108 protein-coding genes, 2 pseudogenes and 1 riboswitch (2 of these 111 only partly in view) are annotated in these 113,962 nt (G+C 72.0%); of the genes and pseudogenes, 52 read left to right on the top strand and 58 right to left on the bottom strand.

Going from position 1 to position 113,962, the window contains the following annotated elements:
• A protein-coding gene (gene rnhB, locus OSB71_RS11670; RefSeq protein WP_265947251.1) for a ribonuclease HII crosses the window boundary here: on the top strand, positions 1–488 show its 3' portion. It extends 220 nt beyond the left edge of the window; only the last 488 of its 708 coding nucleotides appear in the window; its start codon lies beyond the left edge, outside the window; its stop codon occupies positions 486–488.
• A 287-nt stretch (positions 489–775) separates the two neighbouring features.
• A complete protein-coding gene (locus tag OSB71_RS24500) occupies positions 776–1,168 on the top strand; it encodes a hypothetical protein (RefSeq protein ID WP_323055276.1) in 393 nt (130 codons plus the stop codon).
• A gap of 12 nt (positions 1,169–1,180) precedes the next feature.
• On the opposite strand, the gene OSB71_RS11660 is transcribed toward OSB71_RS24500, so the two are convergent.
• Together OSB71_RS11660 and OSB71_RS11655 are read right to left on the bottom strand one after the other, a co-directional pair.
• On the bottom strand, positions 1,181–1,720 hold the full coding sequence (locus OSB71_RS11660) for a hypothetical protein (RefSeq protein WP_265947247.1): 540 nt from the start codon (positions 1,718–1,720) through the stop codon (positions 1,181–1,183).
• Positions 1,721–1,945: 225 nt separating this feature from the next.
• Positions 1,946–4,117, bottom strand: coding sequence for a RecQ family ATP-dependent DNA helicase (locus tag OSB71_RS11655; RefSeq protein WP_265947245.1), 2,172 nt, complete (start codon positions 4,115–4,117; stop codon positions 1,946–1,948).
• A 134-nt stretch (positions 4,118–4,251) separates the two neighbouring features.
• Between OSB71_RS11655 and OSB71_RS11650 the strand changes: the two genes are divergently transcribed.
• The 6 genes from OSB71_RS11650 (at position 4,252) to OSB71_RS11625 (ending at position 12,463) form a co-directional block, all read left to right on the top strand.
• Positions 4,252–5,430 (top strand): DUF4192 domain-containing protein, encoded by a 1,179-nt coding sequence (locus tag OSB71_RS11650; RefSeq protein ID WP_323055275.1) that lies wholly within the window; start codon positions 4,252–4,254, stop codon positions 5,428–5,430.
• A 123-nt stretch (positions 5,431–5,553) separates the two neighbouring features.
• On the top strand, positions 5,554–6,300 hold the full coding sequence (locus OSB71_RS11645) for an NUDIX hydrolase (RefSeq protein ID WP_265947243.1): 747 nt from the start codon (positions 5,554–5,556) through the stop codon (positions 6,298–6,300).
• Between the two features lie 125 nt (positions 6,301–6,425).
• Entirely contained in the window at positions 6,426–8,330 is a 1,905-nt protein-coding gene (locus OSB71_RS11640; protein ID WP_265947241.1) for an ATP-binding cassette domain-containing protein, read from the top strand.
• A 64-nt stretch (positions 8,331–8,394) separates the two neighbouring features.
• Positions 8,395–9,360, top strand: a complete 966-nt coding sequence (locus OSB71_RS11635; protein ID WP_323055274.1) for a FadR/GntR family transcriptional regulator — start codon at positions 8,395–8,397, stop codon at positions 9,358–9,360.
• Between the two features lie 462 nt (positions 9,361–9,822).
• Positions 9,823–11,412, top strand: a complete 1,590-nt coding sequence (locus OSB71_RS11630; protein ID WP_265947237.1) for an RNA polymerase sigma factor — start codon at positions 9,823–9,825, stop codon at positions 11,410–11,412.
• A gap of 196 nt (positions 11,413–11,608) precedes the next feature.
• Positions 11,609–12,463 (top strand): S1 family peptidase, encoded by an 855-nt coding sequence (locus tag OSB71_RS11625; RefSeq protein ID WP_265947235.1) that lies wholly within the window; start codon positions 11,609–11,611, stop codon positions 12,461–12,463.
• Between the two features lie 133 nt (positions 12,464–12,596).
• Here the strand turns inward: OSB71_RS11625 and OSB71_RS11620 are convergent, their stop codons facing one another.
• A complete protein-coding gene (locus OSB71_RS11620; protein ID WP_265947233.1) occupies positions 12,597–12,818 on the bottom strand; it encodes a DUF7455 domain-containing protein in 222 nt (73 codons plus the stop codon).
• Between the two features lie 434 nt (positions 12,819–13,252).
• Between OSB71_RS11620 and OSB71_RS11615 the strand changes: the two genes are divergently transcribed.
• The 3 genes from OSB71_RS11615 (at position 13,253) to OSB71_RS11605 (ending at position 17,767) form a co-directional block, all read left to right on the top strand.
• A complete protein-coding gene (locus OSB71_RS11615) occupies positions 13,253–15,376 on the top strand; it encodes a DNA gyrase/topoisomerase IV subunit B (protein WP_265947231.1) in 2,124 nt (707 codons plus the stop codon).
• A gap of 397 nt (positions 15,377–15,773) precedes the next feature.
• A complete protein-coding gene (locus OSB71_RS11610) occupies positions 15,774–16,172 on the top strand; it encodes a DUF485 domain-containing protein (protein ID WP_265947268.1) in 399 nt (132 codons plus the stop codon).
• Positions 16,169–17,767 carry a monocarboxylic acid transporter gene (locus OSB71_RS11605; protein ID WP_265947229.1) on the top strand — a complete coding sequence of 533 codons (1,599 nt, stop codon included), beginning with the start codon at positions 16,169–16,171 and terminating at the stop codon, positions 17,765–17,767. Before OSB71_RS11610 ends, OSB71_RS11605 begins: the two co-directional genes overlap by 4 nt.
• Positions 17,768–17,800: 33 nt before the next feature.
• Here OSB71_RS11605 and OSB71_RS11600 read toward each other — a convergent pair whose 3' ends face one another.
• Positions 17,801–18,793, bottom strand: a complete 993-nt coding sequence (locus tag OSB71_RS11600) for a ferredoxin family protein (RefSeq protein WP_265947227.1) — start codon at positions 18,791–18,793, stop codon at positions 17,801–17,803.
• Between the two features lie 60 nt (positions 18,794–18,853).
• Here OSB71_RS11600 and OSB71_RS11595 point away from each other — a divergent pair, with 60 nt between their 5' ends.
• Complete coding sequence (locus tag OSB71_RS11595) at positions 18,854–20,077, top strand: CobW family GTP-binding protein (protein ID WP_265947226.1); 1,224 nt, start codon at positions 18,854–18,856, stop codon at positions 20,075–20,077.
• A gap of 39 nt (positions 20,078–20,116) precedes the next feature.
• Here OSB71_RS11595 and OSB71_RS11590 read toward each other — a convergent pair whose 3' ends face one another.
• Positions 20,117–22,564, bottom strand: a complete 2,448-nt coding sequence (locus OSB71_RS11590) for a DNA gyrase/topoisomerase IV subunit A (RefSeq protein ID WP_265947225.1) — start codon at positions 22,562–22,564, stop codon at positions 20,117–20,119.
• 361 nt (positions 22,565–22,925) lie between these two features.
• Here OSB71_RS11590 and OSB71_RS11585 point away from each other — a divergent pair, with 361 nt between their 5' ends.
• The 4 genes and pseudogenes from OSB71_RS11585 to OSB71_RS24640 all read left to right on the top strand — a co-directional run.
• On the top strand, positions 22,926–24,272 hold the full coding sequence (locus OSB71_RS11585; protein ID WP_265947223.1) for a M16 family metallopeptidase: 1,347 nt from the start codon (positions 22,926–22,928) through the stop codon (positions 24,270–24,272).
• A gap of 20 nt (positions 24,273–24,292) precedes the next feature.
• Positions 24,293–25,657 carry a M16 family metallopeptidase gene (locus tag OSB71_RS11580; RefSeq protein WP_416237244.1) on the top strand — a complete coding sequence of 455 codons (1,365 nt, stop codon included), beginning with the start codon at positions 24,293–24,295 and terminating at the stop codon, positions 25,655–25,657.
• Positions 25,658–26,256: 599 nt separating this feature from the next.
• Positions 26,257–26,397, top strand: a riboswitch (cyclic di-AMP (ydaO/yuaA leader).
• A gap of 11 nt (positions 26,398–26,408) precedes the next feature.
• The gene (locus OSB71_RS11575) at positions 26,409–27,122 is read left to right on the top strand and encodes a M23 family metallopeptidase (RefSeq protein WP_265947219.1); all 714 of its coding nucleotides are present in this window, start codon (positions 26,409–26,411) and stop codon (positions 27,120–27,122) included.
• A 279-nt stretch (positions 27,123–27,401) separates the two neighbouring features.
• Positions 27,402–27,494 (top strand): annotated as a pseudogene (locus OSB71_RS24640) (GntR family transcriptional regulator); the annotation flags it as partial.
• A gap of 182 nt (positions 27,495–27,676) precedes the next feature.
• On the opposite strand, the gene OSB71_RS11570 reads toward OSB71_RS24640, so the two are convergent.
• Positions 27,677–27,958 (bottom strand): HPr family phosphocarrier protein, encoded by a 282-nt coding sequence (locus OSB71_RS11570; RefSeq protein WP_265947217.1) that lies wholly within the window; start codon positions 27,956–27,958, stop codon positions 27,677–27,679.
• A gap of 185 nt (positions 27,959–28,143) precedes the next feature.
• On the opposite strand from OSB71_RS11570, the gene OSB71_RS11565 reads away from it, so the two are divergent.
• From OSB71_RS11565 to OSB71_RS11550, 4 genes are all read left to right on the top strand, one after another.
• Entirely contained in the window at positions 28,144–30,867 is a 2,724-nt protein-coding gene (locus OSB71_RS11565; RefSeq protein ID WP_265947215.1) for a bifunctional acetate--CoA ligase family protein/GNAT family N-acetyltransferase, read from the top strand.
• Positions 30,868–30,920: 53 nt separating this feature from the next.
• The gene (locus tag OSB71_RS11560; protein WP_265947213.1) at positions 30,921–31,505 is read left to right on the top strand and encodes a DUF5998 family protein; all 585 of its coding nucleotides are present in this window, start codon (positions 30,921–30,923) and stop codon (positions 31,503–31,505) included.
• Positions 31,505–32,713, top strand: a complete 1,209-nt coding sequence (locus OSB71_RS11555; RefSeq protein ID WP_265947211.1) for an alkaline phosphatase family protein — start codon at positions 31,505–31,507, stop codon at positions 32,711–32,713. Before OSB71_RS11560 ends, OSB71_RS11555 begins: the two co-directional genes overlap by 1 nt.
• 206 nt (positions 32,714–32,919) lie before the next feature.
• Positions 32,920–33,636, top strand: a complete 717-nt coding sequence (locus tag OSB71_RS11550) for a thymidine kinase (RefSeq protein WP_265947209.1) — start codon at positions 32,920–32,922, stop codon at positions 33,634–33,636.
• Between the two features lie 88 nt (positions 33,637–33,724).
• Here the strand turns inward: OSB71_RS11550 and OSB71_RS11545 are convergent, their stop codons facing one another.
• Entirely contained in the window at positions 33,725–34,537 is an 813-nt protein-coding gene (locus OSB71_RS11545) for a VOC family protein (RefSeq protein ID WP_265947207.1), read from the bottom strand.
• 238 nt (positions 34,538–34,775) lie between these two features.
• Between OSB71_RS11545 and OSB71_RS11540 the strand changes: the two genes are divergently transcribed.
• Positions 34,776–35,591: a sulfurtransferase gene (locus OSB71_RS11540; protein ID WP_265947205.1), complete on the top strand. Its 816-nt coding sequence runs from the start codon at positions 34,776–34,778 to the stop codon at positions 35,589–35,591.
• Between the two features lie 45 nt (positions 35,592–35,636).
• On the opposite strand, the gene sepH is transcribed toward OSB71_RS11540, so the two are convergent.
• Positions 35,637–36,680 carry a septation protein SepH gene (gene sepH, locus OSB71_RS11535; protein ID WP_265947203.1) on the bottom strand — a complete coding sequence of 348 codons (1,044 nt, stop codon included), beginning with the start codon at positions 36,678–36,680 and terminating at the stop codon, positions 35,637–35,639.
• 389 nt (positions 36,681–37,069) lie between these two features.
• On the opposite strand from sepH, the gene OSB71_RS11530 reads away from it, so the two are divergent.
• Positions 37,070–38,113 carry a hypothetical protein gene (locus tag OSB71_RS11530; RefSeq protein ID WP_265947201.1) on the top strand — a complete coding sequence of 348 codons (1,044 nt, stop codon included), beginning with the start codon at positions 37,070–37,072 and terminating at the stop codon, positions 38,111–38,113.
• 114 nt (positions 38,114–38,227) lie between these two features.
• Here the strand turns inward: OSB71_RS11530 and OSB71_RS11525 are convergent, their stop codons facing one another.
• Positions 38,228–39,568, bottom strand: a complete 1,341-nt coding sequence (locus OSB71_RS11525; RefSeq protein ID WP_265947199.1) for a D-arabinono-1,4-lactone oxidase — start codon at positions 39,566–39,568, stop codon at positions 38,228–38,230.
• Positions 39,569–39,705: 137 nt separating this feature from the next.
• On the opposite strand from OSB71_RS11525, the gene OSB71_RS11520 reads away from it, so the two are divergent.
• Positions 39,706–40,101: a VOC family protein gene (locus OSB71_RS11520; RefSeq protein WP_265947196.1), complete on the top strand. Its 396-nt coding sequence runs from the start codon at positions 39,706–39,708 to the stop codon at positions 40,099–40,101.
• A gap of 126 nt (positions 40,102–40,227) precedes the next feature.
• Here the strand turns inward: OSB71_RS11520 and OSB71_RS11515 are convergent, their stop codons facing one another.
• The gene (locus tag OSB71_RS11515; RefSeq protein ID WP_265947266.1) at positions 40,228–41,559 is read right to left on the bottom strand and encodes an MFS transporter; all 1,332 of its coding nucleotides are present in this window, start codon (positions 41,557–41,559) and stop codon (positions 40,228–40,230) included.
• A 106-nt stretch (positions 41,560–41,665) separates the two neighbouring features.
• On the opposite strand from OSB71_RS11515, the gene OSB71_RS11510 reads away from it, so the two are divergent.
• Complete coding sequence (locus tag OSB71_RS11510; protein WP_265947194.1) at positions 41,666–42,790, top strand: ferrochelatase; 1,125 nt, start codon at positions 41,666–41,668, stop codon at positions 42,788–42,790.
• A 32-nt stretch (positions 42,791–42,822) separates the two neighbouring features.
• Positions 42,823–43,617, top strand: coding sequence for an inositol monophosphatase family protein (locus OSB71_RS11505; protein WP_416237243.1), 795 nt, complete (start codon positions 42,823–42,825; stop codon positions 43,615–43,617).
• Between the two features lie 122 nt (positions 43,618–43,739).
• On the opposite strand, the gene OSB71_RS11500 is transcribed toward OSB71_RS11505, so the two are convergent.
• Positions 43,740–43,970 (bottom strand): hypothetical protein, encoded by a 231-nt coding sequence (locus OSB71_RS11500; RefSeq protein WP_265947272.1) that lies wholly within the window; start codon positions 43,968–43,970, stop codon positions 43,740–43,742.
• A 276-nt stretch (positions 43,971–44,246) separates the two neighbouring features.
• Here OSB71_RS11500 and OSB71_RS11495 point away from each other — a divergent pair, with 276 nt between their 5' ends.
• From OSB71_RS11495 to OSB71_RS11480, 4 genes are all read left to right on the top strand, one after another.
• Positions 44,247–44,900 carry a response regulator transcription factor gene (locus OSB71_RS11495; RefSeq protein ID WP_265947190.1) on the top strand — a complete coding sequence of 218 codons (654 nt, stop codon included), beginning with the start codon at positions 44,247–44,249 and terminating at the stop codon, positions 44,898–44,900.
• A 34-nt stretch (positions 44,901–44,934) separates the two neighbouring features.
• On the top strand, positions 44,935–46,203 hold the full coding sequence (locus OSB71_RS11490) for a sensor histidine kinase (RefSeq protein WP_265947188.1): 1,269 nt from the start codon (positions 44,935–44,937) through the stop codon (positions 46,201–46,203).
• Between the two features lie 406 nt (positions 46,204–46,609).
• The gene (locus OSB71_RS11485; protein WP_219045635.1) at positions 46,610–46,909 is read left to right on the top strand and encodes a DUF4193 domain-containing protein; all 300 of its coding nucleotides are present in this window, start codon (positions 46,610–46,612) and stop codon (positions 46,907–46,909) included.
• Between the two features lie 15 nt (positions 46,910–46,924).
• The gene (locus OSB71_RS11480) at positions 46,925–47,788 is read left to right on the top strand and encodes a hypothetical protein (RefSeq protein WP_265947186.1); all 864 of its coding nucleotides are present in this window, start codon (positions 46,925–46,927) and stop codon (positions 47,786–47,788) included.
• Here the strand turns inward: OSB71_RS11480 and OSB71_RS11475 are convergent.
• A complete protein-coding gene (locus OSB71_RS11475) occupies positions 47,740–48,195 on the bottom strand; it encodes a DUF3093 domain-containing protein (RefSeq protein WP_265947184.1) in 456 nt (151 codons plus the stop codon). The two genes, OSB71_RS11480 and OSB71_RS11475, sit on opposite strands and share 49 nt — an antisense overlap.
• An 82-nt stretch (positions 48,196–48,277) precedes the next feature.
• On the opposite strand from OSB71_RS11475, the gene OSB71_RS11470 reads away from it, so the two are divergent.
• The 7 genes from OSB71_RS11470 (at position 48,278) to OSB71_RS11440 (ending at position 55,338) form a co-directional block, all read left to right on the top strand.
• Complete coding sequence (locus tag OSB71_RS11470) at positions 48,278–48,862, top strand: PaaI family thioesterase (protein ID WP_265947182.1); 585 nt, start codon at positions 48,278–48,280, stop codon at positions 48,860–48,862.
• Positions 48,859–49,365 carry a dUTP diphosphatase gene (gene dut / locus OSB71_RS11465; protein ID WP_265947180.1) on the top strand — a complete coding sequence of 169 codons (507 nt, stop codon included), beginning with the start codon at positions 48,859–48,861 and terminating at the stop codon, positions 49,363–49,365. The genes OSB71_RS11470 and dut overlap by 4 nt, the downstream gene beginning before the upstream one ends.
• A 1-nt stretch (position 49,366) precedes the next feature.
• Entirely contained in the window at positions 49,367–50,197 is an 831-nt protein-coding gene (locus tag OSB71_RS11460) for a DUF3710 domain-containing protein (RefSeq protein ID WP_265947178.1), read from the top strand.
• Positions 50,198–50,658: 461 nt separating this feature from the next.
• Entirely contained in the window at positions 50,659–53,163 is a 2,505-nt protein-coding gene (locus OSB71_RS11455) for an ATP-binding protein (protein WP_265947176.1), read from the top strand.
• A gap of 11 nt (positions 53,164–53,174) precedes the next feature.
• Positions 53,175–53,861 (top strand): response regulator, encoded by a 687-nt coding sequence (locus OSB71_RS11450; RefSeq protein ID WP_265947174.1) that lies wholly within the window; start codon positions 53,175–53,177, stop codon positions 53,859–53,861.
• A 107-nt stretch (positions 53,862–53,968) separates the two neighbouring features.
• Positions 53,969–54,382 carry an OB-fold nucleic acid binding domain-containing protein gene (locus OSB71_RS11445; protein WP_265947172.1) on the top strand — a complete coding sequence of 138 codons (414 nt, stop codon included), beginning with the start codon at positions 53,969–53,971 and terminating at the stop codon, positions 54,380–54,382.
• A 164-nt stretch (positions 54,383–54,546) separates the two neighbouring features.
• Positions 54,547–55,338, top strand: a complete 792-nt coding sequence (locus OSB71_RS11440; protein WP_265947170.1) for a DUF3159 domain-containing protein — start codon at positions 54,547–54,549, stop codon at positions 55,336–55,338.
• A 454-nt stretch (positions 55,339–55,792) separates the two neighbouring features.
• Here the strand turns inward: OSB71_RS11440 and OSB71_RS11435 are convergent, their stop codons facing one another.
• A complete protein-coding gene (locus tag OSB71_RS11435) occupies positions 55,793–56,476 on the bottom strand; it encodes a potassium channel family protein (RefSeq protein WP_265947168.1) in 684 nt (227 codons plus the stop codon).
• The gene (locus OSB71_RS11430) at positions 56,473–57,150 is read right to left on the bottom strand and encodes a potassium channel family protein (protein ID WP_265947166.1); all 678 of its coding nucleotides are present in this window, start codon (positions 57,148–57,150) and stop codon (positions 56,473–56,475) included. Before OSB71_RS11430 ends, OSB71_RS11435 begins: the two co-directional genes overlap by 4 nt.
• A gap of 165 nt (positions 57,151–57,315) precedes the next feature.
• On the opposite strand from OSB71_RS11430, the gene OSB71_RS11425 reads away from it, so the two are divergent.
• The gene (locus OSB71_RS11425) at positions 57,316–58,701 is read left to right on the top strand and encodes a class I SAM-dependent RNA methyltransferase (RefSeq protein WP_265947164.1); all 1,386 of its coding nucleotides are present in this window, start codon (positions 57,316–57,318) and stop codon (positions 58,699–58,701) included.
• Positions 58,702–59,756: 1,055 nt separating this feature from the next.
• On the opposite strand, the gene cas2e is transcribed toward OSB71_RS11425, so the two are convergent.
• The 33 genes and pseudogenes from cas2e to OSB71_RS11255 all read right to left on the bottom strand — a co-directional run bounded on the left by cas2e (position 59,757) and on the right by OSB71_RS11255 (position 95,154).
• A complete protein-coding gene (gene cas2e / locus OSB71_RS11420; protein WP_265947162.1) occupies positions 59,757–60,119 on the bottom strand; it encodes a type I-E CRISPR-associated endoribonuclease Cas2e in 363 nt (120 codons plus the stop codon).
• Entirely contained in the window at positions 60,116–61,063 is a 948-nt protein-coding gene (gene cas1e / locus OSB71_RS11415; protein ID WP_265947159.1) for a type I-E CRISPR-associated endonuclease Cas1e, read from the bottom strand. The genes cas2e and cas1e overlap by 4 nt, the downstream gene beginning before the upstream one ends.
• 3 nt (positions 61,064–61,066) lie before the next feature.
• Entirely contained in the window at positions 61,067–61,783 is a 717-nt protein-coding gene (gene cas6e, locus OSB71_RS11410; protein ID WP_265947157.1) for a type I-E CRISPR-associated protein Cas6/Cse3/CasE, read from the bottom strand.
• Entirely contained in the window at positions 61,783–62,538 is a 756-nt protein-coding gene (cas5e, locus tag OSB71_RS11405; protein WP_265947155.1) for a type I-E CRISPR-associated protein Cas5/CasD, read from the bottom strand. The genes cas6e and cas5e overlap by 1 nt, the downstream gene beginning before the upstream one ends.
• The gene (gene cas7e / locus OSB71_RS11400) at positions 62,535–63,731 is read right to left on the bottom strand and encodes a type I-E CRISPR-associated protein Cas7/Cse4/CasC (RefSeq protein WP_265947153.1); all 1,197 of its coding nucleotides are present in this window, start codon (positions 63,729–63,731) and stop codon (positions 62,535–62,537) included. The genes cas5e and cas7e overlap by 4 nt, the downstream gene beginning before the upstream one ends.
• Before the next feature lie 60 nt (positions 63,732–63,791).
• The gene (gene casB / locus OSB71_RS11395) at positions 63,792–64,670 is read right to left on the bottom strand and encodes a type I-E CRISPR-associated protein Cse2/CasB (RefSeq protein ID WP_265947151.1); all 879 of its coding nucleotides are present in this window, start codon (positions 64,668–64,670) and stop codon (positions 63,792–63,794) included.
• Between the two features lie 43 nt (positions 64,671–64,713).
• A complete protein-coding gene (casA, locus tag OSB71_RS11390) occupies positions 64,714–69,462 on the bottom strand; it encodes a type I-E CRISPR-associated protein Cse1/CasA (protein WP_265947149.1) in 4,749 nt (1,582 codons plus the stop codon).
• Positions 69,463–70,389: 927 nt separating this feature from the next.
• Positions 70,390–71,148, bottom strand: a complete 759-nt coding sequence (locus OSB71_RS11385; protein ID WP_265947147.1) for a M48 family metallopeptidase — start codon at positions 71,146–71,148, stop codon at positions 70,390–70,392.
• Positions 71,145–74,141 (bottom strand): type I restriction endonuclease subunit R, encoded by a 2,997-nt coding sequence (locus tag OSB71_RS11380; protein ID WP_265947146.1) that lies wholly within the window; start codon positions 74,139–74,141, stop codon positions 71,145–71,147. The genes OSB71_RS11385 and OSB71_RS11380 overlap by 4 nt, the downstream gene beginning before the upstream one ends.
• 54 nt (positions 74,142–74,195) lie before the next feature.
• A complete protein-coding gene (locus OSB71_RS11375; protein WP_265947144.1) occupies positions 74,196–75,389 on the bottom strand; it encodes a restriction endonuclease subunit S in 1,194 nt (397 codons plus the stop codon).
• On the bottom strand, positions 75,386–76,966 hold the full coding sequence (locus OSB71_RS11370; protein WP_265947142.1) for a type I restriction-modification system subunit M: 1,581 nt from the start codon (positions 76,964–76,966) through the stop codon (positions 75,386–75,388). Before OSB71_RS11370 ends, OSB71_RS11375 begins: the two co-directional genes overlap by 4 nt.
• A 218-nt stretch (positions 76,967–77,184) precedes the next feature.
• Positions 77,185–77,988, bottom strand: coding sequence for an SPDY domain-containing protein (locus OSB71_RS11365; RefSeq protein WP_265947140.1), 804 nt, complete (start codon positions 77,986–77,988; stop codon positions 77,185–77,187).
• A gap of 138 nt (positions 77,989–78,126) precedes the next feature.
• Positions 78,127–78,558: a hypothetical protein gene (locus tag OSB71_RS11360; RefSeq protein WP_265947138.1), complete on the bottom strand. Its 432-nt coding sequence runs from the start codon at positions 78,556–78,558 to the stop codon at positions 78,127–78,129.
• Positions 78,559–78,621: 63 nt separating this feature from the next.
• Positions 78,622–79,743, bottom strand: a complete 1,122-nt coding sequence (locus tag OSB71_RS11355; protein ID WP_265947136.1) for a DnaB-like helicase N-terminal domain-containing protein — start codon at positions 79,741–79,743, stop codon at positions 78,622–78,624.
• Complete coding sequence (locus OSB71_RS11350) at positions 79,743–81,014, bottom strand: DNA cytosine methyltransferase (RefSeq protein ID WP_265947134.1); 1,272 nt, start codon at positions 81,012–81,014, stop codon at positions 79,743–79,745. The genes OSB71_RS11355 and OSB71_RS11350 overlap by 1 nt, the downstream gene beginning before the upstream one ends.
• Complete coding sequence (locus OSB71_RS11345; protein WP_265947132.1) at positions 81,011–81,871, bottom strand: adenine nucleotide alpha hydrolase family protein; 861 nt, start codon at positions 81,869–81,871, stop codon at positions 81,011–81,013. The genes OSB71_RS11350 and OSB71_RS11345 overlap by 4 nt, the downstream gene beginning before the upstream one ends.
• Positions 81,872–82,226: 355 nt before the next feature.
• Positions 82,227–82,706, bottom strand: coding sequence for a hypothetical protein (locus OSB71_RS11340; RefSeq protein WP_265947130.1), 480 nt, complete (start codon positions 82,704–82,706; stop codon positions 82,227–82,229).
• Between the two features lie 149 nt (positions 82,707–82,855).
• Positions 82,856–83,884 carry a hypothetical protein gene (locus tag OSB71_RS11335; RefSeq protein ID WP_265947128.1) on the bottom strand — a complete coding sequence of 343 codons (1,029 nt, stop codon included), beginning with the start codon at positions 83,882–83,884 and terminating at the stop codon, positions 82,856–82,858.
• A pseudogene (locus tag OSB71_RS11330) lies at positions 83,872–84,567 on the bottom strand (alpha/beta fold hydrolase); the annotation flags it as partial. The pseudogene OSB71_RS11330 and the gene OSB71_RS11335, both read right to left, overlap by 13 nt.
• Before the next feature lie 198 nt (positions 84,568–84,765).
• Complete coding sequence (locus OSB71_RS11325; RefSeq protein ID WP_265947126.1) at positions 84,766–86,556, bottom strand: type IV secretory system conjugative DNA transfer family protein; 1,791 nt, start codon at positions 86,554–86,556, stop codon at positions 84,766–84,768.
• 36 nt (positions 86,557–86,592) lie between these two features.
• The gene (locus tag OSB71_RS24720) at positions 86,593–87,198 is read right to left on the bottom strand and encodes an SPDY domain-containing protein (RefSeq protein ID WP_502362178.1); all 606 of its coding nucleotides are present in this window, start codon (positions 87,196–87,198) and stop codon (positions 86,593–86,595) included.
• 109 nt (positions 87,199–87,307) lie between these two features.
• A complete protein-coding gene (locus tag OSB71_RS11310; RefSeq protein ID WP_265947124.1) occupies positions 87,308–87,598 on the bottom strand; it encodes a hypothetical protein in 291 nt (96 codons plus the stop codon).
• Between the two features lie 302 nt (positions 87,599–87,900).
• Positions 87,901–88,719, bottom strand: a complete 819-nt coding sequence (locus OSB71_RS11305; RefSeq protein WP_416237242.1) for an SPDY domain-containing protein — start codon at positions 88,717–88,719, stop codon at positions 87,901–87,903.
• The gene (locus OSB71_RS11300; RefSeq protein WP_265947122.1) at positions 88,716–89,072 is read right to left on the bottom strand and encodes a hypothetical protein; all 357 of its coding nucleotides are present in this window, start codon (positions 89,070–89,072) and stop codon (positions 88,716–88,718) included. The genes OSB71_RS11305 and OSB71_RS11300 overlap by 4 nt, the downstream gene beginning before the upstream one ends.
• Positions 89,073–89,100: 28 nt before the next feature.
• Positions 89,101–89,904 (bottom strand): SPDY domain-containing protein, encoded by an 804-nt coding sequence (locus tag OSB71_RS11295; RefSeq protein ID WP_265947120.1) that lies wholly within the window; start codon positions 89,902–89,904, stop codon positions 89,101–89,103.
• Positions 89,901–90,284, bottom strand: a complete 384-nt coding sequence (locus tag OSB71_RS11290; protein WP_265947118.1) for a hypothetical protein — start codon at positions 90,282–90,284, stop codon at positions 89,901–89,903. Before OSB71_RS11290 ends, OSB71_RS11295 begins: the two co-directional genes overlap by 4 nt.
• Before the next feature lie 268 nt (positions 90,285–90,552).
• Positions 90,553–90,933 carry a hypothetical protein gene (locus OSB71_RS11285; protein WP_265947116.1) on the bottom strand — a complete coding sequence of 127 codons (381 nt, stop codon included), beginning with the start codon at positions 90,931–90,933 and terminating at the stop codon, positions 90,553–90,555.
• A 15-nt stretch (positions 90,934–90,948) separates the two neighbouring features.
• A complete protein-coding gene (locus OSB71_RS11280; RefSeq protein WP_265947114.1) occupies positions 90,949–91,728 on the bottom strand; it encodes a hypothetical protein in 780 nt (259 codons plus the stop codon).
• Positions 91,729–91,754: 26 nt separating this feature from the next.
• Positions 91,755–92,447, bottom strand: a complete 693-nt coding sequence (locus tag OSB71_RS11275) for a hypothetical protein (RefSeq protein WP_265947112.1) — start codon at positions 92,445–92,447, stop codon at positions 91,755–91,757.
• Between the two features lie 13 nt (positions 92,448–92,460).
• Complete coding sequence (locus OSB71_RS11270) at positions 92,461–93,312, bottom strand: relaxase/mobilization nuclease (protein ID WP_265947110.1); 852 nt, start codon at positions 93,310–93,312, stop codon at positions 92,461–92,463.
• A complete protein-coding gene (locus OSB71_RS11265; RefSeq protein ID WP_265947108.1) occupies positions 93,309–93,734 on the bottom strand; it encodes a hypothetical protein in 426 nt (141 codons plus the stop codon). The genes OSB71_RS11270 and OSB71_RS11265 overlap by 4 nt, the downstream gene beginning before the upstream one ends.
• 100 nt (positions 93,735–93,834) lie before the next feature.
• A complete protein-coding gene (locus OSB71_RS11260) occupies positions 93,835–94,332 on the bottom strand; it encodes a hypothetical protein (RefSeq protein WP_265947106.1) in 498 nt (165 codons plus the stop codon).
• A 54-nt stretch (positions 94,333–94,386) separates the two neighbouring features.
• Positions 94,387–95,154 (bottom strand): MFS transporter, encoded by a 768-nt coding sequence (locus OSB71_RS11255; protein WP_323055277.1) that lies wholly within the window; start codon positions 95,152–95,154, stop codon positions 94,387–94,389.
• 43 nt (positions 95,155–95,197) lie between these two features.
• On the opposite strand from OSB71_RS11255, the gene OSB71_RS11250 reads away from it, so the two are divergent.
• The gene (locus OSB71_RS11250; RefSeq protein ID WP_265947102.1) at positions 95,198–95,605 is read left to right on the top strand and encodes a hypothetical protein; all 408 of its coding nucleotides are present in this window, start codon (positions 95,198–95,200) and stop codon (positions 95,603–95,605) included.
• Positions 95,606–95,733: 128 nt separating this feature from the next.
• Here OSB71_RS11250 and OSB71_RS11245 read toward each other — a convergent pair whose 3' ends face one another.
• The 4 genes from OSB71_RS11245 to OSB71_RS11230 form a co-directional block, all read right to left on the bottom strand.
• Positions 95,734–96,090: a hypothetical protein gene (locus OSB71_RS11245; protein WP_265947100.1), complete on the bottom strand. Its 357-nt coding sequence runs from the start codon at positions 96,088–96,090 to the stop codon at positions 95,734–95,736.
• Positions 96,087–96,449: a hypothetical protein gene (locus OSB71_RS11240; RefSeq protein ID WP_265947098.1), complete on the bottom strand. Its 363-nt coding sequence runs from the start codon at positions 96,447–96,449 to the stop codon at positions 96,087–96,089. The genes OSB71_RS11245 and OSB71_RS11240 overlap by 4 nt, the downstream gene beginning before the upstream one ends.
• A gap of 8 nt (positions 96,450–96,457) precedes the next feature.
• Complete coding sequence (locus tag OSB71_RS11235; protein WP_265947096.1) at positions 96,458–97,477, bottom strand: DUF8094 domain-containing protein; 1,020 nt, start codon at positions 97,475–97,477, stop codon at positions 96,458–96,460.
• Between the two features lie 73 nt (positions 97,478–97,550).
• Positions 97,551–98,330: a hypothetical protein gene (locus tag OSB71_RS11230; protein ID WP_265947094.1), complete on the bottom strand. Its 780-nt coding sequence runs from the start codon at positions 98,328–98,330 to the stop codon at positions 97,551–97,553.
• A 144-nt stretch (positions 98,331–98,474) separates the two neighbouring features.
• Here OSB71_RS11230 and OSB71_RS11225 point away from each other — a divergent pair, with 144 nt between their 5' ends.
• Positions 98,475–98,744 carry a hypothetical protein gene (locus OSB71_RS11225; protein WP_265947092.1) on the top strand — a complete coding sequence of 90 codons (270 nt, stop codon included), beginning with the start codon at positions 98,475–98,477 and terminating at the stop codon, positions 98,742–98,744.
• 87 nt (positions 98,745–98,831) lie between these two features.
• Here the strand turns inward: OSB71_RS11225 and OSB71_RS11220 are convergent, their stop codons facing one another.
• The 7 genes from OSB71_RS11220 to OSB71_RS11190 all read right to left on the bottom strand — a co-directional run bounded on the left by OSB71_RS11220 (position 98,832) and on the right by OSB71_RS11190 (position 106,048).
• A complete protein-coding gene (locus OSB71_RS11220) occupies positions 98,832–100,346 on the bottom strand; it encodes a VirB4 family type IV secretion system protein (RefSeq protein WP_265947090.1) in 1,515 nt (504 codons plus the stop codon).
• Positions 100,347–100,374: 28 nt separating this feature from the next.
• On the bottom strand, positions 100,375–100,821 hold the full coding sequence (locus tag OSB71_RS11215; RefSeq protein ID WP_265947088.1) for a DUF6238 family protein: 447 nt from the start codon (positions 100,819–100,821) through the stop codon (positions 100,375–100,377).
• A gap of 36 nt (positions 100,822–100,857) precedes the next feature.
• Positions 100,858–102,330, bottom strand: a complete 1,473-nt coding sequence (locus OSB71_RS11210) for an SCO6880 family protein (protein WP_265947086.1) — start codon at positions 102,328–102,330, stop codon at positions 100,858–100,860.
• Between the two features lie 78 nt (positions 102,331–102,408).
• Positions 102,409–103,812: an SCO6881 family protein gene (locus OSB71_RS11205; protein WP_265947084.1), complete on the bottom strand. Its 1,404-nt coding sequence runs from the start codon at positions 103,810–103,812 to the stop codon at positions 102,409–102,411.
• 21 nt (positions 103,813–103,833) lie between these two features.
• Positions 103,834–104,520: a hypothetical protein gene (locus OSB71_RS11200; protein WP_265947082.1), complete on the bottom strand. Its 687-nt coding sequence runs from the start codon at positions 104,518–104,520 to the stop codon at positions 103,834–103,836.
• Positions 104,520–104,828 carry a DUF6112 family protein gene (locus OSB71_RS11195; protein WP_265947080.1) on the bottom strand — a complete coding sequence of 103 codons (309 nt, stop codon included), beginning with the start codon at positions 104,826–104,828 and terminating at the stop codon, positions 104,520–104,522. The genes OSB71_RS11200 and OSB71_RS11195 overlap by 1 nt, the downstream gene beginning before the upstream one ends.
• A gap of 101 nt (positions 104,829–104,929) precedes the next feature.
• Complete coding sequence (locus tag OSB71_RS11190) at positions 104,930–106,048, bottom strand: C40 family peptidase (protein WP_265947078.1); 1,119 nt, start codon at positions 106,046–106,048, stop codon at positions 104,930–104,932.
• Between the two features lie 512 nt (positions 106,049–106,560).
• On the opposite strand from OSB71_RS11190, the gene OSB71_RS11185 reads away from it, so the two are divergent.
• From OSB71_RS11185 to OSB71_RS11130, 13 genes are all read left to right on the top strand, one after another.
• A complete protein-coding gene (locus tag OSB71_RS11185) occupies positions 106,561–107,316 on the top strand; it encodes a DNA-methyltransferase (protein WP_265947264.1) in 756 nt (251 codons plus the stop codon).
• Positions 107,317–107,565: 249 nt separating this feature from the next.
• Positions 107,566–108,123: a DUF4913 domain-containing protein gene (locus OSB71_RS11180; protein WP_265947076.1), complete on the top strand. Its 558-nt coding sequence runs from the start codon at positions 107,566–107,568 to the stop codon at positions 108,121–108,123.
• Positions 108,120–108,602: a hypothetical protein gene (locus OSB71_RS11175; RefSeq protein WP_265947074.1), complete on the top strand. Its 483-nt coding sequence runs from the start codon at positions 108,120–108,122 to the stop codon at positions 108,600–108,602. Before OSB71_RS11180 ends, OSB71_RS11175 begins: the two co-directional genes overlap by 4 nt.
• Positions 108,603–108,620: 18 nt before the next feature.
• A complete protein-coding gene (locus OSB71_RS24495; RefSeq protein ID WP_323055272.1) occupies positions 108,621–108,944 on the top strand; it encodes a hypothetical protein in 324 nt (107 codons plus the stop codon).
• Positions 108,917–109,324, top strand: a complete 408-nt coding sequence (locus tag OSB71_RS24490; RefSeq protein WP_323055271.1) for a hypothetical protein — start codon at positions 108,917–108,919, stop codon at positions 109,322–109,324. The genes OSB71_RS24495 and OSB71_RS24490 overlap by 28 nt, the downstream gene beginning before the upstream one ends.
• Before the next feature lie 17 nt (positions 109,325–109,341).
• Entirely contained in the window at positions 109,342–110,091 is a 750-nt protein-coding gene (locus OSB71_RS11165; RefSeq protein ID WP_265947072.1) for a hypothetical protein, read from the top strand.
• 180 nt (positions 110,092–110,271) lie between these two features.
• Positions 110,272–110,586, top strand: coding sequence for an SH3 domain-containing protein (locus OSB71_RS11160; RefSeq protein WP_265947071.1), 315 nt, complete (start codon positions 110,272–110,274; stop codon positions 110,584–110,586).
• Between the two features lie 99 nt (positions 110,587–110,685).
• Positions 110,686–111,168 carry a hypothetical protein gene (locus OSB71_RS11155; RefSeq protein WP_265947069.1) on the top strand — a complete coding sequence of 161 codons (483 nt, stop codon included), beginning with the start codon at positions 110,686–110,688 and terminating at the stop codon, positions 111,166–111,168.
• On the top strand, positions 111,165–111,611 hold the full coding sequence (locus OSB71_RS11150; RefSeq protein WP_265947067.1) for a hypothetical protein: 447 nt from the start codon (positions 111,165–111,167) through the stop codon (positions 111,609–111,611). Before OSB71_RS11155 ends, OSB71_RS11150 begins: the two co-directional genes overlap by 4 nt.
• 10 nt (positions 111,612–111,621) lie before the next feature.
• The gene (locus tag OSB71_RS11145; RefSeq protein ID WP_265947065.1) at positions 111,622–112,029 is read left to right on the top strand and encodes a hypothetical protein; all 408 of its coding nucleotides are present in this window, start codon (positions 111,622–111,624) and stop codon (positions 112,027–112,029) included.
• 46 nt (positions 112,030–112,075) lie between these two features.
• On the top strand, positions 112,076–112,927 hold the full coding sequence (locus tag OSB71_RS11140) for a winged helix-turn-helix transcriptional regulator (RefSeq protein WP_265947064.1): 852 nt from the start codon (positions 112,076–112,078) through the stop codon (positions 112,925–112,927).
• Positions 112,924–113,436, top strand: coding sequence for a hypothetical protein (locus tag OSB71_RS11135; protein WP_265947062.1), 513 nt, complete (start codon positions 112,924–112,926; stop codon positions 113,434–113,436). The genes OSB71_RS11140 and OSB71_RS11135 overlap by 4 nt, the downstream gene beginning before the upstream one ends.
• On the top strand, positions 113,433–113,962 hold the 5' end (the start) of the coding sequence (locus tag OSB71_RS11130; RefSeq protein ID WP_265947060.1) for an MFS transporter. Its footprint extends 700 nt past the window's final position; the window shows 530 of its 1,230 coding nt (coding positions 1–530); its start codon is at positions 113,433–113,435; its stop codon lies off the right edge, out of view. The genes OSB71_RS11135 and OSB71_RS11130 overlap by 4 nt, the downstream gene beginning before the upstream one ends.

Below are 113,962 nucleotides of genomic sequence, written 5' to 3'. Positions count from 1 at the left end.
GCTGGGTCACCGCCCACGGTCTCGGGCACGCCTGGCCGGAGGAGATCGACGCCCTGGGCATGACGGCGGCGCTGCGGCTGGCCGCCGTGCGAGCCTTGCAGGCGCTGCCCGAGCGTCCGGACGCGGTGATCCTGGACGGTGCCCACGACTACCTCGGTCCGCCGTGGCGGGTGCGCACCGTGGTCAAGGGCGACCGGTCCTGCGTCTCGGTCGCCGCGGCTTCGGTCATCGCCAAGGTCCGGCGGGACGGTTTGATGGCCGAACTCGGGGAGGGACACGAGGAGTTCGACTTCGCCGGAAACGCCGGCTACCCGGCGCCCGCGCACCGTGCGGCGCTCCAGGACCTCGGACCCACTCCGCACCACCGACTGACCTGGGCGTACCTGGATGCCCTGCCGCGCTGGCAGCACCTGAAGAAGCCGCACCCGCTCGTCTCCCTCCCCGCGCCCGCCGGGGAAGCCGAGGCGGAGCAGGCCCAACTGTTCTAGTCCGATACCGGCTGCCCGGCGGCGCACCCGCCGCGCCGCCGCCCGACCGCGTTTGATAGACATCACCCATGCCTCACAGCTCCGAGGAGCCTCAGATCCGCCCCAGCGTTCCCGGCCCCCGCGCATCCGCGGGCGCCGCCATCCCTTCCCCGTCACCCCGCCCCGGCGCTCCGGCGCGCCCCGGTCCGCGTCCGGCTCCGCCGCGCAGCGACCGCAGCCGCCCCCGGTCCGGCCGCCCGGCGACCGCACGCTCCGGCGCGCCCGCCGCGGTCGCCGCTCCCGCGCCGGTGGCTCCGGCCAAGGCCGCGGAGATCGAACTCGTGGCGGCCACGCCCGAGACCGCGGTGGAGACCGCCGACGAGACGGTCGACCGCCTGCTGGACGAGGGCCGCTCGCCCGGCGACGTCCTGCTGATCACCACCGGCGAGTCGCACCCGTGGGCGCAGCACGAGCTGTCCTTCGGTGAGGACGCCTACTGGGGCCAGCAGGCCGCGGGGGAGGACGTGTTCTGCGTGGACGCTGCCGCGGCCGCCCGCGTCACCGCCCGCCCTGTCGTGGTGCTCGCCGTCAACGGCGGCAGCGACGCCCGGATCGCCGAGGCCCTGCCCGCGGCCCTGTCCCGAGCCGGCGCCCAACTCATCGTCTGCGGCGACCCGCACCGCCTGCGCGACCTGCTCTGAGCCCGGCCGCGGTCAGGGCTGCGGCGCGGTGGGGTCCGGCGGTGCGCCGACCGCCGGACTCCGCCCCCAGCGTTCCTCACCCGCCACGCGCCAGCCGTGCCGGGTGAGGGTGATGTAGGGCCCGCAGCGCAGCCCGTGCAGGGAGCAGGCGTCCCGCAAGCCCCACATCCAGGCCCCGTCCTCCTCCGTCCAGCGCCCCTCGCCCTCCCGGCAGTACAGCAGCGCCGCGGTGCGTATCGGTCGGCGCAGCCGCAGGTCGTGGGGTATGACGCGGCGCAGCCTGGCGAGCAGCGCGTTGCGGTACTCCCACCCGTCCGGTGGAGCGGGGCCGGGAGTGAACGACGCGCTGGCCACGAGCCGTTCCTCGGGGTCGAGCACCGCGACCACGGCCGTACGCGGCGCCGGGCGGTGACGTGTGTGCAGACCCGACACCACCTCGCGCGGGTTGCGCAGCAGAGGTATCGCGGCGGCGGCCCACTGCGCGGGCTCGACCGTGCGGGCCAGCCGCGCGGCGGTGTCGGTGGTCGGGCCGTGGACGGAGACGACGGTCATGTTCTCCCCTTTCGCTGCCCCAGGGATGCGGTGGCGCGTTGGGCAGGGCGCACGCCACGACAGGCACGGCGGACGGTGCGGTCCGAGGTGGGAGTCGGGCCCATTGTCGCTGGCCGGAACGGAAACCGGCAACGCTCGATTCCGCCACCGCGTCCGGCGCCGCCGACGCGCCCGCCGACCCCTCGCGTCGCGGATGGCGCCGCAGTGGGGCGTTGTGGGTCCAGGTCAGCCTTGGACAGCGAGCACCAGCGGCCTCACCTCCCGCGCACCGGCCTGCAGCAGCAGCCGCGCCGCCACCGCGAGCGTCCAGCCGGTGTCCGTGTAGTCGTCGACCAGGAGCAGCGGGCCCCCAGCGGCGGACACCGCCTCCCGCAGCGCGTCGGGTACCCGCAGCGCGGTGTGGAGGGCCCGCACCCGCCGCGCGCTGTTGGTGTGTTCGGCCGCCAGGTCGACGCCGTCGGCGTCGGCGGTGACCGTGCCGAGCAGCGGTATCCGCCCGATGGCGGCGATGCGCTCGGCCAGGGAGCCCACCAGCACGGGTCGGGAGCGCGAGCCCAGCGCCACCACCGCGGCAGGCCGACGCTGGGCGTCCGCCGCGCCGGAGGCCCAACCGCCCGGGCCCTTGGCCCAGTCGGAGAGGACCTCGACGACGGCCCCCACCACGTCCTCGGGCACCGGCCCGTCCGGAGCCTGGGGGCTGACCAGCGGGCGCAGCCGGTTCCCCCACCCGATGTCCGTGAGGCGACCGACGGCCCGCCCCGGGGCCGCCTGCTGGTCGGCGGGAATCCGGCCCCGCAGGTCCACCCCGATCGCGGGCAGCCCGGTGGGCCACATCTTCCGGGGTTCCACCTCCACACCGGCGCGGCCGAGTTCGCCCCGGGCGGCTTTCACCGCGTCGGCGGGGACCTCGGTGGTCAAGCGCGGCCCGGCGCAGTTGTCACAGCGTCCGCACGGCGCCGCGTCCGGGTCGTCGAGCTGGCGGCGCAGGAACTCCATGCGGCACTGGTCGGTCGTCACGTACTCGCGCATGGCCTGCTGTTCGGCCGCGCGCTGCCGGGCCACCCAGGCGTAGCGTTCGGCGTCGTAGTCCCAGGGCCGTCCGGTGGCCGTCCAGCCGCCCCGGACCCTGCGCACGGCGCCGTCCACGTCGAGCACCTTGAGCATCGTCTCCAACCGTGAGCGGCGCAGCTCGACGCGCGGCTCCAGGGCGGGCACGGAGACCGGCCCGTCGGCGTCCGCCAGCACCTGGAGGGTGCGCCGCACCTGCTCCTCGGGCGGGAAGCCGAGCGAGGCGAAGTAGCGCCAGATGGCCTCGTCCTCGCGGCCGGGCAGCAGGAGCACCTCGGCGTGCTCCACGCCACGCCCCGCCCGGCCGACCTGCTGGTAGTAGGCGATGGGCGAGGACGGCGAACCCAGGTGCACCACGAAGCCGAGGTCGGGCTTGTCGAAGCCCATGCCCAGCGCCGAGGTGGCCACCAACGCCTTGACCCGGTTGGCGAGGAGGGCCTCCTCGGCCGCCGCGCGGTCGGCGTTCTCGGTGCGGCCGGTGTAGGCGGACACCTCGTGGCCGCGCTGCCGGAGGTAGGCCGCCACCTCTTCGGCCGCCGCCACGGTGAGTGTGTAGATGATGCCCGAGCCCGGCAGGCGGGGCAGGTGGGTGTCCAGCCAGGCCAGTCGGTGGGCGGCGTCGGGCAGGTTCAGCGCGGCAAGGCTGAGGGAGGCGCGGTCCAGCGGGCCGCGCAGCACGAGGGCGTCCGTGGCGGAATCGCCCGGCCCGGTGCCGAGTTGGTCGGCGACGTCCGCGGTGACCCGGGCGTTGGCCGTCGCCGTCGTGGCCAGGACGGGAACGCCGGGGCGCAGGGTGGCCAGCATGCTGCGCAATCGGCGGTAGTCGGGCCGGAAGTCGTGCCCATAGTCGGAGATGCAGTGCGCCTCGTCGACGACGAGCAGACCGGTCGACGCCGCGAGGGCGGGCAGCACCTGGTCGCGGAAGTCGGGGTTGTTGAGCCGCTCCGGCGAGACGAGCAGGACGTCCACCGCGCCGTCGGCCACCGAGCGGGCGACGTCCTCCCACTCCTCCACGTTGGCCGAGTTGATGGTGCGGGCCCGAATGCCCGCACGCGAGGCCGCCTCGATCTGGTTGCGCATGAGGGCCAGCAGCGGGGAGACGATGACGGTGGGGCCGCTGCCCCGCGCGCGGAGCAGTGCGGTGGCGACGAAGTACACCGCCGACTTGCCCCAGCCGGTGCGCTGGACGACCAGCACCCGGCGCCCCTCGGCGACGAGCGCCTCGACGGCCCGCCACTGGTCCTCCCGCAGCCGGGCCTCACCGGTGGCGTCCCCGACCAGACGGGCCAGGACGGCGTCGGCGGAGGTGCGCAGCTCGTTCGCAGTCATGGGTCCATGGAACCCGACGGCCCCGACAGCGGGCGAATCGCGGTTGTGGACAAAGTGACCGACCATCCGACCAGTCCTACGATATGTCACGCACTGTGTACGGAGGAAAACGGCACTCCGGCATCGTCGGAGTCATGACGCACAACGACCGGCCGCACGGCCACCAGGCGCCGCTTCAGGCGCTCGCCGAACCGCACGTCACCCTGCGCGGCCCCGGGGAGCTGGCCGACGCCCTTCCGTACCTGCTCGGTTACCACCCCGACGACTCCATCGTGGTCGTCGCCGTCCACGGCGAGGCGGGCCGCTTCGGTGGCCGCATCCGCGTGGGCATCCCGTCCGTCCGCCAGGAGTGGCCCGACACCGCTCGCCAGGTCGCCGAGTGTCTGCGGGCCAACAGCTCCGCCCGCGGGGACGCCCCGGACGGCGCGTTGCTCTACCTCTGCCGCGACCCGGAGGGTCAGGAGGAGCCGCGCGCGGTGATGGAGCGCCTGCGGCCGCTGGCCCAGGAGCTGCGCGAAGCCTGCGGAGCACGGGAGATGCCCGTGTACGAGGCGCTCTGCGTCTCCGGCGGCCGCTACTTCTCCTACTGCTGCGCACAGCCGCACTGCTGCCCGCCCGAGGGGTCCGCCCTCGGGCCGCCGGGGGAGTCGGCCATGGCCGCCGCCGCGGCCTACGCCGGCATCCGGGTACAGGGTTCCCTCAAGGAGCTGACCGCGCGTTTCGCTCCCCTGGGGCCGCCGTCGGCCACGGCCCAGGAGCAGGCGCTGGACGCCGCCAGTGCCGCGCTGCTGCCCCGCATGCTCGGGGAGTACACCCGCGCCGGGGTGCGCGCGGAGGTGCTGGAGGTGACCGAACGGTTGCTGACCCGCTACCGGGCGGGGCGACCGCTGCCGGGGGCACCCGACGCCGATGCCGACGCCGGCGACGACGCCGCCTTGGCGGACGAGGAGGCGGCGACGCTCATCGTCGGCCTCCAGGACCGCGTCACCCGCGACCGCGCCGCTGAATGGATGGAAGGGGATGACGCGGAACCCGCCCTGCGCCTGTGGCGAGCGGTCAGCCGGCGCTGCGTGGGCGCCTACGTCGAGTACGCCGCCGCTCCACTCACCCTGGCCGGATGGGTCGCCTGGTCCAGCGGTGACGACACCGGGGCCCGGGTGGCGCTCGGCCGGGCGCTCGAAGTGGACGCCGGGTGCGTGTTCGCCCGGCTGCTGCACTCGGCGTGCAACAGCGGGCTGGACCCGGAGCCGTTGCGCGCGTGCCTGCGCGGCCAGCGCGCGGCGATTGGGCGCCGCCGACCGGAAGTGGAGTGAGGTCGGCCTCCGCCGCACCCGGACACGCCCGTGCCCCGCACCGGGCCGCGCCCACCGCCCCGCGGGTACGCGGAGCGCGGGTGAGCCCCTGTTTATCGTCAGGGAGACGACTATGATCATGGCATGCCCTACGACCCGTCGGCTTACCCGCCCTTCGCCGTCACCGTCGATCTGGTCGTGCTCACCGTGCGTCGGCACGCGCTGTGCGCCCTGGCCGTGCGCCGCGGTGAGGCACCTTTCCAGGGGCAGTGGGCGCTGCCCGGAGGATTCGTGCGGCCCGAGGAGGACCTCGGCGCGGCGGCGGCGCGCGAGCTGGCCGAGGAGACCGGGTTGCGCGTGCAGGAGCCGGGCGGGCACCGAGCGCACCTGGAGCAGCTCGCCACCTACGGCGATCCGGGACGTGATCCGCGCATGCGGGTGGTCAGCGTGGCTCATCTGGTGCTGGCGCCGGATCTCCCCGCCCCCGTATCCGGCGGCGACGCGAAGACGGCCCGGTGGGCGCCGGTGGACCGGCTGCTGGCCCCCGCGGGGGCGGATCGCGAGGACGGCTCCTCCTCGCCCCTGGCCTTCGACCACGCGCGCATCCTGGGCGACGGCGTGGAGCGGGCGCGTTCGAAGATCGAGTACTCCTCGCTCGCCACCGCCTTCTGCCCCTCGGAGTTCACGGTGGGGGAGTTGCGGCGCGTGTACGAGGCGGTGTGGGGCGTCGCGCTGGACCCGCGCAACTTCCACCGGAAGGTCACCGGCACCCCGGGGTTCCTGGTGCCCACCGGCGGTACCACGACGCGTCAGGGCGGGCGTCCCGCGCAGTTGTTCCGGGCGGGTGGGGCCACGTTGCTCAATCCGCCGATGCTGCGGCCGGAGGTGTGAACCAGCGCGCCGAGGGCCGCACCCGGGTCGCACGACATTCCGGCGAGACACCGGGCTGCCCGTAAAGTCCGACATGTCGCGTTATCGTGCTTGGCGTTCCCTCATTGCGCCCAGCGGGAGAAGCGATGATTCAGGCGATCGGACTCACCAGCGCCCCCCGCCGTGGCCGGCCGCCCGCCGTCGACGACCTCACCTTCGAGGCGCGACCCGGACGCGTCACCGCGTTGCTCGGCCCGGCCGGGGCGGGCAAGAGCACGGCCCTGCGGCTGATGCTCCAGTTGCAGGGCGGGCGGGGGGTGGCCCTATTCCGCGGTCGGCCACTGCACCAGATTCCGCTGCCGACCCGGGAAGTGGGCGTGCTCCTTGGCGACGTGCCCGGCCACCCGGGGCGCACCGCGCGCGGGCACCTGCGGATGCTGGCCGCCGCCGCCGGCGTGCCGGCGTCGCGCGCGGACGAGCTGCTGGAGGTGGTCGGCCTCAGCGGCCTCGCCGAACAGCGGCTGGGTGCCTTCTCGCTCGGCATGGACCGGCGGCTCGGGCTGGCGGCGGCCCTCCTGGGGGACCCGCACACCCTCGTGCTCGACGACCCCGGGCGGGGGCTCACCCCCCGGGAGGCCGCGTGGCTGCGCAACCTGCTGCGCGGATACGCGGAGCAGGGCGGACTCGTCCTCACCACCACGCGGGACCCGAAGGAGGCGGCGGGGCTCGCCGACCGGGTGGTCACGCTCGCGTCCGGGCGTCTGCGCGCGGATCAGGAGGTGGCCGACTTCGCGCGTACCCGGCTGCGTCCGCGCGTGGTCGTGGCCTCGCCGCACGCCCGCAGGCTCGCCACCGTACTCGCGCAGGAGGCGCGCAGCGCGGCCCGCGCGGAGATCTTCGCGGTGGCCCGGAAGACGGCGGCACCCGAGCCCCGGGGACTCGCCGCCGGGGGCGCCTCGCAGGAGGGCCCCGCCGAAACGGGCGGCGCGGTGGAGGTGGTGCAGGAGAGCGGCGGGCGGATCGCCGTCTACAACAGCAGTTGCGCCCTGGTGGGGGAGACGGCCTACCGGCACGGCATCCTCATCCACCGGCTCGCGGATGAGATCGGGGACGCGGGGGGCCCGTCGGCCCAGCCGCTCGACCGCGCCGACGGGCGCACCCCGCCCGCGCCCCGCTCGGCGAGCGAAGCGGGCGACGCCTCCCACGGGAAGCTCGCCGTCGCCGCCACCGCGCCGGCCTCCCGGACGGGGCGCCGCCCCCGGCTGCCCGCACTGCCACCACCCCGCCCCTGCCGCCCGCTGCGCTACGAGTTGCACCGGTTGACCGGGGTGCGCAGCGGTTGGCTCGTCGCGGCCACCGCACTCGTGTGCGCTCTGGCGGGCGCGCTCCTGCTCGGCTACGGTGCCGGCGACGCGGGCGGCCTCCGCGCCCTCACCGGCTGGCCCGCGCCGCTTCCGCTGCCTCCGGTGGCCGTCGCGGCCGGGCTCCTCGGCGCGCTCTCCTTCGGGCAGGAGGTCCGCTACCCCGCGCTGGTCCCGGCCCAGGTGCCGGTGCCGCGGCGCCTCGGCCTGCTGCTGGCCAAGCTCACCGTCACCGGCGTCACCGCGCTGCTGCTGACCGTGTCGACGGTGACGCTGAACGGTGCCGCCCTGACCGCCCTCTACGGTGCCGGCTTCCTCGACCCGCCCGCGCACTGGCCGCTGGGCCTGCTGGCGACGGCCGCGCTGGCGGTGGGCTGCGCCTGGGTCGGCCTGCTGGCAGCCGCCGTGTTCCGCTCCACGGCCATGGGCACGGTGGCCGTCCTGGCCGCACCCCTGGCGCTGGGGCCCGCGGTGCGGGCCCTGCTGACGCGCCCGGGCCAGGACGCGGCGAGTGTCCTCGCGCAGCACCTGGAGCCCTACCTCCGGGTGCGGTGGCCCGCCGGCGCTCCGGAGTGGGCGCCGACCGCCGCCCGGTTGGTCTCGCAGCCGGTCAGCGGCGCCCTGGCCGTCCTGCTGGCCGCGCTGCTGTGCGCCTACGCCGCTACCCGCCTGCGCGGCCGCGCCCGCTGACGCGGGCCTCGGCCACCTCGCTGACCAGCGTCAATCGCACACCGATCGACGATCACCCTTTCGTGTGCTTTTCACCAAAGCCCTCAAGACCGGCCGGGGGGCCGCCGACAAAGGATGCGTGACTACCCTTGCGCACTCCACGATGACCGCCGCCCGCACCGCCGACTCCGGCCACGGTGAGCTGGACCGTTACTCCTACGCGGAGTCCACCGGCGTCCCGCGGGCCACCACCAGCGTCCCGGCCTGGGGAAACGGCGACTCCGACATGGCCCGGGCGGGGCGCCGCGCAGCGGGAAACCGCGGCCGGGGCCTGCACGGCCAGCTCGTCCAGCAGCTCGGCCAGATGATCGTCTCCGGTGACCTGGGAGCGGACCGCCCCCTGGTCCCCGAGGAGATCGGACAGCGGTTCGAGGTGTCCCGCACCGTGGTCCGCGAGTCCCTGCGCGTGCTGGAGGCCAAGGGCCTCGTCAGCGCCCGGCCGAACGTCGGCACCCGCGTGCGGCCCGTGACCGACTGGAACCTGCTCGACCCGGACATCATCGAATGGCGCGCCTTCGGCCCGCAGCGCGACGACCAGCGCCGGGAGCTGCGCGAACTGCGCAGCGCGATCGAGCCGCTGGCCGCGCGCCTGGCCGTCGGCCACGGCCGCGACGAACTCCAGCAGCGCCTGACCGACATGGTCGAGATCATGGGGCGGGCGCTCCCGCAGGGCGACGGCCTCACCTTCTCGCGCGCCGACGCGGAGTTCCACGCCCTGCTGCTGCAGGCCGCGGGCAACCGCATGCTGGAACACCTGTCGGGCATCGTCTGCGCCGCCCTGCACGTCTCGGGCGGACCGGCGACCGGCTGCGAGCGGCCCACCGAGGCCGCCGTCGCGCAGCACCGGCGGATCGTCGACGCGCTGGACGCGGGCGAGCCCGCCGCGGCCGAGACGGCCATGCGCCAACTCCTCACCGTCCACACGGAGCCGCCCGTCGCGGGGCCCCCCGCCGCCGACGGGCATGTGGTGCCCGCCCCGCGCGAGCACTGAGCCCGGCGCGGCTGCCGCGCGGTCGCCGGTCCGGCCCGGCGCTCCCCGTACTCCGGTGGTCGTCGGGCGCCCCGCTTCCCGTGTCCCCCTCGCGTCCCCTCACGTCCCTTCGTGTCCCTCCGCGTCTCCTCGCGCTGTCGCCGGGCCCCGTCCGCTGGGTCCCGGCGACAGCGCGTGGGGCGTCTCTCCACCCTGCCGGGCGCGGGCGGGCGCGGCTTTCGCGCGTGGATCACCCGGTATGTCCTGTGACTCGGGACACGCGGAACCCCCGTAACGCTTTCCCTGTGGAGCGCGATGGTTCAAGAGGTGGCAGCCGCAGAGGGAATACGGCCCCCAGCAACGCCGTTGTATTCCTGCCTGCACCGTTACCCCGGGCAGCCGGTTCAACCCCACCGGTGCTCGTCGGTTCCGCCCGTCCCCGGACGGGGCCGAAGTCGTTTCCATCGTTTCGAGAGGTTGTTCGTGTCGGCCAGCACATCCCGTACGCTCCCTGCGGAGATCGCCGAGTCCGAGTCTGTGATGGCGCTCATCGAGCGGGGAAAGACTGAGGGGCAGATCGCCGGCGACGATGTGCGTCGGGCCTTCGAGGCTGACCAGATTCCGCCGACCCAGTGGAAGAACGTCCTGCGCAGCCTCAACCAGATCCTCGACGAGGAGGGTGTGACGCTGATGGTGAGTGCCGCCGAGGCGCCCAAGCGCACCCGTAAGAGCGTCGCAGCGAAGGCCCCGGCCCGGCGTGCCGCCAAACCGGTCGCGGCCAAGGCCGCCGTCAAGAAGACCGCCCCGGCGCCGGCGGCCGAGGAGTCCGTCACCGAGGTGGCGGCGGCCGAGGAGTCCGCCGTTCCGGGTGAGTCCCAGCCCGCCAAGAAGGCCGCGGCCAAGAAGGCGGTGGCGAAGAAGGCCACCGCGAAGAAGGCCACCGCCAAGAAGACCGCCGCGAAGAAGACGACGGCCAAGAAGTCAGTGGTCGACGAGTTGCTCGAGGGCGATGAGGAGGCCCTGGAGGAGCCCGCCGCCCCGAAGGCCGGCAAGGGCGGCCCGGAGGAGGCCGAGCCGAAGGCCGAGGGGGAGACCGGCGAGGGCTTCGTCCTGTCCGACGACGACGAGGACGACGCGCCCGCCCAGCAGGTGGCCGCGGCCGGTGCCACCGCCGACCCGGTGAAGGACTACCTCAAGCAGATCGGCAAGGTGCCGCTGCTCAACGCCGAGCAGGAGGTGGAACTCGCCAAGCGGATCGAGGCGGGCCTGTTCGCCGAGGACAAGTTGTCGAACTCCGACAAGCTCGCCCCCAAGCTCAAGCGCGAGCTGGAGATCATCGCCGAGGACGGCCGGCGGGCCAAGAACCATCTGCTGGAGGCCAACCTCCGCCTGGTGGTCTCGCTGGCCAAGCGCTACACCGGTCGCGGCATGCTGTTCCTGGACTTGATCCAGGAGGGCAACCTCGGCCTGATCCGTGCGGTGGAGAAGTTCGACTACACCAAGGGCTACAAGTTCTCCACCTACGCCACCTGGTGGATCCGGCAGGCGATCACCCGCGCCATGGCGGACCAGGCGCGCACGATCCGCATCCCGGTGCACATGGTGGAGGTCATCAACAAGCTGGCCCGTGTCCAGCGCCAGATGCTCCAGGACCTGGGCCGCGAGCCCACGCCGGAGGAGCTGGCCAAGGAGCTGGACATGACGCCGGAGAAGGTCGTCGAGGTCCAGAAGTACGGCCGGGAGCCGATCTCCCTGCACACCCCGCTGGGTGAGGACGGCGACAGCGAGTTCGGTGATCTCATCGAGGACTCCGAGGCCGTCGTCCCGGCCGACGCCGTCAGCTTCACCCTGCTGCAGGAGCAGCTCCACTCGGTGCTCGACACGCTGAGCGAGCGGGAGGCGGGCGTCGTCTCCATGCGGTTCGGTCTCACCGACGGGCAGCCGAAGACGCTGGACGAGATCGGCAAGGTCTACGGCGTCACGCGCGAGCGCATCCGGCAGATCGAGTCCAAGACGATGTCCAAGCTCCGCCACCCCTCCCGCAGCCAGGTGCTGCGCGACTACCTGGACTGAGTTCCACACGTGCCGCCCGTGTGGGCCGCGCCCCGACGCCGGGGCGCGGCCCACACGCGTCACCGAAGGGCGAAGCGCGCATCCCTGCGACGCGAGCGCGCGCCGCCGGGGCGCGCACGGCGCCGGATTGAAGATCCGACACTCCGGTGCCGCAAGCACGGGGTGAGCGGTTGAGCGCGTAGAGTCAGGTAGCCCTATGAGAACTCTTACGCGCCTGGTGCTCGGCGCCCTCAGCCTCGCCCTGCCGGCCACCCTCGCCGCCGCCACCGCCCCCCAGGCGACGGCCGGGCCGCCCGTGACGCAGCGGGTGATCGGTGGGGGGCCCGTCAGTACCGACGATCATCCCTGGGTCGTCGCCCTGGCCAGCCGGGAGCTGTTCGGCCCGGCGCGGTCGGGGCAGTTCTGCGGTGGCGTCGTCGTCGCTCCCCGCGCGGTCGTCACCGCGGCGCACTGCCTGGGCGCCGAGGTGCTGGGCGTCGACCATCAGCAGGTCGGCGACCTGCGCGTGCTCAGCGGCCGCAGCGACCTGCGGACGTCCGCGGGCCAGGAGATCGACGTGGCGCGCGTGTGGGTCAACCCGGAGTACGACAGCCGCACGAACTCCGGCGACCTCGCCGTGCTCCGCCTGGCCCGTCCGCTGCCGCGGGAGGCGGCGCTGCCCCTCGCCGCACCGGACGACGCGGCCTACGGCGCCGGGACACCGGCCCGGGTCTACGGCTGGGGCGACACGCGCGGGGACGGCCGCTACGCCACCCGGCTGCGCGCGGCCGCGGTCCGGGTGCTCGACGACCGCCGGTGCGCGACGGCCTACCCGGGGGGTGTGGCCGGCACCTACCAGGCCGGCACGATGATGTGCGCCGGGCTGCCCGAGGGCGGTCAGGACGCCTGCCAGGGTGACAGCGGCGGGCCGCTGGTGGCCGACGGGCGCCTGGTCGGGCTGGTGTCGTGGGGTGTCGGCTGCGGGGAGCGCGGGCTGCCCGGCGTCTACACGCGGGTCGGGGCCCTGCGGCAGTCGATCGAGGACGCCATGGGAGCCCAGCGGGCGGTGTGAGCGGTGTCACGCGCGGGGGCGTGGCGCGACGACGACGGGCGGCCACCCTGGTGGGGTGGCCGCCCGTGGCGTCGGCGTCAGCAGCCGAAACGCGCTCGTCTGTGTCGGTACGCGTGCGTCCGGCGTACGGACGTCAGCGTTCGTCGTTGGCGGGGGTGGCGGTGAGCCGCTCCGTCTCGTCCTGTATCTCGGCGGCGATCTTCTTCAGTTCCGGCTCGAACTTCCGGCCGTGGTGCGCGCAGAACAGCAGCTCGCCACCGCTCTCCAGCACGACGCGCAGGTAGGCCTGGGCGCCGCAGCGGTCACAGCGGTCCGCCGCCGTCAGCGGGCTCGCGGGTGTCAGAACAGTAGTCACGTCGCCTCATCTCTAGCTCGACGAGCTGTCGTACCAGGGTCAACATCCAACCAGCCCGAGATTGTTCCTGCCCGGTGCGTTTTCCCTGAGGTCTTTCCCTCCCCAGGGGACGGATGTTGCCGGTTGGCGGCGAAAGAGCCGTACTTGCAGGTTACTGGTTGCCGGTGCGTTTCATTCGGTTCGTCCGGTGAGTGCCCCCGGTTGGCTGGGCGGTCATCCGGCTCGTATCGGAGGACGTGCCCGGAGCCTAAATGGTTCATGCCTCAAAGGGAACGTGATGTTCACGTCATCCCGAAGCGTTATCGAACGCACATGCGATCCTCCTCTAGCATAGGTTTACCCGTGGGTGGCGGCCCACCTGGGCACCTGTCCCTCGGTACCCTCTGACCGGCAGGCAAGCCACCCCCACCTGGATTCAGCGAGGAGCGAACCGCGTGACCGCCGAAACGTCTGTGCCGTCGTCCACAGCACTGCTGACCGGAGCGGACCGGGACGGTTCCAACTACACCGCGCGGCACCTCCTCGTCCTCGAGGGCCTGGAAGCGGTTCGCAAACGTCCCGGCATGTACATCGGCTCCACCGACAGCCGGGGCCTCATGCACTGCCTGTGGGAGATCATCGACAACTCCGTCGACGAGGCCCTGGGTGGCCACTGCGACCGGATCGACGTCGTGCTGCACGAGGACGGCTCCGTGGAGGTGCGCGACAACGGGCGCGGCATCCCCGTGGACGTCGAGCCCAAGACGGGGCTGTCCGGCGTCGAGGTCGTCATGACCAAGCTCCACGCGGGCGGCAAGTTCGGCGGTGGCTCGTACGCCGCCTCCGGTGGCCTGCACGGCGTCGGCGCCTCGGTGGTGAACGCCCTGTCCGCCCGGCTGGACGTCGAGGTGGACCGCGACGCGCACACCCACGCCGTCAGCTTCCGCCGCGGGGTGCCCGGGATCTTCACCGAGTCCGGCCCCGACGCCCCGTTCGACCCCTCGGCCGGGCTGCTGAAGGGCAGGAAGATCCCCAAGAACCGCACCGGCACCCGGGTGCGGTACTGGGCCGACCGCCAGATCTTCCTCAAGGACGCCCGGCTGTCCCTGGAGACGCTGCACGCCCGCGCCCGGCAGACCGCCTTCCTCGTCCCGGGGCTGACCATCACCGTGCGGGACGAACGCGGCCCGGCGGACGCGGGTCCGACCGAGGAGGTCTTCCGCTACGACGGCGGCATCAGCGAGTTCTGCGAGTACCTGGCGCCGGACCGGGCGCTGAGCGACGTCGTGCGCCTGCGCGGACAGGGCACCTTCAAGGAGACCGTGCCCGTCCTGGACGACCGGGGGCACATGATGCCCCAGGAGGTCACCCGGGAGCTGGGCGTGGACGTGGCGCTGCGCTGGGGCACCGGTTACGACAGCACGGTGCGCTCCTTCGTGAACATCATCGCCACGCCGAAGGGCGGCACGCACGTCGCCGGCTTCGAGCGGGCGGTCACCCGCACCGTCAACGAGGCGCTGCGCGCCAAGAAGCTGCTGCGCGTGGCCGAGGACGACGTGGTCAAGGACGACGCGCTGGAGGGCCTCACCGCCGTCGTCACCGTGCGGTTGGCCGAACCGCAGTTCGAGGGGCAGACCAAGGAGGTGCTCGGCACCTCGGCGGCGTCCCGCATCGTCGGCCAGGTCGTCGCCCGGGAGCTGAAGGAGTTCCTGACCTCCACCAAGCGCGACGCGCGGCAGCAGGCCACCGCCGTGCTGGAGAAGGCGGTCGCCGCCGCCCGCACCCGGATCGCCGCCCGCCAGCACAAGGAGGCGCAGCGGCGCAAGACGGCGCTGGAGTCGTCCGCGCTGCCCGCCAAGCTCGCCGACTGCCGCAGCGACGACGTCGAGCGCAGCGAGCTGTTCATCGTCGAGGGCGACTCGGCCCTGGGCACCGCCAAGCTCGCCCGCAACTCCGAGTTCCAGGCACTGCTGCCGATCCGCGGCAAGATTCTCAACGTCCAGAAGTCCTCCGTGTCGGACATGCTGAAGAACGCCGAGTGCGGGGCCATCATCCAGGTCATAGGAGCCGGGTCGGGGCGGACGTTCGACATCGACCAGGCGCGCTACGGGAAGGTCATCTTCCTCGCGGACGCCGACGTCGACGGCGCGCACATCCGCTGCCTGCTGCTGACCCTCTTCCAGCGCTACATGCGGCCGATGGTCGAGCAGGGCCGGGTCTTCTCGGCGGTGCCGCCGCTGCACCGCATCGAACTGACCCACCCGAAGAAGGGCCAGGAGAAGTACATCTACACGTACTCCGACAACGAACTGCGCCAGACGCTGCTGGAGCTGCAGAGCAGGAACGTCCGGTTCAAGGACGCCATCCAGCGCTACAAGGGTCTGGGCGAGATGGACGCCGACCAGCTCGCCGAGACGACGATGGACCCGCGCAGGCGCACCCTGCGCCGCATCAACATCGGTGACCTGGAGGCCGCCGAGAAGGCGTTCGACCTGCTCATGGGCAACGAGGTCGCGCCGCGCAAGGAGTTCATCACCACCTCGGCCGCCACCTTGGACCGCTCGCGCATCGACGTCTGAGGCCGCCCGGTCGGCGCAGCCCGGACCCGCCGCGGCCCCGGCTGCGCCGACCGGGTGACGGCTTCCCGGCCGCGTCACCTGAAATGGTGAAGGCCGCCCGGATGCGCGTCCCCCGCGGCCCCCGCCTCGCCATGCTGGGGCCCTCCGGCGGAACGAGGAGCGTGCGGTGAGCGAGCAGGACGGGTACGACGGCCGCGGCGGGCCGCGGTGCGAGAACCCCTGGTACGGCGCCGCCGCCTCCGGCGCGGGCGGGGGAGGAGCGGGAGCCGGGTCGGACACGGCCGAGCCGCTGCCCGAGCCCGTGCCCGTCGGCACGGCGTTCGCCGCAGCGTGGCCGGCCTCCGGGGGCACCTCCGCGCAGGGCGCCGTCCCCTGGCACGCGCAGCCGCTCCCGCCGCTGGCGCCCCGGCCCGCCGCCGACGCGCCCGCACCCCGGCGCGGGCCGGCCGTGCCCCTGCCACCGAACGCCCGGGCCGCGGTGTACTTCGCCGTCCACCGCAGCGCGGCGTTCCAGGAGGTGCGCCGACGGCACCGCGGGTTCGTCTTCCCCGTCGCCGCCGCCTTCCTCACCTGGTACCTGGCCTACCTCGGCACCGCGACGCTGCTGCCCGGCCTCATGGCCCGCCCGGTCGGCGGCGGGCCCGTCAACGTCGCCATGCTGGCCGGTCTCGGCCAGTTCCTCACCACCGCGCTGATCACCTGCGCCTACGCCTGGCACGCGCGGCTGCGCCGCGACCGCCTCGCGCTGGAGCTGCGCTGGGAGACGCAGCAGCGCACCCGGGAGGCGCTGCGGTGAGCTGGCACGACGACCGGTTGCCCGCGCTCGTCCTGTTCAGCCTCTTCGTCGCCGTCACCCTGGCCATCACCACCTGGGCGGGGCGGCGCCGGCAGGGGTCCCCGGAGGAGTTCTACGCGGGCGGGCGGCTGTTCTCACCGGTGGAGAACGGACTGGCCCTGTCCGGGGACTACATGTCGGCCGCCTCCTTCCTCGGCATCGCCGGCATGATCGCCCTGTACGGCTACGACGGCATGGTGTACGCCGTCGGCTTCCTGGTCGCCTGGCTGGTCGTGCTGCTGCTCGTCGCCGAGCTGGTGCGCAACTGCGGCCGCTACACGCTCGCCGACGTGCTCGCCTCCCGGCTGCGGGAGCGGCCGGTGCGGGTGGCGTCGGGCACGGCCTCGGTGGTGGTCTCGGTGCTGTACCTGGTCGCGCAGATGGTCGGTGCCGGGACGCTCGTCGCGCTGCTCCTGAGCGGGAGCGGCCCGGCCGTGCGCACCTGGACGGTGGTCGCCGTGGGGGCGCTCATGGTCGTCTACGTCGTCTGCGGGGGCATGCGGGCCACCACCTGGATCCAGATCGTCAAGGCCGTCCTCCTCATGGGCGGAGCGCTCACGCTGGCCGTCCTCGTCCTGCTGCGGTTCGGCGGCGACCCCACCGCCCTCCTGGCCGGGGCCGCCGAACGCAGCGGGCACGGCGACGCCTTCCTCGCCCCCGGCCTGCTGTTCGGGGAGAGCTGGCTCGCGCGGGCCGACTTCTTCAGCCTGGGCCTCGCGCTCGTGCTCGGCACGGCGGGCCTGCCGCACATCCTGGCCCGCTTCTACACCGTGCCCACCGCGCGAGCCGCCCGGCGGTCGGTGATCTGGGCGATCGGGCTCATCGGCAGCTTCTACCTGACGACGATCGTGCTGGGCTTCGGCGCGGCCGCCCTGCTCGGCTCGCCGACGGTGCGGGCCGACAACGCCGCGGGCAACACCGCCGTGCCGCTGCTGGCCCGCCTGCTGGGCGGCGGTCACGGCACGGCGGGCGGCACCGTGCTCTTCGCGGTGGTGGCCGCCGTCGCGTTCGCCACCATCCTCGCCGTGGTCGCGGGCATCACACTGGCCTCGTCCGCCGCCATCGCGCACGACCTGTACGGGTCGCTCCGGCACCGCGCCCGGCGGCGTCCGCGCGGCGAGGTGGCCGTGGCGCGGGCGGCGGCCGTGGGCATCGGCGCGCTGGCCATCGGGCTCGGGCTGCTCGCGCAGAACCTCAACGTCGCCTTCCTGGTCGGCCTCGCCTTCGCCGTCGCCGCGTCGGCCAACCTGCCCGTGCTGCTCTACACGCTGTTCTGGCGCCGGTTCACCACGCGCGGGGCGCTGTGGGCCCTCTACGGCGGCCTGGTACCCGCGCTGGCCCTGGTGGTGCTCTCCCCGGTGGTCTCCGGGAGCCCCGACGCGCTCTTCCCCGGCGCCGACTTCGCGCTCTTCCCGCTCCAGAACCCCGGGATCGTCTCGATCCCGCTGGGCTTCCTCTGCGGCTGGCTCGGCACCCTGACCGACGGCTCCCGCCCCGACCCCTACCAGCAGGCGGAGACCGAGGTCCGCGCGCTCACGGGTGCCGGGGCGGTGTAGCGCTCCGGCAAACCCGTGAGCGCGCGGACCTCGTCAGCCCGCCGGCGGGGCGCCGGCCGGGGAGCCGTCCGCCGCGGCGGCGCTCACCCGCACGGCGTACAGGCGCGGCTGCGGGACGGCTTCGGCGCCGCAGCTCGCGGGAGTGGCCGGCCCCGGAGCGGAGCGGACGGTGACGTGCCAGGCACGGGCGTCGCGGTGAGTGACGGTCACGGTCCAGGCGTCGGTCGCGTCGGTCGCGTCGTCCGCGTTGTCCGGGCCGCCTGCGTCGCCTGCGTCGCCTGCGTCCGCGGTGTGCGTCACCGTGAGCGCGTCGGCGTCCACCTCGCCCGTCGCCGCGCGGACGGCCAGCTCCGCCGCCTGCCCCGGCCGGTCCCAGGCCGAGCGCCCGCGGCAGTGCTCGACGACGACCCGCCCGCGGCGCACCGCCGCCAGCACGCCCTTCACCGTGGGCGCGTCGACCCGCCCGTAGGCGTAGCCGTAGGGCAGCACCAGCAGCGTGGGGGAGAAGCGGTGGCCGCCGATGTGGGTGATCTCCCAGGCGTTCGCCCCACCGGACGCGGCGAGTTCCGCCGCCAGCGGACGGCCGAGCAGCGCACAGCAGCGGTCGCGCCGCCCGTTGGTGCACACCAGCGTGAGCGGGTCGCCGCGGTAGGGCTCCCCGAGTCCGGTGTGGTCCCCGGCGCCCAGCGCGGCGAAGTCCAGCGCGGTGAGGGCGGCCGGGTCGTCGGTGCGCCAGGTGCGCACCCAGGAGCGGCCGGGCAGCGTGTGCGCGAGATAGACCCGGCGGCGTGCGGCGCCCCCGCGGTCCGCGTGCGGCCCCGGGCGGCGGATGAGCGCCACGCGCACCCCGGTGCCCTCGGCGGCCGCCGCCAGGGCGCGGCCGGTCCCGGCGTCGAGGTGGCTCTCGTGCAGCGCCTGCGCGCCCCACGGCCCCGGCTGCTCCAGCAGCAGCCAGGTGCGGGCGGTCGCGGCCGTGGCCGCGAGGGGTTCGGCCCTCTCCAGGGAGGCGATGGCGCACGTCGTCACACAGGTGAGCCTAACCTCCGTTACGATCGACTGCCGTTTTGGCGACAGGGAAGGCACCAGGTGGTCACGCAGCGCATTCCGGTCCTCGTCCTCGCGGGGTTCCTCGGTTCCGGCAAGACGACTCTGCTCAACCACCTCCTGCGCAACCGGCGCGGGGTGCGGATCGGCGCCGTCGTCAACGACTTCGGGTCCATCGAGATCGACGCGATGACGGTGGCCGGCCAGGTCGACTCGATGGTCTCGCTCGGCGACGGCTGCCTGTGCTGCGCGGTGGACACCGAGGACCTGGACGGCGTCCTGGAGAAGCTGGCCCGCCCCTCCCAGGGCATCGACCTGATCGTCATCGAGGCCAGCGGCCTGGCCGAGCCGCAGACGCTCATCCGCATGCTGCTGGCCAGCCGAGACCCCCGGATCACCTACGGCGGGCTGGTGGAGGTCGTGGACGCCGCGGAGTTCGACGCCGTGTGCCGCCGCCACCCGGAGCTGGAGCGGCACGTGCGGGCGGCGGACCTGGTGGTGCTGAACAAGGTGGACCGGGTCACCGACGACGCGCGCGCGGCGCTGCTCGCGCGGCTGACCGGGCTGGCCGGCGGCACCCCCGTGGTGAGCGCCGACCACGGCCGCGTCGACCCCGAGCTGCTGTTCGACCGCGACGCCGCCCGGGAGCGCGAGGAGACCGTGCGCCAGCTCTCCTTCGAGGACCTGTGCGCCGACGGCGACGAGCACGGCCACGACCACCCGCACACCGCCTACGACACGGTGGCCTTCACCGAGGACGCCCCGCTCAGCCCGCGCCGGCTGCTCGCCTTCCTCGACGAGCGCCCGGCCGGGCTGTACCGGCTGAAGGGGCACGTGCGCCTCAGCGGCGACGGCGGCGCGCAGTGCTGGACGGTGCACGCCGTGGGGGGCTTCCTGCGCTTCACGCCCGGTCCGTGGCCGCCGGGGGAGGCGCGGGCGACGCGGCTCGTCCTGATCGGCGCCGGGGTCGACGCCGACGCCCTGCGCGCCGGGCTGGCGGCCTGCGTCTCCGCGGACCCGGAGGCCGAACACCGCGACCCCAGCGGCATGTGGGGCGTCCTGCGCTACGTGGACGGCCCCGGCGCCGAACCCGACGAGCCGGACGAGCCGGACGAGCCGGAGGTGCCCTACGAGCCGGAGGCCGAGCCGAGCGGCCCGGGTGCCCAGCCCGAGCCCGAGCCCGACGAGCCGGGCCCCGCCCCGGAGCCGTACGCCCCCGGCGAGGCGCACGGTGTGCCCCGACACGCGGACGCCGCCCGGGAGTGACCCTGGGAGGCGTCCGCACAGCTCACCGCGGGTCGCCGCTCACAGCGGCCCGCCGACGACGTCCACGGGGCCGGGCAGCGGCACACCGGAGCCGTCCCGGCGCGGGTCCGGCTCCGGCAGCCGCGCCGGTGCGCCGGTGCGCGTGGCGGCGCGGGCGGGCGCGGGGCCGGCCCAGGCCAGGCTCAGGCAGTCCTCGCCCTTGAGGAACCGCTGGCAGCGGACGCCGCCGGTGGCGCGGCCCTTGCGCGGGTACTGGTCGAACGGGGTGAGCTTCGCGGTGCCGAGCGCGTCGGCCAGCGTGCCGCGCGAACCGGCGACGGTGAAGACGACGGCGTCGGCGGCCGGGTCCACCGCGGTGAAGGAGATGACCTTGGCCTCTCCCGCGAGCTTGATCCCCGTCATGCCGCCGGCGGCACGCCCCTGGGGCCGCACCTGGGCCGCCGGGTAGCGCAGGAGCTGGGCCTCGTCGGTGATGAAGACCAGGTCCTCCTCGCCGGTGCGCAGCTCCACGGCGCCCACCACCCGGTCGCCCTCCCTGAGCGTGACGACCTCCAGCTCGTCCTTGTGCGCCGGGTAGTCGGGCACCACCCGCTTGACCACGCCCTGCGCGGTGCCGAGCGCGAGGCCGGGGGAGGACTCGTCCAGGGTGGTCAGACACAGCAGGGACTCGTCGTCGGCCAGGGAGAGGAACTCCGCGACCTTCGCGCCGCCCGCGAGGTTGGGCGACGTGCCGGACTCGGGCAACTGCGGCAGGTCGATGACGGGCAGGCGCAGCAGCCGGCCGGCCGAGGTCACCGCGCCCACCTCGCCGCGGGCCGTCGCGGGGACGGCGGAGACGATCACGTCGTGCTTGACGCGCTTGGCGCGCGCGTCGAACGCGGTGTCCCCGCTCGCCGTGCGGGCCAGCAGGCCGGTGGAGGACAGCAGCACCCGGCACGGGTCGTCGGCGACCTGGAGCGGCACGGCGGTCACCGGGGCGGCCGCCGAGTCCAGCAGCACCGTCCGCCGGGGGGTGGCGAACTTCTTGGCCACCGAGGCCAGTTCGGCGGAGACGAGCTTGCGCAGCTCGGCGTCCGACTCCAGGATGCGGGTGAGCTCCTCGATCTCCTGGCCCAGCCGGTCCCGCTCGCTCTCCAACTCCAGCCGGTCGAACCGGGTGAGGCGGCGGAGCGGGGTGTCCAGGATGTACTGGGTCTGCACGTCCGAGAGACCGAAACGGGCGATCAACCCCTCCTTGGCCTCGGTGGCGTTGTCACTCGACCGGATGATGCTGATGACCTCGTCGATGTCCACCAGGGCCACCAGCAGGCCCTCGACCAAGTGCAGCCGGTCGCTGCGCTTGCGCCGCCGGTAGGCGCTGCGCCGGCGGACCACCTCGAACCGGTGGTCGACGTAGACCTCCAGCAGCTCCTTGAGCCCGAGCGTGAGCGGCTGGCCGTCCACCAGGGCCACGTTGTTGATGCCGAAGGACTCCTCCATCGGCGTCAGCTTGTAGAGCTGTTCCAGTACCGCCTCCGGGTGGAAGCCGTTCTTGATCTCGATGACCAGCCGCAGCCCGTGCTCGCGGTCGGTGAGGTCCTTGACGTCCGCGATGCCCTGCAGCCGCTTGGCGTTGACCAGGTCCTTGATCTTGGAGATCACCTTCTCCGGGCCCACCGTGAAGGGCAGTTCGGTCACCACCAGGCCCTTGCGGCGGGCGGTGACCTGCTCCACCTCCGCCGTCGCGCGGATGCGGAAGGTGCCGCGGCCCTTGGTGTAGGCGTCCTTGACGCCGTCCAGCCCCACGATCCGCCCGCCGGTGGGCAGGTCGGGGCCGGGCACCAGGCGCATCAGCGTCTCCAGGTCGGCGCCCGGGTGCTTGATGAGGTGCCGGGCGGCCGCGATGATCTCGCCCAGGTTGTGCGGGGGCATGTTCGTCGCCATGCCCACCGCGATCCCGGAGGCGCCGTTGACCAGCAGGTTCGGGTAGGCGGACGGGAGCGCCACCGGTTCCTGCTCGCTGCCGTCGTAGTTGGGCGCGAAGTCGACCGTCTCCTCGTCGATCGACTCGACCATGAGTCCGGCCGCCGCCGCGCTGCGGCACTCGGTGTACCGCATGGCCGCCGGCGGGTCGTCGTTGCCCAGCGAGCCGAAGTTGCCGTGCCCGTCCACCAGCGGCAGACGCATCGAGAACGGCTGCGCCATGCGCACCAGGGCGTCGTAGATGGCCGAGTCGCCGTGCGGGTGCAGCTTGCCCATCACCTCGCCCACCACGCGGGCACACTTGACGTAGCTGCGCTCGGGGCGCAGCCCCATCTCGTGCATCTGGTAGAGGATGCGCCGGTGCACCGGCTTCAGCCCGTCCCGCGCGTCGGGCAGGGCGCGCGAGTAGATCACCGAGTACGCGTACTCCAGGAAGGAGCCCTGCATCTCGTCGACGACGTCGATGTCGAGGATGCGCTCCTCGAAACCGTCCGGCGGCGGTGTCTTCGTGCTGCGGCGGGCCATCGCGGCTGCTGCTCCTTCGGTTGCTACGGTCGCGCGGCCGGGCGCCCGGCCGGGTAAACCGGGCGTGCCGAAGCGGACGTGCGGGGTCTGACGCCGACCATTGTGGACCTTGCCGCCGACATCCTCGGCCGCCACCCCGCCCGGGCGGCCGTCGTGGCGCGGCCCGGGCCGGCCGCCGGGCACCGCCGGGCGGCCACGGTGCGAGGACGGGAACCGCCGGGAACTTCGCGAAGGACCCCCGCGCTTGCATAGAGTGACAGGGCCGCACCGCCGGCCCGCCCGGCCCGCACGCGTCCACGGCTCGCGCCACCCCCAGAGCCGCAGCTCACACCCGCACGCCAACGGAAGGGACTTGTCGCCCATGGGCCCCACGGCCACGCCTCCGCCCGACACGGGAGCGCTGACAGCAACCGAACACCGGCTGGCCAACGGCCTGCGTGTCGTGCTCTCCGAAGACCACCTGACCCCCGTCGCCGCCGTCTGCCTGTGGTACGACGTGGGTTCACGCCACGAGGTCAAGGGCCGCACCGGCCTGGCCCACCTCTTCGAGCACCTGATGTTCCAGGGCTCGGCCCAGGTCCCCGGCAACGGCCACTTCGAACTCGTGCAGGCGGTGGGCGGTTCGCTCAACGGCACCACGAGCTTCGAGCGCACCAACTACTACGAGACGATGCCGGCCCACGAGTTGGAACTGGCCCTGTGGCTGGAAGCCGACCGCATGGGCTCGCTGCTGACCGCGCTGGACGAGGAGTCGCTGGAGAACCAGCGCGACGTGGTGAAGAACGAGCGCCGCCAGCGCTACGACAACGTGCCCTACGGGACGGCCTTCGAGCAGCTCTTCGCCATGGCCTACCCCGAGGGGCACCCCTACCACCACACCCCCATCGGCTCCATGGCGGACCTGGACGCGGCCTCGCTGGAGGACGCCCGGGAGTTCTTCCGCACCTACTACGCGCCCAACAACGCGGTGCTCTCCGTCGTCGGCGACATCGACGCGGAGCAGACCCTCGCCTGGGTGGAGAAGTACTTCGGCAGCATTCCGGCGCACGACGGCAAGCAGCCACCGCGGGACGGTTCGCTGCCCGAGGTGATCGGCGAGGAGCTGCGCCGCACGGTCGAGGAGGACGTGCCCTCGCGCGCCGTGATGATGGCCTACCGCCTCCCGCACGACGGCACGCGCGAGGCGGACGCCGCCGACCTGGCCCTCACGGCGCTGGGCGGAGGCGAGTCCTCGCGCCTGTACAACCGCCTCGTCCGCCGCGACCGCGTCGCCGTCACCGCCGGGTTCGGCATGCTGCGGCTGGCGGGGGCGCCGTCGCTGGGCTGGCTGGACGTGAAGGCCTCCGGGGACGCGTCGGTGGAGGCCATCGACAGCGCGCTCGACGACGAGCTGGCCCGGTTCGCGGCCGAGGGGCCCACCCCGGAGGAGATGGAGCGCGCCCAGGCCCAGCTCGAGCGCGAGTGGCTGGACCGGCTGGCGACGGTCGGCGGCCGCGCCGACGAACTGTGCCGGTACGCCGTCCTCTTCGGCGACCCCCAGCTCGCGCTGACCGCCGTCCAGCGGGTGCTGGACATCACACCGCAGGAGGTGCAGGCCGTCGCCGCGGCCCGGCTGCGGCCGGACAACCGCGCCGTCCTCGTCTACGAACCGACGCCGGGCGACCAGACCCCGCACGACGCCACGCCGCAGGAAGGGGCCGCCCAGTGAGCGACGCCACCACCCCCACCATGGAGTTCCACCCGCGCCCGGCGGGCGGGCAGGCCAAGCCGTGGAACTTCCCGGCGCCCGAGCGCGACGCGCTGGGCAACGGGCTGACCGTCCTGCACTGCCACCGCCCCGGCCAGCAGGTCGTGGCCGTCGAGGTGAACCTGCTCGCCCCGCTGGAGGCCGAGCCGGCCGGGCTGGACGGCGTCGCGACGGTCATGGCCCGCGCGCTGAGCGAGGGGACGGACCGGCACACGGCCGAGGAGTTCGCCGCCGAGCTGGAGCGCTGCGGCGCCACACTGGACGCCTTCGCCGACCACCCCGGCATCCGCGTCTCCCTGGAGGTGCCCGTCTCGCGGCTGACCAGCGCGCTCGCGCTGCTGGCCGACGCGCTGCGCGCCCCGGCCTTCCGGGAGGCCGAGGTCGAGCGGCTGGTGGCGAACCGGCTGGACGAGATCCCGCACGAGCTGGCCAACCCCGCCCGGCGCGCCGCCATCGCGCTGTCCGGCGAGCTGTTCCCGGCCTCCTCGCGCATGTCCCGGCCACGGCAGGGCACGCAGGAGACGGTCCGGCGGATCGACGCGGCCGCCGTGCGCGCCTTCTACGAGGCCCACGTGCGTCCGGCCTCGACCACGGCCGTCGTCGTGGGCGACCTCGCCGGCGTCGACCTGCGGGCCGCGCTGGAGGAGACGCTCGGGGCGTGGACGGGCTCGCCCGGCCGGGCGTTCCCGCCGACTCCGGTCACGGCCGACGACACCGGGCGCGTCGTCATCGTCGACCGGCCGGGAGCGGTGCAGACCCAGCTCCTGGTCAGCCGCGCCGGGGCCGACCGGCACGACCCGGTGTGGCCGGCCCAGGTCCTCGGCGTCTACTGCCTGGGCGGCACGCTCACCTCGCGCCTGGACCGCGTGCTGCGCGAGGAGAAGGGCTACACGTACGGCGTCCGCGCCTACGGGCAGGTGCTGCGCTCCACCCCGGAGGGCACCGGCACGTCCATGCTGGGCATCAGCGGCTCGGTGGCCACCGACGTCACCGGGCCCGCGCTGGCCGATCTGTGGCAGGTGCTGCGCACGCTGGCCGCCGAGGGGCTGACCGACGACGAGCGCGACACGGCCGTGCAGAACCTCGTGGGCGTGGCCCCGCTGCGCTACGAGACGGCCGCCGCGGTCGCCTCGACGCTGGCCGACCAGGTCGAGCAGTTCCTGCCGGACGACTACCAGGCCCGGCTCTACCAGCGGCTCGCCCAGACGGGCACGGTGGAGGCCACGGCGGCGGTCGTCAGCGCCTTCCCCGTGGACCGGCTGGTCACGGTCCTCGTCGGCGACGCGGCGCGGATCGAGGAACCGGTGCGGGCCCTGGGCGTCGGCCCGGTGACCGTGCTCCGCTAGCACGCCGCCGGCACCGGCCGTACGGCCCCCGGGTTCGTACGGCCGGTGCCCGTTCGCACACGCTCCGTCGCGGCCCTCCTCCGGCTCCCATGCCGGGGGAGGGCCGCCGTGCGGGATACCGCCGGATTCCGCCCTTCCCGCGCCCCGGGTTGCCGGTCGCCGCTTTCCTTTCCGTGTGACGGCCGCCACCACGCACGGAATTCCCGGTGACCGCCGCCACAGGAAGCCGGGACACGGCGGTGACGGCCGCCACAGAATGCCGGAGCGCGGCGGTGACCGCCGCCACAAAATGCGGGTGCCGACGCCCTTTCGCGGCGGCCGAAAGGCAGTGGCCGCGGTCACATTTCGCGGGTTTCGACGGCCGGTAAAGAGGGTGTCCACACCCCGTCGGGTGGGTGCGCGAAGGCCGCGCCGGCGCCCCCTTGCGCGCTTCTGACCTGCGCGGACGCGGGTCTTTCCAGGTTCGTATTCCCGTTTCCACCCCTCGGCTCCGAGGTGTGGCGTGGCCGACAAAAACCCCGTTTTTCTTGGCTTCGGCGAGATGTCCCGTTTAGCGTCGTTATCGCTGCTCGTCAGAAGTGACCGCACCCGTGGCCGACGTGCAGTAATCGCCGAGTCCCCGCACAGGGGAGCCGGGGACCCACTCAGTCCCTTGGGGTGAATCGGGCCCGTGTGGCCCGTAGGAGACCTTCCTGCTCCGAACCCGTCAGCTAACCCGGTAGGCGAGAAGGAAGGAAAGGAGTACGCCTCCATGGCGCTCAACCGCTTCACCGGCACGACCCGTCCCGCCCGCGCCGCCCGCATGGGCACCGCCGCCGCAGCCGTGGCCGTCGGCCTGGCCGGCACCTTCGCCGCGCCGGCCGCCGCCGCCGAGTTCAAGAACGGCTTCAGCGAGGCCGTCGCGCTCGGTCCCTCCCTCGCCGACCACGTGCGGGCGCAGGCCGAGGCGCAGCACGCCGCCGCGGACGCGCAGGCCGACAAGGCCAAGAAGCAGGCCGAGGAGAAGGCCGAGGCCGAGCGCGGTTCGGACCGCGCCGACCGCTCCGCCGCCCGCGCCGCCTTCGTCGCGCCGGTCAAGGGCGGCGACGTGACCACCCCGTACAAGAGCGGTGGCGCGATGTGGTCCTCCGGCAAGCACAGCGGCATCGACTTCGCCGCGGCCACCGGTACGCCGGTCAACTCCATCGGCGAGGGCACCGTCGTCACCGCCGGCTGGGGCGGCGCCTACGGCAACAACATCGTCGTCGAGCACGAGGACGGCACCTACACCCAGTACGGCCACCTGTCCAAGATCGGCGTCGGCGTCGGTGAGGAGGTCGGCAAGGGCGAGGAGATCGGCAAGGTCGGCTCGACCGGCAACTCCACCGGCCCGCACCTGCACTTCGAGGCGCGCAGCACCGCGGCGTACGGCTCGGACATGGACCCGGTCTCCTACCTGCGCGACAAGGGCGTCCCGCTCTCCTGACCCGGTCCCCGCGCGCCTGACGCGCACCCGCGACGGACCCCCGGCACCCGCCGGGGGTCCGTCGCCGTCTTCCCGCCGCTTTCCCCAGCGGCTGCCGGAACGCGCGCCGCGGTGGAATACACGGTGCGCGGCAGCGGCAGCGGCAGCGGCATCGCGAAGCGTCGGGGACGACGCCGGAGGCCGGGCACGCGCGTTTTGCGCACAGACGGTGTGCACAGGGGTTCGTGACGGCGTCGTCGCCGGAGCCCGCCGCCGGGCGCCCGGTCCACCGGGGACGCCCTGGCGCGGCGCTACGGGCTCTCGCGGGTACCGGTGCGCGAGGCGCTGCGAACCCTGGAGCCGGAGGGGTTCGTCACCACCCGGCGGCACGCCGGGGCCGGCGTCGTCCGGCCCACCGGGCACGAGGCGGCCGACCTGCTGGGCCTCCGGGCGGAACAGGCGAGAAAGTGGCGGGCATCCCCCGTGGATGCCCGCCCCCCCCGCCGCACGGCCGCGGTCCGCGCTCGGCCGGAACGCGGCGGCGCGCCGCCAGCGGCCGAGAGGGCGCCGCGCGCTCAGACCGTCTCGGGCAGCTCGTCCAGGCCCTCGCCGACCAGCTTCGCCAGCCGGTCCAGCGCGGCGTCCGCGCCCTCGGCGTCGGAGGCGAGGACGACCTCGTCGCCGCCCTCGGCGCCCAGGCCCAGCACGGCCAGCATCGAGGCGGCGTTGACCGGCGCGGCCTCGCCCTTCGCGATGGTGACGGGGATGCCCGCGGCGGTCACGGACCGGACGAAGATCGAGGCGGGACGGGCGTGCAGCCCCTCGGCCCAGCCGATGTTGACGCGGCGCTCAGCCATGGTGTTGCCCTTCGGTGGTGAAACCTGTCTAGACCATTTTGACACGCGGGTCCGACGGCACCGGCAGCCCCACCGCCGCACCCGCCCCGGGCGCCGGCGAGCCGGAACGCCGCCGGGCGCGGCGCAGGAACACCGGGTGTCCGCGAGCCGGAACGCCGCCGGGCGCGGCGCCGTACGCTGGGCGTATGCAGACGCCCACCGAGCGCGCCTACCCGACCCACTGGGAAGCCGACGTGGTCCTGCGCGACGGCGGCACGGCCCGCGTCCGGCCGATCACCGCCGAGGACGCGGACCGCCTGGTGAGCTTCTACGAACAGGTCTCCGACGAGTCGAAGTACTACCGCTTCTTCGCGCCCTACCCGCGCCTGTCCGACCGGGACGTGCGGCGCTTCACCCACCACGACTACGTGGACCGCGTCGGGCTGGCCGCCATCGTGGGCGACGAGTTCATCGCCACCGTCCGCTACGACCGCATCGACGAGCTCGGCCGCCCCGCCTCCGCCCCCGCCGACCGGGCCGAGGTGGCCTTCCTCGTCCAGGACGCCCACCAGGGCCGCGGCGTCGCCTCCGCCCTGCTGGAGCACATCGCCGCCTGCGCCCGCGAGCGCGGCGTGCGGCGCTTCACCGCCGAGGTGCTGCCCGCCAACACCAAGATGGCCAAGGTCTTCACCGACGCCGGGTACTCCCAGCGGCGCAGCTTCGAGGACGGCTCCGTCCACCTCACCCTGGACCTGGAGCCCACCGAGCGGTCCCTGGCCGTCATGCGCGGGCGCGAACAGCGTGCGGAGGCCCGCTCGGTGCAGCGGCTGCTCGCCCCCGGCTCGGTCGCCGTCATCGGGGTCAGCCGCGCCCCCGGCGGCGCCGGGCGGGCCGTGCTCGACTCGCTGACCGGCGCCGGCTACACCGGGCGCGTCTACGCCGTCAACCAGCGCGTCCCGGAGGGGACGGACCGGCTGCCGGGCCTGCCCGACGTGCCCGCGCACCGCACGGTGCGGGAGATCCCGGAGCCGGTGGACCTGGCGGTGCTGGCCGTGCCCGCCACCGAGGTGGACGCCGTGGTCGCCGCCTGCGGGGAGCACGGCGTGCAGGGCCTGGTCGTGCTCTCCGCCGACTTCGACCGCGCCGCACAGCGCGCGCTCGTCCGCGCCGCGCGCTCCTACGGCATGCGCATCGTCGGGCCGAACGCGTTCGGCGTCATCAACACCGCCCCCGACGTCCGGCTCAACGCCACCCTGGCCAGCCAGACCCCCGAGCGCGGCCGCGTCGGCCTGTTCACCCAGTCCGGCGCCATCGGCATCGCGCTCCTGGCCGGGCTGCACCGCCGGGGCAGCGGGCTGTCCTCCTTCGTCTCCGCGGGCAACCGCGCCGACGTCTCCGGCAACGACGTCCTGCAGTTCTGGGACGACGACCCCGACACCGACGTCGTCCTCATGTACCTGGAGTCCATCGGCAACCCGCGCAAGTTCACCCGGCTGGTGCGGCGCACGGCGCCGCGCAAGCCGGTCGTCGTGGTGCGCGGCGCGCGGCACAGCGGCGGCGCACCGCCGCCCGGCCACGCCGCGCCCGCGATGCGCGCCTCCGACGCCACCGTCACCGACCTGCTGCGCCAGGCCGGGGTGCTGCTGGTGGACACCTACACCGAGCTCGTCGACACCGGGCTGCAGCTCGCCTTCCAGCCGCTGCCCGCGGGCCCGCGCATCGCCACCCTGGGCAACGCCGAGTCGCTGTGCCTGCTCACCTACGACGCCTGCCTCGCCCAGCGGCTCGCCCCGCGCGACCCGGTCGACCTCACCGCGACCGCCGCGCCGGCCGACTTCCACCGCGCCCTGACGGCCGCGCTCGACGACCCCGCCACGGACGCCGTCGTCGTCACCGCCATCCCGTGGGTCGAGGACCACGGCGCCGCCGAGCTGGCCGACGCGCTGCACCGGGCGTCCGCCGGGTCCGGCAAGCCCGTCGCCGTCGCCCACGCCGCCATCGAGGGGCTGGACGCCGCGCTCAGCGCCCGCCACATCCCCGCCTACCCGGCGCCCGAGCGCGCGGTGCGCGCGCTCGCCCAGGCCGTGCGCTACGCCCAGTGGCGGCGCGAGGCCGCCGAGCCCGGCCGCGTGCCCGAGGACGACGTGGACGAGGCCGGGGCCGCCGCCGCGGTGGCCCGCGCGCTGTACGGCACGGGAGCCCCGCCGCAGCCGGCCGGGGCCACCGTCACCGCCCGTCCGCACAGCCTGGCCCTCACCCCGGCCGACGCCGCGGCCCTGCTCGCCCGCTACGGCATCGAGGTGCTGACCGCGCGCCCCGCCCCCGACCCGGGCACCGCCGTGCGGGCCGCCGCCGAACTGGGCTACCCGGTGGCGCTGAAGACCACCGCGCCACACCTGCGCCACCGCGCCGACCTCGGCGGTGTGCGGCTCGACATCGTCTCCGAGCAGCAACTGCGCCGGGTGTACGCGGAGCTCACCGAGGCCCTCGGCCGCCCCGAGGAGCTGCGGCCCGTGGTGCAGGCCATGGTGCCGCGCGGCGTGGACACCGTCGTGCGAGCCACCGTCGACCCCTCCATCGGCACCGTGCTGGCCTTCGGCCTGGCCGGGCCGCCGTCCGAACTGCTCGGCGACGTCGCCCACCGCCTGGTGCCCGTCACCGACCGCGACGCCGCGCAGCTCGTGCGCGCCATCCGCAGCGCCCCCATGCTCTTCGGCTGGCGCGGCGCGCGGCCGGTGGACACCGCCGCGCTGGAGGAGCTGCTGCTGAAGGTCTCCCGGCTGGTGGACGACCACCCCGAGATCGTCTCCGTCGAGCTGGAGCCGGTGGTCGTCGCGCCGCGCGGACTGGCCGTGCTGAGCGCCGCCGTGCGCCTCGCACCGCCCCCCGCGACCACGGACCTCGGCCCGCGCCGGCTCTCCGCCTGGTGACGCCCCGGCGCAGGCCGCCAAGGCGCCGGCACTCGGGCCTTAGGATGGGCCGCATGGCGAAGACCGGAACGACGACGCAGGGGCTGCGGGCGGCGATCGAACGCAGCGGCTACTACCCCGCACTGGTGGCCGAGGCCGTGGAGGCCGCGGTGGGCGGCGAGCCGGTCGCGTCGTTCCTCGTGCACCAGGAGACGACGTTCGACGCCAACGAGGTGCGGCGCCACGTCACCGTGCTGGTGCTGACCGCGACGCGCTTCATCGTCAGCCACACCGACGAGCAGGCGGCCGACAGCAGCTCCCCGGTGCCCTACGCCACCACCTCCACCGAGTCCGTCCGCCTGGAGCGCATCTCCTCGGTGGTCCTCAGCCGCGTGGTGGCCAACCCCGAGTCCTACAAGCCGGGCACGCTGCCCCGCGAGGTGGTGCTCACCATCGGGTGGGGCGCCGTCAGCCGCATCGACCTCGAACCCGCCGCCTGCGGCGACCCCAACTGCGAGGCCGACCACGGCTACACCGGCTCCACCACCGCCGACGACCTGTCGCTGCGGGTCAGCGAGGCCGGGGACGGGCCCGACACCGTGCGCCAGGCGCTGAAGTTCGCGCAGAGCTTGTCCGAGGCGACGGTGGCCGCCCGCTGATGGTCCAGCCCGCCCCCGCCGACGCCGCCTGGCCCGAACCCGCGCCGCTGGACCCGCGCACCGCGCCCGTCCCCGCCTACGGCACCGCCTCCCTGGCCGACCTGCTGCCCGCCGTGGCCGCCGGGCTCGGGGTGCCGGTCCACGACACCCGCCTGGAGCTCCCCCCGGCCGACCGGGCCTGCGTCTTCCTCGTCGACGGACTCGGCTGGGACGTGCTGCGCGCCCACCCCGAGCACGCGCCCTTCCTCACCTCGCTGCTGCCCGGCTCCGCCGGGGGCAGCGGGCGGCCCCTGACCTCCGGCTTCCCCTCCACCACGGCCACCTCGCTGGCGTCCGTCGGCACCGGCCGCACCCCCGGCGCACACGGGCTGCCCGGGTACGCCGTGCTCGACCCGGACAGCGACGCGCTGATGAACCAGCTCCGCTGGCAGCCCTGGACAAACCCCCACCTCTGGCAGCCGTACCCGACCGTCTTCCAGCTCGCCCACGCGGCCGGGGTGGCGACCAGCCAGGTGTCCGCCCCGCACTTCGCGCACACGCCGCTCACCGAGATCGCGCTGTCCGGCGGCACGTTCCTGGGCCGCCTGTCCGGCGAGGACCGCATGGACCTCGCCGCCGAGCGCCTGGCCGCCGCCGACCGCGCGCTGGTCTACACGTACTACGCGGACCTGGACGGCAACGGCCACCGCTACGGCGTCGACTCCGACGCCTGGCGCTTCCAGCTCGCCCACGTCGACCGGCTCGCGCAGCGGCTCGCCGAGCAGCTCCCGCCGCGCAGCGTGCTCTACGTCACCGCCGACCACGGCATGGTGGACGTGCCGCCGACCCCCGAGGCCCGCTTCGACTTCGACGAGGACTGGGAGCTGGGTGCGGGCGTGCGCCTGCTGGGTGGCGAGGGCCGGGCCCGGCACCTGTACGCCGTCCCCGGGGCCGCCGCCGACGTGCACGCCGTCTGGCGCGAGGTGCTGGCCGACCAGGCGTGGGTGGCCACCCGGGACGAGGCCATCGCGCTGGGCTGGTTCGGCCCGCCCGGCGCGGGCGTGGACGACCGGGTCTACCGGCGCATCGGGGACGTGGTGGTGGCGATGAACGGCACCGCCGCCGTCGTGGCCACCCGCACGGAGCCCAAGGAGTCCGCGCTGGTGGGCATGCACGGCTCCGTCACGGCCGCCGAGCAGCTCGTCCCGCTGCTGGAAGTGCGGAGCTGACGGCCGCCGCGCCCCGCGCGGCCGAGCACCGGCGAGCCGCCACCCCCGCGGCCTGCGCCGACGGGGACGACGCCCGCGGTGGCCGCCCGGCGCCCTTCCGCCCGGCGCCCCCACGTGACGCCTCCGACGCGCCCGACACGTCCGAAGGCTTCGCCGCCTTTGACGCCCCCCGACGCCCCCCGACGACGAAAGGGCAGCCCCGCCCCATGCCTGAACTGGTCTTCTTCAGCGGCACGATGGACTGCGGGAAGTCGACCTTGGCGCTGCAGATCCAGCACAACCGGAGCGCCAGGGGACTGATCGGCATGACCTTCACCCGCGACGACCGGGCGGGCGAGGGCCGCCTGTCCTCCCGCCTCGGCCTGGTGGCCGACGCCGTGGAGGCCGGGGACGGCTTCGACTTCCACGCCCATCTCGTGCGCCACCTGACCGCGGGCGGCCGTGCCGACTACGTCATCGCCGACGAGGCGCAGTTCCTCACCCCCGCCCAGATCGACCAGCTCGCCCGCGTCGTGGACGACCTGGGCATCGACGTCTACGCCTTCGGCATCACGACGGACTTCCGCACCCGCCTGTTCCCGGGGTCGCAGCGCCTCATCGAACTGGCGGACCGGGTGGAGGTGCTCCAGGTCGAGGCGCTGTGCTGGTGCGGCGCCCGCGCCACCCACAACGCCCGCACGGTCGGCGGGCGGATGGTGGTGGAGGGCGCGCAGGTCGTCGTCGGCGACGTCGCCGCGCGGGACGGGGCCGGGACGGACGGCGACACCGGAGCGCCGGGCGGCCCGGCGGGCGATGTCGGCTACGAGGTGCTGTGCCGGCGCCACCACCGGCGCCGGCTGACCGCCGCCGCGGCGCGGGCCGCGGCCCTCTCCCCGGACGTGCTGCCCGTCGCGGCGCCCGCCCTGCCCGCACCGCGCCGGTGAGGCGCGGTGCGGGCAGGGCGGCAGGCGGGCGGCGCGACGGCGCGCGGGCCGCGGGGCTGGGCGCCGGCGGGCTCCGGCCCGCGCGGCCTCAGCGCACGCCCCGGGTGACGGCGTCCTCCGGGTCGCGCAGGGTGATGACGGCGCAGTGGGCGCCCTCCGGGTCGGTGATCTGGGCCAGCCGCCCGTAGGGCGAGTCGAGCGGGCCGCGCACCACGTGGCCGCCCAGCTCCCGCACCGCGTCGGCCGTCGCGTCGGCGTCGGCCACGGCGAAGTACGTCGTCCAGTGCGGGCCCCGGTCGGCGGGCAGCGAGCGGCCCAGCCCCCGGATGCCGCCGATGGCCCGGTCCGCCACGCTGAGCGTCAGGTAGTCCCGGTCGGCCGGGCCCGGCGGGGTGAGCGCCTCCGTCGAGTAGGCGAACACCCGGGAGTAGAAGGCGCTGACCTCCGCGCCCTCGCGGGTGACGAGTTCGTTCCACACCGGGGTGCCCACGCTGCCGTCCGCCGGGGCGCCGGCGTGCTCGCCCGCCTGCCAGATGCCGAACGTGGCGCCGCTGGGGTCCGCGGCGATCGCCATGCGGCCGTCCCGCCCCGAGTCCAGCGGACCGACACCGACGGTGCCGCCGCAGTCGCGCACCAGGGCGCAGGTGGCGTCGGCGTCGTCGGTGGCCAGGTAGGGCAGCCACGTCACCGGCAGCTCGCGGCCCTCGGGCATCTCCCCGAGCCCGGCGACCTGCCGGTCCCCGAAGCGGGCCCACACCGAGGGCCCGTACGTGGCCGGGCCCTCCTCGAACTCCCAGCCGAACAGCTCGCTGTAGAACTTCTCACTGGCGGCCAGGTCGTGCACCATCAGGCTCACCCAGCAGGGCGTGCCCGGGGTGAACCGAGCGGCTCCCTCGGTCATCGGCGTCGTCTCCTTGGACCATCGTCGGGCCGTCGTCGTCGCGGCCGTGCGGGTGCGCGGCGTCCGGGGACGGGCGCCGGGCGCACCTACGGGGGCGGGCCGACAGGCCGCGTTGTGTGTGTACGGACGCGTGCGGTGTGTAGTCATCGTCGCACTCCGCACGGACAACGGGTACCCGGCCCCGGCGGGAAAATCGCGGTGCGGCCCCCATTCTCGCGCGGTGCGCGAGAATGCGCCCATGACACCCCTCATCACCGCGAAGGAACTCGCCGCCGCGCTGACCGACCCGGAACCGCCCGTCCTCCTCGACGTGCGCTACGAGGTGGGCGGCCCGCCCGGTCGTCCCGCCTACGCGGCCGGGCACCTGCCCGGTGCCGTCTACGTCGACCTCGACGCCGAGCTGGCCGGGCCGCCCGGCGCCGGTGGCCGTCATCCGCTGCCCGACCCCGCGCGGTTCGGGGCCGCCATGCGGCGCGCCGGGGTCCGCGCCGACCGCCCGGTCGTCGTCTACGACGGCGGCCAGGGCTGGGCCGCCGCCCGCGCCTGGTGGCTCCTGCGGCACACCGGACACTCCTCGGTGCGCGTGCTGGACGGCGGCCTCGCCGCGTGGGACGGGCCGCTGACGGCGGAGGTACCGGCTCCGGCGCCGGGGGACTTCGTGCCCGAGCCGGGGGCGACGCGCGTGCTCGACGCCGACGGGGCCGCCGCGCTCGCCGGGCGCGGCGTGCTGCTCGACGCGCGGACCGCCGAGCGCTACCGGGGTGAGGTGGAACCGATCGATCCGGTCGCCGGGCACATCCCCGGCGCCGTCAGCGCGCCCACCGGCGAGAACCTCACCGCCGACGGCACCTTCCGCTCCCCGCGCGAACTGGCCGAGCGGTTCGCCGCGCTGGGCGTCGGACCCGGGACGGAGGTGGGCGTCTACTGCGGCTCCGGGGTGTCGGCGGCGCAGCAGGTGCTCGCGCTCGCCCTGGCGGGCGTCGACGCGGCGCTGTACGTCGGCTCCTGGTCGCAGTGGTGCGCCGACCCCTCCCGCCCGGTCGCCACGGGCTGAGGCCGCCCGTTCGCGGGGCCCGGCGCCGGGCCCCGCGCGTGCGGGCTACTCCTTCTTGCGGCGGGTGCCGAAGACGATCTCGTCCCAGCTCGGCACGGCAGCGCGGCGCCCGGGACGCACGCCGTCGGCCTCCGCCTGACGGTCCGTCGTGCCGGTCAGCCGGTCGCGGTGGCCGCCCACCGACCGGGGCATGAGCACGTCCGCGTAGGCCGCTCCGGCGCTCGCCGCGGGGGCGGGCGGCTCCAACGGTTCGCGGGCGTCGGCCGGGTCCGCCTCGTCGGAGGAGACCGGCTCGGCCTCCGGCAGCGCCTGTTCGGGCACGACCATGTCGCCCCGGAAGCTGGGCACGGCTTCCAGCAGGCTGGTCAGCGAGTCCCGTTCCTCCCGCTCGGGCCGCGCCGGGGCGGGGCCCGAGTCGTCCGAGCCGCGCTCGCGCGGCAGCCGGGCGATCCGGGGGATGAAGGGCAGGCTCGGCTCCGGGGTGTCGTCGCTCTCCCCGAGCAGGCTCCGCGCCTCGTCGTCGAGCGCCTGGACCAGCCGCCGCGGCGGGTCGTACGTCCAGCTCGCGGAGTGCAGTTCGCCGGCGACGCGGTAGACGAGCAGCACCTCCCAGGTGCCGTCGTCCCGGCGCCAGGAGTCCCAGCGCACGGTGTCCTTCTCGGCGGAGCGCACGAGCAGCCGCTCGGCCACCGCCTCGCCCAGCGGCGGGCCGGTGTTCTCGCCGGGGCGGCGCACCGGCGTCTTCCTGGCCCGCTCGGCCATGAAGGCGCGCTCGGCGAGGACGGGGCCCTCGAAGCGGCGGACCCGCTCCACCGGGATGCCCGCGAGCTGGGCGACCTCCTCCGCGGTCGCACCGGCTCGTATCCGGGCCTGGATGTCGCGCGGGCGGAGGTGGTTCTCGACCTCGATCTCGATCTGGCCGAGGCGGGCGCGGTCGTTGCGGACGGCGGCGCGCAGCCGCTCGTCGATCGGCAGGGTGTACTCCGTGCTGTCGGCAGCCTTGAGCACCAGCCGTGTGCCGTCGTTGCTGACGGCCACGACACGCAGTTCGGGCATGGGAACCTCCCGGGTGGTGCCTGCCGACGTCACGTGCGTCGCTGCCCCCGCTGGACGAGTGTGGCCCGCCCGGGGTGCAGCCTGCCACAACCTTTGCCGACTTGCCCGGCGTGTCGGGCCCGCCCACCGGTCGGCCGCTGTGGCACGGTGACCGGTTGGCCACCCAGAGTGACAGATCCGTTCACGCTCCGCCACACCGGCCGGGCAGGTCGGGGCCAGGATTCGACACTACTCCATTAGAGCCAAGCGGGGAGGACCGGCGCGCCGCCGACCTTCCGCGGGTGCAAGGGAGTTGACGAAATCCACGGAAAAGTCCGTGATGTTCCCCCGGCGGGCGAGGGTGGCGGTGTTCACAGAAGCCGCGGAAGCGGAACTAACGGCACCGGTCAGGCGGTCCCACCGGTGTGCGCAGTGGAAAAGACGTGCGATCCGTGAAGTCCGCGACGGAGACGCGCCGGACGCCGGACACCGGTCGGCCGGGAGCAGCGGAGGAGCCCGCGGAGCGGGAGCCCGCGCGGGAGCGGGCCATCGACCTGACGGTGCCGCAGGTGGTGAGCAGTGCCCTGGCCGCGGTGATCGCCGCGGTCGTCGCCGGGCGGCTCGGCGTCTACGGCACCTTCGTCGGCGCCGGCGTGGTCAGCCTCGTCGCGACCACCGGTGGGCCGGTGTTCCAGCACCTGTTCCGGCGGACCGGCCAGCAGGTGCGGACGGTGGCCGTGCGGCCGTGGACGGGCGCCGCGCGGCAGCCCGCGCCGCCGGCCGACGACGGCACGCGGCCGCTGCCGCACGGCGGGGAGGCGCCCGCGGCGGAGCCCGGTGGCGGGAGCGACCCCGCGCGGGCGCCGCGGCCCGTGGCTCCCCGCCGGCGGCGGGCCACGCGTCGGGCGCTGCTGCCCGCGGCACTCGTCTTCGCCGTCGCCGTCGGAGGGCTGACGGCGTACGAGCTGGTCACCGGCGGCAGCGTGTCGGAGGGCACGGGCGCGGGCACCTCGGTCGGCCAGGTCTTCGGCTCCGGTGCCCCCGGCGGGACCGGGAGCACCGGGGAGACTGAAGCGCCGGGTGGCCGACCGGACGGGGAACGCGGCGCGGAGCCCGGTGCACGTCCGGACAATCCGCGGGAGTCGCCGGGCGGCGGTGCCGACCCGGAGGCGCCCGGGGCGGAGCCCGGAGCGGACGGCGCCGATTCACCCGAAGCGGGGAACGACGACGGCAGCGGGCAGGACACCCCCGCGGGGGAATCCCCCCACCCCGGCGCGTCCGCCCCCGCGCCCGAGCCCGGCGGCGGCACGGGCCCCGGCGCGGACGGCTCCCCGGGGCCCGACGGGGGCGACGGCGGCGCGGGGACCGGTGGTGACGGTGGCACCGGGCCGCCCGGGGAGGGGGACGGCGCGCCGCCGGAGGGCGGGCCCGTCCCGGGACAACCGGCCGCGCGGGGCGGGGAGCCGGGCGGGGCCGCGCACCCGTAGCCCGCCCGGCGCCGGAACCGCCTGCCCGGCGCGGACCGCGGCCCCGCCCCGGCCGGTGCGGCGCCCGGCCGGCGCGACGCGGGCGCCGGGCCCGGTGCGGCCCGGCCCGGTGCGTCAGGCCCCGAGCACGCGGCGCAGGTAGTCGTTGCCGAACAGCCGGTCGGGGTCCAGCCGGTCCCGCAGCGCGGTGAACTCCGCGAACCGGGGGTAGACGCCCGCCAGGTAGCCCGCGTCGCGGCGGTGCAGCTTGCCCCAGTGCGGCCGCCCGCCGTGCGCGGTCATGATGCGCTCGGCGGCGGCGAAGTAGGCGGCGTGCGGCGTGCCCCGGTAGACGTGCATCGCCAGGTAGGCCGTGTCCCGGCCACAGGCGGTGGAGAGCGGGATGTCGTCGGCGGGCGCGGTGCGCACCTCCACGGGGAAGCCGATGCGCAGCGGCGACCGCTCCACCATCGCCCTCAGCTCCCGCAGGGCCGGCATCGCCGCCTCGACGGGCAGCGCGTACTCCATCTCCACGAACCGCACCCGCCGCGGGCTGGTGAACACCTTGTACGGGATGTCGGTGTAGGAGCGGGCGGACAGCGCCCGGCTCGCGGCCCGCGCGAGGTGCGGGACGGTCGCGGGCACCGCCTTGCCGAGCGAGCAGGCGGCCTGGAAGACGCCGTTGGACAGCAGCTCGTCGTCGACCCAGCCGCGCACCCGGGGCAGCGGCCGCGCCGGGCCCTGGACGCGGTTGTTGCGCTTGGTGTTGCAGTTGCCGGTGTGCGGGAACCAGTAGAACTCGAAGTGCTCGTTCCGGGCGGCCAGCGCGTCGAACTCGGCGACGACGCGGTCGAAGGGCATCGGTTCCTCGCGGGCGTGCAGCAGGAACAGCGGCTCCACCCGGAAGGTCAGCTCGGTGATGACGCCCAGGGCGCCCAGGCCGATCCGGGCGGCGGCGAAGACGTCGGCGTTCTCGGTGGGCGAGCAGCGCAGCACCGTCCCGTCGGCGAGCACCATCTCCAGCCCGGCTATCTCGGCCGCCAGCGACGCGGAGTCCCGGCCGGTGCCGTGCGTTCCGGTGCTGACGGCGCCCGAGACCGTCTGCTCCATGATGTCGCCCATGTTGCTCAGCGACAGGCCCGCTCCGGCCAGCACCTCGTTGAGCTGCCGCAGCCGGGTGCCGGCGGCCACCGTCACCGTCCCGGCCGCGCGGTCGATCGTGCGCACGCCGCTGAGCCGCTCCGGGCGGACCAGCAGGCCGCCGGTGGCCGCGACCGCCGTGAAGGAGTGCCCGGAGCCGACCGCCTTGACCGTGAGGCCGTCCTCCGCGGCGCGCCGCACGTGCGCGGCGAGCGCCTCCGTCGTGGACGGCGTGACGGTGCGCTGGGGGCGGGCGACGGCACAGCCGGCCCAGTTCCGCCAGGTGTCCCGCCGGCCCCGGGACCCGGTGCTGCCGAGCGACGCGCTCACTGTCATCCTCCCTGCCGCGGCGGTGGTGCGGATCATACTCGCGTGCGGCGTGCGGGCGTCCGGCGTGCGAAAGCCTCTCCTGGGTAAAGACGTTGAGAGGCCGCGCGGCCGCCCAGGGCCGTGCGGGGAGAGGGGAAGGGTCGATGGCCGTCGAGAAGACCAGCGTGCTCGTGCTGGACAGCGCGGAACCGGAGGAACTGGCCGAGTTCTACGCCAAGTTGCTCGACGCGGAGGCACGGCTCGGCCGGCATCCCGACTACGTCGAGGTCACCGCGCCCGGGGGAGTGGCGCTGACGATCCGCCGGGACCGCTCCTACGCCCGGCCGAGCTGGCCGCGCCCGGAGAACTCGCAGGAGGCGCACCTGCACCTGCTCGTCGCGCAGCGGGACATGGACGAGGCGGAGCGCGAGGTGGTCAGCCTCGGCGGCCGCCCGCTGGACACCAAGGACAACGGAGGCACCCGCGACGTGCGGCTGTACTCCGACCCGGGCGGGCACCCCTTCGCCCTGGTCTCCCGGGAGAGCGGACTCGCCGCCTGAGAGCCGGCGCGCCGCCCGCGGGCCGCGGCCTCCCGGCCGCCACCGCGGAGCCCGCGCGGCCTGGGGCCGGACGGAGGGCGGCGGAGGGTCGGCGACCCGACGCCGACCCGGTGCGCGCCGGCCGGGTCAGCCCGGCCCGGCACCCCGCCCCGGGGCGTCGGGCAGGGGCCCGGACCCCGGTGCGGAAGCCGTCCCGGGCGCCGGCGGCCCCTGAGCGGCCGCGGCCCGCTCGCCCGGCGCGTCCGCGGCGGGGCCGACCCGGTCCGGCGGCGACACCGGCGGCGGGGCGAGGCGGCGGAAGCTCAGTGCGGCGACGAGCACGGCCCCGGTGCCCGCCACCGCGGGGACGGCGTACGCCTGCTCGGCACCGAGCGCGTCCACCGCCCGCCCGCCGACGGCCGCGCCGAGTGCCATGCCGACCGTCATGCCGGTGCTCGTCCAGGTCATGCCCTCGGTCAGCCGGGAGCTCGGCACCAGCCGCTGCACCAGGGTGACGGTGGTGATCATCGTCGGCGCGATGCTCAGCCCGGCGAGGAAGAGCGCGACCGCCAGGACCGGCAGGCCCGGCGCGAACTGCAGGGGCACCATCCCGGCCGCCACCAGGCACACGCCCAGCAGCCAGCGCCGGTGCACCGCCCCGCCCAGGTGGACCATGCCGAAGACGACGCCCGCCACCCCCGAGCCGAGCGCGTAGCCCGCCAGCAGCAGGCTCGCCGCCGCCTTGCGGCCCTCCTCCTCGGCGAACGCGACCGTCACCACGTCGATCGAACCGAAGATCGCGCCCAGCGCCAGCGCGGTGGTCACCAGCACCTTCATGCCGCGCGCGGCCAGGGCCGTGCCCCCGCGGTGCTGCCCGGCCGGATGCACCGGCGGCTCGGTGGCCCGCTGGGCGGTCAGCCAGAAGACGCCGACGAGCAGGAAGCAGGCGGCGGCCAGCGGGCCGGCCTGCGGGAACCAGGCCGTGGACAGGCCGATCGACAGGACGGGCCCGAGGATGAAGCACACCTCGTCCATGATCGACTCCCACGCGTACGCGGCGTGCAGCTCGCGCGGGCGCTCCCGGTAGAGCGCCACCCACCGCGAGCGGATCATGGCCCCGAGGCTCGGTACGCACCCGGCGCCGGCCGCGCAGGCGAACAGCGTCCACGTCGGCGCGCCCAGGACGGTGCTCGCCGTCACGCCGCCGACCGAGGCGACCGTCACCAGCGCCGCCGGGCGCAGCACCCGCCGCTGCCCGTACCGGTCCACCAGCCGGGAGACCTGCGGGCCCAGGGCGGCGGAGGAGAGCGCGACGGTCGCCGCGAGCGCACCCGCCAGGCCGTAGGCGCCGGTCAGCTCGGAGACCATCGTGACGATGCCGATGGCGAGCATGCCGATCGGCAGGCGGCCGAGCAGGCCGGCGGCGGAGAAGCCGAGGGTTCCGGGCGCGGCGAAGAGGGCGCGGTAGACCTGGGGCACGGGGCGGCTCACCCTGCAGACGGGAGGTAAGGCATCTACGGACGTGCACAGCTTACGGGGCGGGCCGTGGCCCGTCCGCCCCGCCCGGGATGGCAGGATCGGTCCCATGCCTGACGTGCGACCCGATCCCTACGACGCCCTGCTGCTCCTGTCCTTCGGCGGCCCGGAAGGACCCGAGGACGTCGTGCCCTTCCTGGAGAACGTCACCCGGGGGCGCGGCATCCCCCGGGAGCGCCTGGAGGAAGTCGGGCAGCACTACTTCCTCTTCGGCGGCGTCTCCCCGATCAACGCCCAGAACCGCGAGCTGCTGGCCGCGCTGCGCGCGGACTTCGCCGAGCAGGGGGTGGACCTGCCGGTCTACTGGGGCAACCGCAACTGGGCGCCGTACCTGACGGACACGCTGCGCGAGCTGGTCCGCGACGGCCGCCGCCGCGTGCTGGTCCTGGCCACCAGCGCCTACGCCTCCTACTCGGGCTGCCGCCAGTACCGGGAGAACCTGGCCGAGTCGCTGGCCACGCTCGTCGCGGAGGGCCTGGAACCGCCCCGGGTGGACAAGCTGCGGCACTACTTCAACCACCCCGGGTTCCTCACGCCGATGACCGAGGGGGTGCTCGACGCGCTGCACGCGCTGCCCGAGGACGCGCGGGAGACGGCGCACCTGGTCTTCACCACCCACTCCATCCCCACGGCCGCCGCCGACACCTCCGGCCCCACGGCCGCGCACGGGGACGGCGGCGCCTACGTCGCCCAGCACCTGGACGCGGCCCGGGTGATCGCACAGGCGGTGCGGGAGCGCACGGGGGCGGACCGGCCCTGGGAGCTGGTCTACCAGTCGCGCAGCGGTGCCCCGCACATCCCGTGGCTGGAGCCGGACGTCTGCGACCACCTGGAGGCCCTGCACGGCTCCGGAGCCCGCGCGGCCGTGCTGGTGCCGATCGGCTTCGTCTCCGACCACATGGAAGTGCTCTACGACCTGGACACCGAGGCGCTGGCCAAGGCCGCGGAGCTGGGCCTGCCCGTCGTGCGGTCCGCGACCGTGGGCGCCGATCCGCGCTTCGTCGCCGGGTTGCGCGAGCTGGTGCTCGAGCGAGCGGCCACCGAGCGGGGCGCGGAGCCCGAGCGGTGCGCCCTGGGCGCGCTCGGAGCCTCGCACGACGTGTGCCCGGTCGGCTGCTGCCCCGCCCGCGCCCCCCGGCCCGCCGCGGCGGGCGCCGACAGCTCCTACCGCTGAGAGGACCGCCGAGGATGACCGAGCCGCACGGCCTGACCGACGCGCTGCGCGACGAGCTGCTGGACGTGGCGCTGGAGGCGGCCCGCCGCGCCGGCGCCCTGCTGGTCGAGGGCCGCCCCGCCGACCTGGGCGTGGCCGCCACCAAGACCAGCCCCGTCGACGTCGTCACCGAGATGGACGTCGCGGCGGAGACGCTCATCAGCGGCTTCCTGGCCGACCGGCGGCCCGAGGACGGCCTGCTGGGCGAGGAGGGCGGCAGCACGGCGGGCACCAGTGGCGTGCGCTGGGTCGTCGACCCCATCGACGGCACCGTCAACTACCTCTACCAGCGAGCGGACTGGGCCGTCTCGGTCGCCGCCGAGCTGCACGGGGTGGCCGTCGTCGGCGTCGTCGCGGCCCCGGCGCGCGGCGAGGTCCACCACGCGGCGCTCGGCCAGGGGGCCCGGCTGGACGGCCGGCCGGTGCGCTGCCGCCCGAGCCCGCCGCTGGACCAGGCGCTGATCGCCACCGGCTTCAACTACGTGGCGGACGTGCGCGCCGAGCAGGCCGCCCTGGTGCGCGCGCTGCTGCCCCGGGTGCGCGACATCCGGCGCTCCGGCTCCGCCGCGCTCGACCTGTGCGACGTGGCCTGCGGCCGGGCCGACGGCTACTACGAGCGCGGCACCAACCCCTGGGACCGCGCGGCGGGCGCGCTGATCGCCCGCGAGGCCGGCGCGGTGACCGGCGGCCGCACGCCGGGCAGCCACCCCGACGAGGAGCTGAGCCTGGCGGCGTCCCCCGGCCTGTTCCCGGTGCTGCGCGAGACGCTCGTGTCGCTGGGGGCGTGAGCGGCGCACCACCGCCGCGGCCTGCGGGCGCCCGCCGGTCGCCGGTCGCCCGTCGCCGGACGCCGTGTGGCCCCCGTCCGCGGCGGACGGGGGCCACACGGGCCAGGGGTCGGCTTGTGGAGTCAGAGCACGGCCGAGACCTCGACGCCGTGCTCCTGGGCGAGACGGTGCAGGTCCTCGAGCTCCGCCTGCTCGACGTCTGCCAGGAAGTCGTCACCGGCCTCGCGAGCGCGGTTCAGGTCGTGCTCCGTGCTCTTTATGCGCTGCAGCAGCCCTGCGGTGAACGCGTCCATGGTGGCGCCCCCTCGTCGTGGGTCGGCGGCACGGGGGTGTGCCGGGGGTGGGGTGATCACGGCGTGGTCCCTGGCGGCAGGCGGTGCCGGGAACCGTCCGGACGTGCCGGTACGGGCCGCGGGTGGCATGCCACCTACTGGGCGTGATCGAGGGTGTGCATCCTTCCTCCCCCAGCCGCTCCCCGGGGAAACCTCGGGCACCGGAAAATTCCCTCCGTTCTCCCATCGGCCCCCGCCCCTTACGGACGGTTTATCGGCGTTCGTAGCAGGATGGGGGCGGGTGGCCGCGTCCCGGGCCGCCGATCGACCCTCCGCTCCCACAGGAAGGACCGTGCCGTGCGCGTACTCGTCGTCGAGGACGAGCAGCTCCTGGCCGACGCCGTGGCCACCGGGCTGCGCCGCGAGGCCATGGCCGTCGACGTCGTCTACGACGGAGCCGCCGCCATGGACCGCATCGACCTCAACGACTACGACGTCGTCGTGCTCGACCGCGACCTCCCCCTCGTCCACGGCGACGACGTGTGCCGCAGGCTGGTGGAGCTGGGCCTGCCCACCCGGGTCCTCATGCTGACCGCCTCCGGCGACGTCAGCGACCGGGTGGCGGGCCTGGAGCTGGGCGCCGACGACTACCTGCCCAAGCCGTTCGCCTTCAGCGAGCTGACCGCCCGGGTGCGCGCCCTGGGGCGGCGCACCACCGTCGCGCTGCCGCCCGTGCTGGAGCGCGCCGGCATCAAGCTGGACCCCGGCCGCCGCGAGGTGTTCCGCGACGGGCGCGAGGTGCAGCTCGCGCCCAAGGAGTTCGCCGTGCTGGAGGTGCTGCTGCGCGCGGAGGGCGCGGTGGTCTCCGCCGAGCAGCTACTGGAGAAGGCCTGGGACGAGAACACCGACCCGTTCACCAACGTCGTGCGCGTCACCGTGATGACGCTGCGCCGCAAACTGGGCGAGCCGCCCGTCATCCTCACCGTGCCCGGCGCCGGATACCGCCTCTGAGCACCCGGCCGCCGTCCCGCTGGAGCGCCCCACCATGACCTCCCCGCCCCCGCCCGCCCCGCAGCGTCCGCCGTACGCCCGCCCGGCCGGACCGCCCTCCGCGCCGCCGCGGCCCACCTGGGACCCGCCCGTGCCATCGAGCCCGTTCCCCGGGCTGCGGCCGACCATCCGCATACGGCTCACCCTGCTCTACGGCGGAATGTTCCTCATCGCGGGCATGGTGCTGCTGACGATCATCTACCTGCTGGCCGCGCAGGCCCTGGAGGACGGCGCCGCGCTGCCCGTGCGGGTCGTCGAGGGGCAGGTGCAGCTCACCTCGGACGTGTGCGACTTCCCCTACGGCGCCGATGTCAACGAGGTGGTGCGCCAGTGCCTGGCGCTGCAACGCCAGCTCGCGTTGGACGCGCTGCTGAAGAACTCCCTGCTCGCGCTGCTCGGCCTGGCCGTCGTGGCGTTCGCCTTCGGCTACGTCATGGCCGGCCGGGTGCTGGCCCCGCTGGGCCGGATCACCCGCACCGCGCGCCAGGTGGCCGGCTCCGACCTGCACCGGCGGATCGAGCTGGAGGGGCCGGACGACGAGCTGCGCGAGCTGGCCGACACCTTCGACGACATGCTCGACCGGCTCGACCGGGCGTTCACCGCGCAGCAGCGGTTCGTGGCCAACGCCTCGCACGAGCTGCGCACCCCGCTGGCGATCAACCGCACGCTGCTGGAGGTCCAGCTCGCCGACCCCGACGCGTCACCGGAGGTGCAGCAGCTCGGCAAGACGCTGCTGGCCACCAACGAGCGCAGCGAGCAGCTCGTGGAGGGCCTGCTGCTGCTGGCCCGCAGCGAGAACGAGATCGTCGACCGCAAGCCGGTGGACCTGGCCGAGGTCGCCGCTCGGGCGGTGGAGCAGGCGCGGGACGAGGCGGCAAAGAACGGCGTCGAGCTGCGCGGCACCCGCCGGCCCGCCTCGCTGCAGGGCAACGGCGTGCTCCTGGAGCGCGTCGCGCTGAACCTGGTGCAGAACGCCGTGCGCTACAACGCGCCCGAGGACGGCTGGGTGGTGGTGAGTACCGACGTCGAGCACGGGCAGGCGGTACTGACGGTGGAGAACACCGGCCCCCAGGTGCCGGCGTACGAGGTGGACAACCTCTTCGAGCCGTTCCGGCGGCTGCGCACGGAGCGCACCGGCAGCGACAAGGGGGTGGGCCTCGGACTCTCCATCGTCCGCTCGGTCGCCCGGGCGCACGGCGGGTCGGTCACGGCCACGCCGCGGGCGGAGGGCGGCCTGCTTATGCGGGTGGCCTTCCCGGTGTGAGGGCGCCCGGCGGACCGCCTCGCGGCATGTTCGCTAGGAGCGCAAAATGCGCCGTTGGTCGGCGTTCGCCCCTGGTCGACGGCGTCTGTGACGGAAGACACAGGGCGATTTCCGGCCGAGTGCGCCCGGTGGTCGCCAACCCGGCGGAAATCCTGGCAAAAACCAGGTTTCCGCAGGTCCGGAACGCGGGAAAGACCCGAGGCAGCCCGCGCGCCGGGCGTCAAGAGGGGCGCAGTACCCTCATGCGGCGCCCCAGCCGGTCACCCCTTCCGGGGGCCGATTGGGTGTCGTTTCCATAACAGGACTTGATGTGAGGCAAAATCTCCGCCTCGGGACGGGCACAAGACCGGCCCCTCGCGCGTTACGTGCGCTGAGACGTCACTGAACCCAGAGGGGGAGAACAGACATGGCTACGGACTACGACACTCCACGCAAGACCGATGACGACCTCAACGAGGACAGCATCGAGGAACTGAAGGCCCGGCGGAACGACAAGTCGGCCTCGAACGTCGACGTCGACGAGTTCGAGCAGAACGAGGGCATGGAGCTGCCCGGCGCCGACCTCTCCAACGAGGAACTCGCCGTGCGGGTCATGCCCAAGCAGCAGGACGAGTTCACCTGCATGAGCTGCTTCCTGGTGCACCACCGCTCGCAGCTCGCGGCCGAGAAGAACGGCCAGCCGATCTGCCGCGACTGCGCGGCCTGACCGGCGGACCGGCTGGTGAGCGGCGAAGACGCACGTGATGCCGAGCGGGGCCGTTCCGGCGACGGGGCCTCGCCCGCACCGGGCGGCGCCCCGTCGCCGAGCGCCCCGTCCAGCGCCACGCCCCCCGGCGCCGGGCCGGGCGGCACGCTGCCCGAGAAGGCCGCGCGCCACCGCGTCCTGGGCCGCCGCAGACGTGCCGAAGCCGCGCCGGGTGACGCGGCCGCGCGCGGCAGGCTCCGGGCGTTCGCGGGCGGCGTCGCGGACCGGCTCATCCAGACGGCGCCCCGCATCCCCGCGCGCTCCCTGGCCGCCCTGCGCGAGCAGTTCCCCGGCAAGGGCCCGGAAGAGATCGCCGACGCCCTGGTGGCCACCGCGATGAAAGGTTCCGCCACGGTCGGCGCCGGGGTCGGCGCCGCCGCGATGCTGCCGGTGCCCCCCGCCATGCCCGCGGAGCTGACCGCCGAGATCGTCGGCGTCGCCTCCGTCGAGCTGAAGTTGATCGCCGAGCTGCACGAGCTCTACGGGCTGCGCCCACCGGGCAACGCCCGGCAGCGCGCCGCGGCCTACCTCACCTCGTGGGCCCACCAGCGCGGCGTCGACCCGCTGGCTCCCGCGACGCTCAACGCGGCGCTGGGCGGGCAACTGCGCCGGGAGCTGCGCCAGCGCCTGCTCAAGCGCACCCTGCGCAACCTGCCCAACCTCGCCCCGTTCATGATCGGCGCGGTCGTGGGCGCGGCGATGAACCGCCGCGAGACCCGCAAGCTCGCCGACGACGTCCGCGCGGACCTGCGCCGCCGGCAGGTGCCGTGGGACCGGCTGCCGCCCGCCGCTCAGCGGGCCGCCGACGCCCCCTCGCCCAGCGCCGACACCAGTCGCTGAGGCCGACGCGTGGAGAGGTACACGTACGGCGTCGGGTCCTGCGGGTCGGTGACCTCGATCCGCACCGCCGTCGGCACGTAGGCGCGCAGGACCATGAACGCGCGCGGATCGGCCTTGTGCGTCCGCCAGGCCCGCGCCTCCTCCGCGTCCAGCGCCGTGGCCGTGCCCAGCGCGCTCAGCGGGATGCGGGCGCTGCCCGCCACGAGGGAGTCCGCGACCACCCGCACGCGCACCGAGCCGTACGCGCTCACCGCCGCCGCGGCCACCGCGGCCCCGGCCACCAGCGCGGCCAGCATCGGCAGCGGCCCCAGCGGCAGCACCACCAGTCCCAGGGTGAGCCCGGCCAGCAGCGGGATGGTCAGCCACCAGGACCGGGGCGCTGTCAGACGTTCGTCGTACGGCTGCATGCCCCTCAGCTTGGCACGTCACCGGCCCCGGGGGTACGGCACCCGTGTGGCCCGGGCGGCGACGGCGGTAGGGTCTGCTGACGTGACATCTCAGAGAACCTCGCTGACGCCGCCGGCGGACGCGCGCCCGCCCGAGCGCCACCCTGACGCCCCCGCGCCGGGTGAGCCCCTCGGCTCCCACTACGACCGGTGCTTCGGCTGCGGCTCCGAGCAGCCGCACGGCCTGCACCTGGACGCCCGGGCGGGCGAGGACGTTAACGTCACGGCCGAGTTCACCGTCAAGCCCGAGCACCAGGGCGCCCCCGGCCTCGCCCACGGCGGCGTGCTGGCCACCGCGCTCGACGAGACGCTCGGCTCCCTGAACTGGCTCATGCACACGATCTCCGTCACCGGCCGCCTGGAGACCGACTTCCTCCAGCCCGTCCCGGTCGGCTCCGTGCTGCACCTGGACGCCCGGGTCACCGCCGTGCACGGCCGCAAGATCTACTGCACCGCCACCGGCCGCGTCGGTGGCCCCGACGGCCCGGTGGCGGTCCGGGCCGACGCCCTGTTCATCGCGGTCAAGGTCGAGCACTTCGTGAGCAACGGCCGCGAGGAGGAGATCCAGGCCGCGATGAACGATCCGGACCAGATGCGCCGGGCCCGCGCCTTCGAGGTCAACCCGTGAGCGCACCGCGACGGCCCGTGGAGGTCCTCGTCCGGCGGCTGGACGCCCAGGTGCCGCTGCCGGGCTACGCCCACCCCGGCGACGCGGGCTGCGACCTCGTCACCACCGAGGAGTGCGCCCTGGCCCCGGGCGAGCGGGCCGTGCTGCCCACCGGGCTGGCGATCGCGCTGCCCGACGGATACGCCGCATTCGTCCACCCGCGTTCGGGCCTGGCCGCCCGGCTGGGTGTGGCCCTCGTGAACGCCCCGGGAACCGTGGATGCCGGGTACCGTGGAGAGATCAAGGTGATCGTGGTCAACCTGGACCCGCGCGCGACCGTGCGGTTCGCCCGCTTCGACCGCATCGCCCAACTCGTCGTCCAGCAGGTCGAGAAGGCGCGGTTCCACGAGGTGGCGGAGCTGCCGGGGTCGGCACGGTCCACCGGAGGCTTCGGCTCCACGGGCGGATTCAACACCAACGTTGCGGTCGACGGCACGAAGGCCGCCGACCTGAAGGGACAGTGACGTGTTCGGACGTCGCAAGCGTGCCGAGAAGGAAGCGAAGCTCTCGGCGGACATCACACCGGCGGACGCCGACGAGGCCGCGGCCGACGACGCGGCGGAGGGTGGCGCGGACCGCGCGGAGAACGTGGAGAACGCGGAGAACGCGGAGAACGCCGAGAACGAGGCCGCCTCCCGCGTCAAGCTGCCCCCCGCCCCCCGCCCCGACGGCCCCTGGGACCTCTCCGAGCTGAGCAAGCCCGCCGAGGGCCGGGTCGACCTCGGCGGCCTGTTCGTGCCCGGTGTGCAGGGCATGGAGCTGCGGGTGGAGGTCGCCGGGGACGCGATCGTCGCCGCGACCGTCGTGCTGCGCGACAGCGCCATCCAGCTCCAGGCGTTCGCCGCCCCCAAGCGCGAGGGCATCTGGGACGAGATCCGCGAGGAGATCGGTTCCGGGATCACCCAGCAGGGCGGCGTCGTCGACGAGATCGAGGGCCCGCTCGGCTGGGAGCTGCGGGCCCAGGTCCCGGTGCGGCTGCCGGAGGGCAAGAACGGGGTGCAGGTCGTGCGCTTCGTCGGCGTCGACGGCCCGCGCTGGTTCCTGCGCGGCGTCATCTCCGGCCAGGGCGCGGTGCAGCCGCAGGCCGCCGGGGTGCTGGAGCAGATCTTCCGCGACACGGTGGTCGTGCGCGGTGACGCGCCGATGGCCCCGCGCGACCCGATCGTGCTGAAGCTCCCGCAGGACGCGGAGATGGTGCCCGACGGCGTCCAGCAGGACGACGCCTCCCAGGGCTCCCGCTTCGCCGGCGGCATCGACAAGCTCCAGCGCGGCCCGGAGACCACGGAGGTCCGCTGACCACGGAGGTCCGCTGACCCGGCCGGGGCCCGGGCGGCCCGTCCGACCGGGCGGGGCGCCGGGGCCCCGGACCGTGGGGAGGGCCGGAAGCCGTGGGTGGCCCTGCGCCGGGGCCGGTGCCGGCTGCCGCCGCACGGCAGGCGGGCCGTCCAGCTCTCGGCCGGGGGCCGGTGCGCCGGTCGGCTCACTCGGTACGGCGCGCTGAGTCCCCGCCCCGGTCGGCACGCCCGCTCCGGGCTCTCCGCCCCCGGGCCCGTGGCCCCGACTGGGGGATGGCGGCCGACCGGCAGGAGTCGGTCGCGCGCCCGCCGCGGTACCCCGCCTCCCAGCTCCCGGGAGGGCCTCGCGCCCGTGGCCGGCACGCCCCGCTCCGGGCACCGCGCCCGCTTCGCCGCCGGCCGCGGCCCCGGGCGGCGCGGGCCGGGGGAGCGCGGTCAGCGGCGCGTGGGAAAGTGAACGTCATGGCACGTGGCACGCTGCGCATCTACCTGGGCGCCGCCCCCGGCGTGGGGAAGACGTACGCCATGCTGTCGGAGGCCCGGCGCAGGCGCGGACGCGGGACGGACGTCGTCGTCGGCTACGTCGAGCACTACGGCCGTCCCCGCACCGAGGAGCTGCTCGAAGGGCTGGAGGTCGTGCCCCGCGACGCCGACGGCGAGATCGACGTGCCCGCCCTGCTGGCGCGGGCGCCGCGCGTGGCCGCCGTGGACGAGCTGGCGCACACCAACGCCCCCGGCGCCCGCAACGCCAAGCGCTGGCAGGACGTCGAGGAGCTGCTCGACGCCGGGATCGACGTCATCTCCACCGTCAACATCCAGCACCTGGAGTCACTCGGTGACGTGGTGCAGTCGATCACGGGGGTGCGGCAGCGGGACACGGTGCCGGACGCGGTGGTGCGCCGGGCGGCGCAGATTGAGCTCGTGGACATGTCGCCGCAGGCACTGCGCCGCCGCATGGCGCACGGGAACGTCTACCCGCCCGACCGCGTCGACGCCGCGCTGGCCGACTACTTCCGCCCCGGCAACCTCACCGCCCTGCGCGAGCTCGCCCTGCTGTGGACGGCGGACCGCGTCGACGAGTACCTCCAGCAGTACCGCGACGAGCACCGCATCCGCTCCACCTGGCAGGCCAGGGAGCGCATCGTCGTCGGCCTCACCGGCGGGCCCGAGGGCCGCACCCTCCTCCGGCGGGCCGCCCGGATGGCGGCCAAGGGCTCGGGCGGCGAGCTCCTGGCCGTGCACATCGCCAGCCGGGGCAGCCGCCCGTCCGCCGCGCCGCACGCGGAGCTGGCCGAGCAGCGCGCGCTCGTCGAGGCGCTGGGCGGCACCTTCCACCACGTGCTCGGGGACGACGTCCCGGCGGCGCTGCTCGACTTCGCCCGGGGCGTCAACGCCACGCAGATCGTGCTCGGCTCCAGCCGCCGCAAGCCGTGGCAGTACGTGTTCGGGCCTGGAGTGGGCACCACGGTCGCCCGCGACTCCGGGCCGGACCTGGACGTCCACATCGTCACCCACGACGAGGTCGCCCGGGGCCGGGGGCTGCCCTCCGCCCGGGGTGCCCGGCTCGGCACGGCGCGCACCGCCGCGGGGTGGGCCGTCGCACTCGCCGCCCCCTGGCTGCTCACCGGGCTGCTGCTGGCCGTGGAGACCGACGTCGGCTTCACCAACACGGTCCTGTTCTTCCTCACCCTCACCGTCGCCTCCGGGCTCGCCGGGGGCCTGCCGCCCGCGCTGGCCTCGGCGTTCGTGTGCTCCGGCATGCTGAACTACTACTTCTCCGACCCGCCGCACACCTGGACGGTCACCGACGCGGAGAACGTCGTCGCCATCGTGATCTTCCTCTTCGTCGCCACGGCGGTCGCCTCCGTGGTGGACCTCGCCGCCCGCCGCACCCAGCAGGCCGTGCGGCTGCGCGCGGAGTCCGAGACGCTGTCCGTGCTGGCCGAGGGTGTGCTGCGCGGGGAGGACTCCCCGGAGGCGCTGCTCAGCAGGGTCCGCGAGACGTTCGCCATGAACGCCGTCGCCCTGCTGGAGCGGGAGCGGGACGGCCCCTGGACGCGGGTGGCCGGCGTCACCGCGCCCGGCGGGCGTGCGCCGCGTCGGCCGGAGGACGGCGAGGTGGACGTACCGGTGGGCGACCGCCGCACGCTCGTGCTGGCCGGGCGCATGCTTCCGGCCGCCGACCGCAGACTGCTGGCGGCCTTCGCGGCCCAGGCCGTCGGCGCGCTGGACCGGCAGCGGCTGCTGGGCGAGGCCGAGCGGGCGCGGGAGCTGGCCGAGGGCAACCGCATCCGCACCGCGCTGCTCGCCGCCGTCAGCCACGACCTGCGCACGCCGCTGGCCGCCATCAAGGCCGCCGTCACCTCGCTGCGCTCCGACGACGTCGCGTGGTCCGAGGCCGACGAGGCGGACCTGCTGGCGGCCATCGAGCACGGCGCCGACCGGCTCGACCACCTGGTGGGCAACCTGCTGGACATGTCCCGGTTGCAGACCGGCACGCTCACCCCGCTCATCCGGGGCACCGGCCTGGACGAAGTGGTGCCCCGGGCGCTGGGCGGCGTCCCCGCGCACAGCGTCGCGCTGGAGCTGCCCGAGGGCCTGCCCGCGGTCGCCGTCGACCCGGGGCTGCTGGAGCGGACGGTGGCCAACGTGGTCGAGAACGCCGTCAAGTACGGGCCGCCCGGCGTCCCCGTCACCGTCGCGGCCAGCGCCCTGCACGACCGCGTGGAGGTCCGCGTCGCCGATCGGGGCCCGGGCGTGCCCGACAGCGAGAAGAACCGTATCTTCGAGCCGTTCCAGCGCCACGGCGACGCCCCGCGCGGCGTGGGCGTCGGACTCGGCCTCGCGGTGGCCCGCGGCTTCGCCGAGGCCATGGGCGGCACGCTGTGGGCCGAGGACACGCCGGGCGGCGGCCTCACCATGGTCCTGACGCTGCGCGCCGCCACGGGGGAGCGGGGCGCGCGATGAGAGGAGAGCCCATGCAGCGGGTCCTCGTGGTCGAGGACGAACCGCAGCTCGTGCGCGCCCTGGAGATCAACCTCCGGGCCCGCCGGTACGCGGTCGACACGGCCCGTGACGGCGCCACCGCGCTGCGCCTGGCCGCCGAGCGCCGGCCCCACGTGATCATCTTGGACCTCGGCCTGCCCGACATGGACGGCGTGGAGGTGATCCGCCGCGTCCGCGCCGCCGGCCGCGTGCCCATCCTCGTGCTGTCCGCGCGCCACACCTCCGACGAGAAGGTCGGCGCGCTGGACGCGGGCGCGGACGACTACGTCACCAAGCCCTTCGGGATGGACGAACTGCTCGCCCGGCTCCGCGCCGCCGTGCGCCGCGCCGAACCGGCCCCGGACGCCGACGCCGGGGGAGGCGTGGTGGAGACGGCCACGTTCACCATCGACCTCGTGCGCAAGAAGGTGCACCGCGACGGCGGCGACGTGCGGCTCACCCCGACGGAGTGGCACCTGCTGGAAGTGCTGGTGCGCACCCCGGGGCGGCTGGTGGGCCAGAAGCAGCTCCTGCGGGAAGTGTGGGGGCCCTCCTACGGGCGCGAGACGAACTACCTGCGCGTCTACATGGCCCAACTGCGCCGCAAGCTGGAGGCCGACCCCTCCCACCCGCGCCACTTCCACACCGAGCCGGGCATGGGGTACCGCTTCGAGCGGTGAACTCCGGGCAGCGCCGGAACACGTCCCGGACGCCTTCCGGCAACGGAAACGTGAACCTGCTCACCGGGGTTGCCGCCCGCCGCGAAGGGCGCCGTAGGCTGGCACGTATGAGCGGTAGCAGCAACCCCGAGGCCGTGGGCAAGCGGGCCAACGGCCGGATACGGCGCCTTTTCGGCCGGTTCCAGACGCCGGACGCGCCGGAGCGCCCCGCACCGCGCCGGGACACCTCACTCAGCGGCTGCACCAAGATCTGCGATTGCGCCGACCGGCAGATCGTCAAGGTGACCGGGACGCTGCGTACCGTTACACTCCGCCCCCGGGCCGGAGTGCCCGCGCTGGAGGCCGAGCTGTTCGACGGCTCCGACTCGCTGGACGTCGTCTGGCTGGGCCGACACGCCATCGCGGGCATCGAACCGGGCCGTACGCTGATCGCCTCGGGCCGGATCGCGATGAACCGCGGCCGCCGGGTGCTGTTCAACCCCAAGTACGAGCTACGACCGTGGGACAGGAGCAGCGAGTGACCTCACTCGACAAGCCGACCACCGAGCAGGGGGGCCCGGAGCCGGAGGGGCCGTCGGCCCCGCCCGCGGGCCCCGCCCCGGCGGGGGCACCGGCCTCGGCGGGGGCACCGGCCTCGGCTCAGGCCCCGACCCCGGCCCCGGGCGGACCTCCCTCGGCGTCCCCCGTGGAGTCGGCGTCCGCGTCGGCGTCCGCGCCCGCCGTGCCGCCCGTCGCGGACCAGGAGGTCACCAAGGCCGCCTTCCTGGAGGCGTTCGGCGGCGCCCGGGGCATGGTGGAGACCACCGTCCCGGGCCTGGTCTTCGTGCTGAGCTACACCATCAACCGGGACATCCACGTCTCCGCGATCGCGGCACTCGGGCTCTCCGCGCTGATGGCGGTCCTGCGCCTGCTGGGCCGGGGCACCGTCAAGCACGCCTTCAGCGGTGTGTTCGGCGTGGCCATCGGCGCCGTCTTCGCGATGATGTCCGGCGAGGCGCGGAACTTCTACCTGCCGGGCATGCTCTACACGCTCGGCCTGGCCGTGGCCTACCTGGGCACGTCCCTCGCCGGCGTCCCGCTCCTGGGCATCATCCTGGGCCCGCTGTTCAAGGAGAACCTCTCCTGGCGGACGCGGAACCCGGGGCGCAAGAAGGCCTACACCAAGGCGAGCTACGCGTGGGGCCTGGTGCTGCTGGCGAAGTCGGCGATCACGTTCCCCATCTACCTGTGGGGTGACGCCACCCAGCTCGGCTGGCTGCGCGTCGCGCTCGGCATCCCTCCGTTCCTGCTCTGCGTCTACCTGACCTGGATCTTCCTGGTCAAAGCGCCGCCGCCCATCGACGTCTTCGCGGAGATGGAGGCCAAGGAGCGGCAGGAGAAGGCCGACGCCGAGGCCCGCGCCCGCGCGGAGCGCGAGCCCACCGCGCCCGCGCCCGCCCCACCGACCAGTGGCCCCGAGGCGCCCGGCGAGCGCTGAGACCAGCGCCTACGCGTTCGGCGGCCCGCGCGCGGGGCGCGCCGCGAGCACCGGCGGCCGCCGTGCGGGCGCCTGGGCGGAGGCGGGCGTCGGACGTGTCTCGGGGGCGCCGTGCGCGTGGGCGCGGGTGTGGTCGGTGCCGGGTTGGCCGGTTGTGGGCCGGCGCCGACGTGAGGTGCGCGGGGGCTGGGGCGGGACGTGCCGCGGGCAGCGGGGCCGCCGTGGGCGGTGGCCGGTAGGCGGGTGTGGGCTGTGCCGCGGCCAAGGGGCGCGGGGCGCCACCCGCCCGGTCGGTCCCGTGGTGCCTGGTGGACGCCGCGGCGGCGCCCTGCACGCAGCGGCCGGGTGCGGGGCGCAGGCGCGAGCGTCGACCCCGCCGGTGAAGGCGGGCGGGGAGACGGGCGTCAGGCGCGGTCGGGCCGGGCGGAGCGGGGCCGGCGGGCGGGGACGGGCCTCACAGGCCGCCGCCGTCCGCTTCGCGGCGTACCGACAGCAGGTCCTCCAGCTCGCGCTCGCGGGCCGGAGCGGCGACGAACAGCAGCTCGTCCCCGACCTCCAGGGCGTCCTCCGGGCTCGGCGTGAGCACCCGGGCGCCCCGGATGATGGTGACGAGCGCGGTGTCCAGCGGCCACGACACGTCGCCGACGCGGGTGCCCGCCAGCGCGGCCTCGGGGGGCAGCGTCAGCTCCACCAGGTTGGCGTCGCCCTGGCTGAAGCGCAGCAGCCGCACCAGGTCGCCGACGCTGACGGCCTCCTCGACCAGCGCGGACATCAGCCGCGGCGTCGAGACCGCGACGTCCACGCCCCACGCCTCGTTGAACAGCCACTCGTTCTTCGGGTTGTTCACCCGGGCCACCACGCGCGGCACCCCGTACTCCGTCTTGCTGAGCAGCGAGACGACGAGGTTGACCTTGTCGTCCCCCGTCGCGGCGATCACCACGTTGCAGCGCTGGAGCGCCGCCTCGTCCAGCGCGGAGATCTCGCAGGCGTCGGCCAGCAGCCACTCGGCCAGCGGCACCCGCTCGACGGCGATGGCGCTGGGCGCCTTGTCGATGAGCAGCACCTCGTGCCCGTTCTCCAGCAGCTCACCGGCGATCGACCGGCCGACCGCGCCCGCTCCGGCAATCGCGACTCTCACCGCTGTTGCTCCCCTGCCTCGTCGGGCCCGTGGTCGAAGGCGGCCTCCACCTCGCCGACCTGGTCGCTGCGCATCAGGACGTGCACCAGGTCGCCTTCTTGGAGGACCGCCTGCTGGTCGGGCAGCATGGCCTCGCCCAGCCGGGTGATGAAGGCGATCCGCACCCCGGACTCCGCCTCCAGGCGGGCGGCGGGCTGACCGAACCAGGCGGGGGAGACGTGCACCTCCGCGAGCTGGACGCCACCGGTCGGGTCAAGCCACAGCGGCTCCGCGCCCGCGGGCAGCAGCCGCCGCAGCATCTGGTCGGCCGTCCAGCGCACGGTGGCGACGGTGGGGATGCCCAGGCGCTGGTAGACCTCGGCGCGGCGCGGATCGTAGATGCGGGCCGCGACGTTCTGCACGTCGAACATCTCGCGGGCCACCCGGGCGGCGATGATGTTGGAGTTGTCGCCGCTGCTGACGGCGGCGAACGCGCCCGCCTCCTCGATCCCGGCCTCGCGCAGCGTGTCCTGGTCGAAGCCGACGCCGGTCACCCGGCGCCCGCCGAAACCGGACCCCAGGCGCCGGAACGCCGTCGGGTCGCGGTCGATGACGGCGACGGTGTGGCCCTGGTCCTCCAGGGTTCTGGAGAGCGCGGCGCCGACCCGGCCGCACCCCATGATGACAATGTGCATGAGGCCGCTACCCCACACCTTCCCCTGCTGTGATCACCTGGGTAAACACCGTAACGCTACCCGCCCGGGGCCGCGTCGTCGCCATCGAGGTGCGCCCGTGTCCGCGCGCGGCACTAGACTGGAACGCTGCCCCTCCCGCCTTCCCGTTCCCTGGAGCCTTCTCTCATGTCCACCGCAGCATCCCCAGGGACGAGCCCCGCGCCCGAGCAGCCCGAGCAGTCAGCGTCCCTCGTCGGGCACGAGTTCGAGGTCGAGGTGGGGCCGGTCGCCCACGGCGGCCACTGCGTCGCGCGGACCGGTGCGGGGCAGGTGCTGTTCGTGCGGCACACGCTGCCCGGCGAGCGCGTCGTCGCCCGCGTCACCGAGGGCCGCGCCGACTCCCGCTTCCTGCGCGCCGACGCCGTCCGCGTCCTGGACGCCGCCAAGGACCGCGTCGAGGCGCCGTGCCCCTTCTCGGGCCCCGGCCGCTGCGGCGGCTGCGACTGGCAGCACGCCAAGCCCGGCGCCCAGCGCCGGCTGAAGGCCGACGTCATCACCGAGCAGCTCGCCCGGCTGGCCGGCCTGACGCCCGAGGACGTGCAGTGGGACGGCACCGTGGAGCCGGTACCCGGCGACAAGGTCCCACCGGGCGAGGTCCCCGCCTGGCGCTCGCGCGTCCAGTACGCCGTCGACGCCGAGGGGCGCCCCGGCTTCCGCCGCCACCGCTCGCACGAGGTCGAGCCCGTCGACCACTGCCTCATCGCCGCCGAGGGCGTCAGCGAGCTCGGGGTCGAGCGCCGCACCTGGCCGGGCGTGGCCTCCGTCGACGCCGTCGCCGCCTCCGGCTCCACCGACCGGCAGGTCATCGTCACCCCGGTGCCGGGCGGCCGACTCCCGCTGGTCGAGCTCGACCGCCCCGTCTCCGTGCTGCGCGCCGAGGAGCAGCACGGCCGCGGCGGGGAGAACCGCACCGTGCACCGGGTGCACGGCCGCCCCTTCGTCCGCGAGCGCGCCGACGGCCGCACCTGGCGCGTGGGCGCCGGCGGCTTCTGGCAGGTCCACACCCAGGCGGCGGACCTCCTGGTCGACGCCGTCATGCGCGGCCTCACCCCGCGCAAGGGCGAGACCGCCCTGGACCTCTACTGCGGCGTCGGCCTGTTCGCGGGCGCCCTGGCCGACCGGGTGGGAGAGCGCGGCGCCGTCCTGGGCATCGAGTCAGGCAAGCGCGCCGTCGAGGACGCCCGGCACAACCTCGCCGACTTTCCCCGCGTCCGCGTCGAGCAGGGCCGCGTCGAACGCGTCCTGCCCCGCACCGGCATCACCGAGGCCGACATCGTCGTCCTCGACCCGCCCCGCTCCGGCGCCGGTCGCGCCACCGTCCAGCTCCTGGCCGACCTCACCCCCCGCCGCATCGCCTACGTCGCCTGCGACCCGGCCGCCCTCGCCCGCGACCTGCGCTACTTCGCCGACGCCGACTACCGCCCCCGCTTCCTCCGCGCCTTCGACCTCTTCCCGATGACGCATCATGTGGAGTGCGTGGCCATCCTCGAACCGGCCGCGAAGGGCTCCTGACCTGCAGTTTTGCGTGTGCGCATTATGTGCGGTGTGGGCGTTACGGGCGATACCTTGACGCTGAAATGACGCTCGTGACGCTCATTTGACGCCCGCTCTGAAGGTGTGTCAGGTGCCTTGTCGGGCAGGTCAGATCCCGACAAGGTGGCGAGTATCGATGGGGCGCCGAGGGCAGGCGACGCTGAGCATGGACCTACTGAGTCGTGCTGATCAGATGTCCCGGAAGAGACCAGCCAGCGTTGTGACCTGCCACGATGAAGGGGCTTTGCTCACTGACCTGCGCAGATAGTCTTTCGGTTGTTTCACGCTCATGCCGGTTGATGGGGTTGGAAGTCCCAGAAAAGTCCCAGAGGGCTCCCACGGCTGCCGGTGCCCTTTCGGTTCTACTCGACGTAGGAGGGAGCGCCGACGCCGAGACCTGTGCGCTGGCGGTCGCCTTGATCGGACGGCAGCACGGGCTCCCTGGAACGCTTGCCCGTAGGCCACCCCGCAGGCGCGGGGGCACCGAGGATCGTGGCTCACACGAGGCTGCTGTACGGAGGATCACCCCCGCAGGCGCGGGGAGCAGGAAGACGGCCCGCAGGCCGTCGCGAGCGTGTGGGGACCACCCCCGCAGGCGCGCGGGGAGCACTGCGGGTCCTGCAACCCCGACAAGATCGGTGAGGGACCACCCCCGCAGGCGCGGGGAGCACACCGACGCCGACGGCAAGCCGCTGGCGGGCACGGGACCACCCCAGGCGCGGGGAGCACCGGCGTAAGGCTCCGGTGGAGGCCCTCACGCCGGGACCACCCCCGCAGGCGCGGGGAGCACTTCCTCGTCCTTCTCCCCGCACAGCCGGGAGAGGGACCACCCCCGCAGGCGCGGGGAGCACGTCGGGATGCCCTCGTACTCGGCGGCGACCTGGGGACCACCCCCGCAGGCGCGGGGAGCACTGGAGCTGACCAGCGGCTTTACCGTGTCCGACGCCTGTTTTTACTCACTAGTGGAGATTCGGGCATAGGGGACAATTGTTGATCTGGTCGTTCAACTGCTCGGCGAAGCGTGGCGTCATCTACTATCGCTTCCCGAAACGGCGTCGTTTGGCTGCCTTGCTCCAGCCTCGCTGTGGGTTCTGCGACGTGCGTGCTGGTCCGCCGAAGCTGTCGGCGTTCGGGCGGTGGATCAAGGTCAGTCCTTCGTGGTCGAGGGGCTGCCAAGCGTGATCGTGGCTCTCGAACGTGAAGCCCTGCTCGTTGTCGGTCTGGTACGCCAGCAGCGCTCGCCCTTTCCCCGAGTATTGCCTCACCTCGGCCCACAGGACGTCCCGCACCCGGGCCGAAGGCGAGCCGAGGAACACGCCGGGAGAGATCTCCAGCAGCCAGCGTGTGAGGAACCCCCGTAGGCCCGATGGGCAGTTGGCGAGGACGATGATGGTCACCAGATGGGTTCCTCGTCGTGGTTGCGTCCGCTCTCGATGTGGCGGTTGCCATCGGTCAGCAGGGTCACGTTGTCCCCAGCGTCTGATGTGTCGCGGGTTCCGTCGTAGCTCAGCAGGTTTTTGATGTCCCGTACGCAACGGTCGAGGAGTCCGGTCTGGTTGATGCGGTCCCGCAGCGCTCTCCGCGTGCGTGTTGCGACGTCCTCCGTGCCCTCCGCTGCCGCGTCGAACGCGGCGGGGATGGCTACTTCGGTCTTGTAGAGGTCGGCGATGTCCAAGACGAAGGAACGCTCGTGTCCGGAGTGCACGAAGCCCAGGCCCGGTGAACAGCCGAGGGCGGTGACGACGGCGTGGGCGATGCCGTACATGCACTGGGCGGCTGCGGTCACTCCCTGGTTCGGCGCGTCACCGGCGGAGAAGTCCTCGCGGTGGTATTCGCGGCGACGCCACGGCACGCCCGTACGAGTTGATTCCCTGCGGTAGCACTCCTTGAGGCGGCGGCCCTCCATCTGCAGGAGTTCTTGGCGCGTCCGGCCGGCGGGGTCTTCGTCCGGGAAGCGCAGGCGGTACATGGCTCGGGCCACATCCAGTCGAGTGCGGCGGTTCGCCCAGGCGCTGGCCTGGGCTTCGACCATGCCCGAGGAGCGGGTCAGGGCTCGTCCGCCCGCATAGAAGCGCACGCCCTGCTCGCCCACCCAGACCACGCCGGCTCCGCACTCGCCGAGGACGGACATGGCCTGGTGGGTCACCCGGGTGCCTGGGCCGAGGAGCAGGGTACCGATGGTGGCGGACGGGATGTGGGTCACGCCGTCGGTGTCGGTGGCGGTGATCGCGTTGTCGTCGCGGTGCACGGTGCACCGCTCCAGGTAGACGAAGGAGAGCCGGTCTCCGATGCGGGCAAGGTCGCGGGGTGACGAGGTGTTCCGGCGGCTGACGGTGCTCATTGATCACCGCACCGGGGCGAGGGTCATCAGGCCGCAGCCGTAAGCCTTGGCCTTTCCCATGCCGTGGGTAAGGGTACGGCGGAAGGCGTCGGCGTCGGTGACCCGCAGGCGGCCGTCGAACGTGACGCTGACGAATCGGACGTCCGGTTGAGGGCTCCCGCCAGCCTGCCTGCGGAACTGGAGGGGGGACTTGTTGTGCACAATCACCTCGTGCTCGCCCCCGTGCTCGGTCAGTTGTTGATCGGCGGGCTTCCGCGTCACTTCGAAACCGGCCCGTTGCTGCCGTTGGAGCAGCCAGCGCACCTGGTGGGGCGGGGTCAGATGCGCGGTTCGTTTCGTTCTGGTCTCACGGGACTGACCGGGCTTTCGGGTGTGGTGCACCGGATTGGCGGTGAGCCGGAAAGCCCAGACGTCACCCACGGCGAGGCTGTCCAGGAACTCGCCGTAGGCGAAGGTCGTCCATCCCGGCTCGTCGAGAGTGGGCCAGCCGGCCTGCTCGACGAGATGAGTCAGATCGGGGCGCGCTGGACTGACCATGAGCAGGTCGGCCCGTCCCGAGGCGTGGTGGTCCACCCGCCACAGGACGCGTGGTCCCTGGCCCTCTCGCGACGGGAGATCGGGGAATGCCATGTTCACGGCCCCATGCATGAAGTGCGGGGAACCGAGGAGTCGACGCGCCCCGGTGCGTGCGGCGTTGATGCGAAATTGGGTCAGGTACATCAGGAGGTCCTCGGGAGGCTCTCCGACGTGCCGCCGATGGGCGGATCGACGGGACGGAGGGCAGCGGTCGGATCGTGGGACGGAGGAGCGGGGGTTCGCTTGGCGCGGATCCCCCGCAGCCCGTACTGCCGGTGGCGCGTGTTGAAACTGACGGGCGTGTCCCGCAAGGACATGTGCGGGGTCTCGCCGGCGGGGCAGTCGAGCAGAAGGTCCAGCGATTCGGGGCCTGCCGGGCCGCCGTGCCTTGCGGCCCGTGCGAGCTGGTCGACGTACCACGGGGAGGGCTCCCACTCGGCGCCGCGCAGGGCGTCCTCCAAGGAGATGTCCTCCTGCGGGGGGCCCATGTCGATGGGCCGGGAAGGCGGGCAGGAACGGCGACCGAGGTACGGCAGGAAGCGTGGTTCGAGCAGAGCCTGGTACAGGTTGCGCAGCAGGCTCGTGTCCCCCTCGACCCCGGCAACGAACATCGCGTCGGTGAGGTAGAACCGTTCGGACAGGGGCATCGACTTTCCCGAGTCGGAGTGGTGTGCGGTGTGGAAGTCCCTTAGTCGCTGCCCGGGTTGGTCGACCCGTACGCCGAACCGCAGGGCCGCGAGGTCCGAGAGGTCCGCGTCCCGTGGTCGGCCCTCAGCGGCGGCCAGTAGTCCGAGGACACCGCTCTTGGTCGGTGCATTCTCCGTGCTGCGGCGGGCGAAGCGGGCAGCCGAGCCCCAGGACTGCAGGGGACCTGCCAGGCGCAGTAGCAGCACCGTCATGTGTCGGACCCCAGTCGACGCGTCACCGCGTCCCCGACTTCCCGCAGCAGCCTGTCCAGGGTTACCTCGTGGCCGAGTTGGGCGAGAGACTCCGTCTCTTCGCCTACCCGGAAGACCCATCCGCGGTCCTCTGTCTCCAGCCCGTACTGCTTCTCCAGGTCTGGCACGTGCTCTGCGAGGCGTAGGCAGCTCTTCTGCAGGAAGCCACCTTCCGGGCTCTTCTGCACCGGCTTCTCGAAGGCTCCGACGAAGCTGACCGGCCGGCGGTCACGCAATTTCACGATCACCGCGGAAGGGAGGGTGTGATTGCCGAATGTGTTGATCTTCCCTGCCGGCAGGGAGGTGATGAAAGCTTCGAGGAAAGCGGTGACCGCCTTCTCCACCGGAGTGCTCGGCGACTCGCTCTCCCGGAGCCCGGCGCCGAGGTTGCGTTGCAACTCGTCGACGTCCAGGGCGGCGTATCGGTAGAGGGTCGCGGAGTTGAAGTCGACGGTGCCGATCATTCCGGCGCCGGATTCTTCGTCTCCGCTGCGATCGTCGACCGCAGTGTAGTAGTCGGATTCGATGTCCGACTTGTGGACGCTGAGGGCGTGGGCAACCTGTGTCGCCGCCTCCACGTTGAGGTCGGCGGCGTCCGCGACCATCCGTCCGAAGAGGGCGATGTCCACCGAGTGCTGGGTGTCGACCGCCTGCCGGGACCTGTCCTTGTTCTCCCTTTTTTTGAGGTGCTCCTTAAACGCCTTCACATCGCCGTCGGGTCCGCTGCCCGCGATGGCCAGCTCGGCGAGGGCGTCCAGTTGCCTCCTGCTCAGAAACATCAGGTACGAGGACTCCGGTGCCGTGGAGCCGTCGTCGTTCTTCCCCTTACGCTTGGGCACATCAATGGTGGAGCCGGTTGCGGTCTTCAGCATCTCCGCGGCGAGTTCGATCGCTACCGGTTTCCGCGCCTCGTCCTGGGCGATGATCCGCTCCGCCAGTGCCTCGGCCACCTTTTTCGTCCGGACGCCGAGTTCCTCGGGCGGCAGGAGCTCGTTGAACGCCTTCCGCGTAGCGCGTTTCCACGCCTGGCTGGAGACCCGCGCCCGCCTGACGCCACCGAAATAGGCCGACTTGGGAGTGCCGGTGTCATCGCGGTTGAGATTGCTGGGCGGAACGGTCTGGAGGATGTGGATATCGAGGATCGTTCGGGTCACCGTGGTTCCGTTCTGTTTGGTGGTGGTGTTACTGCGTTTTGCGCGGGGATGCCGGTCCGGCTAGTAACCCGCGTCGTCGCTCGTGAAGTCCGGCAGGTCCCCGTACGGGGGCGGAGCACTGCTCCCGTCCTCACCCTTGGCGTCGGTACTGCCGTAGACGAAGTGGAACTCGCGTCCCCACGCGCGCCGGATGTCGTCGCGGCGGTTCTCGTCCTGCCACAGGTGGAGCTGGTCGGCGAGGAGCCCGTAGTCCAAGGGAATCCGCGAGGCGCGGAGCAGTAGCACCATCTCGCGCAGGCGGAGGCCCAGCATCTCGACATCGGTCGACGTGCCGATCCGTACGAAGCGCTTGCGGACGGTCGTGCTGACTTCCTCCACCGGATCGGAGGTTCCCCGCTTGCCGTCGCCCTTCTCCTTCTTCTTGGTGTCGGCAGCCACGAGGAGATCCCGCGCACCGGTTCTTCCGTGGGCCAGCCGCCGCACGGAACGGCCGAGGGGCCAACCGGACACATGCATCGGATCGTCGCGCACGGACTGCTGATGCAGCGCCCAGAGGGTTACGGCGAGGTGGACCGCCCTCTCCTCGCTCTCCGCACCTCGCTCGTCCCTTCTGCGATAGGCCGACGAGAAGTACTGCGGCGTGGGCTGTCCCTCGTACTGCTCTTCCTCCCGCTGGCGTTCCTCTTCCCGAAGTTGACTCAAGGCTTCCAGGTGATCGAGACCCCAACCTGTGGGCGAGGCGTACACATCGCGTCCGGCCTCGCGTCGCAGTCTGGCCACCGCGGCCACGGCGGCCGCAACGTCCTGTTGATACCCGATCTGCAGGCGGGGAACGGTGCGTAGCGTGGCCTGTCGGGGCAGGAGGTGTGGCTGCCGATCGCCGTTTCTGGGGCGAGCGGAGACCTTCCCGCCGTCGGCGGGACGCGTACTCATGGTCATGATGCGCTCTCCGTACGGTTGTCCTGGGACGTGCCCGGCCTGCTCAATGGGGTGTTCGATCACCGTCGGTGGGCCGGTTCCCGGCCGGTGCCAGCACCTTGTTCAAATGGCTGGTGAACCAGTTGTGGGCGCGGCCCGCGTCCATCAACCGGACACCGACGCCGGGAAGGTCAGTCATCCGACCCTCATTGGCGGCAGGACCCGCGGAAGCCAGAAGCTGACGGGCGAGCCGCGAAACGTGCCGGCGAACTGTGTTCCGCCACTCCTGACGTGCCGTGGGCAGGTCGGGGTAGGCCAGCAGATCTTCGAGCCAGGCACGGTACGGCCCGTCCAGCGTTCCGAAACCCAAATCACGGGCGGTGTCGATGGACGAGCGGGGATCTGTGCCAGCAGCCCGGGCCAGGTTCCCGGCGAGTTGGCCCAGAGCGGCCACTGCCGACTCCGCCTCGTGTACTGCGTCCACCGCAGCAGCGCCATACACCGGGTTCCCCTCGTGCAGAGTGATCACCGGCATGACCACGGAGTCGTCCACGATCTCGTCCACCACGGACTGCTGCGTTCCGTACACCGCTCCGACCAGTCGAAGCCGGATCAGCGTGTCCGGGGCGATCTCAGTAGAGGTGATGACCTGGGCGAACCATCCGGCCACTCCGGGGCGCAGGCCAGCCGCGGGCTCGTCTCGGTTGCCGGCATCCGCCCCCTGTTGCCTGGCAGGCAGCAGCGCGCCCAGTCCACGCCAAGCCGCCCGGCTCGGATCATGCGGCCGTGGTGTGTACACCGGAACCCGGCCCTGCTTCTTCTCCTGTGTCGGGCTGCGGCGCCAGCCCGACATCGGCTCCACTTTCCACGGGGCGGACAGGGCGAGCGGGTCGCCGTAACCGAGGACCACGCCGGTGATCCCCCCGTTCTCGGAGTGCATCCTGACCCTCCTGGACTGCCAGGTGTAGAGGTCTCGCAGACCGCTGGGGCCGCCCCCACCAGGGCCACACTCGCGCGGTGCAGGGCCCAGCGGAGGACGCCGCCACACGGGCAGATCCTCCTCGTGGTCCTCCGATTGCACGTACGCGTCCTCGAAGGCGATGAGGTTGAGCAGCAGCGTTTCCCGGAGAGTGGAGCCTTCCGCGAAGACCCCACCCAGGTTGCCCAAGGAACCCACGCCCAGGGGGTAGACCTTTCCGGCCTTGGCCCGCTTCTCGTCACCCACCATCGCGGATTTGATGCCGGAGGTGTCGTAGGCGTGGGTGTGGACCAACCACCGTGCGGCCTCTGCGTAAGCCAGTCGGTCGACTCCCGGACGCCGCATGGAGAACAGCGCGTTGCCGACGGGGACGTCGGCGACGATTCGGCTGAGCGGACCCAGTTCGTTCTTCGCTGTGGACAACTCAGCCACCTGGTAGAACGGCTGCACGGGGTGGAGCAGGTCAAAGCGTTCCCGGTAGCGGTCGAGGTAGCCCGTGATGGGGGAGAAGGGATCAGCCGAAAGCCAGAGATCCTCCCAGTCCTCGATCTCAGCGGGGCCGTCCAGCGCGTCGTAAACGATCGCCAGCAGCAGACGCAGCAGGGCCAACTCTTGCGTAGGCACGTCGCCCACCAGGCGGCGCAGGTCGTCCGCCTGAGCGAAGACGTCGAGCAGGGACAGCTCCTCGACCTTCCCGTCGAGACGTTGCACGGGCAGCCATGGGGCGGAGACCAGATCGAACGATGAAGGCTTTGTCGTCGCCGCCTTCCCAGTGATCACCGACTCTCCCCCCGCGCAATCCCCCGGTGCGGGAGTGCCGCTAACCGAGACCACCACCGACGATTCCCGATCACACCTGTGCTGCTCACTTGGGCCGCTCTCTCTCTGCCCGGATACGTCCTCGGTCGGTCCGGAATTGTTCGCGGGCACGCCGGGGGAGGTAACCCGGAGTCCGTCGACTGGGCTGTACGCGAGGTCAAAGCCTGCCAGGCGGGTCTGACAACGCTCGTCGAGAACGAGAAGCAGTTCCCCTGCAAGCCAGGGGCACTCCTTCACCTGCCAGGCCGGGACCAGGAAGCGCTCCAACTCTTCAATGGTGCGGTCGATCAGCCAAGGCTTGCCGAACCGCCCAGGCAAGGTGAGGGCGCTCGCAGCGACCGCTTCGGCCGCGCGACGGCTCGGTGGAAAGTCGGTGGGCAGCTCCAAACCGCCTCGCCCGCCCTCCTTGCCACCGTCCAACCAGGGCACGGTGGTCAACCGCCCATCCGCGCGACGCTGGACGACCAACACCTCCAGGGTCTGCTCGCTGTCACGTACCTGGGCGCGACCCTCGCGGCTGTCGTCCGCATCCCCGGCGTGCGCCTCCAACCATCCGTACACAGGCCGGCCTGGTCGGCGCACCGAGTCCAGGAGAAACCCCTCCGCCTTCTCCCTCTTCTCCGTGAGCAACCTGAGGTGCTTCACCCGCGCCTCGTCCAGCTCCCCCGCCCACGACTCCGGCCCGACCTCCTCCTCGCCGTAGGCCCTCTGCACCAGCGGGCTGATGTCGCTGGGAAGCCGCAGCGGGCTTCCGTCCAGGTGGGGGCCGAGAACGGCCAGGGATCGCAGCAGGGTGTACGCACCCTGATAGACCGCGAGTGACCCCTTGACGGGTGAGGACGGCTTAGCCGACCAGTCCACGCCGGTCACCAGGCAGCGCGCTTGGGCCAGACGTGGGGGCCGTCGCCGTGGATGCCGGTGCAGTCGCCCCATCCGCTGCAGCACCAGGTCCACCGGGGCGAGATCGGTGACCAGCAGATCGAAGTCCACGTCGAGCGACTGCTCCACCACCTGGCTTGCCACCACCACGTGCTTCTCCGGGCGCTGGTCGTTCCCCGGGCCGAACCGTTGCAGCAACTCGATATCCTTCGCCGCCCGGTCGGCGGCCAGGAAGCGGGAGTGAGCCACTGTCACCGCATCGTCGCCGAACCGCTTCCGCAAGACCTCGGCGGCTTCCAGCACCCGGTCGACCGTATTGCGGACGATCAGAGCACACCCCCCCTCGGCGAGGTCCGCCGCCAACCGGTCCGCCAACACCGTCACGTCGTCGTCGAGGCGCTCCACCATCACATCCACCCGGCGCCCAGAGCCGGACGCGGGTCGAGCCGTGAGAGCCGGATGGTCCGGGGTGACAGCTGTGATCAGGGGGTAGGCATCCGCCCCCATCTCCACCTCCGCGCCCCCCGAGCCTGCGTAGGCGGCGGCCAGGCTGCGCCTGCGCGCGGCCGGAAGGGTCGCGGAGAGCAGCACGACCGGCACCCGGTACGCCGCCAACCATTCGAGGGCTCGATCCAGATACCGACCCATGTAAGCGTCATAGGCGTGTACTTCGTCGATGACGACGACCTTGCCCGCCACTGCCAAATGCCGCAGCGCCAGGTGCCGGCTCTTCAGCGCGGCGAGCAGCACCTGGTCGATGGTGCCCACCGCGAACGACGCCAAGAGCTGCTTCTTCCGCCCTCGCAGCCACTGATGGGCGTGAAGTTCGGCCGGTCGCGCGCGCGTCGCCCGCACTTCATCGAGGCGCTCCTCACCGCCCGGATCAACTGCGGCGATGGATCGGCGCCCCTTCCGCAGCAGGCCCGCCCAACGATCGTTGAGTGCCGCCTTGGCGTGGGCGAGGACGACGGAACGAGGCGTTTCGTCACTCTGTGGCAACTGGTCCACCCAGTTCATCAGCCGGGAGAACATGGCGTCGCTCGTTGCCCGTGTGGGCAGCGCAATCAGTAGGCCCCCGGCACCTGTACGCGCGGCGAGGATCTCTGCCGCGGCGAGGGCTGCCTCCGTCTTCCCCTCCCCCATCGGGGCCTCGATCATCAGCAGTCCGGCCGTCGGCATGGAACGTGCCATGTGGACCGCCTCCTCCTGGACCGGCCGCCCCTTCGCGCCCCTCAGCTTGGGGAATCGCTTCGCGAACAGCTCCCCAGTCGACTCCTGTGGCAACGCGGGCGCCCAGGGCGTCGGTAGGTCGAGTCCGTTCCAAGCCGCCTGCAGCCGACGCCGTTCACCGATCGGGCCGACGGGTTGCCAGCTGTCGGGGTCGTAGGGGAAAAGTTCCGGGGCGCTCGCGATCCAGTCGGACATGATCACCAGCGCCGTCAGGATCACCTGTGCGGGCTGCGGCAACCGCACGCTCCCCCACTCCGGCAACCGTTGCCTCACCCCCGCCAGGTCTGCACACCCGTCCATCAGTTCGTACTGGACCCTGCGCCAGACTTCTTCGCTCGGCCCCGGGTGCCGCAGCAGGTGCGGACGAAGCTGGAGATCGTGGATCTGCTGGTGCTCGGGAGGCGTCCCGTGATGACCCCCAGCGACGACGGCCAGCTGCCCGGAAGCTCGCTTGGCCAGCCCGAACCGCTCCGCCATCCATTCCTGCAGCAGGAGTTGGCCGGCCAGAGCATGTGGCGCCAAACGTCGGTCCAGCCCGTAATCACTGCGCAGGGGCATGCCGAGCCCGAGGTCCCGCATACGATCGGCCAGGGGCTCGACCTGGCAAGCGAAAGCCGGCGTGGCCTTCCCGCTGTCGTGGGCCGCCGCTAGGAAGCGCAGGAGCTTGGAGGCGTCCCTCTCCCCGCCCGGCAGTGACTCGGAGATCAACTCCTTGGTCGAGCGGGGCACCCAGTGCTCCCATAGCTTCCCGGCGACTCCTGCGCTGTCCGCCATGTGCCGCCAGAGCGGAAGCCAGCCCTCCGTCTTTCGATCGTGCTTCGCCCATGCTGTGAGCGCGGCCGGCGACAGCCGAGCGAACGGTGTACTGCCGTCAATGGGATGTGGAACCACGGAGGGATGAAACATGCCTGTGCCTCCTGTGAGGCGGTAGTTCGATATGGCCCCACGCCGAGGGGCGGAATGATGAGAGGCTCGCCAGTTATTAGCGACGAGACGACGGAGGGCTTCCATCCGCCGGGCGGTGCCGAAGAAGGATGCCCTCCGCGTGACTCAGGACCAGCGCCTCCTCGGCATCAGCCGGATCAGGACCACGATCACCACGACAGCACTACATGCCGCGGGCGCGTGTGCGGAGGGAGCGGTCGTGCAGGCGGCAACCAGTGCCATCAGTAGGCCGTAGCTCCCAGGGCCTGGTCCAGCCGCAGGCGGGGCAGTAGGCACATTTCCGGTACTCACGGGTAGAATCTCCTTCGTCTTGCTAATGGACTGGCGGGGCAAGCCGGGTCCGTCCCTCGCGCGGCAACGTGAGGCGCACGGGCCCGGCTCTTACTTGGCTCGGATCCGTGCGTGACGGAGCGTCAGCTTGACGGTAGCAGCTCCCGGGGCCTCACATGTGTGGGACTAGTTCATGCCTCGGCTTTGACGAGCCATCCTCCTAGTTGCACAACTAGGACGATGGCTCGTCAGCGGCAAGTGCCGGGTCAACCCCGCAGTCGCGGGGAGCACCTGGACGATCCGTCCTCCTAGGGACCACCCCCGCAGCTGCAGGGATCCACTCACAGTGCCATGTCTGCCGGAAGAGCCGAGGAGCCACCCCCGCTGGGGTGGGAAAGCACGTCGTCGGGTACAGCAAGCAGGCGCCACCCCCGCGGGTGCAGGGAGCACCATAGCGTGATCCACCACCGCAGTAACCCGGGCCGCGATCCCGCTCCTCCGCGGCCGGGGTGCCGTTGCTCATCTCCTCACAGTCGGCATGCCGACCCTGCGTGAACTTCGGGGGGTCAACCAGCCGCGTCGATCACAGACATCGAAGAGACGCCATCGACCATCGCCTCACATTGATCCGTCGATAACTGCCCGTGGGTTGTAGGAGCGAAGTTCCTGCCCATGTCGACGTAGCCACTCTGCTGCGTCCGGCCACGTGGGTTGTGCCACATCAAGGAGGCGCCAGAACGCCTTGGAATGGTTTGGCTCCCTGAGGTGGCAAAGTTCATGGACGGCCACGTAGTCGAATACTTCGGGTGGTGCCATGATCAACCGCCACGAAAAGGAGAGGTTCCGGCTGGCTGAGCATGATCCCCAGCGGGTTTGCTGATCTCGGATTGTGATGTTACGGAATTCCAAACCCAATCGCTTCGCGTGACGCTCCAGGAGATCCTGAGCGTGTTGACGGGATTTTCTGCGGTACCAACGTTCGATGGCGGCTGCAGCCTCGGCTGGATTTCCGCCCACCATCAACCGCTGACCATCTGGACGAACCGAAGTGCGAGAAGTAGGGGCATGCTGGATCTGTCGTGGCCTGCCCAGCAGCCAGACGACAGATGGCTGCTCAAGGTCTAGTTCTGCCGGGCGTGCTCGAAACGACTGAATCAGCGCGTGTTTCTCTGCAACCCATTTATGTTTTTGTTGGAGGAACCGACTTACATCGGTACTGCTCGTCTTCTCGGGGACGATGAGTTCGGCTGGTCTTCGTGGGCTCATTACCAGGCGCATGCCGCGGACCCTGGTTGACTCCCGAACCTGAATGATCAGTGTTTCGTTACCAAGGTGAATGGACTGTGATCGACGGAACTGATTCTTGTTGGAGCTCATCGGGCTGCAGCTATCGCGACGGAAATGACGTCATCAACAAAGGCTGTTGTGGCCAGTGCCTTTGTGGTGTCGTCCCTGAACAACAGGCCGATGATTTCGCGCCGAACGTCCCGAAGGATGTCGTCTCGGTCAATCCATTCAGGGAATGTTGCGTTGGCTTCGACGACTGCGTCGATTCGGTGAGCAAGGTCCAATAGTTGGTCCTCGGGCAGATCGACGGCATCACCTGCGCGGGCCACCGACAGGAACCCCTGGGCCCGCTTGGACAGGCCAAGAGAATCTGCTTCATCCTGTTCTGCGGCCCAGTGGCCGGACAGGCGCAACAGGCCATTGAGGAGGTCCAGGGTGTCTTGGGTGGATTCCCTCTTACGTCGGCGTAGACGTTCGAGTCGCTCGGCCAGCGATCGGGCCACGGGGTCTCCTTGGCCGCGCTCGCGGATTTCGTACTCGATTGCCGATTCAACGACCGCAGCTTTCTCTGCCGGGTTACCGGCGCTTTCCTGAATCCTCTCTACAAAACTACCGTCAAGACGATAGACCGGAACTTCGCGGCGCAGTCTCTCTAGGGAGATGGCCTGGCGCACGAGGGCCCGGGTGTGGGCGCCGTACTCGTCGAGATCGAAGTCGTCAACCACGTCGTCAAGCCGCGCGCCGTGGCGCCACAGTGCACGCAGGCGCACGAGGCGACCGTAATCGCCCAAGTGGTCGGCGAGGGCCGGATCCGGTGCGAGCGCCTCGTAGGCCGACTGGGTCAGCCTGAACCGTTCCTCGAAAAGATCCGAGGCTTCCCTGTCTTCGGTAAATCGGCGCACGAGCCACAGCATCTGCTCGTACTCATCTTGCGATGTCGGCATTCCCGCCACCAGGGCGAGCGCCTCCGCAATGCGGACTGGGAAGTTGTTGCGCAATTCCTCCATGTCGAGCACGGCAAGTTCGACCTCGCTTGGAGAGAAATCGACGAATGCCTGCTGCAGCTTGGAGAACACGTTCGCGTAGTCGATAACGATGCCGCGATCCTTGCCCGGGTAAGGGCGATTAGTTCGCATGATCGCTTGAAGCAGTTTGGCGCCCCTCAGCGGCTTGTCGAGGAACATGACTTGCTCGATAGGAGCATCGAAACCGGTGAGCAGCATATCGCAAACGATGAGGAGTTTGAGCGGGTGGGTCGGGCTCTTGAACTCCTCGATGAGCTGCTTCTTTGCCTTTGACTCCGCTACGTCCAGACCCGTCGATGAATTGGCCGAGCCGACTTGCCGTGCGCCGCGTCGGCGCAACTGTTCGCTCGCATACCACCTTCGATATGCAGTGGTGTCGGTCTTTTGGTCCGATGTGTAGATGACGGCGATTTCTTCTGTCCGCATCCCCTGCCGAAGGAGTGCCTCTGCGTACACGGCGCAAGCCTCGCGATCGATAGCGACGAGTTGCGCCTTGAAGCCCTGCGGTTCGGTGCTGTTACGCACGAAGGAGACAATGTCACGGGCAATCGCTTCTACCCGGTCGGTTGCCTTGGCGACAATAGACAAGCGAGCTGCATCTGCCTTGACTCGTTCCCGCACAGCTTCTGTGAGACCCTCGGTCTCGGCGAAGGCGTCGAAAGCCGCGTCCAAGTCTTCGCTGCTGAACCCCCATTCGTCGCCCCGGTACTCGTAGCGGACTTCGACGGTCGCGCCATCTTCCACGGCTTGCTTGGGTGAGTAGACGTCAAGGTAATTCTCATAAACACCGTTGATTTCGGGAGAGAAAGCACGGCGTGTTGACCGATCCCGGGTCTCGATGGGCGTCCCAGTGAAGGCGAACAATTTCGCCTTCGGAAGTGCTGCTCGCATACGGATGCCGAATTTGCCCTCTTGGGTGCGGTGGGCTTCATCGACGAGCGCGATGACATTCTCGCGGGTGACCAGTTTATCCATCGTCTCATCGAATTTCTCGACGGTAGTGATGATGGCGCCACGGTGATCCGATGCGAGGAGCTCGCGCAGCTTTGCTCTGCTCGTCGCTGAAACCACTCCCTTGAAGGAGGCAGCGGTGAAGGTCTCATTGATCTGGTCGTCGAGGTCGACGCGATCAATCACAATGAAGACGGTCGGATTCCCCAAACCAACTCGGCGGAGCTTTCTAGCCGCAAAGAGTATGGTCAGACTCTTTCCTGAGCCCTGCGTGTGCCATACAATGCCGCGGTCATGCGTACCGTCAAGGACACGCTGGACGATCTTGTTGGCGGCGCGGAATTGCTGATAGCGCGCTAGCTTCTTGATGGTCACACCGTCGCGAGTCTCGAAGACGATGAAGTTCGCTGCGATATCTGCGAGGTTCTGCGGCCGCAGTAACCCCAACAGGCCGATCTCCATTTCCCGGTGGTCATCCGAAACCTCGAGCGGCCAGGCGTCCTTCCACTCGGCAAACTGTGAGAGCTTTCGGGCGCCGCTAGGCGCGCAGCGGAAATGAAATCCATTCGTGGCAACGCAGACGGCGGAGAAGCGCTCCAACTCCGGAGCGTCGCTCCAGTACTGTCGGAAATCACGTGCAGCCTTCTGCCATTTGATGGTAGGGGCTTTCATCTCGATGAGCGCGAGAGGAATCCCATTCACGAGGCATACGACATCGAGTCGGGGCTCCCGCAATGCCCCGGTCCGCAGTTCGAACTCTGTGGTGACGATGAACGTGTTACGCTCGGGGGCTTCCCAATCGACGACGGTAAATCTGCGAGCCTTTTCGTCGGCGCCGAACGACAGCGTGATTCCATCACGCAGTGCTTCGATGAACACCTCGGGATCGGTGATCCGCCGTAGGCGGTCAGTGATCTGCAATGCCTGCTGTTCGGACAGACCTGCATTCAGAGCCCGTAGGGCATCGACAACGAGCGGTTCGACCATCGGTTCGCCCATGCGCCCTGAGCGCATAGCCGCCATTTCCAGTCGGGAGGCTGGCTTCCAACCCATGCCCGCGAGATACGACACGATTTTCTGCTGGACCGGTGCTTCGCTGCCTATCACTCGATCACCCTTGGGCAGTTAGAGCGGACTGGGCCGTCTATGGACAGAAAGAGATCAGGAATCAGAGATTAGTGCGTCGATGAGATGGGCACGCATCTCCATATAACGTGCCACTTTCTGCTCCGCCCGGACGAGCTGCCGCCGGACTCGATCAAGGTCGCGAACGATGCGCTGCTGAACGTCGAGGGGCGGCAAGGGCACCGGAATCGCCCGGGCGCCGGCCAGCCCGAGGTGTGCAACGTTACTGGTCGCAGCTGCTTCATCCAGACAGAAGTCACGGGCAGGTGACGCACCGAGAGCCCATGCGAGAAATTGTGGATCGCAGACGCCCTGGTCCAGGACACGGGCGCGAATCGTGCTGTTTTGGTGCAGGCACGGGGTGATTGACCCGTCCCAAATCCAGGCGCGACCAACGTGCTCGAGATTACCGCCCTCCAGCAGCAGCACGTCATCGCGGCGGAGTGCGAAGCGATTGAGATCGGCCCTCGACGCCTCGATTTCGGTGACGTCCTTGAGAGCGATGAACCCGTCCTGCACGTTGATGGCCCGAAGGTAGGGCAGCATCTGAGTAGGACCGGTGAGTTTCCGCCCCTTGGTGAACCCGAGGGATACATCGCATACCTCCTCGACGGATACGATGGTCCACCCCTCAGGACATGCCCAGTCACCGTTCTGGACCAGCAGGGCCTCGCGAAGTGCAAACAGGAATGAGTGCGCATTCTCCCGGAGTTGGCGCGCCTTGTCCACGCCGGTTTCGATTGTCTCCACGATGCTCACGATTCGCCGCTGCTCTTCCAGTGTCGGCAGCGCGATCTCGGACTCGAGGAAGTCTTTGACGTTTAGGCGTTCTCGGCGTGCCCCGACGCCTGTGATCCACTCCTGCAGGGATTTCCAGGTCTTAGGCGAGCTGAGGACGAGCGCTACGAACGACGGGAGTGCAAGATCCTGATTCACGTCAAACGTCGGGAACTCATTGGATACGAACCGGCCGTCTGCAGCCTCCGAAACCAGGGCAAAAGCGCCTTCGAACGCCTTGAGCTTGCTGTAGATGATCTGGCCCTTGGAGACGCGGAATAGGTGCTTCGCTGAAATCTCGGATCCGCGCACGGCGTCCCGCAGCAGCATGCCGCGCCCGAAGCCGTAGACGCCGGCGATCGGATATGCCCCATCCGGCCGGACCTCCACCCGGGTACGGCGCTCCGTCAACACGTCCGAAAGGGAGATCACCTTTCGATGTCCGTTGATCACCGGGCCTCCATGGAAAGGGACTGCAGAAGCTGAAGAACGTCTCCGTCTGCTTCGCGGCTCTGTGCGATGGCGGATTCGAGAGCAGCCGCTGAAGTGTCAAGGTCTACTAGTTCATCTCGGCTCCTCGAGCGAACGTACCGTCGGACGGTGAGGTTGTAGCCAATCTCGGCGATCTTCTCGCGAGATGCCCAGGCCGCGAAGCCTTCCAGCGGATCGCCGGCATGGAACGCTGCTGCAACCCGCTTGATCGCCTCTGAGGTGAGGACGTTCTTGGTGTCCCGTCGCACGAAGCCTTCGGATGCATCGATGAACAGCACTCGTCGCGCTCTGGACTCAGGCTTGGCACGATTGCAGACCAGTACGCATGCCGGGATCGTGGCCCCGTAGAAAAGGTCCTTGGGGAGCTGAATGATCGCTTCCACAAGGTCTTTCTCGATGAGGTCGCGTCGGACTGAGAGTTCGGCTCCTCCTCGGAAGAACACGCCGTTCGGGAGTACGACCGCGAGTCTGCCTCGTTCGTTGAGGCTTGCGATCATGTGCTGCACAAACGCCATCTCGCCATGCGTCTTCGGTGGCAGATGCTTGATCCTGCCGAACTTGTCTCCTGCGGTCTTGAGTCGTTCGTGGCCCCAATTCTTTGAAGAAAAGGGTGGATTGGCAACTACGACATCAAACGTCTTGAGCCTATCGCCAACGGTAAACGCAGGGGACGCGAGTGTGTCCCCCAGCTTGATCTCGCTGGCGTCCCCCACGCCGTGCAGGAGCATGTTCATGCGTGCGATGGCCCAGGTCTCCGGATTGAGTTCCTGGCCGTACAGAAAGAGTGACCGCACATCTCGGCCCCGCTCTCGGGCTCTGTTGACGCACTGCAGGAGCAGCCCTCCGGACCCACAGGTGGGGTCGTTGATGTGTTCCCCGTTCCCGGGTTCGATCAGCTCGGCCATCAACTGGCCCACTTCAGCGGGTGTGTAGAACTCTCCACCGCCCTTGCCAGCAGCTGCCGCAAATTTTGCGATCAGCCATTCGTAGGCTTGTCCGAGCATGTCTGCCGACACGCGTCGCGAATCCAGCGGGCCCAGCTTGTGAAAGTGCTCAACGACCTCAACCAGGTCATCTGCGGGAAGGGCCATCTGGTCATTGAAGTCAGTGCGCTCAAAAACGCCGGCGAGCTGTTTGGGATTTGCCCGCCCGATTGCGGCCAGAGCATCGTTGAGGGCTTGACCCATTTTGGCAGCGTCTGTCCCGCGGACCTTGTCCCAGCTGTTATCGGATGGGATCTCCAAGGCGTGGAAAGCGCGATCGTGGGCCAGGTCTCGTGCTCCTTCCACGTCACCGAGCTGAGCCAATGCCTCGGCCGTCTCTTCCTTGTAAAGATCGGAAGCGCGCTTGAAGAACAGAAGGGCGAGGATGTAGTCCTTCTGGTTCGAAACCTTGTTTCGGAAGAGGTCTGCCGCAGCCCAGAGGTGGTCTTCGAGCTTGCGGAGGCTGATCGGCTTGGTGATGTCGACGGTCACGTCGGTGGAGCCTACCGGCTGCCCGCCACACGAAACGTCTGTTCCCTGGTGATCAATCTCCATGCCGCCACGGTACGACGCAGCACTGACCACGTGGGAGCCACCAGCGTCTCCTGCTGTAAGGGTGGGCCTCACTGGTCTCGAGTTGGTGCTCTGTCCGGGGGACGAGCCTCGGCGGGCGGCTCGGTGGTGACGGCTGAGTTAGGGGCGGCGGGCCAACCCCGGGCCCCACCTCCTGTGCCCAGCCGGTTCGAAAGCCTCCTCATTGTTGAATACGTTTGTCAGCGCCGGGGGCCGCCCTTGGGCGAGACAGGGTGTGCTGGCGGTGCGGTATGTGCGGTGGCCGTGAAGAGGGTGTGGCGCTGGGCTTGCTGGGATCTGGTCTGGCGGGTGCCCGTTCCGTGGGTGAGGTTCTCGGCGAGGTTGCCCAGCAGCGAGCTGGGGGTGCAAGGGGATGCAGTGACAGCCCAGGTGGGGTGATCCATGCTGGGGCCGGCCCAGATGGTCCAGGTGGCGAGAGGGCTGCTCGGCTTCTGGGCGGCGAAGGCGTCGAACTGGATGCCGACGTCCCCGGACAGGTTGGTCCAGCGGATCCGGCGTCCGTCGATGGTGTGCTTCCATCCGGCGTCGGTGAGGGGCTTCGTGGCGGCGGTGACGGTCTTCTCGCCGACGGGACTTCCGACGGCGGTGTCCCATCCGTCGCCTTCAGCGAGGTGGTGCAGCAGGGTCTGGAGCACCGGGGCGGGGGTGGTGCCGGTCGCGGTGAGGTGCCACATCCGGTCGGAGACGGGCGCCTCGTACGCGGCCACAGTCCAGGCGGTCTCGCGGGGGTGGGCTTCATGGACGCGCTCGATGCGCAGGGTCTGTGATTCGTGGATCGCGTGGGTGGTGTCGTCGGAGAAGGTCCGCCACCTTTCCCAGTCGGCGTGTGCGGCGAGGAACTGGTCGAGGATGGCGTCGTGGTCGCCGGCATCAGCCGCGTAGGCCGGCACGATCTCCGGCCCCGCGACAGGCGGTTCGGGCTCGGCGGCCGGTGTGCCGAGCGTGCTGCGAGCTTCGGCGGCGGAGCGTTCGGTGTCGGTCACCGGCGCAGGGCCAGGACGCATGGTCTTGCCGTGGAGGTTTTCGAAGGCTGCGAGGGCCTGGGCGGGCGTGTCGAAGGTGTCGGCGACCTGTCGCAGGTGGTCCTCGCCGTGGAGGTAGACGCTCTGGCCGCTGTCGGGCTAGGTGCCGACAGCGACCACGATGCTGCTGTCGTCGGCATGGGCGTGGATGATGAGGCGCCCGTGGCGGATGTCGTCGTGGACCTTCTGGGCTTCGTTGGAGACCTCCCGGATCTCCTCGCGGCTGCACCAGGGCATCGGATAGTTGGCCCAAGTCCACTCCTCGTCGATCGCCTCGCGGAGCCGGGGGCTGATCTCGGTGGTGATGTGGTCCGCTGTCATCGCCTGGGCGGCCTTCTCGGCCCAGTAGGGCTCCTCGTGGTCGATACGGGCCATGACCAGGGTGTGCTCGTTGGTGGCTTCGAAGCCGTAGGCGGTCAGCAGAGCACGGGCGACATGTGGCCGGGGGCCGGTGACCGTGGCGGTTACGGCGCTGGGGTGTGTGGGGTGGATGTCGAGGCGGACGTGCGCGTCCGTGGTGGGCGTCGGCACGAAGAGGTGCTCACTTCTGCCGGTGACCGGACTGTCTGAGTCCGGCCACCGGCGGGTTCGGGGTCAGCGGGAGATGCGCGCAGTGGGTGGTGCCGTGGCCGGCGGGCCGGCCCGGGGCGGAGGCGTTGCTCTGGCCCGTGCGGGCTTGGTCGTCGGTGCGGGTGAGGCGGCGTGCTGCCAGCGGGTGCGCACCGCGGACAGGTCGGCCAGCGCGCGGCGGCTGCCGATGACGAGCTGATACGGCGTCGTAGCCGGGTCGTCGGTGAACGCCTCGATGCGGCGGCCTACGTGGTGCGCGGTCGCGAGGACGGCGCGCTGGAGGATCTGCTCGCCCCAGTGCTGCGGGCAGCCGGCCGGCGTCCCGAGGAGGTCGAGCAGCTCTGCGGGATCGACACCAGTGGTGAGCAGGCCGCGCTGCTGTGCCTCCCACAGCACCGTGACCGGGTCGACGGGGGCCCGGCGCCGGGTCAGGGCGGTCAGGCACTGCCACAGCCCGGCGTGCAGAGGGTGAGTGAAGTCGTCCGGGGTCAGCCACCGCATCTGTTCGACGTCCGTGGCGTGCGCTGTCGCGGTGGCGAGCAGCAGCCGCTCCTCGTCGACTGCCTCCCCGGCGTCGTAAGGGGCGGTGGTCGGCACAGGTGCTGGAGTGCGGGGCAGGGAGCCGGAGTGCGAAGGGAACCGCGCTGCGAGGTCGTCCACGACGCCGGCGAGGGCGTCGGCTTCTGCGAGGGTGGTGTGGACGGGGTGCGGGAGCGAGGTGTCTCCCGCGGTCTGAGCGAGGCGCTGGGCGCTGGCGCGCAGGCGGCGGCGGGCGTGCTCTGCCTCGATGATCCGCGCGTACGCGGGCGCGTGCCGTGGCCAGGGGCAGACCTGGATCAGACTGTGGAGGTAGGAAGCGGTCAGTCCGCGGGCCTGCTCGCGAGCGGCGGCGAGTACCTGGTCGAGCCACTTGGTGTTCTGTGCGTGCAGGACCAGATCGGGGGCCGGTAGGGAGTGGATCGCGGCGTGCAGCGCGGCGTGCGCGGCGGTGGAGAACGCGTCCGGACGGACGCCGGGTACGTCGCCGAGGCGCTGGGGTTCGAGGAGGAGGGCGCCGAGGAGGGCTTGCTCGGCGTAGTACACGGGCTGCGGTGGAGGGAGGGTGTCGAGGTCGTTGTCCTCGTGGGGGTCGGGGGTGTGCGCCATCAGGCGGCCAGGGTGAAGTCGTCGGGGTTGAGGGGCCGGTTGAGGTGAGGGGCGAGGAGGTGGCCGGCGAGGAGCGGAGGTACGGCGTTACCGATCTGGGAGAACTGCTGGCCCTTGGTGCCGGCCCAGGGGTAGTCGGCGGGGAAGGTCTGCAGCAGGCCCGCCTCTCGGGCGGTGATCCGGATCGGCTCCGGCGCAGCCTGGCGCTGGGCGTCTTCCGGCTGAGCGGCGCGAGGTTCGGCGATCCAGGTGCACTCGTTCGCGCGGTGTCCGAAGAACAGCGTCCCAGCCGGCTCCTCGATGGATCGGACGGTGGCGTTGGCCTGGTTGTTGCTCCGCAGGGACCAGGACCAGCGGTGCGCTTCCGCCGTGAAAGTGGGCGCCGGGGCGTCGGCGGCCCGGTTGTCGCGTGTGCCGTGCCGGGCAGCCCAGCCGGCCCCTTCTCTACGGGACTGCAGGACGATTCCCTCCGGCCGGGGCGTCCAGGTGCCGCGGTCGCGGGCGTCGGAGAGGGTCTTGCGCGAGCCGGAGGGGAAGGGCTCCGGTCCGCCTCCGGGCCCGCCGCCGGCGCACACGGTGGGAACGGGCCGGTCGGTCGCCCCCCAGCCGAGGGCCTCAGCCATGGAGACCCACCGGGCGCGGCCCGGCCCGAACAGCGACTCGGGCTCCGGGAGCAGGGCGTGCGTCGGCGGGGGAGGCTCGGCGGTCCGGACCCGGGAAGCAAGCAGGATCGCTCGCTTCCGCGTCTGGGGTACGCCGTAGTCGGCGGCGTTGAGGATGCCCGTCCAGACGGAGAATCCCCAGCGGCGCAGGATTGCCGCGTACTGCTTCCACAGCGGCAGGACGTCCGGTACTTCCTCCATGGCGACCCACTCCGGCTCTCCGGCCGCGTTCAGGGCGTGGAGGTAGCGCATGGGCTCGGCGGCCAGCAGGGAGCGCTCGTCCCGGCAGGCGGTGAGGAGCTGCTCGCGGGTGTCGCGTCCGGCGGCGAGGTCGGCGACCGCCCGGTGCACTAGTGGTTGGTCCACCAGCCCGAGGCGCTTGCCGGCCATCGACCACGCCTGACACGGGGGACTCGCGATCAGCCCCCGCGTCCGGCCGACCCACGGCCAGGTCGGATACATGGCCACGTCGGTCCGGATCGTCAACTGCCCGGCTGCCGCCCGGGTCTTGCACGCCCACTCGTCCCATTCCAGGCCGACATCGCGTACGCCGAGCACGGTCAGCGCGTGACTCCAACCTCCTGGGCCCGCGAAGAGGTCCAATATCAAGTGGCCAGCCCGAAATCGTTCTGTACGGGCTCGGCTTCACCACGGCAGGCCCAGGGAGAGCAGCCGTCGACCACACCCTGCTCCAGCTCATTCGCGTCGGCCAGTTCGTGCTGGCGGGCGGCCCACTGGGCGGCCGTGACGTGGTCGATCGGTGCCTCGCTCAGCGGCACCCGGGAACGGTGGAGAAACGCCTGCCCGAGCAGGGGGTTGCCGCTCGCGTTCGCGCGGGCGTTTCCCTGCCGGATGGCGGCGTCGAATTCCACGACATCCCGCCACTCATCCGGGCTGGTGTCGCGGATGTTCCGCCACTGCGCATTTCCGTGAAATGGGCAGCCGAGGCAGCTCGATTTGGGGGTGTCCGCAAGTCCCAGTGATGTCAGGTACCGGACGCAGTCGGTGCGTGACCAGCCCAAGTCGATGAGCGGATGCAGGTTGCGCATGTAGCGGACATCGGCATCTTTTGCGCGGTGGAATTCATCGGTGGAGATGCCGACCCACTGCTCGACGAGCACGCCCTTGGGAATACGTTGAGGATACGGGTACCCGAGAAGTTCGCGAACCTTCTTCTTGATTGGCTTGATTTTATATTCGCCCGTGCGCTGGCGCCGGGTCATGCCTTGCTTTCCGTCCTTGTTCAGGATGTAGAGCGGCATGGAAGCGAACCGGTGATCCGGGTCGAGTGCGTCGTTGCGGATGTTACCGGAGGAGACCCGCAGGATGGGTATTCCGGCAGGTTCGGCAATCTCCTTTTCCAGACGGTCAAGGTGGGCGTATACGGCGGCAGGCTCCCAGCCGGTGTCGGCGAAGATCGCGTAATCGACCTTGGGGAGGACCCCCTCGGCGGAGAGCGCGAGCATGCTGCTGGACTGAACTCCGGCGCCCAGGGATATGGCGCGGAACTGTGGGGTGGAGGAAATGGTGGTTCCTGGCAGGTGAGACGGCGGGGGCGGTGGTGAGGAGCACTGGCGTCGCAGATGAGCTCAGGGGGCCGGAGGTGGACGGCTCGGGTGTAGGCGGCGACGAGTCGCCTGCCTGGTCGGCGCACGGCGTGGAGAGCGCGAGGACGGAGGTGCGGCACGCGATGGCGTCGACCAGAACCCTGCTGCGAGGCGAGGGGGCGTGACGCTGCCGCCACCGGAGACGATGGGGCTCGGGCCGGTGGACCGGAGGCGTTGCACGGGGGCGGCCTCTGCCTTCAGGTCGCCGAGGGCGCTAGCGTCGGCGACCCAGCGGTGGCGCCGTGATGCTTGCGGGAGTAGCAACCGCCGGCGTCCGGTCCCGCAGCGGCGTCGGCGAGGCTGAATTCGACGGAGCATCCGTGAACACGGGGGCAAGGTGGTCGAGAGCGTCGGCGATCTGCTCGGCGTGGTCGTGCGTCTGGTGGAGCTGTGTGGCGACGTCTGCGGGGAAGCGGTCCCACTGGGCTTCGTACTGGAAGCGCTGGAGGATCTCGGCGGCGTTGCGGAGCTGATCGGCGAGCCGCGCCAAGATCGCCGTCTTCTGCTCTCCGGTGTGCGCGGCGTGCGTGGCCTGGAGGAGGGCGTCCAGCGCGGTGGGCAGCGGGTCGGGATCTGCGGGCAGACCGTCGAGCTGGGCGTGTAGGCCCTGGGCCAGCGAAGTGGCCGGTCCTCCGCTGGACTTGTGGCCGAACTCGGCTGCCGCCTGGGGCCGGACGCGGAAGCTGACGATCACGTCCCGGGGGGCGGCGTTGGGATCGATCTGGTGGGCGAGAGCGAGGGCTAGGTCGTGAGGTGTGAGGGCTTCGGAGGACGTGGCAACTCCAGGAAGGGTATGGGGCGGTCAACGAGCGTGTGGCGTCGGCGGACAGATGTGCGGCTGTGTCAGCGGTGGCGCGGGGATGGGGGCTGTGCGGCCGTTGGCTGCGGGGCCGTTCGCGGCTGATGTCGGGTCCTGGTTGTGGTGCGGCGGGCATCGCGCGTTGCAGCGAGATAGTGCGGCAGAAGGCGATCGGTGACACGCCAGGCCGCGCGGCGGGGATCGGCATGGGTGCCGATAACGGGAGGGGCGGGAATCCGGTCGGCGGCGTCCTCGTGGACGTCGGCGGGGATGAGTGGGCAGACCAGAAATCGGCTGGCCCGGTGATTGACGATGTTCAGCTGGAGGCCGTCGGTGCCGTGCAGCACGGCGTCCTCAAGGGTGTGAAGAGCGAGCGAAGGGCGGGACTCACCGGCGGTCCAGATTCGGTCGGCCCGGCGTAGACGGTCGGCCCAGGTGTCGTGCCGCTGGTAGTCGAGGCTCCAGTCGCCGGGCAGCCGCGCTGCCAGGCCGGCGGCGAAGGAGGCCAGGGCAGGCGGCCGAGCGCGACCGCTCAGAGAATTGGCGGTCAGGCAGGGGATGCCGCAGTCGACTCGGACGCTCGTGCCGATGGCGTAGAGATTCGCCTTCGTCATGACCACGACGCCGAGCCTGTCGGAGTCGCTCATCTCGTCCGGCAGCACGTACACGTGGTGTCCGAGCGCGCCGGCGGGCTGCCAGCCGTAGCGCGTCAGGACCTCATGTACCTGCGGTTGACGCGCCGTAGCGGTCACGATGGGCGAGGGCAGGTGGATCTCAACGTCCGGGTTCTGGGCGGGTTCGTCGGGGCCATGGAGGGGCGGGGTGCACAGGTAGGCGATATCGGGGGTGTAGCGCAGCAGCGTGTTGTACGCCTGGGCGACGGCGTTCAGATGGCGTGCCGGGGAGGAGCCGAGGGGCAGTTGGTAGAGCAGTTGGCCCTGGTACTCGTGGGGTGTGAAGCCTGCGCTGGCCAGGATGGTGCGGGCTTGGGGCAGGTCGCTGTTGACGACGGCGAAGCTGCCGCCGGTGTCGGTGGTGCCGAACGTGATGTCGGCGTGGTCTAGGAGACCCACGTGGAAGACTCCAATCCGTGGATGGACAGGGGAGCTGCGAAGCGGGTGATGCGGTCGGTGACCAGCTGCGCGTGACGCAGAGGCAGTGCGTGGGTGGCCTCTGGGACGGTCTCCATCTGGGCGTCGGGCAGCAAGGCGGCGAGGCGCCGCGTCTGCTCGGGCGGGATGTGGGCGTCGAGGCTTCCGGCCAGAAGGTGGACCCGACTGCCGAGTTGTCGCAGTGGACCGGGGTCGGGCTGCTGGTCGGCGAGGTCGTGCCACAGGGCAGCGATGTCGCTGGTCGCCGTGGCGTGCAGGCCCTGCCGGCACGAAAGGGGCAGCCCGTCGGATGCGGGGTGGGTGTCTGAGCGCAGAGCCCACCGGCTGGTGGTGGGAAGGCGCCGCCGGGTGGCGTCGAGCAGGCGCGGCGTGTGCGTGCAGGCGGACGCGAGCAGGTTGCGGCTGAGCGTGAGGAACGACTGGGACGGGCCGGTGCCGGTGCGGGTGCTGATCCCGCCGTACGGAGGTGAGACCAGCAGCAGGCCGCGGATGCGTGGCGCAAGTTCGCGGTGGCGGGCGACCAGGCGCGTGAGCGTCATTGCTCCCATGGAGTGGCCGGCGAGCACGAGCGGTCCGCGTGGGGCCGTCGTCTCAAGGAGGTGGGCGAGGTCGTCGGCCAGCTGGTCCAGGCACCAAGGCGGCGGTGCCGCGGGTGGAGTAGCCGTGGGCGCGCTGGTCGTAGCGCAGGACGCGCATTCCTTTACCGGCTAGGAGCGGTACGTGCGAGCGCCACAGGTCCGCGGTGACCGAGAGCCCGTGGACCAGGACTGTCGTCACGGGTGCTTGGGCGGGGCCGTCGAGGTAGGTGGCGAGCCGGGCTCCGTCCGGGAGCCGTAGCGCGTTCATGCTGCGGTCCCGAAGTCGGTCTGCCGCGGTGTGTGCTTGGCGACGGCCCGCTTGGTGATGCCGTCGGAGGCCCGCTTGGATGCGGCGGTGAGTTCGGCGGCGCCGGGCTCGAGGTACCAGGGGCGCAGGTCGAGCATCGCGGCGCGCATACCGGTGGCGAAACACAGCGCGGTGCCCTTGGGCAGGGCGCGGATCGCGTCGGCGGGCAGGATCCGCTCCTGCCGCATCGACACGGAGGTCGACTTGCCGGATTCGGAGTGGGACGTGCTGGTGGTCTCGACATCGTGGTCGCCGATCAGGCGGGAGAGCTTGTCGGCGAAGTCGGGGTCGTCGATGCCGGAGCCGATGACCTTCACAGTGGAGGCGGACCACATGGCGTCCATGCCGGCGTCTCCCCAGACCTTCTGGCCCTGGCGGTAGGACTGGAGGATGGTGATCGGGATGATCCCCCGGCTGCCGAGGTGGGAGTACAGGTCGGGCAGGTCGCTGATCTTGCACACGTTGGCGGCCTCGTCGAGGATCGCGAGCATCGGCGGGTCGAGGCGTCCGCCGGCGCGCTCGGCCTGTGCGGTTGCGGCCCGCATCACGGAGTCCGCGCACGCGGCGATCAGCGCTGAGGCGCCGCCTCCGCCGTCCTTCGACAGCAGGTAGAGCGTGTCGGTGGAGGTGACGAACTCCGACGGGCGGAACTCGGAGACGTCCTTCTGCGGGGTGACCCAGGCGGCGATCTCGCTGCTCAGCAGCGCGGCGGCGTACTGGCGGGCGGTCTCGTAGATGCCGTCCCGTGTCTCCGGCGGCCCTTCGACCGTGCCCTTGAGCTGTGCGGCGACGGCGCTGAAGCCGTGGTCGCGGAGGATGTCGAGCGGGGTGCGGTCGGCGGGGAATGCGAGCCACTGCATGACGTCGGTGATCGGCCGGTCGTCGAGGGCGGCGGCGAGGAAGAGCTGGGACAGGATGTTGCTGCCGGCCTTGGACCAGAAGTCGCCCTGCTGGCTCGCGTCCACGGAGGCGGCAAGGAAATGGCCGGCCAACCGCCCGGCGCCGTCCAGGGTCTTGGCGTCGGCGAGAGGGTTCCACCACATCTCGCGGGCGGCGTGTGCGATCTGCTGCGGGTCCATCGACCAGACCTGTCCCACGGCTGCTCGGGCGTCGAGGGTGGCGGTATAGGCGTCACCGGCGGCTTTGTTGGAGGTGAGCAGCACCGGGCCGGGGGCAGCGAGGATCGACGGGATCGCGAGGGACGTGGTCTTGCCGGAGCGGGGGGCCATGATCGCGACGGCGACGTCCTCGTACCCCATGCGGACCTCGTGCTTCGTCCCTTGCAGGTTGCCGAGGAGGATGCCGGTGTCCTTGGCGTCGATGTGCTTGGCGGTTTTCAGGCTCGGGCGCAGGGATCGGGCCTTGGTGGTGATCGCCTTGGCCATCAGCGGCTCGATGTCCGCGACCTTGGCCATCCCGCTGATCTTCTTCTTCCGGCCGCCGCTTCTGGTCTTGTGACGGGACCACAGGACGCCGGCCACGGCGCCGAGCGCGAGCAGGGCAGCGATCGGCACGATCCGGGCGCCGATGAGCAGGGACGTTTCTCCGGCGTGGGGCCAGAGTCGGTCGGGGTGGAGGAGGGCGGCGGTGGGCTGGTAGGGCGCCCAGTCGCCGCCGGTCAGCCGCGCGGTGATGTTGCCGGACAGCCACGCGAGGTGGGACAGCGGGACGACGATGCCGAGTACGCCGAGGAGGAGACGGAAGGCGATGTCGTACCCGTCGGAAGACTGGTTGGCGGAAGGAGGCAAAGGCGGTGTGTGCTTCCGGGTGGGGGAGGGCGGCGGTCAGCGGGTGCGGCCTGGGTTTGCCGGGGGCGTCGCGTAGCCGAAGACCTCACCGGCGGGGCGGGGCGGGGCGGGGCGGCGTGCGGCGAGTGCGCGGACGCGGTCTTCCAGGGCGGAGGCGACCTGGGCGGCGGGCAGCTCTCGGGATGAGCGGGTGACGAGCTTGGTGCCGTAGGCCGGGATGCTCAGGGAGCTCCCCATGCGTGGGAGCGGGCTGGAGTCGGCAAGAGCGCGGGTAAACGCGGCGATCAGGTGCCGCGGGGTGTGCTCGCTGAAGCGGGCCTGCCACACCGGGCCATCGGTCTCGCTGAGGGTGGTGGTGGCCCACCAGCAGTCGGACGTTGCGCTGGTGTAGTGCTCGACGTGTGCCTTGCCGTCCGGTGAGACGAGACCGTCCTTGCCGGCGGCGGGTGTCCAATCGTCGTGAAGGAGCGGCTCGTACGGGTCGGTGCCCGTGGCGCTCGCTGCCGGGTCGGTCAGGGCGTCGGTGAACCCGGCGATGATCTCGACCGGGGTGCGTGCGCCGAAGCTCGCGTACCAGGCGGGCCGGTCCGGCTGGTGGACGTGGTGGAGCGTCCACCACTGGCCGTCGGGATCGGGCTCCAGCCGCAGGCCCTGTGCAGGGGAACGGTGACCCAGGCGGGATCCCCGCCCCCGGCCAGGTGCCGCGGGGCGACGAAGTCGACATCGACGATCTCGGGGATCTTCCGCATGGTCACCTCCGCACCGTGCTGGTCCGCCCGGCCGCTGTAGTCGCGGTGGGACGCGGAGCCAGACAGGAGGGGGCGCGCCGGGCAGCCGTGTTGATGTCGAGGACGGCCTGGCCGTGGGAGGCCCAGTCGTCGAGGTAGCTCCAGGATTCGGCGTGGTACTCGGCGAGAGCGTCGTCGTAGGCCGGGGTGCCGGGCCGGGCGTCGATGGCGAGGCTGTCGCGCGTCTGCCGCCACTCCTCATGCAGTACATCCAGGCGGTCGAGCGCATCCTTCAGGACGCCCAGCTGCCACACCCAGCGGCTCTGTACCGCGCGGGCGGGGAGTTGGGCGAGCTGGGTCTCGGCGGTGGCCAGCAGATGGCGGGCGCCGGCGTGGACGGTTTCGAACGCTTCGGCGGTGTCGGCGTCGCGCTGGCTCTGGCGGAGCCCGTAAGCGTCGTCGTCGTACGGCCATCCGTCGAGGCCGGTGTGCTCGTCGGAGTAGACGTCCCAGGCGTCGAGGATCTTCTTGCTGTCGCGGATGAAGCCGTCCAGGTGGCGCAGGAGTTCGCGGTGGGCGGAGGGATCGAAGGAAATGGTGGGGTGTCCTATCAGGGTCAGCGGCGAGCGGGTGCACAGGTGGTGCCGACCTTTGGTGTCGGCGTCGCGGCATTCGGCCGGTGCTGGCGGTGGGCGGCGCGTGCTTGCTTGCGGATGCCGGCGAGTCGGGTGGTGTGCGCTTCGACGATCTGCACGGGTGTGAGCGGGCTCGGTTTCTGCACGACGCTGTGGTGGGCGGTGCGGTCGTACATGCCGCGCTGGAGCGGGGCGGTGTCGGCGAGCGCGGTGACGAAGGCGTCGATCAGATGGGTAGGGGTGTGGCCGTCGAACCAGGCGTGCCAGATCCGTCGGCCCATCGGGGTGCCGTGTCCCGGTTCACAGGTCTCTACATGCCAGTACGCGGTGCTCTCGCCCTGGTCGGAGCGGTGTTCCACGTGGCACATGGCGTCAGGGGTGTGAGCAGCGTCTTGTTGGTCGAGCAGCCAGCCCGCCGACTCCAGCGCCGCGAATGGTTCGACGCGTTGGGCCGGGGTGGAGGTGATGAGGGCGTCGGTGAGGCTGGCGAGGATCTCGGCGGGGACGATTTCGCCGAATTCGGCGTACCAGCCCGGCTCGGTGTCGGTGGGCTCGGCCCGCAGCCGCCACCATGCGGAGGTGGCGGGCTGCGGGTCGAACTGCAGGCTGTGACGGTGGTCAGGGCTGCGCAGGACGATCTCGGGGCTCAGCGGGTCGGACGTGCGGGTCCATCCGGCCGCGGCCAGGCCGTGGGTGACGCGGCGGGCGTCACCGGGGCCGGCGAGGTGGCGGGGGGTGGTGTCGAACGGGATCCGCCAGGCGTGCGTGTCGGCGAAGGCGGCAAGCTGCCGTTCGCTCACCGGCACCGGCCGCACCCCGGCACGTCGAAGGGCGTGCTCTCGAAGTGATGGCACAGGCCGTCAAGGACGTAGTGGAGGACGTGCTGGTCGGACTGCTCCCACGCCGCGGTGCGCAACTCTGCGATCAGGAGGTCGGTTTCGGTGGTGCGCGGGACGGCCGGGTGGTCCTGCAGGGTGCGGGCGAGGGCGCGCAGGGTGTCGGCCATCTGAACGGGGACGCCCGTGTATTCGTCGAGCAGCGGCTCGACGAGCGCGAGGGCCTTGGCCGGGTCGGGGTCCTCGCGCAGGTAGTCGGTGAGGTCGGCCAGGGTTTCGGTAGCGGTGCGGATGGTGTCCGGGGTCAGTGCGGGCACAGGGCTCCTTGGATCGTCGGGTCTCGGGTCAGCGGCTGGCGCGGGCGCCGCTGGCGTGGGCGTGGGGGCGGGTCGTGGTGCGGGGGCGGCTGCTCTTGACGGAGTTGCGGGCCCAGGTGGCCGCGCGAGCGGCGGTGATACGGGCCTGCTGCCAGGCGCTGAGCTGGGATGGCAGGACGGAGACGGACGTGGTCCGGATCTGCCCGCTGTGCGGGACACGTCCGCGGGGGCGCATCACGGGCTCGGGACTGGCGAGCGCGGCGGAGAAGGCTTGCACGAGGTGCATCGGGGTGGTGGCGGTGAAGCTGGCGGTCCAGCCGTTGCCCTGCTGGTCCTTGGCGCCGGACCACCACATCGCCTCGCCGTTCGGGTCTTGGCGGTACTGCATCCACGCCGATCCGTCGGGACTCACTGCGGTGACCTGCTCAGCGTTGGGCGGCGTACGCCAACGCTGCTCGTGCAGAGGTGCCCAGACGGTGGGGGCGTGGGCGGAGCGGGGGCGGGTCAGGGCATCGGTCAGACCGGCGACGATCTCCACCGGCGTCTGCCGGCCGAGGTTTACCCGCCACTCGTCCTGGTGCCCGGCCGCCTTGCCGTGGATCGTCCACCCGCCCGGCAGCACGTACGGGTCGTAGGCGACGCGGACCGTACGGTCGGGACTCTCCAGGAAGAGCGGACCGCAGCTCTTGGACTTGTCGCGCCAGCCGGAGGCGCGCAGGAACTCCGAGACGTGGCGCAGGTCGCCGCCGCCGGCGAGGGTACGGGGCTCAACGAGGTAGTGCTGTTCGGCCTGCTCGCCCGGCCCCCAGCCCTGCCACTGCTTTCCTCTCACCGGCGTCGCCGGACAACGAGCGGAGCAGGGGCAGGTGGCTTCGCCGGTCCGGCGTGGGCCCGGTCGCTGACGTGCTGGAGGGTCTCACGGTGGTCATCCAGGTCGTCGCCGATGGCGTCGAGTTCGTTCGCAGCCCGCCCCAGGGCGAGCCACATCTCGGCCGGTAGTGCGCCGCGCTCGGCCTGTTCCTTGGCGAACCGGCTGCTGACGGAGACAAGGTGGGTGACGCCGCCGAGCACGCCGTCCGCGGGGTCTACAACGCGTGCGATGACCTGCGTGGCCTCGTGGGGCGGGAGTATCGCGAGGTGGTCGGCGAGCTGGCCGAGCTGGCGGGCGATCTCGTCGGCCAGCCGCACCAGATGCGGGGTGGGGTGGGGCATGCTCCTCCAGGACGGTGGTCGGATCAGTGGTGGTGGCGGTGGCCGATCCGCCGTACCTCGGGCAGAGCCGCCTCGGGCCGTGCCCCAGCTGTGGGGAAGGGGCGGTCGGGGCCGGTGGGGATGCAGGCGCGGAGGTAGCGGCGGAACAGGGCGGTGGCCAAGCGGGGCTTGAGGAAACGGGAGAGGGGCGGGGTGATGCGGGGTGTTACGGGTTTCTCCGGTTGGTGGGAGGCGGCCCCGGCAAGGGCGCCGGGGCCGCCGTTGAGACTTATGGGGCGCGGCGGGAAGGCTGGTGGCGGCCGGGAGCAGCAGGCTGCGGCGGGTTCTGCGCGGCAGGGCGCATCTGGCGGGAGCGGATCTCGGTGACGGCCTGCTGGTAGGCGGCTTCGTCGAACAGATCAGGGTCGATGTTGACCTTGTATCCGGCCATGAGCAGGGAGGGGATCGCGCGGCTCGCCAAGCGCTTCTGCTCGGCGTCTTCCAGGTGTTCAGGGACGATGTGCCAGACGTAGACGGGCCGGCGGTGCGGACCTCCAGCCGGTCGAGCAGGTCGAGGAGCATTTCCGGTGCTCCGGTCGGGGATCGTGGTGGTCAGGGCCTTGGTGTAGATCTCGACGTCGGTGCCGCAATCATCGGCACGGTTGCCCATAGACAGTTCTCCTGTTCAGCGGTGGCGCGGAGTTGCAGGGCCGGACCTGGCGGTCGTGATCCGGGCCGTAGCCAGGGCCGACGGCGTGGCTGGCGCAGTGGCGGTGGGCGCGACGCGGCCGGAGGGGTGCTGGAGGGCGACGGCGATGCCGTGGGCGCCCAGCCGCTGTCCCGTCTCGCGCACGGCGCGGGCCTGCTCGGCGGTGTCGTCGCCGCTCAGCCGGTAGATGCCGGTCTGCTCGTCGTGGACGAAGCCGCCTGCGGCCAGTACGGCACAGGCCGTCTCGCCCACGGGGGAGGCGGCGAGGCTGCCGTCCTGCTGCCATGTCAGGACGACACGATCAGGCTGAGACGGATGGACGGCCGCGGCTGCGTTGTGGCGGGCCTGGGCGAGCGCGGCGTCGTAGCGGGCCAGCAGGTCGCCGGCGACCAGCTCGGTGCTCAGGAAGGGGTCGTCGCTCAGGGCGATTCCGTTCGGTTCCCGTATGCCGCGGTACGCCTCGTCGGGCAAAGCACGCGGGCCGACGGCGGCGATGAGGAAGCCGCCTAGTTCGTCGTGCCGGTCGAGGACGGCCAGCTGGGCGCCGTCCTGTCGGGTCAGGACGGCGGCGTGCCGCAGCGGATGCTCGGCGATGGCCTCGGCGACGAGGTCCAGGTCCCATATCCGGTCGGTGAGTTCGGCGAGATCGTCCTTGTGCTCGGGTGGGTGGTAGGCGCTGGCCCAGGTATCGGGCAGTTCGCCGGCGAGGACGTCGGCGAACGAGGCGAGGCGCTCGGAATCTTCGTGGTCGTGCATGGTGTCCTTGGGCGGGGGGTGAGGGGTCAGCGGCGCAGTCCGGTGACGGCCGGGGGCGGTGCCGACACGGTGCGCGGGGCCGGTGGGCAGGCGCATATGGCCGACCGTTCACGCTCGTCGGCCGGGACCTCTTGGGTGCAGGTGCTGCGGCCGGGGTGCGCAGCGTGCCGGTCGGCGAGCGCGTTGCGCGTGTGGCAGAGATCGCCGCGGATGAGGGGGAGGCGCTCGTCGGCGAGGTAGCGCAGGCGGCGGGCGATGTGCGGGTCGGCCGCGCCGCCGAGGCCGTCGTGGAACTCGGCTGTCGCGACGAGGACGTCTTCGAGGGCGGCGAGGATGCCGTCGTGCGAGGCGGTCAGCTCGGTGAGGACGTCGGCCGCCTCCTCGGTGGTGGCGGCCTGCCGGATCGGCTCGGCGAGATGAGCGACCGAAGCACCCAGCGGCAGGTAGCGGACCGGGCGGTGCTCGGTGTCGAAGTCGTCGTCGCAATCGACGTGGTATCCCACGGCCCGCAGTCGGGCCACGGCTTCGGTGGCGAGACGGGCCTCGTCGGGCCCGTCCAGGCCGGTGGGGGCGCGGTGGTACGTCTCATGGAGGCGGACCACCGGGACGAAGCCCGCGCGCTCAAGAACGCTGTGGGCCTCGCCGTCGCCGCCGCGGGCCAGGACCTCCGCGGAGTGCGGATCGCGGCGGATGAGCAGGAAGCGGTCGGCCAGGGTCAAAGAGGCGTTTCTCCTACAGTGATCTACGTGTGGTGTGCCGCACGGCGGAAGGAGCTGGGGGCACGCCGGGCGGGCCGGTCAGGCGTGTTGCCGTTGCGTCGAGGTCTTGCTGGATGCGGTAGAGACGGCGGGCGATCAGCCCCAGGCTGTGCGCCGTGTCGTCGCCGGCGGCACGTGACTGCAAGGCGATCCGGTGGGCGGCATGTTCGACGAGTCCGCGGACCGCGGCCAGCGAGCCGGCCTGCTCGTCGGCGAGCTGTGAGAGGACCATGGCGAGCTGTGCCGAGGCCGTCGGTACCGGCCGGGCGGCGACGATCTGGGGCTCGGGAGGGATGCGTACGGGAATGAGGTGCAGGTCCTGCTCGATGCGACGCGCTTCGTCACAATGCCGTCGCAGGAGATCGGCGGGCTGCTGCTGCCAGGTGCCGTCGAGGCGGATCAGGTTGGCGATCACATCAATGCGTCCCGGCTGGGCCTGGACGGCGATCCAGCGGCATCCGGCTTCGTCGCCGGGGATCTCGATCCCGGCGGCTCGGGCGAGGCGGTGGCCGACCTCGGCCCACTGCGCACCGTTCAGGTCACGGTCGTCGGGGTGGAGCCGGGCATCAAGGTGAAGGATCGCCCGCCGGTCCCCGTGAGCGCTGGCGGCGAACGGATGCTCGAAGAGCGGGTCGTCGAGGTGCTCAGACCACTGGGCGGACGTCCACAGAGCCTGCTCGTCGTCCAGGGTGTAGAAGTCCAAGCCCGGCCAGTGGGCGACGACGGTGTGCTCTGTCAGGGCCTCGTCGGTTGATACCGGGCGTGCCAGAGCGTCGCCGAGCGGTTCGTGGGCGGCGATGGAGCGCTCGTTGACGCGCGGGATCACCGGTCACCCAGGGCATCGGCGACGTGGACGAGCTGGTTCAGCGCCGTGGTGGTGTACCAGCCGCAGTCGATCAGGGTGTCGTCTCCGGTGTGCTTCGGCAGGAGGTGGTCCTCCATGGCGCGCAGGTAGATCAGGCAGTCCGGGCAGCGGCGGGAGAGGTGCACGAGGTAGCGGGGGTGCGCGGTGATGAACGACTGTGCTCCGCCGGTCGCATCCCGCAGTCGCCATCCGTCCTCGTCGGTCGGGGTGTGCCAGGACGGGGCGACGACGCGCATCGAATCCCCCCACAGTTCCCCGCCGGCAACTCCCTTGAGGACGACGACCTGGTCGCCGGCCTGGAAGTGGGCGTGGGCGATGTCCCGGGCCGGGGTGAGCGGGTCGGGCGTCGGCGCGAAGGCCGGGGTGGTCGGGGGCAGGTTCATGAGGATCCTTCCACGCGGGGCGGGTGGCGGTGGGAGGAACAATGGTCCGGAGGATCGCCGGTTTGGCTAACCGGCGATCCTCGGCTATGTTCCGCCGCTGTCAGCGGAACGGGTTCTCCGTCCCCTTGTCCGCCTCGGTGGCCGCGTCGAGGAGTTCGAGCAGGTCAGCGCCCTCTGTGTCCCGCTGGTCGATCCACCATCCGGCGCGGCTGATCGTTCGGGCTTTCTCCTCCAGCTCCGCCCAGTCCGCCTCGTCCCAGGTGCCTTCGACGACGAGCGCGGTGTGCGCGGCGGTCATCAGCTGGTGGCGGGAACGCTCACCCCACTCCAGCGCCCGCTCCGGGCCCTCCAGTGCCAGCATGTCGAACTTCGCAGCCCACTCGGCGGCGGCCTGCTGCTCCTCGGCGCGCTTGGTGGCGAGCCACTGCTCCTTGGACGCGGTGTCGGCCTCGCGCGATGCCTTCCAGCAGTCGGTGCAGACCCGGCCACCGAGCCAGCGGGCGAAGCCGGCGCGCTTGTCGGCGGGACGGTTCGAAAGGTCGTGATCCACGCTGTGTCCACAGGTGTGGACAACATTCCAGGTCGTACGGACAGCCATGGATGAATCTCCTTGATCGGTTGCAGAAAGGGGGGTGTTGCCGGTGTCGAGCGCTCAGGTGCGCGCGCACCGGGTCGGCCGAAGGCGGCGGTGCGTGCCGTTCCCGCACCGGGAGAGGCGGGGGCGGGCGAGGAGCAGGACGGCTACGGCGAAGGCTGCCCCGGCAGCGGGCAGTGCGGCGCTGGCGAGGGGATGACCGGCGAGACGGCCGGCGAGGGCGGTGCCGGCGGCCTGCCCGACGCCGATCGACAGGATCAGCCACGCGTACGCCTCGCTCGTGCGGCCCGCAGGGGTGAGGGTGTCGGTGGTCACGTAGGCGGAGGCGACCATGATGGTGAGGAACGCGCCGGGCACGACGACCGCGGCGGTGGCGCCGTACGGACCCGGGAGGGCAAGCAGAGGCAGCCACCCAGCCAGGAACGCACCTGCACCGAGCAGGAGTTGGCGGCTGGCGGACCCTGGCCAGGTGCGGCGCCCGTACAGAAGTCCACCGAGGAAGCTGCCGGTCGAGAAGGCCGCGGGCAGCAGGCCGGACAGCATGTCCTTGCCATGGGCCTCGGCCATGGCGACGGCCCACACGTTCAGGGAGCCGATCGCGAAGCCGATACCGGCGAGGGAGACGAACAGCAGCACCAGGCCGGAGGAGTGGAGCCGCTGTGCCGGTGTGTCTCCCGGGCTCCTCGGTGCGGGCGCCCATTGGCGCGACGGCGGCGCGGTGGCGACGACGGTCGTGCCGGCCAGCCCGAGGACGGCGGTGGCGGCGAGCGCGAGGGAGGGGCTGTGTGCGGCGGCGAGCGCGGCGGCGAGCAGGGGCCCGACGATGTACAGCAGGGCCCTGCGTGCCGGTGTCCAGGGCGAGGGTGGCGTGCCGAAGACGCTGTTCGGGCAGCACGCTGGGCCACAGGGCTCGCATGCCGGCTTCCAGGGGAGGCGTGCTCAGACGGGCCGCGACGACGATCACCGTGGCGAGCGCCCGCTCCCCGTGGGGGCCAGCCAGGGGAAGGGCCAGGAGCAGGCTGGAGTTGAAGAGGGCGGCGGGGACGTGTACGGCGGTCTGGCAGGCAGCCCGTACGTCGCCCGCCTTCTCGGCGGCACCCTCACCGGCCGCCTCCCCAACGGCATGGCTCCTATCGCGATCCTGCTGTGGATCACCGCCAACGGCAGCAGCCTCGCCTTCGGCGGCCTGCTCAGCGCCCTTTACGGGCTGGCCTCCGCGCTCGCGCAGCCGGTCAAGGGACGCCTGATGGACCGCTACGGTGGTGAAACCGGCTAGCGCCAGGGCGGTCTCGGCCCACTGGTAGCCGGGACCGTCGGCCAGGCCGACGATCGTGTCGCTGCCGCTGAGATGGAGCGTGATCGTGGTGGAAAAAGTCAGGGCAGAGTCTCCGTTGCGTAGGCCGCTCAGGAGCGGGGGCGGCGCGGTGCGGTCGACGGCGGTGCCTGGGCCGTCATCGCTGTCCTCGTAAGGCGGCTGGCCGCCGACGGCGGCGCATCGGTGGTGGACGTGCGCAGTGACGGGTCGAGGTCGACGCGGTAGCGGGCGGCCGACAGCATTTCGGCGGCCCACGTCGCGTGCTCGTTCTCCCACGCCTCGCCCAGGTCGAAGGGGAGGCGGATCCAGTGCCCGCGCAGGGACGGCTCGAACAGAAAGCCCGCCCGTCGCAGGACATCGGCGGCGAAGGCATCGAAGGCGCCGTCGACTTCAACCTCGCCACCCGGTCCGCGGGTGATGCGGATCGGCCCGCTGCCCGGATTCACAGGGACCGTCCGGTCGCGGAGGCGGTGAGGTGGACGGTGGGTGCGTAGGTGGGCTTCGGCGGGATCGGATAGTCGCTCACGGCACGCAAGATGGGTTCGGCGGCGTCCAGGAGGCGCTGGGTGACGGCACTGGCCTCGGCCGGGGTCTGTGCGGCGGCGAGTGCGGCGAGATACGGGGCAAGGTCAGGGCTCGGCAGCGGCTCGTCCGGCAGCGGATGCTCCGCGAGGAACGCTTCGGCGTCCCGCCTGGCCCAGCGGAGCAGATCACCGCGGGTGGCGATGCCGTAGCGGGCGGCGGCGATCTGGTCGGCGTCGCGGCCGACGTTGTCGTACAGCTCGCAGTCGGGGTTCTGGGGCACGGCTCCTTCTAGACGGAGGTGCTGGGGCCGGCGGCCTCTGCGTCGGTGCGGCGACAGCCGTAGCCGAGGAGGCTGGACGGCTCCGGCGCGCTCGGGACTGCGGCGATGTCCGAGCAGGTGAATGTGTAGGTGAAGGCGGGGCGGGGGCTGGTGCCGAGCCAGGCCCGGTCGTGCTTCTCCGGCACGATCCCCAGGCCCGGGGTGGTCACCGCGTCGTGCTGGGTGTGGGTGTGGGAGAAGACGACGAGTGCGCCCGTGGTCGTCTTCAGCGCGTACGCGTCGGTGAAGTCTGGGTCGGCGGCAGCGAAGCGGGTGGTGCCGCGCGGACCGAACTTCCGGGTCGTCTCGTCGTGGACCTTGACCTGCCGCTTCGAGGTCTCGGTGGAGCTGAAGACCTTCTTCCCGGTCACCTCGCCGCCGGTGGCGAAGTTGTCCGTCACGGCGGAGCGCAGTACACCGACCGGTGCGGCAAGTGCCTGCGAGGCAGCGTCGACCGCGGTGGCGTATCCGTCCTTGTCGAGCACGATCTGCGGGAGCTGCTTCGGATCATCGATGTCGACGGTGGCGACCATCTCCCACTGCTTCGACTTCGTGTTCTCGGCCAGGATCAGGACGCGGGCGTACTGCTGCTGGCTGCCGGCGCGGGTGACGGCGGCGAACCACCGCTGCTGTCCGTCCTTCAGGCGCGGGATGTAGAGGTCGGTGGCCGAGACGTCGTAGGACCAGGGCCGGTACGGCTCCCGGTCGGCGGTCGGCAGGGCCTCGTCCTGCTTGAGGTCGGCCAGCGACATCGCGTACCGGGGGCCGCCCTCGACGGTGTCGAGGAGCGCGCGGTCGTTCTTGACGTGCGCGAGGTTGTTGGTCGTCGAGTAGTGGGTGATGGCGTCGCGTGCCTGCGCAGGGGTGAGTGCGGGGGCGGGGGTCGGTGCGGCGCTGGCGCTGGGGGCCGTCTTCTTGGCTGAGGGGTTGCTGTCGGTGTCGGTGCAGGCGGTCGCGGCCAGGGCGACAGCGAGAGCTGCGGTGATCACGGGCAGGGCGCGGCGATGGCGAGCAGGGGGGATGGAGGCTCCTTGTAGAAGGGGGCTGCGGTCCGGAGTCGGTTTACCTGTGGTGCGCGGCGGCAGCGGCGCTGGGCGGAGAGGGAACGGGGAGGCGCGGGGACGTGGTGGCCGGCGTGGTGGTGTGGCGGAGGTTCACGCCGATGCCCTTCTGGGCGAGGTGGTGCACCAGGGCCCGCAGGCGGAGCGCGCGGCCGTCCTCGCCGTACCCAGCGGGCAGCAGGAACGCGGCCTGGTGCGGGTGGTACTGGAACCCGAGGGCGTACAGCGTCATACGGGCGTCGGCGGGGACGCTCTTGTACGGCGTGCCGAGTGCGCCGTCCTCGTACCAGGTCAGGGTGACGACGTCGGCCACCTGCGGCGGTCCGGGCCGGAGCGGGGGTTCGGGCTGGACGGCTGCGTTGTGCAGCACGCTGTCCAGTGCCTGCTGGTAGCGGGGCAGCAGGCGAAGGGTGACCCGGGCGGATGCCTGTGCCGGCTGGTCGGGGACGGCGATGCCGTTCGGTTCCGCGACGCCGGAGAAGTGGTGGGGCTTGATGCCGGGCCCATCGGGCTCGAGCGGTGCCACGACGAACTGGTGCCGGTACAAGGGCCGGTCGGTGACGTAGAGCTGTCGTCCGTCCTGGTCGTGCAGGGCGGCGTGGTGGCTGAGGACGTACTGGCTGACGATGTAGTCGACTTGGCCGACGTCCCAGAGTCTCTCGGCGGTGTCGAACTGCTCGTCGTAGGAGTTGTGTCGGACGTACTCGCTGTTCCATTGGCCGGGCAGCCGGTCTGCCAGGGCGGTGGCGAACGCGGAGAGATCCGTGCGGGGTGTGAGCATGTGCTCCCAAGGCGGCGAGGGGCGGGTGCGCTTCTAGCGGCAGGAGCGCGGCGGGGAGGCGGCCGAAGGGCACACGGGCGTGGGGCGCCCTGCGGCTGGCCGGGCGGGCTGTTCTTCGCCTGGGCTCCCTGCGGGCGGGGCGTAGTGGGCCAGCAGATTCTCCAGGTCGGCCTGGGCGACTTGCGTTGGGGCCGACCGGACACCGTGGGCGGCTTCGCGCAGGAGGCGCACTGCCTGTGGCGTGTGACGGTGCTCGTGGCCGGCCTAGAGGGCTATGGCTACAAAGTGGCCTGCGACGTGGTCGAGCAGGGGCGCGGTGGCGTCGACGAGCCGGTGGGTGACGGCGCTGACCTCGGAGGGCGTCTCCGCCTCGGCGAGTGCGGTGAGGTAGGGAGTCAGATCGGGGAGCGGTAGCGGCTCCGCCGGGAACGAGTGCGCGGCTCTCCGTAGGGGAAGGAGTAGAACCTGCTGGGTGTGGTTCTCCGGGCGGCCCGGGCGCCATCAGTGCATGCGGGCGTCGGTGTCGAACAGCCCCAGCTCGTGGGCATGCAAAAGATGTTGAACGATGAATGATCTTCCGGCGACCTTCCAGAGGCCGCGCCCGCGGTTGAGGTGGGCGATGGCTTCGGTTTCGACGGAGGTGAGGCCAAGCAGTGAGGCTGCGGCGTGGAGTTGGTCGGTTTCCTGCCGGTAGATGATGCGGGTGGAGCAGTCGGCGAGGAGGCCCTCGGCGAGGGCTCGACCTTGTGATCCGGCGTCGCCGGCGGTGAGCAGATCGGACAGCCGGTGGATGACCATGAGGTTGGCGATGCCGAGGCCGCGGCTCAGCTTCCACTGGGCCTGCATGCGCTGCAGCAGGCCGACGTGGCGCATCAGGCGCCATGCCTCGTCGTAGACGATCCAGCGCCGGCCGCCGCGGGGGTCGGTGAGTGCGGATTCCATCCATGCGGAGGCGCAGGTCATGGCGAGGACGAGGGCGGTGTCGTCTCCGGAGCCACCGAGCCGGGACAGGTCGATGGTGAGCATCGGCGTGTTGGGATCGAAGCGCACGGTGGAAGGGGCGTCGAACATGCCGGCCAAGTCGCCGTGGACCAGGCGGCGCATGGCGTGGGCGAGGTCGCGGGCCGCGTCGCCGAGCCGGCCGGACATCATCCCGGCGGCCTCTTCGAGTTGCTTGGGGTTGTTCAGGGCGGCGGCGACATCGCCGAGAAGCGGGGTGCGAGCCGTGGCGTCAGCGTTGGTGACCACGGCGTCGAGGGCGACGTCGAGGGCGGTGTGCTCCATGGGCAGCAGGTCCCGTCCGAGGACGGTGCGGGCCAGCGAGCCGAGCAGGAGGAGGCGGCGCTTGCGGATTTCGCCGACCCAGTCCGCCTCGGCGATGCTCTCTGGCCGGGGCGCGGCGTCCAGCGGGTTGAGGCGGCCGGGCAGTCCGGGGCCGAGGGCGACGGATGTACCGCCCAGGGCGTGGGCGACGGGTGTCCATTCGCCCTTGGGGTCGCAGGGTACGTAGATGCGGTAGCCGAAGGCGACCGACCGGAGCGCGAAGCTTTTGGCGAGCGCGGACTTGCCCTGGCCGATCACGCCGGCGAGCAGCACGTTCGGGTTGGTGAAGCCCTCGACTTTGCCGTACAGGGCGAACGGGTCGAAGACGAAGGATGCTTCGGCGTGGACATCGCTGCCGATGTAGATGCCTTCGGCGCCGAGCCCTCCTTCGGCGAGGAAGGGGTACGCGCCGGCTGCGATGGCGGTGGTCATGCGGTGGGCCGGCAGTTTCAGGTGGTTCCCACGGGCGGACGCAGGTCCGGGGCGTCCGTTCGGCGGGTAGAGGGGTGCGGGTGTTTCGTGCTCGGCCGGCGCGGCGCCCGTCGGCAGGGCGGCTGCTTCGGCGCGGGCCTTGGCGGCTGCTTCGGCGAGCTGGCGGCGGGCGGCCTTGCGGCTGGCCCGGTCGGTGCCGTGCGGGGTGAACAGTGGGCTGGCGGTGGCACGGCGGGCGCGGCGGGCGGGCCGGTGGCTCATCGGGGGCCCTCGTTTCGGCGGATGGTGCTCATCGGGCGCACGCGGTGGTGTGCGCCCGGAGGTCGGAGGGGGTGGTCTTGCGGCGGATGGTGTGTCCGGCGGCGAGGTGGCGCTGGCAGATCGTGAGGACCGGCGGTCCTTCCGGGAGCCGCTCGGGTCGGCACTCGGTGGTGTTCTTAGTAGTGGCGGGGATGAGGTGGAATGCGGTGTGGACTTCGGCGGTGGCCTGCCACAGCCGCGTGTTCGCTGTGGCGAGGTGCCGGCCTGCGGCCGGATGCGCAGGGCGCGTGGTCTCGGTGAGCTGGTCGAGGAGCTGGTGCAGGGCGGTGAGGTGGGCGTGGAGCACGTCGAGGTGGACTCGGTCCGCCGGGCTGCGTGGCGTCGACCGGTTCGGGGCGCGGGTGTGGTGGCGCACTCCGGCGGTGGCGGCGCGGAGATAGGGGTGCGCGTCGTCGGCGCGCGGAGGAGGGGGCAAAGGGTTACGTTCCTTCCTGCCGCCGGGGGGCAGGGGTCAGAGGGCGGTGCGGGCGAGGGGCAGCGCGGCGAGGCTGAAGGCGTCGGACTGTTGGTAGTTGAGGCGGCGCAGGTCGACGCCGGCGGTGACGGCGGCGGTCTCGATCTGTGCGCAGGCGGCGTCGAGGAGGGCGTCGGTGTCGGCGGTGACGGTGACCAGGCCGGTGAGGGCGACGTCGGCGTGGCCGGCGATGAGCTGTCGCTCGCGCTGCTTGACGTCGGCGTACTCGACGGAGTCTTCCTCGCTGTCGACCTGGCCGCGGCGGGCGCGTTCGCTGGCGTCGGCGATGATCGCCGCCTTTTTCCGCTGGACGTCACGCAGTGCGGACTCGAGCCCCTGCGGCACGTATATAAGGGACAGGCTCCGGCGCACACCGGCGGTGAACATCAGCCCGTGCAGGAATCCGGCGCCCACCTCGGTCCTGGGCCAGTTCTCCACCCAGTACGTGACGTGGCGGGCGGTATCGGTGGTGATCCGGTCGTACTCCTCGACCTGGACGACGGGCCCGGCCGCCGCGGGGTCGGCTTCGGCGCGGCCGGTGTCGGACCACTGCTGCAAGGCCGAGAGGGCTTTGGGGTCATAGGCGGTGCGGATGACGGCCGCGCTCTCCCGGGCGCTGAGCCACCCGGTGACCATGAGGCCGGCGTTGCGGGCGGCCTGGGCGATGGAGGCCGTGGTCTGCTCCATGACCGTGAAGGCTCCTGGGAGCCCGCCACCGGCCTGGCTGATGAGGCGCTTGGCGGCCTTGAGGTCGAGGGAGATGGCGAGGTAGGTCTCGTGCGGGGCGGCGGCGGGTCCGGCGGAGGCGACCAGTTCGGAGTAGATCTGCCCGGCGACCGGGGCCTCGGGCTGTCCGTGCTGGGCCCAGTGCCGGGCGAGGGTGTCGCCGGAGTCGGGAACGGTGCGCTCCAGGACCTGCACGGTGGCGACGTGCCCGGTGCGGGCGATGCCCGCCAGAGTGCGCCCCCAGCCGTTCACGTTGTGGTTCTGCGTGGCTGGGTCGAGCAGGGCGAAGGCCCGGCTGCTGACGCGGGCGATGGCGGTGAGGGTCTGCCGGTGCGGGTCGTGGACGGCCGATGCGCCGTTGGCGGAGTCGCCGGGGGTGACCACGCGAAGGGAGGCGGCGGTGCCGGGCAGGTGAAGGATGCCGTCCTGCCGGGGCCGGGTGACGGGCCGGGCGAGCCAGAGGAGCTGCCCGGTGCGGCGGCGGTGTGCGTAGCGGGCGACGATGGGAGCCCAGTTGATCAGTGAGCGGCCGTTGCGTCGGATGGCGACCAGTGCGGCGACCGCCGCCCACAGCGGGGACAGCGCGATGGCGCCGAGCAGCCCGGTGGAGACCACCGTTGCCAGCAGGAGTGCCAAGGCGCTGGAGACGAGCACGAGTTGCGGTAGGGACAGGCCGAGGAGGATGCCGCGTCGGGACCGGTGCGGGAACTTCACCGTGACCGGGGCGACGGAGAGATCAGACAAGGGGATGGTCCTGAAGGCGCGGGGGAGGCTGGGGGCGAAAGGCGCGGTGCCTCCCGCCCCCAGCGGGCGGGCAGAGGGTCAGGGGCTGGTCGGAGGCGGCGGTGGGGATGCCGTCCCGCTCGTGCCAAGGTTTTGTGAACCTGCGGTCTGCGGGCCGGGGGAAGGCGGGGCGCCCTGCGGTGGCGGGGTGGTGGTCGGTGGCGTGGTCTGCCATCCGCCGGCCTGGCCGGCTGCGGCGCCCGAGCCGGTGCCGCCGGCTGAGGGGCTGCCGCCGATCTGACCGCTGGTGTCGTCGGTGACGCTGGACGGCGCTGGCTGCACGGCCTTCTCCAAGCCGGACTTGACGGCGTCGCCGCCGGGCGATGCACCGCCTCCACCGCCCTGGGGGCTCTGCTGGCTATCTCCGCCGGTCGAGTTGGGGGCGATGTCGCCGGGGAATCCTCCGCCGCCCGGAATCGAGTCAGGGCCTTGCGGGGCAGCACCGGCTCCGGCGCCTGCTCCGGCTGCGGCCCCGCCGGTTCCGGCAGTGGCGGCCATTGCGGCGGCCTTCTTCGCGGTGCGCTCGGCGTGCTGTTTGGCGAGCCGGGCACCGGCTCCGCCGGCGCGGTGAATCGATTCTCCGTCGGTGCCTTCGGCGGCCCAGTGGACGAACTTGAAGGTGGCGTACGGGCACAGCAGCACCAGGATCATGATCACGATGCCTGCGAGGACGTCGGCGAGCGCGGCCAGGCCGTCGTTGGCCTCGGTCTTGCCCATGGCGGCGATGCCCAGGACGAAGATGATCGTCATCAGCAGCTTCGAGACGACGAGGGTGGCGGTGGCCTCGATCCAGCCCTTGCGCCAGCGGCGGGCGACTTCCCAGCCGCCACCTGCGCCAGCGAAGACGGCCAACGTGACCATGACGAGGATGCCGACCTTGCGCACCATCATCACGCACCAGTACAGGATGGCGCCGATGGCGGCTCCGAGGGCCACGAAGACGGCGACGAGCCAGCCCAGTCCGGCCAGGCCGGGTATCTGGTTGACCTTGACGATGCGGCGCACCGCGGAGGCGATGTCCGTGTTCGCGGCTTTGAACAGGCCGGCGGACAGGGCGTCGACCACTTCGATCGCGACGGTGGTCAGGGCGATGGCGGCGAACGCGAAGATCACGCCGGACGCCGTGCCGGTGAACGCCTGTCTCAGGGCCTGGCCGTCGCGGCGGATGGCGGCGCGGACGAGCTGGGCGCAGAAGGTGGCCACGAGCACGACCAGGCCGATCGGGAGGATTGTCTCGTAGTTGTCGCGGAACCAGGTCGCATTCAGGTCGACGTGGGTGGTGGCGTCGACTGCTTTGGCGGCGAGGTCGGCCGAGGCGGCGGCGAGTTCGCCGGCACTCTTGGCCATCCAGTCGCCGATGGCTTTGCCGGGGTCGGAGGCGAAGTCCACTGCCTCGCCGACCGCGCAGACCTTGTCCGCGAGGGGAAGGTCGCAAAATCCCATGAGGGAGCTACCTCCTTGTGGTCAGGGCGCGACGCGCGGGGCGATGGCGACGAGTGAGCAGTCGGACGAGGGCCGGCACTGCACGGCGAGGGTGATGGAGCGGTCTTCCGCCCCTCCGCCGCCCTTGGCCCAGGTGATGGCCTGCTTGCCGGTGACGGTGACGGCGTAGATGTACGCCTTGGTGATCGCGGAGGGGTCTTCGGCGAGGGCCTGCTTGAACGCGGCCGGGTAGTGCGCCTCGGCGACGGCAGCGGTGGCGTACTGCTTCTGGTCCGCCATCCGCGACCACAGGACCGGGTCGGGCACCTGCGCGGAGACCGATGCCCAGTCGCTGTACTGGCTCTCCTTCGTCATCCACGCCTCCATGCCGGCGAGCTGCTGGGCGTGGTTGGTGGTGCGGGTGTCGTAGGACCAGAGCATCGCCGCGGCGGCCTTGGCGAAGGCGACGGGATCGGAGATCCGCGGCGGTCGGGGTACCGAGCCCGGATTGGCGGCCGAGCCCTCGGAGGGTTCTGCGGATGCCGACACGCTCGGCGACGCGGCCTGACTGCCGGCGGGCGAATCGTGTGACCCTCCGCGCCCGGTGAGGTACGCGGTTGCGCCGGCTGCTGCGAGCAAGCAGGCCAGGACGATCGCGATCAGAGCGATGCGGCGGTTGGCCGACCAGCCCGCTCCGTAGCCCGACAGGGAGAGGGAACGCTTGGGCATCACTGGACCTTCGACCCCAGGGCGGAGAAGAAGGCCACGATGCCGTTCGCGGCGCCCAGGCCGAGGGCGGCGCCGGCGGCCACGGTGGCGCCCTTCTTGCCGTTCGCCTCGGCCTGGTGGCCACCGGTGTGGTGACCCCAGGCCCACACCGCCAGGCTGACGGCGAGGGCGCCGACCACGGCGATGATGCCGAACATGTTGATGCTGGAGACGACGTTCTTCAGGACGGCAAGGCCCGGCAGGCCGCCCCCTTTCGGGGTGATCCCTGGGTCGAAGGCGAGATAGATCCGGTCGGCGAGGGGTGTCATAGGTGGGGCAAGGCTCCTTGCGTGCGCAGGCCGGAGGGCCATTGGGGGAGGAAGCGAGAGGGGGAGGAGGTGGTCCGCGCAGAGCGGCGCGGGCGCTGGCGTCAGAGCACGCGGCGGACCGCGAGGACGTCCCAGTCCTTGAGCGGTGTGATCCGGACGGGCTTGCCGGTGCGCGGGGCCTCGATGACGAGCCCTTCGCCCAGGTACATGCCGACGTGCTCGGGGCGCGCGGCGGTGCCGCGGCTGAAGATCAGGTCACCGGGCTTCATGGCCTTCGGTGAGACGGCTTTGCCTTCGTTGACCTGCGTGTACGTGGTACGGGTGAGCTTGATGCCGGCCTTGTCGTACGCCTGCTGCATCAGCGAGCTGCAGTCGCAGCGGCCCATCGGGTCAGGGCCGCGGGGGGCCGCGCACGAGCCGCCCCACTGGTACATCGTGCCGAGCTGGTGCATCGCCCAGACGATCGCTTTGCGAGCCCGTGGGTCGGTGTCCTTGGGGATCTTGTAGCCCTTGGGGACGGCCCCTTCGGGGATCGGCCCGTATTGCGAGCCGTCGCCGGTGCCGCAGCCCGAGTCGCCGGGCTTTCCGTCAGTGCCCTTGTCGGAGCCGTTGTCGTCGGCTCCGGGGAAGGTGGCGGCGATGGCCTTTTGCAGCGCGGTCGCGAGCGGCTCCCACTGTGCGTACGCGTCCGGGTAGCCGGACTTCTGTACGGCCTGGGCGGCCTGTGTCACGGTCATCTGCTGCCAGCCGTTCACCTTCAGCAGCGCCTTGTAGAACCGTTCGCTCGCATAGACGGGGTCGCTGATCTGGTCGCGTGTGCCCCAGCCCTGCGAGGGGCGCTGCTGGAACAAGCCGAGGCTGTCGCGGTCACCACCGGAGAGGTTGCGCAGCCGGGACTCCTGCATGGCGGTGGCGAGCGCGATGATCTGACCGCGCTTGGGAACCTCGAGGCTGATGCCGGTGGCGACGATCGTCTGCGCGTTCGGGACCTGCTCACCGGGCAGGGTCAGGCCCTCGACGCGGACATCGGATGTGTCCGCACCGTCGAGGATCTTGGTGACTTGCTCGGTGACCTTGTCCGTGTCCACGTCGGGAAGGCACTGGAAGGTGGCGCTGCTACTGGTGGCGGCTTCGCTGGAGCTGGCCATCATCATGGCCGCGCCGCCGAGGAGGAACGGGGAGAGGAAGACGACGCCGATGCCGGCGGCGAGCGTCTTCAACCGGTACGGCCCGCTCGCGGGTCACCGGTTTCGGGCAGGCGTGGGTATCGAGGGGTCACGAGAGTGTCCTTGTGTGCAGTTCCGGCGTGCCGCGTGCGCGTGGCGTGGTGGAAGGGGCGCGGCGGCCGGGGTGGGCGATGAAGGTGCTGGCCTGCTCGGGCGAGTTGCCGCTCGCCGCGCAGGCCATGGGGAGAGTTAGGTATGCCGAGGCAGGGGCAACCTCCGATAGGCAGGGTGGAATTCTGCCAGCGGCGGTGTCTGCCGGGCAGTTCCAAAACAGTAGGGCCGGATTGGCGGCCGACCAAAAAGTCAGCGTGAGGGGTCGGAAACCGGCCCCTCAGCACGGCACTTCTTGGTCGGCGGCGCGTTCGCCTCTACAGTTTTGGGACTCCCCTCGCCCTCCTCTGTCTACGGCCCTGGGCTTCTGCATGCCCCAATTCCGGGCCGCCCCAGGGGTACAGATGCGCGAGGCGATTCTTTCCGCACGCCTCAACCCGAATCGGGGTCTCTCTTTGCCTTTTTCCCTGCACCAGGGCGACGCGCTCAGCGTCCTTGCCGGCCTTCCGGACGACTGCGTCGATTCCGTGATTACCGACCCGCCGTACAACAGCGGCGGCCGGACAGCCAAGGAGCGCACTTCCCGCAGCGCGAAGCAGAAGTACACATCCGGCGACGCCAAGCACACCTTGGCTGACTTCACCGGCGAGAACATGGACCAGCGCAGCTACGGCTTCTGGCTGACGCAGATCATGACCGAGGCCCACCGGCTGACGAAGACCGGCGGGACGGCGCTGCTGTTCACCGACTGGCGCCAGCTCCCCGTCACGACGGACGCGATCCAGGCCGCTGGCTGGCTGTGGCGCGGCGTGCTGGCCTGGCACAAGCCGCAGGCCAGGCCACAGAAGGGCCGCTTCACGCAGAACTGTGAGTTCATCGTCTGGGCATCCAACGGGCCGATCGACGCCTCCCGAAACCCGGTCTACCTGCCGGGTCTGTACAGCGCGTCACAGCCGTCGGGTGCGAAGCGTCAGCACATCACGCAGAAACCGGTGGAAGTGATGCGCGAGCTGGTCAAGATCGCCCCGCCGGGCGGCACGGTGCTCGACTTCTGTGTCGGCTCCGGCTCCACCGGGGTCGCGGCTCTGCTGGAAGGCCGTGATTTCATCGGCGTGGAGAAGACCGAGCACTACGCCTCTATCGCAGCCGACCGGCTCACCGAGACCGTCCGTCAGACCCTCACGCAGGACGACGTCGGCCTGACCGTCTGACGCCTCAATCCCACTCTGCCGACCGGTGTTCGGGCCTTCTGAATGCGTCCGGAGCCCTGTCCTCTTCCGTGGAGTTCCCGGAAGGAGATCTGCGGGCCGGTGATTCCGCTTCACATTCTTTCCCATGGCTCCTAGGAGGACTGCCTTTTCATGCCTGGATCCGTAGAACCCCATGACGGTGGTCAGCTGGAGCCGGTACGTGTTCCGGACCCGCACCTCGAAGGGATTGAGGCCAGTGTCAGGCGGCTGATGGAGCAGTCCGCGCAGCAGGCCCAGCAGCTCGACCACCTCGCCTCGGCGCCGCCCCCGGCTCCTTCGCCGTTCGCCGCGTTCGGCATGCCGGGACTGGGCGGGCCGGCTCCAGCTGCTTCGCCCGAGCCGCGCCCGATTCTGGAGCTGGAGGGCGAGGAGTACGAGGACGAAATCGACTCGTTGAGTGACTGGGTCGACGACTTCCTCCTGCCGGTCTACGGGGCAGAGGTGACCACGGCTGCGCCCTGGTGCCTGCAGTGGCAGGAGCACGACGACGTCGTCGCGTGGCTCCACGCTCTGTGGCTCGCCTACCAGCAGCACAAGGACCCCGAAGCCGGGCTGTCCGGCTTGTTCGTGTGGCACCGGGACTTCCTCACCCACGCCCTCGCGGCGATCCGCGCACCCGGCGGCCCTCTGTCAGCGTGCATGACCTCCCCGGACCGGCCCGCGCACCGGATCCTCCCAGGCCCGCCGCCGTCGGCACGCCCTGAGAAGACGAACAACGCTGAAGGGGACGCCTCCGGTTCCGGTGAGCCAGGAGAGCCGACGTCATGAACACGGGGCAGCAGCCGGCCTTCGGCCTCAGCTTCGACCCGCGCGCTCTGACCGACCTCCTCCAGGCCCCCGGCGACATCCGCGACCTTGCACTGGCCCAAATGCAGGACGTGGTGAACGCCGAACTGTTCGGTACGAAGCTCACCGGCGACCTGTCGGGCTACCGCAAGCTCGTCGTCGACTCCCGCAAAGAATGGAGAGTCGTGTACGCCCTGCGTCCGGCGCCGCCGACGTCCGCGCACGCCAACGAGATCCACGTCGTTGCCGTACGGCCGAGGGCCCGCAACGACGTGTACGACACCGTCGGGCAACGGCTGGGGATGACGCGCCGGCCTCTCAGCGCCCGGACCCACGCTGCCCGCTCCCGCTCGCCGCAGCTCACGACGCGCCAGCCCGCCCCGAAGCCGGGACCGCTGCCCTCCGCGATGCCCGGGCTGCCCCACCCTGCCCTCGGCGCCACGCACCACCCTGTCCGGTGACCGAAGGAGTAGCTGCCTATGCCCCCTGATCCCACGCCGGAAGCAGCCCGGCGTGCGGTCACCCAGCTCGACCACCGCGTCGAGGCCGCGACCGGCCACGACGTCGACACCCTGTGGACCCACCGCGACCGCGGCGTCCTCGACGAGCCCCACGCCCGCCTGGCCGATCACCACCGCGAGCTGGCCACGGCCGAGACCGGGGTGACCTTCTACCGAACGCTCCTCCACCGTCTGTCCGCGGGGAGTTCCCCGTCGATGCCGCCCTGGTCGACCGCATCGACCGCACGGTCGACCAACTGGAGAAGGCCGCCGCCATGCGCGACTCCGCCGCAGCCCGCGTGATCGCCGCCCTGGAGCCGATCGAGGCCGCCGCCCGCACCTCTCCGGTGGCCAAGAAAGAACCGATCTCGGCCGCCGATCAGGCGCTGCTGCTCGCCATCGCCAGGGGAGCCAAGCTCTACGAGCACCTCCTGACCGGCCGGATGTCGGTCGTGACTGCGTCCGGCACCCGCATCCCCTACGCCGAGCTGCAGCCGCTGGAAGACGCCGGCCTGGTCTCCCGGGACACCAGCCACCTCGTGCACGCCGGCCAGCCAGTCACTCTGACCGACGCCGGCCGCGCCTCGCTGTTCGCCGCCCGCCGGGCACCCACCGCCACCCACGTGCCGAAGCCTCCGGCTCGACCCGGGGCATGGCCCTCCACCCCGGCTCGGCAGCGTTGATCTCCACCGAAAGGCCCTTGTTGTCCCCCACCGAACCGGCGCCGGCCCGGAAGAGCATCCCCGAAGTCGACTTCGAACTGGACGAATTCGACGCCGACGAACAGGTCTCTCTCGACTTCTACCGTCAGGTCGAAGTGCGGTCCGACATGCTCGTCCCCCTCGCCCAACACCACACCGCCAGCGGCGTACACAGCTACTACGTCCTGTTCAATCGCACCGCCACCTATGGTCACCCCGGCATGCCGCAGTACGTCGCCGTGCACCTGCAGCGGAACCAGGAGAAGCGGACGTTCGCCTTCGAGAAGGCCCTGCTGCCGCTGCCCGCGATGGCCCAATCCTGGCTGATCCACCGCGGCTGCCCTTCCGACGCCATCGGCCTCAACCCCGAGCTGGGTCCACCGCCGGCGGATGAGGCGACGCGGGCGCTTGAGCGGCGCCTCGCACACGACGGCGACCACTACGCGATGGGCTACTCCTACACCCGAGACGACCCGGACGACATGGTCACCGTCGTCGCGCTGCGCGCCCTGGACGAGCGAGCCCCCTCTCCGTTCCGCGTCGTGGTCGAGGAGGTCGACACCGACGCGTGGACCCACACCCTGCGCGAGGGCGGCTTCAAGACCAAGGCCGAAGCCCTGCAGTGGTGCGACGACCGGCTCACCGGCACGGCCGGCCCCCTCCCGCCGGTCCGCCCGGCAGCCGCATTCACCCGCCCAACTGCCCTGCCGAAGGCTCCTGCTTCGCACCCGCCGGGCCGTTCGCGCTGAGCACGGCGGCCGACGAGAGCGGCGAAACATAGCCGACGATCGCCGGTTAGCCAAACCGGCGATTCTCCGGACTCTTATACAGCCGCCAGGACGACCCCCGCGGCACCACTCACGCAATCCCTATGCCTTTACGGAGGCTTCTTCCGCATGCGCTCAACCCGAATTGCCATATCCGCTGCGATGCTCGGCGCACTCGCCCTGCCGGTACTGTCCGCCACCACCGCCAGCGCTGCCCCCGCCGCCATGCCTGCGGCCCTTGCGAGCAGCTGTTACGACCTGCCGCCGCTGCCGTACGAGGTACACACCACGGCCGTCACCATCCGGTCGAAGGCCACCACGAAGTCCACCGCCCTCGGCGTGCTCTACCCCAGCCACAAGTTCACCGTGCACAAGAAGAGCGGCAACTGGTTCTACATCACGGACAGGACCACCGGCGTCAAGGGCTGGGTTTCCGGCACGTACGTCTACCGCGACGTCCGCATGTGCCTCTCCTGACAGGCCCCTCACCCGCCCTTCTCACCGGCTGAGTTACCGGGGCGATCGTCCCCTCCTCCCCCTCCCCTCCGACGTCGTTCTCCGGAAAGGAACCTCCCCTTGTCCGACGACATACCCGACGGCAGCGAAGACGTCGTGGGCGTGCTCACCGAGCGGATCGAAGCCCACTTCGGAATGGACATAGCTCATCTGAAGGCCGCGGTCACCGCCGAACCGGCCGCGAATCCCGACGCCACCGACGTCGTCAAGTGGCACGGCCTTCTTGTCGAGTCGCAGGCTGCGCTCGACCAAGCGGAGGACGACCTCCTCGCCGCGCTGGAAACCCAGCCCAGCGAGATCGACGACCCGACGATGGATCTCGCCCACCGCGTAAACGCCGCCGTCACCGCACGCGACGGCCGGGCCCAGGTCGTACGGTGGCTCCTTGACCCGGACGCCCCGGGGAAGAAGGACCTCGCCGCCGCACGCCTGGCTCGCCTTCGCCCCCGAACGGGGCCGGCGGTGCAGACCAGCGCTCCACACCGACCCGCAGGAGCACCCGCGTCGCCGTCGGTGCCCCGAGCCGGCAGGGCCGTCCGATGAGCCTGCGATTCAAGACCAGCACGATGGATGGCGAGCTGCAGGAACGCTTCGGCGCCCCGGTCGCCGAGCTGTATCAGGCGGCTGCCAGGCCCGATGCCCCTCCCGCGCTCGCCCGGGCCCTGGAGCTGCGCTCCTTCCTCGCTCTGACAGAGGAGCAGGTCGCCCGCGTCCGCGACCGCGTGCACGCGGACATGGATCCCGACCGCGACATGGGCGAGCTGTCGGCGGACAAGCTCCGCTTCGACGCGCAGTGGCTGGAGGCGGCACTCGACGCCCGCGACGGCTACTGCGCCGCGCTCGGGGCGCTGCTGCGCACCATGCCCCCTGCCGATCAGCAGCCCCATCCCGTTCGCATGGCCCGGATCAGGGCCACCGCAACTCTGCCCCCGTCCGCCGCCCCGGCGCCGCCACGCGCCAGGGCGGCCCGGGCCCGCCGACCGTGAAAGCCACCGCTTGCCCCAGCTCATGTCCACCGAGATAGCCGGACGGATCGAGGACCTGTACGGCGCACCGCTCGCCGACCTTGAAGCCCATGCCCAGGACCAACCCCCAGGCATGCTTTCGGCCCTCCTCGCCAGCCACCACGACCTGGCCTTCGCTGAGCAGAGCATCGCCTTCCACCGCGACCGCCTTACTCAGCTCGTCCACCCAGAGCGGCAGATCGGCGCCCACGAGGTCTCGCACGTCCTGGACTGCGCCCGCCGGCTCGCCGAAGCCGTCGCCGTCCGCGATGTCCAGGCCAAGACCGTCTCGGCCGTTCTCCAGAGCCTCGGTCGCGTCACGCAGCCCGCGCCTCTCTCCGCCGCCGTGCCGGCGCCTGCTCCGGCCGCTCTGGCCGCGAGCCCTGCTCCGAGCCGCTGATCTTGCGCGGCCAACCTCCCCGTCACTCACCCCAGGAGTTCCTCCCTTGGCCCTCACCGGTCTGCCTCCCGACACCGATGCCGACATTGCCCGGGTCACCGAGGCACTCGCCATGATCACCCCGCGGTGGAACGTACGGATCCTGCTGGCGCTTTCCGGCCGGCCTCTGCGGTACACGGAGCTGGCAGACCGCATGTCCTGGCTGCAGAGCGGCCAGCTCCACCCGAAGCTGCGGTCGCTGTGCGATGCCGGTCTCGTCCAGCGCACCGAACACACCCAGCGGCACGTCACGTACGGCCACACCGACCGCGGCGCCGCGCTGATGCCGGTGTTGCCGCTGATCGCCACCTGGGCCGAGGACCACCTGGAGAAGCCGGACCGGCCGCTGCCCGCGATCGAGCAGATCGAGGACAGCCTGACGCTCCTCACCCGGCGGCATGCCGCCGCGATCCTGTGGGTGCTGAAGTCCCGGGGAGAGGCGAGCGGCCGGGCCCTCGCCAGCATCGTCATGCCCAGCAGCGACTGGACCAACATCTACCCGCCGCTTCGTCAGCTCGTCGCCGACGGGCTGGTCGACACCGCCGGCACCGGACAGCCCTACCGCTTGTCGCTGGCCGGCAACGGTCTCGGCAGCGTCTTCGGGGCTCTGTCCGCATGGTCCGCCGGCCAACCTCTCGCGCAGGCCACCCGTCACCCGATCTGGGGACGAAAGGGCACGACGCCTGCCCCGCAGAAGTGGGTCAGTCACCGATCTCGAGTCCCTGCGCCGACGGGAGCGCCGGACCCGGCCAGGACTGGCCAGCCCTCACCGCCGGCGTGGCAGCACCGCGAGCTGTTCTCGCACGCCACCGCGGCCCGCCCCAAGGCGGCACTCCCGGCGGGGGGCCCGCGCCGATGACGACCGCGATCCACACCCGCGACGTCCAGCACGCCTGCACCGTGCTGTCCTCCCCGGCCCTGATCCGCCTGATCACCGAGATCGACGACAACGGCGCCATTCCCCGGCGAGGGCTGGCACGCATGCTCTCCGATCTCACGCCCCACCACATCGGGCAGGCCACGGAACTGGCACGCTCACTGCGGCTCATCAGCGCCAGACCCGGCGCTGGGGTGGACCTGACCACCTCCGGCCTGGAGCTGGCCGACGTCTACGACGCAACCGCCCGCTGGGCTCGGCGCCACGCCTACCCGGCACCGGTCGCCGACTTCACCAGTCGCATCCAGCACACCCTCGCCCTCCTCGCCCAGACGCCGGAGCTCGGCGAGGAGGGCGGTCATCACCGTCCGGTGCCCAACGGCTCGCCCAGTGCACAGCCAGCGACGGACCTTGCCGGGCCGCGCGACCTGCTGATCCAGTGGCTGCACGCCAACCCGCAGGCCGCCCAGCGCACCGAGTGCGCCGAGTGAGGGCCCGCACCACCCCTCAGCATGCGCACCGCCCCGCACCGACCCTGCTGCGCGGCGTCTACCTGCCCCGTACCGCCGATGGCGCCGCGTTCGCCATGACCACCTACGGCATCCCGCTCCTGGTCCTGGCGACCACCGGCTCGGCGACACTGACCGGGCTCGCCTTCGCGCTGGAGTGGCTGCCGCGCCTTGGCGCCTTCACGGTGGCCGGCACCATGGTCGACCGCTGCGGAACCGCTGTTGTCTTCCGTACCGCCTGCGTCATCCGGACCTTGGTCGTCCTCGCCGCCGCGCTCCTGCTCACAATGCTGGAATCCGGGGCATCGGCAGCGACGGTCACGGTGATGGCACTCGCAGCCATCACGGGCGTGGTCACCGAGTTCAGTTACGTCGCGGCCGAGACCGTCGGCGGCGAGGCGAGCCGCACGGCCGGAGCCCGGGCGCACCGCGTGCAGTCCGTCCTCCTGGGCATCGACCAGACGGCGATGCTCGCCGGCCCCCTGGTCTCCGGCCTGCTGCTGGAGCA

This window comes from Streptomyces marinisediminis (assembly GCF_026262575.1).
GTDB lineage: Bacteria > Actinomycetota > Actinomycetes > Streptomycetales > Streptomycetaceae > Streptomyces > Streptomyces marinisediminis.
The sequence above is the reverse complement of the archived record's forward strand: the minus strand, read 5'-3'. Positions and strand labels throughout refer to the sequence as shown.

What these genes read in the sequence shown, in the direction of transcription:
- OSB71_RS11660 (WP_265947247.1), bottom strand. Translation starts at nt 1,720, where the DNA reads ATGACCGTCGTCTCCGTCCACGGCCCGACCACCGACACCGCCGCGCGG.
- OSB71_RS11655 (WP_265947245.1), bottom strand. Translation starts at nt 4,117, where the DNA reads ATGACTGCGAACGAGCTGCGCACCTCCGCCGACGCCGTCCTGGCCCGT.
- OSB71_RS11650 (WP_323055275.1), top strand. Translation starts at nt 4,252, where the DNA reads ATGACGCACAACGACCGGCCGCACGGCCACCAGGCGCCGCTTCAGGCG.
- OSB71_RS11645 (WP_265947243.1), top strand. Translation starts at nt 5,554, where the DNA reads ATGCCCTACGACCCGTCGGCTTACCCGCCCTTCGCCGTCACCGTCGAT.
- OSB71_RS11640 (WP_265947241.1), top strand. Translation starts at nt 6,426, where the DNA reads ATGATTCAGGCGATCGGACTCACCAGCGCCCCCCGCCGTGGCCGGCCG.
- OSB71_RS11625 (WP_265947235.1), top strand. Translation starts at nt 11,609, where the DNA reads ATGAGAACTCTTACGCGCCTGGTGCTCGGCGCCCTCAGCCTCGCCCTG.
- OSB71_RS11590 (WP_265947225.1), bottom strand. Translation starts at nt 22,564, where the DNA reads ATGGCCCGCCGCAGCACGAAGACACCGCCGCCGGACGGTTTCGAGGAG.
- OSB71_RS11585 (WP_265947223.1), top strand. Translation starts at nt 22,926, where the DNA reads ATGGGCCCCACGGCCACGCCTCCGCCCGACACGGGAGCGCTGACAGCA.
- OSB71_RS11580 (WP_416237244.1), top strand. Translation starts at nt 24,293, where the DNA reads ATGGAGTTCCACCCGCGCCCGGCGGGCGGGCAGGCCAAGCCGTGGAAC.
- OSB71_RS11575 (WP_265947219.1), top strand. Translation starts at nt 26,409, where the DNA reads ATGGCGCTCAACCGCTTCACCGGCACGACCCGTCCCGCCCGCGCCGCC.
- OSB71_RS11570 (WP_265947217.1), bottom strand. Translation starts at nt 27,958, where the DNA reads ATGGCTGAGCGCCGCGTCAACATCGGCTGGGCCGAGGGGCTGCACGCC.
- OSB71_RS11565 (WP_265947215.1), top strand. Translation starts at nt 28,144, where the DNA reads ATGCAGACGCCCACCGAGCGCGCCTACCCGACCCACTGGGAAGCCGAC.
- OSB71_RS11560 (WP_265947213.1), top strand. Translation starts at nt 30,921, where the DNA reads ATGGCGAAGACCGGAACGACGACGCAGGGGCTGCGGGCGGCGATCGAA.
- OSB71_RS11555 (WP_265947211.1), top strand. Translation starts at nt 31,505, where the DNA reads ATGGTCCAGCCCGCCCCCGCCGACGCCGCCTGGCCCGAACCCGCGCCG.
- OSB71_RS11550 (WP_265947209.1), top strand. Translation starts at nt 32,920, where the DNA reads ATGCCTGAACTGGTCTTCTTCAGCGGCACGATGGACTGCGGGAAGTCG.
- OSB71_RS11545 (WP_265947207.1), bottom strand. Translation starts at nt 34,537, where the DNA reads ATGACCGAGGGAGCCGCTCGGTTCACCCCGGGCACGCCCTGCTGGGTG.
- OSB71_RS11540 (WP_265947205.1), top strand. Translation starts at nt 34,776, where the DNA reads ATGACACCCCTCATCACCGCGAAGGAACTCGCCGCCGCGCTGACCGAC.
- OSB71_RS11525 (WP_265947199.1), bottom strand. Translation starts at nt 39,568, where the DNA reads ATGACAGTGAGCGCGTCGCTCGGCAGCACCGGGTCCCGGGGCCGGCGG.
- OSB71_RS11520 (WP_265947196.1), top strand. Translation starts at nt 39,706, where the DNA reads ATGGCCGTCGAGAAGACCAGCGTGCTCGTGCTGGACAGCGCGGAACCG.
- OSB71_RS11510 (WP_265947194.1), top strand. Translation starts at nt 41,666, where the DNA reads ATGCCTGACGTGCGACCCGATCCCTACGACGCCCTGCTGCTCCTGTCC.
- OSB71_RS11490 (WP_265947188.1), top strand. Translation starts at nt 44,935, where the DNA reads ATGACCTCCCCGCCCCCGCCCGCCCCGCAGCGTCCGCCGTACGCCCGC.
- OSB71_RS11485 (WP_219045635.1), top strand. Translation starts at nt 46,610, where the DNA reads ATGGCTACGGACTACGACACTCCACGCAAGACCGATGACGACCTCAAC.
- OSB71_RS11475 (WP_265947184.1), bottom strand. Translation starts at nt 48,195, where the DNA reads ATGCAGCCGTACGACGAACGTCTGACAGCGCCCCGGTCCTGGTGGCTG.
- OSB71_RS11455 (WP_265947176.1), top strand. Translation starts at nt 50,659, where the DNA reads ATGGCACGTGGCACGCTGCGCATCTACCTGGGCGCCGCCCCCGGCGTG.
- OSB71_RS11450 (WP_265947174.1), top strand. Translation starts at nt 53,175, where the DNA reads ATGCAGCGGGTCCTCGTGGTCGAGGACGAACCGCAGCTCGTGCGCGCC.
- OSB71_RS11445 (WP_265947172.1), top strand. Translation starts at nt 53,969, where the DNA reads ATGAGCGGTAGCAGCAACCCCGAGGCCGTGGGCAAGCGGGCCAACGGC.
- OSB71_RS11430 (WP_265947166.1), bottom strand. Translation starts at nt 57,150, where the DNA reads ATGCACATTGTCATCATGGGGTGCGGCCGGGTCGGCGCCGCGCTCTCC.
- OSB71_RS11425 (WP_265947164.1), top strand. Translation starts at nt 57,316, where the DNA reads ATGTCCACCGCAGCATCCCCAGGGACGAGCCCCGCGCCCGAGCAGCCC.
- cas1e (WP_265947159.1), bottom strand. Translation starts at nt 61,063, where the DNA reads ATGAGCACCGTCAGCCGCCGGAACACCTCGTCACCCCGCGACCTTGCC.
- cas6e (WP_265947157.1), bottom strand. Translation starts at nt 61,783, where the DNA reads ATGTACCTGACCCAATTTCGCATCAACGCCGCACGCACCGGGGCGCGT.
- cas5e (WP_265947155.1), bottom strand. Translation starts at nt 62,538, where the DNA reads ATGACGGTGCTGCTACTGCGCCTGGCAGGTCCCCTGCAGTCCTGGGGC.
- casB (WP_265947151.1), bottom strand. Translation starts at nt 64,670, where the DNA reads ATGACCATGAGTACGCGTCCCGCCGACGGCGGGAAGGTCTCCGCTCGC.
- casA (WP_265947149.1), bottom strand. Translation starts at nt 69,462, where the DNA reads ATGTTTCATCCCTCCGTGGTTCCACATCCCATTGACGGCAGTACACCG.
- OSB71_RS11385 (WP_265947147.1), bottom strand. Translation starts at nt 71,148, where the DNA reads ATGAGCTCCAACAAGAATCAGTTCCGTCGATCACAGTCCATTCACCTT.
- OSB71_RS11370 (WP_265947142.1), bottom strand. Translation starts at nt 76,966, where the DNA reads ATGGAGATTGATCACCAGGGAACAGACGTTTCGTGTGGCGGGCAGCCG.
- OSB71_RS11355 (WP_265947136.1), bottom strand. Translation starts at nt 79,743, where the DNA reads ATGGCGCACACCCCCGACCCCCACGAGGACAACGACCTCGACACCCTC.
- OSB71_RS11345 (WP_265947132.1), bottom strand. Translation starts at nt 81,871, where the DNA reads ATGCTCGCGCTCTCCGCCGAGGGGGTCCTCCCCAAGGTCGATTACGCG.
- OSB71_RS11290 (WP_265947118.1), bottom strand. Translation starts at nt 90,284, where the DNA reads ATGCCCCACCCCACCCCGCATCTGGTGCGGCTGGCCGACGAGATCGCC.
- OSB71_RS11285 (WP_265947116.1), bottom strand. Translation starts at nt 90,933, where the DNA reads ATGGGCAACCGTGCCGATGATTGCGGCACCGACGTCGAGATCTACACC.
- OSB71_RS11280 (WP_265947114.1), bottom strand. Translation starts at nt 91,728, where the DNA reads ATGCACGACCACGAAGATTCCGAGCGCCTCGCCTCGTTCGCCGACGTC.
- OSB71_RS11265 (WP_265947108.1), bottom strand. Translation starts at nt 93,734, where the DNA reads ATGAACCTGCCCCCGACCACCCCGGCCTTCGCGCCGACGCCCGACCCG.
- OSB71_RS11260 (WP_265947106.1), bottom strand. Translation starts at nt 94,332, where the DNA reads ATGGCTGTCCGTACGACCTGGAATGTTGTCCACACCTGTGGACACAGC.
- OSB71_RS11230 (WP_265947094.1), bottom strand. Translation starts at nt 98,330, where the DNA reads ATGCTCACACCCCGCACGGATCTCTCCGCGTTCGCCACCGCCCTGGCA.
- OSB71_RS11220 (WP_265947090.1), bottom strand. Translation starts at nt 100,346, where the DNA reads ATGAGCCACCGGCCCGCCCGCCGCGCCCGCCGTGCCACCGCCAGCCCA.
- OSB71_RS11205 (WP_265947084.1), bottom strand. Translation starts at nt 103,812, where the DNA reads ATGGGATTTTGCGACCTTCCCCTCGCGGACAAGGTCTGCGCGGTCGGC.
- OSB71_RS11200 (WP_265947082.1), bottom strand. Translation starts at nt 104,520, where the DNA reads ATGCCCAAGCGTTCCCTCTCCCTGTCGGGCTACGGAGCGGGCTGGTCG.
- OSB71_RS11195 (WP_265947080.1), bottom strand. Translation starts at nt 104,828, where the DNA reads ATGACACCCCTCGCCGACCGGATCTATCTCGCCTTCGACCCAGGGATC.
- OSB71_RS11180 (WP_265947076.1), top strand. Translation starts at nt 107,566, where the DNA reads ATGGAGCAGTCCGCGCAGCAGGCCCAGCAGCTCGACCACCTCGCCTCG.
- OSB71_RS11175 (WP_265947074.1), top strand. Translation starts at nt 108,120, where the DNA reads ATGAACACGGGGCAGCAGCCGGCCTTCGGCCTCAGCTTCGACCCGCGC.
- OSB71_RS24495 (WP_323055272.1), top strand. Translation starts at nt 108,621, where the DNA reads ATGCCCCCTGATCCCACGCCGGAAGCAGCCCGGCGTGCGGTCACCCAG.
- OSB71_RS24490 (WP_323055271.1), top strand. Translation starts at nt 108,917, where the DNA reads ATGCGCGACTCCGCCGCAGCCCGCGTGATCGCCGCCCTGGAGCCGATC.
- OSB71_RS11160 (WP_265947071.1), top strand. Translation starts at nt 110,272, where the DNA reads ATGCTCGGCGCACTCGCCCTGCCGGTACTGTCCGCCACCACCGCCAGC.
- OSB71_RS11150 (WP_265947067.1), top strand. Translation starts at nt 111,165, where the DNA reads ATGAGCCTGCGATTCAAGACCAGCACGATGGATGGCGAGCTGCAGGAA.
- OSB71_RS11135 (WP_265947062.1), top strand. Translation starts at nt 112,924, where the DNA reads ATGACGACCGCGATCCACACCCGCGACGTCCAGCACGCCTGCACCGTG.